This is a genomic window from Diaphorobacter oryzae DSM 22780 (assembly GCF_059568935.1).
Genome location: NZ_JCANUL010000001.1, coordinates 393,328 through 507,824, shown reverse-complemented (window position 1 = coordinate 507,824; position 114,497 = coordinate 393,328). Strand labels below are relative to the sequence as shown.

At 68.2% G+C, this 114,497-nt stretch carries 99 protein-coding genes and 2 riboswitches (2 of these 101 only partly in view); of the genes, 44 read left to right on the top strand and 55 right to left on the bottom strand.

What is annotated here, in order from left to right; genetic code table 11:
* The 3 genes from ftsH to glmM all read left to right on the top strand — a co-directional run.
* Window positions 1-1,556, top strand: partial view of an ATP-dependent zinc metalloprotease FtsH gene (ftsH, locus tag BP68_RS02325; RefSeq protein WP_496368687.1) — the 3' portion only. Its footprint begins 364 nt before the window's first position; only the last 1,556 of its 1,920 coding nucleotides appear in the window; its start codon lies off the left edge, out of view; its stop codon occupies window positions 1,554-1,556.
* Window positions 1,557-1,631: 75 nt separating this feature from the next.
* Window positions 1,632-2,504 (top strand): dihydropteroate synthase, encoded by an 873-nt coding sequence (gene folP / locus BP68_RS02320; protein ID WP_496368685.1) that lies wholly within the window; start codon window positions 1,632-1,634, stop codon window positions 2,502-2,504.
* Window positions 2,505-2,517: 13 nt separating this feature from the next.
* Window positions 2,518-3,852, top strand: a complete 1,335-nt coding sequence (glmM, locus tag BP68_RS02315; protein ID WP_496369054.1) for a phosphoglucosamine mutase — start codon at window positions 2,518-2,520, stop codon at window positions 3,850-3,852.
* Between the two features lie 87 nt (window positions 3,853-3,939).
* On the opposite strand, the gene BP68_RS02310 is transcribed toward glmM, so the two are convergent.
* Window positions 3,940-6,162 (bottom strand): EAL domain-containing protein, encoded by a 2,223-nt coding sequence (locus BP68_RS02310; protein ID WP_496368683.1) that lies wholly within the window; start codon window positions 6,160-6,162, stop codon window positions 3,940-3,942.
* A 261-nt stretch (window positions 6,163-6,423) separates the two neighbouring features.
* On the opposite strand from BP68_RS02310, the gene BP68_RS02305 reads away from it, so the two are divergent.
* The 8 genes from BP68_RS02305 to BP68_RS02270 all read left to right on the top strand — a co-directional run bounded on the left by BP68_RS02305 (window position 6,424) and on the right by BP68_RS02270 (window position 14,784).
* Window positions 6,424-7,260 carry a GNAT family N-acetyltransferase gene (locus BP68_RS02305; RefSeq protein ID WP_496368681.1) on the top strand — a complete coding sequence of 279 codons (837 nt, stop codon included), beginning with the start codon at window positions 6,424-6,426 and terminating at the stop codon, window positions 7,258-7,260.
* 130 nt (window positions 7,261-7,390) lie between these two features.
* Window positions 7,391-9,571 carry a polyphosphate kinase 1 gene (gene ppk1, locus BP68_RS02300; protein ID WP_496368679.1) on the top strand — a complete coding sequence of 727 codons (2,181 nt, stop codon included), beginning with the start codon at window positions 7,391-7,393 and terminating at the stop codon, window positions 9,569-9,571.
* Window positions 9,568-10,032: a SixA phosphatase family protein gene (locus tag BP68_RS02295; RefSeq protein ID WP_496368677.1), complete on the top strand. Its 465-nt coding sequence runs from the start codon at window positions 9,568-9,570 to the stop codon at window positions 10,030-10,032. The genes ppk1 and BP68_RS02295 overlap by 4 nt, the downstream gene beginning before the upstream one ends.
* A 203-nt stretch (window positions 10,033-10,235) precedes the next feature.
* Entirely contained in the window at window positions 10,236-11,243 is a 1,008-nt protein-coding gene (locus BP68_RS02290; RefSeq protein ID WP_496368675.1) for a sulfate ABC transporter substrate-binding protein, read from the top strand.
* Window positions 11,244-11,255: 12 nt separating this feature from the next.
* Entirely contained in the window at window positions 11,256-12,140 is an 885-nt protein-coding gene (cysT, locus tag BP68_RS02285) for a sulfate ABC transporter permease subunit CysT (RefSeq protein WP_496368673.1), read from the top strand.
* Window positions 12,137-13,057: a sulfate ABC transporter permease subunit CysW gene (gene cysW / locus BP68_RS02280; RefSeq protein WP_496368671.1), complete on the top strand. Its 921-nt coding sequence runs from the start codon at window positions 12,137-12,139 to the stop codon at window positions 13,055-13,057. The genes cysT and cysW overlap by 4 nt, the downstream gene beginning before the upstream one ends.
* Window positions 13,058-13,070: 13 nt before the next feature.
* Window positions 13,071-14,198, top strand: a complete 1,128-nt coding sequence (locus tag BP68_RS02275) for a sulfate/molybdate ABC transporter ATP-binding protein (protein WP_496368669.1) — start codon at window positions 13,071-13,073, stop codon at window positions 14,196-14,198.
* A gap of 58 nt (window positions 14,199-14,256) precedes the next feature.
* Window positions 14,257-14,784: a disulfide bond formation protein B gene (locus tag BP68_RS02270; RefSeq protein WP_496368667.1), complete on the top strand. Its 528-nt coding sequence runs from the start codon at window positions 14,257-14,259 to the stop codon at window positions 14,782-14,784.
* 53 nt (window positions 14,785-14,837) lie between these two features.
* On the opposite strand, the gene BP68_RS02265 is transcribed toward BP68_RS02270, so the two are convergent.
* From BP68_RS02265 to BP68_RS02245, 5 genes are all read right to left on the bottom strand, one after another.
* The gene (locus BP68_RS02265; protein ID WP_496368665.1) at window positions 14,838-15,497 is read right to left on the bottom strand and encodes a glutathione S-transferase; all 660 of its coding nucleotides are present in this window, start codon (window positions 15,495-15,497) and stop codon (window positions 14,838-14,840) included.
* 43 nt (window positions 15,498-15,540) lie between these two features.
* Window positions 15,541-17,055, bottom strand: a complete 1,515-nt coding sequence (locus BP68_RS02260; protein ID WP_496368663.1) for a PepSY domain-containing protein — start codon at window positions 17,053-17,055, stop codon at window positions 15,541-15,543.
* 17 nt (window positions 17,056-17,072) lie between these two features.
* Complete coding sequence (locus BP68_RS02255; RefSeq protein WP_496368661.1) at window positions 17,073-19,289, bottom strand: TonB-dependent receptor; 2,217 nt, start codon at window positions 19,287-19,289, stop codon at window positions 17,073-17,075.
* A 182-nt stretch (window positions 19,290-19,471) separates the two neighbouring features.
* Entirely contained in the window at window positions 19,472-19,834 is a 363-nt protein-coding gene (locus BP68_RS02250) for a hypothetical protein (protein ID WP_496368659.1), read from the bottom strand.
* Between the two features lie 84 nt (window positions 19,835-19,918).
* Window positions 19,919-20,689: a GntR family transcriptional regulator gene (locus BP68_RS02245; protein ID WP_496368657.1), complete on the bottom strand. Its 771-nt coding sequence runs from the start codon at window positions 20,687-20,689 to the stop codon at window positions 19,919-19,921.
* A gap of 310 nt (window positions 20,690-20,999) precedes the next feature.
* Between BP68_RS02245 and BP68_RS02240 the strand changes: the two genes are divergently transcribed.
* Window positions 21,000-24,452 carry an indolepyruvate ferredoxin oxidoreductase family protein gene (locus BP68_RS02240; RefSeq protein WP_496368655.1) on the top strand — a complete coding sequence of 1,151 codons (3,453 nt, stop codon included), beginning with the start codon at window positions 21,000-21,002 and terminating at the stop codon, window positions 24,450-24,452.
* Between the two features lie 69 nt (window positions 24,453-24,521).
* The gene (gene dapA, locus BP68_RS02235; RefSeq protein WP_496368653.1) at window positions 24,522-25,430 is read left to right on the top strand and encodes a 4-hydroxy-tetrahydrodipicolinate synthase; all 909 of its coding nucleotides are present in this window, start codon (window positions 24,522-24,524) and stop codon (window positions 25,428-25,430) included.
* A 113-nt stretch (window positions 25,431-25,543) separates the two neighbouring features.
* Here dapA and BP68_RS02230 read toward each other — a convergent pair whose 3' ends face one another.
* The 15 genes from BP68_RS02230 to BP68_RS02160 all read right to left on the bottom strand — a co-directional run bounded on the left by BP68_RS02230 (window position 25,544) and on the right by BP68_RS02160 (window position 39,890).
* Window positions 25,544-26,665: an ABC transporter substrate-binding protein gene (locus tag BP68_RS02230; RefSeq protein ID WP_496368651.1), complete on the bottom strand. Its 1,122-nt coding sequence runs from the start codon at window positions 26,663-26,665 to the stop codon at window positions 25,544-25,546.
* A 102-nt stretch (window positions 26,666-26,767) separates the two neighbouring features.
* Window positions 26,768-27,487, bottom strand: coding sequence for an ABC transporter ATP-binding protein (locus tag BP68_RS02225; protein ID WP_496368649.1), 720 nt, complete (start codon window positions 27,485-27,487; stop codon window positions 26,768-26,770).
* Complete coding sequence (locus BP68_RS02220; RefSeq protein WP_496368647.1) at window positions 27,487-28,269, bottom strand: ABC transporter ATP-binding protein; 783 nt, start codon at window positions 28,267-28,269, stop codon at window positions 27,487-27,489. Before BP68_RS02220 ends, BP68_RS02225 begins: the two co-directional genes overlap by 1 nt.
* Window positions 28,266-29,153, bottom strand: coding sequence for a branched-chain amino acid ABC transporter permease (locus tag BP68_RS02215; protein ID WP_496368645.1), 888 nt, complete (start codon window positions 29,151-29,153; stop codon window positions 28,266-28,268). Before BP68_RS02215 ends, BP68_RS02220 begins: the two co-directional genes overlap by 4 nt.
* On the bottom strand, window positions 29,146-30,039 hold the full coding sequence (locus BP68_RS02210) for a branched-chain amino acid ABC transporter permease (RefSeq protein ID WP_496368643.1): 894 nt from the start codon (window positions 30,037-30,039) through the stop codon (window positions 29,146-29,148). The genes BP68_RS02215 and BP68_RS02210 overlap by 8 nt, the downstream gene beginning before the upstream one ends.
* 70 nt (window positions 30,040-30,109) lie before the next feature.
* The gene (locus BP68_RS02205) at window positions 30,110-31,243 is read right to left on the bottom strand and encodes an ABC transporter substrate-binding protein (protein ID WP_496368641.1); all 1,134 of its coding nucleotides are present in this window, start codon (window positions 31,241-31,243) and stop codon (window positions 30,110-30,112) included.
* 48 nt (window positions 31,244-31,291) lie between these two features.
* Complete coding sequence (locus BP68_RS02200) at window positions 31,292-32,068, bottom strand: maleate cis-trans isomerase family protein (RefSeq protein ID WP_496368639.1); 777 nt, start codon at window positions 32,066-32,068, stop codon at window positions 31,292-31,294.
* Window positions 32,065-33,309 carry a D-amino acid dehydrogenase gene (locus BP68_RS02195; RefSeq protein WP_496368637.1) on the bottom strand — a complete coding sequence of 415 codons (1,245 nt, stop codon included), beginning with the start codon at window positions 33,307-33,309 and terminating at the stop codon, window positions 32,065-32,067. Before BP68_RS02195 ends, BP68_RS02200 begins: the two co-directional genes overlap by 4 nt.
* 29 nt (window positions 33,310-33,338) lie before the next feature.
* Window positions 33,339-33,686 (bottom strand): RidA family protein, encoded by a 348-nt coding sequence (locus tag BP68_RS02190; protein ID WP_496368635.1) that lies wholly within the window; start codon window positions 33,684-33,686, stop codon window positions 33,339-33,341.
* 576 nt (window positions 33,687-34,262) lie between these two features.
* The gene (gene argA / locus BP68_RS02185) at window positions 34,263-35,609 is read right to left on the bottom strand and encodes an amino-acid N-acetyltransferase (protein ID WP_496368633.1); all 1,347 of its coding nucleotides are present in this window, start codon (window positions 35,607-35,609) and stop codon (window positions 34,263-34,265) included.
* 273 nt (window positions 35,610-35,882) lie between these two features.
* Window positions 35,883-37,001, bottom strand: a complete 1,119-nt coding sequence (locus BP68_RS02180; RefSeq protein WP_496368631.1) for an acyltransferase family protein — start codon at window positions 36,999-37,001, stop codon at window positions 35,883-35,885.
* A gap of 419 nt (window positions 37,002-37,420) precedes the next feature.
* Window positions 37,421-38,503 carry an ACR3 family arsenite efflux transporter gene (gene arsB / locus BP68_RS02175; protein WP_496368629.1) on the bottom strand — a complete coding sequence of 361 codons (1,083 nt, stop codon included), beginning with the start codon at window positions 38,501-38,503 and terminating at the stop codon, window positions 37,421-37,423.
* A gap of 33 nt (window positions 38,504-38,536) precedes the next feature.
* Complete coding sequence (locus BP68_RS02170) at window positions 38,537-39,043, bottom strand: arsenate reductase ArsC (RefSeq protein ID WP_496368627.1); 507 nt, start codon at window positions 39,041-39,043, stop codon at window positions 38,537-38,539.
* Window positions 39,044-39,048: 5 nt separating this feature from the next.
* Window positions 39,049-39,555, bottom strand: coding sequence for an ArsI/CadI family heavy metal resistance metalloenzyme (locus BP68_RS02165; protein WP_496368625.1), 507 nt, complete (start codon window positions 39,553-39,555; stop codon window positions 39,049-39,051).
* Window positions 39,556-39,566: 11 nt separating this feature from the next.
* Window positions 39,567-39,890 carry an ArsR/SmtB family transcription factor gene (locus BP68_RS02160; protein WP_496368623.1) on the bottom strand — a complete coding sequence of 108 codons (324 nt, stop codon included), beginning with the start codon at window positions 39,888-39,890 and terminating at the stop codon, window positions 39,567-39,569.
* A 332-nt stretch (window positions 39,891-40,222) separates the two neighbouring features.
* On the opposite strand from BP68_RS02160, the gene BP68_RS02155 reads away from it, so the two are divergent.
* From BP68_RS02155 to BP68_RS02135, 5 genes are all read left to right on the top strand, one after another.
* Window positions 40,223-41,197 (top strand): Bug family tripartite tricarboxylate transporter substrate binding protein, encoded by a 975-nt coding sequence (locus tag BP68_RS02155; RefSeq protein WP_496368621.1) that lies wholly within the window; start codon window positions 40,223-40,225, stop codon window positions 41,195-41,197.
* Window positions 41,198-41,308: 111 nt separating this feature from the next.
* Complete coding sequence (locus BP68_RS02150; protein WP_496368620.1) at window positions 41,309-41,914, top strand: methyltransferase; 606 nt, start codon at window positions 41,309-41,311, stop codon at window positions 41,912-41,914.
* A 154-nt stretch (window positions 41,915-42,068) separates the two neighbouring features.
* Window positions 42,069-42,602: a hypothetical protein gene (locus tag BP68_RS02145; protein ID WP_496368618.1), complete on the top strand. Its 534-nt coding sequence runs from the start codon at window positions 42,069-42,071 to the stop codon at window positions 42,600-42,602.
* A 44-nt stretch (window positions 42,603-42,646) separates the two neighbouring features.
* Window positions 42,647-43,399: a 2OG-Fe dioxygenase family protein gene (locus BP68_RS02140; protein WP_496368616.1), complete on the top strand. Its 753-nt coding sequence runs from the start codon at window positions 42,647-42,649 to the stop codon at window positions 43,397-43,399.
* A gap of 92 nt (window positions 43,400-43,491) precedes the next feature.
* Window positions 43,492-43,932, top strand: a complete 441-nt coding sequence (locus BP68_RS02135) for a universal stress protein (RefSeq protein ID WP_496368614.1) — start codon at window positions 43,492-43,494, stop codon at window positions 43,930-43,932.
* Between the two features lie 96 nt (window positions 43,933-44,028).
* Here BP68_RS02135 and BP68_RS02130 read toward each other — a convergent pair whose 3' ends face one another.
* The 12 genes from BP68_RS02130 to gcvT form a co-directional block, all read right to left on the bottom strand.
* On the bottom strand, window positions 44,029-45,024 hold the full coding sequence (locus BP68_RS02130; RefSeq protein ID WP_496368612.1) for a Bug family tripartite tricarboxylate transporter substrate binding protein: 996 nt from the start codon (window positions 45,022-45,024) through the stop codon (window positions 44,029-44,031).
* 131 nt (window positions 45,025-45,155) lie between these two features.
* On the bottom strand, window positions 45,156-46,340 hold the full coding sequence (gene bktB, locus BP68_RS02125; RefSeq protein ID WP_496368610.1) for a beta-ketothiolase BktB: 1,185 nt from the start codon (window positions 46,338-46,340) through the stop codon (window positions 45,156-45,158).
* Window positions 46,341-46,447: 107 nt separating this feature from the next.
* Window positions 46,448-47,218, bottom strand: a complete 771-nt coding sequence (locus BP68_RS02120; protein WP_496368608.1) for an SDR family NAD(P)-dependent oxidoreductase — start codon at window positions 47,216-47,218, stop codon at window positions 46,448-46,450.
* Between the two features lie 35 nt (window positions 47,219-47,253).
* Window positions 47,254-47,916: an RluA family pseudouridine synthase gene (locus tag BP68_RS02115; RefSeq protein WP_496368606.1), complete on the bottom strand. Its 663-nt coding sequence runs from the start codon at window positions 47,914-47,916 to the stop codon at window positions 47,254-47,256.
* Between the two features lies 1 nt (window position 47,917).
* Complete coding sequence (locus tag BP68_RS02110) at window positions 47,918-50,092, bottom strand: hybrid sensor histidine kinase/response regulator (protein WP_496368604.1); 2,175 nt, start codon at window positions 50,090-50,092, stop codon at window positions 47,918-47,920.
* Between the two features lie 62 nt (window positions 50,093-50,154).
* Window positions 50,155-51,456 (bottom strand): MFS transporter, encoded by a 1,302-nt coding sequence (locus BP68_RS02105; protein ID WP_496368602.1) that lies wholly within the window; start codon window positions 51,454-51,456, stop codon window positions 50,155-50,157.
* 19 nt (window positions 51,457-51,475) lie between these two features.
* Window positions 51,476-52,510: a MerR family transcriptional regulator gene (locus BP68_RS02100; protein WP_496368600.1), complete on the bottom strand. Its 1,035-nt coding sequence runs from the start codon at window positions 52,508-52,510 to the stop codon at window positions 51,476-51,478.
* A 24-nt stretch (window positions 52,511-52,534) separates the two neighbouring features.
* Window positions 52,535-52,945: an FKBP-type peptidyl-prolyl cis-trans isomerase gene (locus BP68_RS02095; protein ID WP_496368598.1), complete on the bottom strand. Its 411-nt coding sequence runs from the start codon at window positions 52,943-52,945 to the stop codon at window positions 52,535-52,537.
* A gap of 40 nt (window positions 52,946-52,985) precedes the next feature.
* Window positions 52,986-54,389, bottom strand: coding sequence for a class II 3-deoxy-7-phosphoheptulonate synthase (locus BP68_RS02090; protein ID WP_496368596.1), 1,404 nt, complete (start codon window positions 54,387-54,389; stop codon window positions 52,986-52,988).
* A 148-nt stretch (window positions 54,390-54,537) separates the two neighbouring features.
* Window positions 54,538-57,429, bottom strand: coding sequence for an aminomethyl-transferring glycine dehydrogenase (gcvP, locus tag BP68_RS02085; protein ID WP_496368594.1), 2,892 nt, complete (start codon window positions 57,427-57,429; stop codon window positions 54,538-54,540).
* Between the two features lie 74 nt (window positions 57,430-57,503).
* Complete coding sequence (gcvH, locus tag BP68_RS02080; protein ID WP_496368592.1) at window positions 57,504-57,878, bottom strand: glycine cleavage system protein GcvH; 375 nt, start codon at window positions 57,876-57,878, stop codon at window positions 57,504-57,506.
* An 88-nt stretch (window positions 57,879-57,966) separates the two neighbouring features.
* On the bottom strand, window positions 57,967-59,106 hold the full coding sequence (gene gcvT / locus BP68_RS02075; RefSeq protein WP_496368590.1) for a glycine cleavage system aminomethyltransferase GcvT: 1,140 nt from the start codon (window positions 59,104-59,106) through the stop codon (window positions 57,967-57,969).
* A 58-nt stretch (window positions 59,107-59,164) separates the two neighbouring features.
* Window positions 59,165-59,285, bottom strand: a riboswitch (glycine riboswitch).
* A 15-nt stretch (window positions 59,286-59,300) separates the two neighbouring features.
* A riboswitch (glycine riboswitch) is annotated at window positions 59,301-59,397 on the bottom strand.
* A 192-nt stretch (window positions 59,398-59,589) separates the two neighbouring features.
* Between gcvT and BP68_RS02070 the strand changes: the two genes are divergently transcribed.
* Complete coding sequence (locus BP68_RS02070; RefSeq protein ID WP_496368588.1) at window positions 59,590-61,164, top strand: fatty acid--CoA ligase; 1,575 nt, start codon at window positions 59,590-59,592, stop codon at window positions 61,162-61,164.
* 50 nt (window positions 61,165-61,214) lie between these two features.
* Here the strand turns inward: BP68_RS02070 and BP68_RS02065 are convergent, their stop codons facing one another.
* The 3 genes from BP68_RS02065 to BP68_RS02055 form a co-directional block, all read right to left on the bottom strand.
* A complete protein-coding gene (locus tag BP68_RS02065) occupies window positions 61,215-62,492 on the bottom strand; it encodes a TRAP transporter large permease (protein WP_496368586.1) in 1,278 nt (425 codons plus the stop codon).
* Between the two features lie 85 nt (window positions 62,493-62,577).
* The gene (locus BP68_RS02060; RefSeq protein WP_496368584.1) at window positions 62,578-63,072 is read right to left on the bottom strand and encodes a TRAP transporter small permease; all 495 of its coding nucleotides are present in this window, start codon (window positions 63,070-63,072) and stop codon (window positions 62,578-62,580) included.
* Window positions 63,073-63,194: 122 nt separating this feature from the next.
* Window positions 63,195-64,166 carry a TRAP transporter substrate-binding protein gene (locus BP68_RS02055; RefSeq protein WP_496368582.1) on the bottom strand — a complete coding sequence of 324 codons (972 nt, stop codon included), beginning with the start codon at window positions 64,164-64,166 and terminating at the stop codon, window positions 63,195-63,197.
* 297 nt (window positions 64,167-64,463) lie between these two features.
* On the opposite strand from BP68_RS02055, the gene BP68_RS02050 reads away from it, so the two are divergent.
* Entirely contained in the window at window positions 64,464-64,919 is a 456-nt protein-coding gene (locus BP68_RS02050; RefSeq protein WP_496368580.1) for an Lrp/AsnC family transcriptional regulator, read from the top strand.
* A 72-nt stretch (window positions 64,920-64,991) separates the two neighbouring features.
* On the opposite strand, the gene BP68_RS02045 is transcribed toward BP68_RS02050, so the two are convergent.
* The 6 genes from BP68_RS02045 to BP68_RS02020 all read right to left on the bottom strand — a co-directional run bounded on the left by BP68_RS02045 (window position 64,992) and on the right by BP68_RS02020 (window position 72,026).
* The gene (locus tag BP68_RS02045; protein ID WP_496368578.1) at window positions 64,992-65,786 is read right to left on the bottom strand and encodes an ABC transporter ATP-binding protein; all 795 of its coding nucleotides are present in this window, start codon (window positions 65,784-65,786) and stop codon (window positions 64,992-64,994) included.
* A 13-nt stretch (window positions 65,787-65,799) separates the two neighbouring features.
* Window positions 65,800-66,687: an ABC transporter permease gene (locus BP68_RS02040; protein WP_496368576.1), complete on the bottom strand. Its 888-nt coding sequence runs from the start codon at window positions 66,685-66,687 to the stop codon at window positions 65,800-65,802.
* Between the two features lie 102 nt (window positions 66,688-66,789).
* A complete protein-coding gene (locus tag BP68_RS02035; RefSeq protein WP_496368574.1) occupies window positions 66,790-67,758 on the bottom strand; it encodes an ABC transporter substrate-binding protein in 969 nt (322 codons plus the stop codon).
* A gap of 354 nt (window positions 67,759-68,112) precedes the next feature.
* Window positions 68,113-69,819 (bottom strand): electron transfer flavoprotein-ubiquinone oxidoreductase, encoded by a 1,707-nt coding sequence (locus BP68_RS02030; RefSeq protein ID WP_496368572.1) that lies wholly within the window; start codon window positions 69,817-69,819, stop codon window positions 68,113-68,115.
* Between the two features lie 162 nt (window positions 69,820-69,981).
* On the bottom strand, window positions 69,982-71,349 hold the full coding sequence (locus tag BP68_RS02025) for a sensor histidine kinase (RefSeq protein WP_496368570.1): 1,368 nt from the start codon (window positions 71,347-71,349) through the stop codon (window positions 69,982-69,984).
* The gene (locus tag BP68_RS02020; RefSeq protein ID WP_496368568.1) at window positions 71,346-72,026 is read right to left on the bottom strand and encodes a response regulator; all 681 of its coding nucleotides are present in this window, start codon (window positions 72,024-72,026) and stop codon (window positions 71,346-71,348) included. The genes BP68_RS02025 and BP68_RS02020 overlap by 4 nt, the downstream gene beginning before the upstream one ends.
* Window positions 72,027-72,162: 136 nt before the next feature.
* Between BP68_RS02020 and BP68_RS02015 the strand changes: the two genes are divergently transcribed.
* Together BP68_RS02015 and BP68_RS02010 are read left to right on the top strand one after the other, a co-directional pair.
* A complete protein-coding gene (locus BP68_RS02015; protein WP_496368566.1) occupies window positions 72,163-72,861 on the top strand; it encodes a phosphatase PAP2 family protein in 699 nt (232 codons plus the stop codon).
* A 118-nt stretch (window positions 72,862-72,979) separates the two neighbouring features.
* Window positions 72,980-74,677: a phosphoethanolamine transferase gene (locus BP68_RS02010; RefSeq protein WP_496368564.1), complete on the top strand. Its 1,698-nt coding sequence runs from the start codon at window positions 72,980-72,982 to the stop codon at window positions 74,675-74,677.
* A 61-nt stretch (window positions 74,678-74,738) separates the two neighbouring features.
* Here BP68_RS02010 and BP68_RS02005 read toward each other — a convergent pair whose 3' ends face one another.
* The 3 genes from BP68_RS02005 to BP68_RS01995 all read right to left on the bottom strand — a co-directional run bounded on the left by BP68_RS02005 (window position 74,739) and on the right by BP68_RS01995 (window position 77,583).
* Window positions 74,739-75,320 (bottom strand): peroxidase-related enzyme, encoded by a 582-nt coding sequence (locus BP68_RS02005; protein ID WP_496368562.1) that lies wholly within the window; start codon window positions 75,318-75,320, stop codon window positions 74,739-74,741.
* 33 nt (window positions 75,321-75,353) lie between these two features.
* Window positions 75,354-76,019 (bottom strand): tRNA-uridine aminocarboxypropyltransferase, encoded by a 666-nt coding sequence (locus tag BP68_RS02000; protein ID WP_496368560.1) that lies wholly within the window; start codon window positions 76,017-76,019, stop codon window positions 75,354-75,356.
* 112 nt (window positions 76,020-76,131) lie between these two features.
* Window positions 76,132-77,583 carry a catalase gene (locus BP68_RS01995; protein WP_496368558.1) on the bottom strand — a complete coding sequence of 484 codons (1,452 nt, stop codon included), beginning with the start codon at window positions 77,581-77,583 and terminating at the stop codon, window positions 76,132-76,134.
* A 188-nt stretch (window positions 77,584-77,771) separates the two neighbouring features.
* On the opposite strand from BP68_RS01995, the gene BP68_RS01990 reads away from it, so the two are divergent.
* Entirely contained in the window at window positions 77,772-79,052 is a 1,281-nt protein-coding gene (locus tag BP68_RS01990; RefSeq protein ID WP_496368556.1) for an NAD(P)/FAD-dependent oxidoreductase, read from the top strand.
* A 112-nt stretch (window positions 79,053-79,164) separates the two neighbouring features.
* On the opposite strand, the gene BP68_RS01985 is transcribed toward BP68_RS01990, so the two are convergent.
* Entirely contained in the window at window positions 79,165-79,710 is a 546-nt protein-coding gene (locus tag BP68_RS01985; RefSeq protein WP_496368555.1) for a LuxR C-terminal-related transcriptional regulator, read from the bottom strand.
* Window positions 79,711-79,792: 82 nt separating this feature from the next.
* On the opposite strand from BP68_RS01985, the gene BP68_RS01980 reads away from it, so the two are divergent.
* The 9 genes from BP68_RS01980 to BP68_RS01940 all read left to right on the top strand — a co-directional run bounded on the left by BP68_RS01980 (window position 79,793) and on the right by BP68_RS01940 (window position 90,216).
* Window positions 79,793-80,500 (top strand): CoA transferase subunit A, encoded by a 708-nt coding sequence (locus tag BP68_RS01980; protein ID WP_496368553.1) that lies wholly within the window; start codon window positions 79,793-79,795, stop codon window positions 80,498-80,500.
* 4 nt (window positions 80,501-80,504) lie between these two features.
* Window positions 80,505-81,143 (top strand): 3-oxoacid CoA-transferase subunit B, encoded by a 639-nt coding sequence (locus BP68_RS01975; RefSeq protein WP_496368551.1) that lies wholly within the window; start codon window positions 80,505-80,507, stop codon window positions 81,141-81,143.
* A 138-nt stretch (window positions 81,144-81,281) separates the two neighbouring features.
* Window positions 81,282-82,613 carry an HD-GYP domain-containing protein gene (locus BP68_RS01970; RefSeq protein WP_496368549.1) on the top strand — a complete coding sequence of 444 codons (1,332 nt, stop codon included), beginning with the start codon at window positions 81,282-81,284 and terminating at the stop codon, window positions 82,611-82,613.
* 75 nt (window positions 82,614-82,688) lie between these two features.
* Window positions 82,689-83,459 (top strand): translesion DNA synthesis-associated protein ImuA, encoded by a 771-nt coding sequence (imuA, locus tag BP68_RS01965; protein ID WP_496368547.1) that lies wholly within the window; start codon window positions 82,689-82,691, stop codon window positions 83,457-83,459.
* Window positions 83,425-84,789 (top strand): DNA polymerase Y subunit UmuC family protein, encoded by a 1,365-nt coding sequence (locus tag BP68_RS01960; protein WP_496368545.1) that lies wholly within the window; start codon window positions 83,425-83,427, stop codon window positions 84,787-84,789. The genes imuA and BP68_RS01960 overlap by 35 nt, the downstream gene beginning before the upstream one ends.
* Complete coding sequence (locus BP68_RS01955; RefSeq protein WP_496368543.1) at window positions 84,786-87,983, top strand: error-prone DNA polymerase; 3,198 nt, start codon at window positions 84,786-84,788, stop codon at window positions 87,981-87,983. The genes BP68_RS01960 and BP68_RS01955 overlap by 4 nt, the downstream gene beginning before the upstream one ends.
* A gap of 217 nt (window positions 87,984-88,200) precedes the next feature.
* Complete coding sequence (locus tag BP68_RS01950; protein WP_496368541.1) at window positions 88,201-89,004, top strand: response regulator; 804 nt, start codon at window positions 88,201-88,203, stop codon at window positions 89,002-89,004.
* A gap of 60 nt (window positions 89,005-89,064) precedes the next feature.
* Window positions 89,065-89,898 (top strand): sensor histidine kinase, encoded by an 834-nt coding sequence (locus BP68_RS01945; RefSeq protein WP_496368539.1) that lies wholly within the window; start codon window positions 89,065-89,067, stop codon window positions 89,896-89,898.
* 87 nt (window positions 89,899-89,985) lie between these two features.
* Window positions 89,986-90,216: a hypothetical protein gene (locus tag BP68_RS01940; protein ID WP_496368537.1), complete on the top strand. Its 231-nt coding sequence runs from the start codon at window positions 89,986-89,988 to the stop codon at window positions 90,214-90,216.
* A gap of 94 nt (window positions 90,217-90,310) precedes the next feature.
* Here the strand turns inward: BP68_RS01940 and BP68_RS01935 are convergent, their stop codons facing one another.
* Entirely contained in the window at window positions 90,311-90,757 is a 447-nt protein-coding gene (locus tag BP68_RS01935) for an Lrp/AsnC family transcriptional regulator (RefSeq protein ID WP_496368535.1), read from the bottom strand.
* Between the two features lie 145 nt (window positions 90,758-90,902).
* Here BP68_RS01935 and BP68_RS01930 point away from each other — a divergent pair, with 145 nt between their 5' ends.
* Window positions 90,903-92,066, top strand: a complete 1,164-nt coding sequence (locus BP68_RS01930; protein ID WP_496368533.1) for a saccharopine dehydrogenase family protein — start codon at window positions 90,903-90,905, stop codon at window positions 92,064-92,066.
* Window positions 92,067-92,071: 5 nt separating this feature from the next.
* Here BP68_RS01930 and BP68_RS01925 read toward each other — a convergent pair whose 3' ends face one another.
* The 6 genes from BP68_RS01925 to BP68_RS01900 form a co-directional block, all read right to left on the bottom strand.
* On the bottom strand, window positions 92,072-93,904 hold the full coding sequence (locus BP68_RS01925; protein WP_496368531.1) for an AMP-dependent synthetase/ligase: 1,833 nt from the start codon (window positions 93,902-93,904) through the stop codon (window positions 92,072-92,074).
* Between the two features lie 171 nt (window positions 93,905-94,075).
* On the bottom strand, window positions 94,076-94,711 hold the full coding sequence (locus BP68_RS01920; RefSeq protein WP_496368529.1) for a GntR family transcriptional regulator: 636 nt from the start codon (window positions 94,709-94,711) through the stop codon (window positions 94,076-94,078).
* Between the two features lie 48 nt (window positions 94,712-94,759).
* On the bottom strand, window positions 94,760-95,704 hold the full coding sequence (locus BP68_RS01915; protein WP_496368527.1) for a hydroxymethylglutaryl-CoA lyase: 945 nt from the start codon (window positions 95,702-95,704) through the stop codon (window positions 94,760-94,762).
* 8 nt (window positions 95,705-95,712) lie between these two features.
* The gene (locus BP68_RS01910) at window positions 95,713-96,687 is read right to left on the bottom strand and encodes a Bug family tripartite tricarboxylate transporter substrate binding protein (RefSeq protein WP_496368525.1); all 975 of its coding nucleotides are present in this window, start codon (window positions 96,685-96,687) and stop codon (window positions 95,713-95,715) included.
* Window positions 96,688-96,741: 54 nt separating this feature from the next.
* Window positions 96,742-97,965, bottom strand: coding sequence for a CaiB/BaiF CoA transferase family protein (locus BP68_RS01905; protein WP_496368523.1), 1,224 nt, complete (start codon window positions 97,963-97,965; stop codon window positions 96,742-96,744).
* A gap of 265 nt (window positions 97,966-98,230) precedes the next feature.
* On the bottom strand, window positions 98,231-99,682 hold the full coding sequence (locus BP68_RS01900; RefSeq protein WP_496368521.1) for a short-chain fatty acyl-CoA regulator family protein: 1,452 nt from the start codon (window positions 99,680-99,682) through the stop codon (window positions 98,231-98,233).
* Between the two features lie 116 nt (window positions 99,683-99,798).
* Between BP68_RS01900 and scpA the strand changes: the two genes are divergently transcribed.
* From scpA to BP68_RS01855, 9 genes are all read left to right on the top strand, one after another.
* Entirely contained in the window at window positions 99,799-101,943 is a 2,145-nt protein-coding gene (gene scpA, locus BP68_RS01895) for a methylmalonyl-CoA mutase (protein WP_496368519.1), read from the top strand.
* Entirely contained in the window at window positions 101,940-102,968 is a 1,029-nt protein-coding gene (gene meaB / locus BP68_RS01890; protein ID WP_496368517.1) for a methylmalonyl Co-A mutase-associated GTPase MeaB, read from the top strand. The genes scpA and meaB overlap by 4 nt, the downstream gene beginning before the upstream one ends.
* Before the next feature lie 25 nt (window positions 102,969-102,993).
* Window positions 102,994-104,526: an acyl-CoA carboxylase subunit beta gene (locus BP68_RS01885; protein ID WP_496368515.1), complete on the top strand. Its 1,533-nt coding sequence runs from the start codon at window positions 102,994-102,996 to the stop codon at window positions 104,524-104,526.
* 21 nt (window positions 104,527-104,547) lie between these two features.
* On the top strand, window positions 104,548-106,596 hold the full coding sequence (locus BP68_RS01880) for an acetyl-CoA carboxylase biotin carboxylase subunit (RefSeq protein ID WP_496368513.1): 2,049 nt from the start codon (window positions 104,548-104,550) through the stop codon (window positions 106,594-106,596).
* A gap of 34 nt (window positions 106,597-106,630) precedes the next feature.
* The gene (locus BP68_RS01875; protein WP_496368511.1) at window positions 106,631-107,518 is read left to right on the top strand and encodes a LysR family transcriptional regulator; all 888 of its coding nucleotides are present in this window, start codon (window positions 106,631-106,633) and stop codon (window positions 107,516-107,518) included.
* A 116-nt stretch (window positions 107,519-107,634) separates the two neighbouring features.
* Entirely contained in the window at window positions 107,635-108,612 is a 978-nt protein-coding gene (locus BP68_RS01870) for a Bug family tripartite tricarboxylate transporter substrate binding protein (RefSeq protein ID WP_496368509.1), read from the top strand.
* An 8-nt stretch (window positions 108,613-108,620) separates the two neighbouring features.
* Window positions 108,621-109,802: a CaiB/BaiF CoA transferase family protein gene (locus BP68_RS01865; RefSeq protein WP_496368507.1), complete on the top strand. Its 1,182-nt coding sequence runs from the start codon at window positions 108,621-108,623 to the stop codon at window positions 109,800-109,802.
* Window positions 109,799-110,563 (top strand): enoyl-CoA hydratase, encoded by a 765-nt coding sequence (locus BP68_RS01860; protein WP_496368505.1) that lies wholly within the window; start codon window positions 109,799-109,801, stop codon window positions 110,561-110,563. The genes BP68_RS01865 and BP68_RS01860 overlap by 4 nt, the downstream gene beginning before the upstream one ends.
* Before the next feature lie 138 nt (window positions 110,564-110,701).
* Window positions 110,702-111,172 carry a VOC family protein gene (locus BP68_RS01855; RefSeq protein ID WP_496368503.1) on the top strand — a complete coding sequence of 157 codons (471 nt, stop codon included), beginning with the start codon at window positions 110,702-110,704 and terminating at the stop codon, window positions 111,170-111,172.
* Window positions 111,173-111,283: 111 nt separating this feature from the next.
* Here BP68_RS01855 and BP68_RS01850 read toward each other — a convergent pair whose 3' ends face one another.
* Window positions 111,284-112,207: a LysR family transcriptional regulator gene (locus BP68_RS01850; RefSeq protein WP_496368501.1), complete on the bottom strand. Its 924-nt coding sequence runs from the start codon at window positions 112,205-112,207 to the stop codon at window positions 111,284-111,286.
* A 66-nt stretch (window positions 112,208-112,273) separates the two neighbouring features.
* On the opposite strand from BP68_RS01850, the gene BP68_RS01845 reads away from it, so the two are divergent.
* Both BP68_RS01845 and bioB read left to right on the top strand, forming a co-directional pair.
* Window positions 112,274-112,891 (top strand): LysE family transporter, encoded by a 618-nt coding sequence (locus tag BP68_RS01845; protein ID WP_496368499.1) that lies wholly within the window; start codon window positions 112,274-112,276, stop codon window positions 112,889-112,891.
* Between the two features lie 304 nt (window positions 112,892-113,195).
* The gene (gene bioB / locus BP68_RS01840) at window positions 113,196-114,275 is read left to right on the top strand and encodes a biotin synthase BioB (protein WP_496368497.1); all 1,080 of its coding nucleotides are present in this window, start codon (window positions 113,196-113,198) and stop codon (window positions 114,273-114,275) included.
* A 94-nt stretch (window positions 114,276-114,369) separates the two neighbouring features.
* On the opposite strand, the gene BP68_RS01835 is transcribed toward bioB, so the two are convergent.
* On the bottom strand, window positions 114,370-114,497 hold the 3' portion of the coding sequence (locus BP68_RS01835; RefSeq protein WP_496368495.1) for a YnfA family protein. The gene runs 202 nt beyond the window's last position; 128 of the gene's 330 nt are visible here — the last part of the coding sequence; its start codon lies off the right edge, out of view; it ends in the stop codon at window positions 114,370-114,372.

Here is a 114,497-nt window from a genome sequence, read left to right as displayed (position 1 = left end):
TCGGCGTGTGGGTGTACTTCATGCGCCAGATGCAGGGCGGCGGCAAGGGCGGCGCCTTCAGCTTCGGCAAGAGCAAGGCGCGCATGCTCGACGAGAACAACAACACCGTCACCTTTGCCGATGTGGCTGGCTGCGACGAGGCCAAGGAAGAAGTCAAGGAAGTCGTGGACTTCCTGAAGGACCCGCAGAAGTTCCAGAAGCTCGGCGGCCGCATTCCGCGCGGCCTGCTGCTGGTGGGCCCCCCGGGTACCGGCAAGACGCTGCTGGCCAAGTCCATCGCGGGCGAGGCCAAGGTGCCGTTCTTCAGCATCTCGGGCTCCGACTTCGTGGAGATGTTCGTCGGCGTGGGCGCGGCCCGCGTGCGCGACATGTTCGAGAACGCCAAGAAGAACGCCCCCTGCATCATCTTCATCGACGAAATCGACGCCGTGGGCCGCCAGCGTGGCGCAGGCCTGGGTGGCGGCAACGATGAGCGCGAGCAGACGCTGAACCAGATGCTGGTCGAGATGGACGGTTTCGAGACCAACCTCGGCGTGATCGTGGTCGCGGCCACCAACCGCCCCGACATCCTGGACGCGGCCCTGCTGCGCCCCGGCCGCTTCGACCGCCAGGTCTATGTGACGCTGCCCGACATCCGCGGCCGCGAGCAGATCCTGGGTGTGCACATGCGCAAGATTCCCGTGGGCCAGGACGTGAACCCGGCCATCATCGCCCGCGGCACGCCCGGCATGTCGGGCGCCGACCTGGCCAACCTGTGCAACGAGGCGGCCCTCATGGCCGCGCGCCGCAACGCGCGCACCGTGGAGATGCAGGACTTCGAGAAGGCCAAGGACAAGATCATCATGGGCCCCGAGCGCAAGAGCATGGTTATGCCCGAGGAGGAGCGTCGCAACACGGCCTACCATGAGGCCGGCCACGCGCTCATCGGCAAGCTGCTGCCCAAGTGCGACCCCGTGCACAAGGTCACCATCATTCCGCGCGGCCGCGCCTTGGGCGTGACTATGAGCCTGCCCGAGAAGGACCGCTACTCCTACGACAAGGAGTACATGCTGAACCAGATCGCCATGCTGTTCGGCGGCCGCATCGCCGAGGAAGTGTTCATGAACCAGATGACCACGGGCGCGAGCAACGACTTCGAGCGCGCCACCTCCATCGCCCGCGACATGGTCACGCGCTACGGCATGAGCGAGGCGCTGGGCCCCATGGTCTATGCCGAGAACGAGGGTGAAGTCTTCCTGGGCCGCTCGGTCACCAAGACCACCAACATGAGCGAGCAGACCATGGAGAAGGTGGACGCCGAGGTGCGCCGCATCATCGACGAGCAGTACGCCCTGGCGCGCGGCCTCATCGAGGACAACCAGGACAAGATGCACGCCATGGCCAAGGCTATGCTCGAATGGGAAACCATTGACGCCGAGCAGCTCGACGACATCATGGCTGGCCGCGAGCCCCGTCCCCCCAAGGACTGGACGCCGCGCACGCCGTCGTCTGGCGGCGACGGATCGAGCGGCGGCACGCCGGCCGTCAAGCCCGATCCGGCACCCTCTGCGGCCTGACGCGGCCGCCTGCGATCAACGGGGCCTTGCGCCCCGTTTTTTGTGCCTTCCCCATCTTTTTCCGTCTCCCCGCGCATGCTCTGGCAAACCACCCGCTTCGACGTGAACCTGGCTCGTCCGCAGGTCATGGGGATCGTCAATGTGACCCCCGACTCCTTCTCCGACGGCGGCCGGCATGCCGGCACGGCCGCGGCGCTGCGCCACTGCGAACAGCTGCTCAAGGATGGGGCGGACATCCTGGACATCGGCGGCGAATCGACCCGCCCCGGCAGCCCGGCCGTGCCGCTGGCCGAGGAGCTGGCGCGCGTCGTGCCCTTGGTGCGCGAGGCCGTGGGCCTGGGCGTGCCCGTTTCCGTGGACACCTACAAGCCCGTGGTCATGCAGGCCGCGCTGGATCTGGGGGCCGATATCGTCAACGACATCTGGGCCCTGCGGCAGCCGGGGGCGGCAGAGATCGTTGCGCGCCACCCGCGCAGCGGCGTGTGCCTGATGCACATGCACCGCGATCCGCAGACCATGCAAAGCATGCCCATGGCGGGTGACGTGGTGCCTCAGGTGCTCTTGTTTTTGGAGCGCTCTGCGCATGATCTGCGGGCGCAGGGGGTCGATAAGGCTCGTATCGTTCTGGATGCGGGCATTGGCTTCGGCAAAACCGTGGAACAGAATTTCGCGCTGCTGGCCCGCCAGGCGGAGCTGCTGGCCCTGGGCTATCCGCTGCTGGCGGGCTGGTCGCGCAAGTCGTCCCTGGGCAGCGTGACGGGATTGCCCGTGGAGGAGCGCCTGGCCCCCAGCGTGGCGGCGGCGGTGCTGGCGGTGGAGCGGGGCGCGCGCATCGTGCGCGTGCATGATGTGCGCGAGACGGCGGCGGCGCTGGCCGTCTGGCGTGCGATGCAGCAGCAAGATACAGGCCCTGGCGGCGCAGGTGCGGCGACAGGCACTCATGGATGAGGAGAACATGGCAATGACCCGCAAATACTTTGGTACCGACGGCATCCGCGGCACGGTGGGCGAAGCCCCCATCACCCCCGACTTCGTGCTGCGCCTGGCGCATGCGGTGGGGCGTGTGCTGCGCCGCGAGGAGGAGCGCCCCACGGTGCTGATCGGCAAGGACACGCGGATTTCCGGCTACATGCTGGAGAGCGCGCTGGAGTCGGGCTTCAATTCGGCGGGGGTGGACGTGGTGCTGCTCGGCCCGCTGCCCACGCCGGGCGTGGCCTACCTCACGCGCGCGCAGCGTGCCAGCCTGGGCGTGGTCATCAGCGCCAGCCACAACCCCTATCCGGACAACGGCATCAAGTTCTTCAGCGCCCAGGGCACCAAGCTGCCGGATAGCTGGGAGGAAGAGGTGGAGGCCGCGCTGGAACAGCCGCCCGTGTGGGCCGACTCCGCCTCGCTGGGCCGGGCGCGCCGGTTGGACGATGCGGCGGGGCGCTACATCGAGTTCTGCAAGAGCACCTTCGCGCACGACCTCACGCTGCGGGGGCTGAAAATCGTGGTGGATGCCGCGCATGGCGCGGCCTACCAGATCGCGCCCAAGGTGTTCCATGAACTCGGCGCCGAGGTCATGGCCATCGGCTGCGCGCCCGACGGCCTCAACATCAACGACGAGGTGGGCGCCACCCATCCCGACGCGCTGGTGCGCGCCGTGCGTGCCAACCATGCCGACTATGGCATTGCGCTCGACGGCGACGCCGATCGCCTGCAGATGGTGGATGCCGCGGGGCGTCTGTACAACGGTGACGAGCTGCTGTACCTGATGGCGGCCGATCGCCTGGGGCGCGACGAGCATGTGCCCGGCGTGGTGGGCACGCTGATGACCAACATGGCGGTGGAAGAGGCGCTGCTGCGCCGTGGCGTCAAGTTCCTGCGCACCAAGGTGGGCGACCGCTACGTGCTGGAGGAGCTGCAGCGCCAGCGCTGGCTGCTGGGCGGCGAGGGGTCGGGCCATCTGCTGGCGCTGGACTGCCACACCACGGGCGACGGCCTGATCAGCGCTCTGCAGGTGCTGCAGGCCTGCGTGCGCAGCGAGAAAACCCTGGCGCAGCTGCTGGCCGATGTGCCGCTGTTCCCGCAGGTGCTGCTCAATGTCCGCCTGAGCCCCGAACAGGACTGGAAGACCAATGCCCTGCTGACTCAGGTGACCCGCGAGGTGGAGGCCGAGCTGGATGGCAATGGCCGCGTGCTGGTGCGCGCCAGCGGCACCGAGCCGCTGCTGCGCGTGATGGTGGAGGCGCGGGATGCGGACCAGGCCAGCCGCTGCGCCCAGCGCTTGGCGGATGCGGCCCGCGCCGGATGAAGGCTGCGGCTAAGCCGGTATATTCGCTATTAAAATAATAGCTGTTGGCGCTTTTTGCATAAGCGCTAGAGCCGGTTTTTATTATATTCAGGCACAGGGGCGCAGCAGGTAGCGCTCCAGGTTCGCAGCAGCCAGGGGGCGGCTGAAGTAATAGCCCTGCGCCTCATCGCAGCCCTGGGCCCGCAGGAAGGCCAGCTGGTCCGCCGTCTCCACGCCCTCGGCCGTGGTGCGCATGCCCAGGGCCTGCGCCATGCGGATGATGGCGCTGACGATGGCGCGGTCGTTGCCATCGTGGTCCAGGTCCCGCACGAAGGACTGGTCGATTTTCAGCCGGTAGATCTGGAAGCGCTTGAGCTGACTCAGCGACGAATAGCCCGTGCCAAAGTCGTCCATGGAAAGGCGCACCCCTTTGGCGTACAGCTGGTCCATGGTGGCGATCGCCGCGTGAGGGTCGTCCACCGCCACGTTTTCGGTCAGCTCCAGCTCCAGCATGTGCGGCGCAATGGCGTATTCGGCGAGCAGGCGGTCCACCAGTTCCAGTAGCTGGGGCTGGCGAAACTGCGCGGCCGACAGGTTGACGGCCATGGTGAGGTGCGTCAGCCCCGCGGCATGCCAGGCCCGCAGCTGCGCGAGCGCGGTGCGCAGCACCCATTCGCCGATGGGGAGGATATGGCCGCTGTCTTCGGCCACCGGAATGAATTCCGCCGGCGACACCGAGCCCAGTTCGGGATGGTTCCAGCGCAGCAAGGCCTCCACGCTGCACACGGTGCCCGTGGAAATCGAGACCTGCGGCTGGTAGTGCAGCGAGAGCTGGTTGCGCTCCAGCGCCCTGCGCAGGGCGTTGTTCAGCTGCAGCGCGCGCGCAGACTGCTCCTGCATCTGCGGCGAGAAGAAGCGAAAGCTGTTGCGCCCGTCGGCCTTGGCCCGGTACATGGCCGTGTCGGCCGACTGGATGAGCGCCTCGAAATCGTGGCCGTGCTCGGGGTACAGGGCAATGCCCATGGACAGCGCGAGAGAGAGTTCGTGGTGCCCGAGCTGCACGGGCAGCAGCGCAGCCTCCTGCATCTTGGCGGCGACGCGCGCCGCGCCCTGCGCGTTGGCGCCCGGCAGCAGCAGCACGAATTCGTCGCCGCCCAGGCGGGCGACGGTGTCGCGCTCGCGCACGGTGCCGCGCAGGCGCCGGGCGATCTCCACCAGCAGGGCATCGCCCACGCGGTGACCCAGCGAGTCGTTGACATGCTTGAAGTTGTCCAGGTCGAGGAACATGACCGCCAGGGGCGTGCCGTTCTCCTGCGCACGCCGGATCGCGTCCTGGCCCCGCTCGGCCAGCAGCACGCGGTTGGGGAGCGCCGTCAGGGCATCGTAGTGCGCCATCCAGTGGATGCGCTCCTGGTCGCGCTGGCGATCCTCGATCTGGCGGTGCAGGTTGTTCACCGTTTCGCGCAGTTCGCGCGTGCGGTCGCGCACCTGCTGCTCCAGTTCGCCATGCACCTGCGCCAGCTTGGCCTGGATGCGCAGCCGTTCGCTGACATCCATGACGATCCAGATGGAGCCTTGCGCCAGGTTCAGCGGGTCGACGGCCTTGCTGCGAATCTCGCAGACGATGGCACGCCCATCCTTGGAGCGCAGGGTCATCTGGCCCTCGAACCCCAGGCCCATGGCCAGCGGGGCATAGCAGCGCACGCCAGCCTCCTGCCAGTCGGCGTCGCTCTGGTACCAGCACCGGGACGATGCGCCGATCAGCTCGCCGGGCGCGTAGCCCAGGATCTGCTCAAAGTGGCGGTTGCAGCGGGTGAGGTGCCGCTCCCGCAGGAACACGATGCCGACCATGGCGTTGTCGAACAGCAGCTGCTTCTCGCGCACGGCGGCATGGAGCTGGGCCTGGGCGTGCTTTTGCTCGTGGATGTCGTCGACGATCCAGATCGAGCCTTCGGTGCTGTCATCGGGGTTGATCAGCCGTCCCGTGAGATGGGCCCAGAACAGGCGGCCATTGCTGCGCCGGAGCTGACGCTCGGTGCGGTAGGCATGGCCGCGGGATAGCTCGGGGAACGCCGCGCGCCCCAGTTCGCGAAAGGCGTCGCGGTTGGGGTGCATGCCTTCGCTGCTGCGTCCCACGGCGTCTTCGGGGGAATCGAGCCCGAAGATCTCCGCATAGCGCTGGTTGCAGCGCACCACCGCGCGGTGCCGGATGAAGACAATGCCCACCCCCGCGCTGTCCAGCAGCGTTTGCTGTTCGCGCAGGATGCGTTGGAGTGCCGTTGGCGAAGCCTGCCCGGGCTCGGGTGCCAAGGCGGCTGGCAGGTGGGACATGGACGGGAGTGGTCCGACGGAGGGATGAAAGAAAGGTCGTTATTTGTACCAAATTGTATATAAACCTGTAAACCGGCTTCCTGAGGGGTGATATGGGGACGATCGGGGGCCAACGCGCGTGGTATCGGGCAGGGGTGACACGCCATCGACATGAACGCGACACCGCGGTGTCATGCGCCATGGGCACAGTGCCAGGCATGGGAGCGGAGGCTTGGGCCGTGGGACGGCCTCATCCGCCCCTCGTGCAACCAGGAGTGCCGAATGAGCGATCTGCCAAACCCCACCATGCCCCTGAGCCCCGTCAGTCTTCCCAGGGGGTCACTTCACCGCCCATGCAGCACGGAGGGTGTGGGCATCAGTACGCCAGCGCGCGGCGGGGTGGAGGTGGCGTGGGCGCGGCACCTCGATGAAGTCCGCGAAGCACAGCGACTGAGGTTCGAGGTCTTCGCGTCTGAAATGGGCGCGCGCCTGCAGACGGCCATTGCCGGGCACGACGTGGATCTGTTCGACGACTATTGCGAGCATCTGCTGGTGCGCGATGCGCAGACGCAGCAGGTGGTCGGCACCTACCGCGTGCTCACGCCGGCCCAGGCCAAGCGCGTGGGCAGCACCTACAGCGACACCGAGTTCGATCTGACGCGCCTGCGTGGCCTGCGCGAGCGCATGGTGGAGCTGGGTCGCAGCTGCGTGCACCCGGACCATCGTCATGGCGGCGTGATTCTGGCGCTGTGGGGGGCGCTGGCTGACTTCATGACGCGCAACCAGCTCGACACCATGATCGGTTGCGCCAGCATCCCCATGCTGCATGGCGGCATCGTGACGGGCGACGTGGCCGCCAGCATCTGGCACCAGCTGCGCCAGACGCATTTGGCGCCGATCGAATACCACGTGCTGCCCCGCCTGGCGTTGCCGGTGGAGCACCTGGATGGCAGCATGCAGGTCGAGCCCCCGGCACTCATCAAGGGATATCTGCGCCTGGGCGCGAAGATCCTCGGCGCGCCAGCCTGGGACCCCGACTTCAACACGGCCGACCTGCCCATGCTCATGCGCCTGGCCGATCTGCCGCCGCGCTACCGCAAGCACTTCCTGGGGAGTTGAACCGGAGCCTTCCATCGTGAAGAATGACAGGGTGCGCATCATGTGTGACAGAACAATGTCTTTGTCATGAATGTGTCACCTGCATGACTAATACTGGATGGCGTTCCTTTCTCACCCGGTTGTATTCCTCATGTCACCCTTTCAGTCTTCGCCCGTGTCCGTTGAACGTGCTGCGGAGCCGCAGGATCGGGTAGAGGTGGGTGAACTGGCCGTGGAATCGACCCCGGCGGTCCCCGTGGCGCCTTTCCAGTTGCTGGACCGTGACCACAGCATCCTGGCCTTCAACGAGCGCGTGCTCGACTGGGCCGTCCGCGAAGATGTGCCGTTGCTGGAGCGCCTGCGCTACCTGTGCATCGTGTCGTCGAACCTCGACGAGTTCTTCGAGGTGCGGGCCGCGGCCCATCTGGCGGCTGCAGAGGGCGGGGGAGCCAAGGACGGCTACGGCCTCCATTCCTTCGAGGCGCTGGCGGTCAAGGCCCATGAGCTGGTGGCGCGGCAGTATGCGCTGTACAACGACTCGCTGACGCCCGCCTTCGCGGCGCGTGGCATACGCATCGTGTCGCACGGTGAGCGCACCGCGGCGCAGCGGCGCTGGGTGCGTGACTATTTCCAGCGCGACGTGCGGCCGCTGCTGATCCCCGTGGGACTGGACCCGGCCCATCCGTTCCCCCAGGTGGCCAACAAATCCCTGAATTTCATCGTCCGCCTGCGGGGGGGCGACGCCTTCGGGCGCGAAAACGAAATCGCCATCGTCAAGATACCGCGCGTGCTGCCGCGAATCATGCGGCTGCCCGCCCATGCGGCCCCCGCGGGCATGCAGTTCGTCAGCCTCTCCAGCATCATCCGCACGCATCTGGCGGAGCTGTTTCCGGGGCGGGAGGTGTGCGAGTTCTCGCAGTTCCGCGTGACCCGCCATTCGGACCTGGCGGTGGATGAAGAGGATGTGCGCAATCTGCGCACCGCGCTGCGCCAGGGGCTGCAGCACCGGCATTTCGGGCAGGCCGTCCGGCTGGAGGTGTCTTCGGGCTGTTCACGCTTTCTTGCGGACTTTCTGCAGTCGCAGTTCGGCTTGCCCGCTGCGGCGCTGTACCGGGTCCATGGGCCGGTCAATCTGGTGCGGCTGGTGCAGATGGTGGAGCTCATCAACGACCCGGCGTTGCTTTTTCCGCCCTGGCGCCCGTCGTGGCCCGTGCAGCTGCCGCGCTCCACGTCGATCATGGCGGAGATGCGTCGCCGGGACTTGCTCATTCACCAGCCGTTCGAGAGTTTCGAGGGCGTGCTGGCCTTCCTGCGCGAGGCGGTGAACGATCCCCAGGTCCTGGCCATAAAGCAGACCATTTACCGGACGGGCTCGGATTCGGAGCTCATGGAACTGCTGCGCGAGGCGGTGCGCCGCGGCAAGGAAGTGACGGCCGTGGTGGAGCTCAAGGCGCGTTTCGACGAAGAGGCCAACATCAACTGGGCCGAGGCGCTGGAGTCGATCGGTGCGCAGGTGGTGTACGGCGTCGTGGGGCTCAAGACCCACGCCAAGATGCTGCTGGTGACGCGGCGCGAGGGAAACCGCCTGCGGCGCTATGGGCACCTGTCCACCGGCAACTACAACCCGCGGACCGCGCGCCTGTACACCGATCTCAGCTACCTGACGGCCAACGCGGAGCTCACCGCGGACATGGATACGGTCTTCGACCATCTGGCCAACCAGAACCGCCTGCCCAAGCTGCACCAACTGGTGATCGCGCCATTCGATCTGCATCGTTGCCTGATCGAGAAGATCGACGCAGCGGGACTTGCCGCCGAGCGGGGCGAGGGCGGGCGCATCGTCGCCAAGATGAATGCCCTGACCGACGAGGCGTTGATCCATGCGCTCATGCGTGCGGCGCAGTGCGGCGCAAGCGTGGACCTCATCGTGCGCGGCGCCTGCATGCTGCCCGCCCAGGTACCCGGCCTGACCGCCAACATCCGTGTGCGCTCGGTCATCGGGCGCTTTCTCGAACATACGCGGGTGTTCTATTTCCGCAGCGGTGCGCAGGAGGACCTGTACTTGTCCAGCGCGGACTGGATGAACCGCAACATGCTGCGCCGCGTGGAGCTGGCATGGCCCGTCACCGACAAGAAGCTGCGCCAGCGCATCATCGACGAGTGTCTGGTGGCCTATTTGTACGATGACCGCGACGCCTGGAATCTGGAACCTGACGGCCGCTACTCCCGCGCGCCCCGGGCCCTGGATGGCACGGGCGCCCAGAATGCACTCATGGCGCGCTACGCGCCCATGGCGGCGGGTACGGCCGCTCCTCGGAATGGAAGCACATGATGGATCTCATACTCTGGCGCCACGCCGAAGCGGAGGACCCTTCCGAGGAGGGGATGGATGTGGAACGGCCTCTGACCCACCGCGGCGAGAAACAGGCCGCGCGCATGGCGGTCTGGCTCGATAGGCAACTGCCCGATGGCCTGCGCGTGCTGGCCAGCCCGGCGCGCCGCACGGAGCAGACGGCCCGGGCACTGGGCCGCAAGTACAAGCTGCGCGCCGAGTTGCTGCCCGGCGGCAGCCCGGACGACCTGCTGGAACTGGCCCAGTGGCCCCGCTCCCGCGGCGCGGTACTCGTCGTGGGGCACCAGCCCATGCTGGGCCAGACGGTGGCCCGCTTGCTGGGCCTGCGCTCGGAGGATTGCTCCATCCGCAAGGGCGCGGTGTGGTGGCTGCGGCATCGCCAGCGGCAGGATGTCAGCGAAACCATCTTGCTGGCCGTGCAGTCTCCCGACTTCCTGTAGCTCCCCCGCCGATACACCACTCAGCCGGGCCGTGCCCGGCAGTGGCTTGGCGCCCGGGTGCCAGCCCTCAATGCACCTGCCTTCGGACGCTTGGCAGGGTTTCTTTATTCAAAAAATCGATAAATTAAAAAGAATATATTCTTTTGAGTTTTAAGTTGTCGTCTCGACAATGCATTGCATTCCTGCAACGTGGAGACGCACAGATGACCCCCGCCACCCAGATCAAGACCCTTTTCGCCGCGCTGGCCCTGGCCGCCAGCGGGCTGGCCTCGGCGCAGTCCCAAACGCTGCTCAACGTGTCCTACGACGTGGCGCGCGAGTTCTACAAGGACTACAACCAGGCCTTCGTCGTCCACTACAAGAAGACCAAGGGCGTGGACATCAAGGTGGACCAGGCCCATGGTGGCTCCAGCGCCCAGGCACGCGCCGTGAACGACGGCCTGGCCGCCGACGTGGTCACCTTCAACACCACGACCGACGTGCAGTTCTTGGCTGACAACGGCGTGGTGGCCAAGGACTGGGCCAAGAAGTTCCCGTACGACGCCTCGCCCACCACCTCGACCATGCTGTTCCTGGTGCGCAACGGCAACCCCAAGAACATCAAGGACTGGGGCGACCTGATCCGTCCCGACGTGAAGGTGGTGGTGGTCAATCCCAAGACCGGTGGCAACGGCCGCTATGCCTACCTGGGCGCCTGGGGTTCGGTGCGCGAAAAGGGCGGCACCGACGCGCAGGCGGCGGAGTTCGTGGGCAAGCTCTACAAGAACGTGCCCGTGCTGGCCAAGGGTGGGCGCGATGCCACGGCCACTTTCCTGCAGCGCAACATCGGCGATGTGCTGATCACCTTCGAGTCGGAAGTGGTGTCGGTCGAGCGCGAATTCGGCAAGGGCAAGGTCGATGCCGTGTACCCCTCGGTCAGCGTCACCGCCGAGAACCCCGTGGCCGTGGTGGAGCGCACGGTGGCCAAGAAGGGTACGGCCGAGCTGGCCAAGGCCTATCTGGACTACCTGTACTCGGACGAGGCGCAGGAGATCGCGGCCAAGCACGCCATCCGCCCGCGGTCGGAGGCCGTGCTCAAGAAGCACGCCGATCTGTTCAAGCCCATCCAGCAGTTCACCGTGGCCAAGTACTTCGGTTCGCTGACCGAGGCGCAGAAGGTGCACTTCAACGACGGCGGCCAGTTCGACAAGCTCTACGCGCCCGGCAAGTAAGGCAGGACCACAGTGACGACCTCGGTTGTTTCGCAGGGCGCCGCTGTGGCCGCATCGGGTGCCACCCGGCGCGGTCCGAAGCGGGTGCTGCCCGGCTTCGGGCTCACGCTGGGCTATACGCTGTTCTACCTGAGCATCATCGTGCTGGTGCCGCTGTCGGCCCTGCTGTTCAAGACCTTCGCGATGACCTGGCCGCAGTTCTGGGAGGCGGTGACGGCTCCGCGCGTGATGGCCTCGTACCGGCTTACCTTCGGCGCCTCGTTCATCGCCGCCTGCGTGAATCTGGTATTCGGCCTGCTGATCGCCTGGGTGCTGGTGCGCTACCAGTTTCCGGGCAAGAAGATCGTGGACGCGCTGGTGGACCTGCCGTTTGCGCTGCCCACGGCCGTGGCCGGCATCTCGCTCACGGCGCTGCTGGCGGGCAATGGCTGGGTTGGCCAGTACTTCGAGCCGCTGGGCATCCAGCTGGCCTTCAACCCGAACGGCGTGGTGATCGCGCTGATCTTCATCGGCCTGCCGTTCGTGGTGCGTACGGTGCAGCCGGTGCTGGAGGACAGCGAGAAGGAGCTGGAAGAGGCCGCCACCAGCCTGGGTGCCACGCGCTGGCAGATCTTCGCCAAGGTCATCCTGCCCGGCATCACGCCCGCGCTGCTCACCGGCTTTGCCATGGCTTTCGCGCGCGCCGTGGGCGAGTACGGCTCGGTCATCTTCATCGCCGGCAACATGCCCATGGTGTCCGAAATCACGCCGCTGATCATCATCGGCAAGCTGGAGCAGTACGACTACGCCGGCGCCACCGCCGTGGCCGTGGTGATGCTGGTCATTTCCTTCATCCTGCTGCTGGTCATCAACGCCTTGCAGGCCTGGCAGCGTCGCCACGCAGGAGCGCCCGCATGAGTGCCGCCGTTTCCAACCGCACCGCGCGCCGCGCCCGGGCTGGCACGACCGAGGCGCCCTGGGTTCGATGGACGCTGATCTCCATCGCCATGGTGTTCCTGCTGCTGTTCCTGGTGCTGCCGCTGGCGGCGGTGTTCACCGAGGCGCTGCGCAAGGGTGCGGATGCCTACCTGGCGGGCCTGCGCGAGCCCGACGCCTGGTCGGCCATCCAGCTCACGCTGCTCACGGCCGTGATCGCCGTGCCCCTGAACCTGGTGTTCGGCGTGGCCGCGGCCTGGTGCATCGCCAAGTACGAGTTCAAGGGCAAGGCCTTCCTCACCACGCTGATCGACCTGCCGTTTTCCATCTCGCCCGTGGTGGCGGGCCTGATGTACGTGCTGGTGTTCGGCGCCAACGGCTGGCTCGGCCCCTGGCTGGCCGAGCACGACATCAAGATCATCTTCGCGGTGCCGGGCATCGTGCTGGCCACCGTGTTCGTCACCTTTCCCTTCATTGCCCGCGAGCTGATCCCGCTGATGCAGGCCCAGGGCAGCGACGAGGAGCAGGCCGCCATCGTGCTGGGCGCCAGCGGCTGGCAGACCTTCTGGAAGGTGACGCTGCCCAACATCAAGTGGGGCCTGCTGTACGGCGTGATCCTGTGCAACGCGCGGGCCATGGGCGAGTTCGGCGCGGTGTCGGTGGTGTCGGGCCACATCCGCGGCCAGACCAACACCATTCCGCTGCACGTGGAGATTCTCTACAACGAATACCAGTCGGTCGCCGCGTTCGCTGCCGCCTCGCTGCTGGCCTTGCTGGCGCTGGTCACGCTGGTCATCAAGACCGTGGCCGAGTGGAAGAACGAGCAAGAGATGAAGGCCGCCGCCGCGCTGCCTCCTGAGCGTCCAAATGCACCGCAAGCCGCACCAGGACTGCGCTGAAAGCTATCACATCATGAGCATAGAAATCCGCAACGTCAGCAAGCAGTTCGGCTCCTTCCAGGCGCTGCGCGATGTGAGCCTGGACATCCAGTCCGGCGAACTCATCGCGCTGCTGGGCCCGTCGGGCTGCGGCAAGACCACGCTGCTGCGCATCATCGCCGGGCTGGAGACGCCCGATGTGGGCAGCATCCACTTCAGCGGCGAGGACACGACCGACGTGCATGTGCGCGAGCGCAACGTGGGCTTCGTGTTCCAGCACTACGCGCTGTTCCGCCACATGACCGTGTTCGAGAACGTGGCCTTCGGCCTGCGCGTCAAGCCGCGCAAGGAACGCCCCAGCGAGGCCCAGATCCGCGAGAAGGTCATGAGCCTGCTCAAGCTGGTGCAGCTGGACTGGATCGCCGACCGCTATCCCTCGCAGCTGTCGGGCGGCCAGCGCCAGCGCATTGCCCTGGCGCGCGCCCTGGCCGTGGAGCCCAAGGTGCTGCTGCTCGACGAGCCGTTTGGCGCGCTGGACGCCAAGGTGCGCAAGGAACTGCGCCGCTGGCTGCGCCGCCTGCACGACGAGCTGCATGTGACGTCCATTTTTGTGACGCACGACCAGGAGGAGGCGCTGGAAGTGGCCGACCGTGTGGTGGTCATCAACCAGGGGCGCATCGAACAGCAGGGCACGCCCCAGCAGGTGTGGGACAACCCGGCCAGCCCCTTCGTCTATGGCTTCCTGGGCGACGTGAACCTGTTCAAGGGCCGCGCCAACGATGGCCGCGTGTACCTGGACGAAGGCATGCAGATCGACAGCCCCGAGGCCCAGCATGCCGACGGCGCCCAGGCCTTCGCCTACGTGCGGCCGCATGACCTGGACGTGGAGCGCTATTCGCCGGGCCAGGCGCTCGATGCGCACGGCCGACCGCGCGGCATCGTGGTGCAACTGGCGCGCTCCATCGTGGTGGGGCCGATCGCGCGGCTGGAACTAATCCCCGAGGGCGATACCCAATCGACGGACAATGTGGCCCCGGACACGTTGATCGAAGCGCAAATTCCGGCGCAGCAATTCCATGAGATGGGGCTGCGCGAAGGCGAAACGCTGGTGGTGACACCGCGCCGCGCCAAGGTGTTTCTGGACCAAGCCGCCGGTATCTGACAATCGCCAAGCCCTTGGGGCGCGGGGTTGGAGCCCGGCCCTACAAGGAAAAATACAAGTGTTGTTGAATTGGATCGATACCGCGCCGCGCCGCATTCTGGCGCTCATCAGTGCCGCCTGCGTGGCCATGCTGGCCTTTGGCATGTACCTGCAACATGTGGTGGGGCTGGAGCCATGCCCCATGTGCATCGTGCAGCGCTATGCTCTCATTGGTGTAGCTGTCTTCGCAGGACTGGCAAGCGCTAGAGGCCAAAAAGGCTGGTGGATGAGCTGGGCCGTGCTGGCCCTGGCGGCGGCGGGTTTCGGCGGTTTCACCGCCGCGCGCCAGAGCTGGCTGCAGTGGTATCCGCCCGAGATCGCGACCTGCGGGCGCGACTTCTACGGAATGATCGAGAACTACCCCATCAGCCGCTCCATCCCGATGATCTTCCGCGGCTCGGGCGACTGCACGGCGGTGGACTGGACCTTCCTGGGCGGCTCCATCGCCAACTGGTCCTTCGTCTGGTTCGCGGCGTTCGCAGTGTTGCTGCTGGTGCTGCTGGTGCGCGGTGCGCGCGGCTCCGGGGGCAGGTTGGCCGCAGCCTGAGCGGGCCTCCCTCTCCCTGCCGCGGGGCGCCTTGAGGGCGCCCCGCGCCGCTTTCAGGCCGGGAAGGCCACCGGCGCCGCGCCGGGGCGCCAGGCCTCGTACTTGTGCATCATGCTGGCGAACAGCGGCGACTGCTGCCAGCGCTCCAGCCAGCCGCGCAGCAGCGGCCAGGGGGCGGTGGCCCATGCAGCGGCGTCGATGCCCGCGAACTGGCGCACGAATGGCGCGATCGCCATGTCGGCCAGTGCGGCATGGGGGCCGAACAGATGGGCCTGGGGCGTCGCCTGCGCGGTCAGGCGCTGCTCCAGCGTCTGCAGCCAGGCATGGGCAACCATGCGTTCCTTGGCCGGATCATCGCCGGGGTAGCGGTCGGGATACTTGCACCGGTCCAGCGCCCGCTTGAAGGGCCCGTCGCATTGCGCGATCAACGCCAGCATGGCGGCCATGTCGCCCTGCGGCGGGGTGAGCCAGCCCTCGGGGTCATGGGCCGCCAGCGCCCAGAGCATGATGTCCAGGCTTTGCTCCAGCACCCGGTCCGGCAGCACCAGCACGGGCACCGTGGCCTTGGGCGAGGCGGCCAGCAGGGCGGCTGGCTTGTCGCGCAGCACCACCTCGCGCAGCTCGCAGCGCTGGCCGCTCACCGCCAGGGCCAGCCGGGCGCGCATGGCATAGGGGCAGCGGCGAAACGTGTAGAGCACGGGCAGGGCGGTCATGGTGCGGGGCGGAACAAGCGGGCCCGCCAGTGTAGGGCGCAGGTCATGGCCCCCATTTGCGCCGCACACGCCGCCAGCCGATGACGATGCCCGTGAGGCTCATGGCGCAGCCGCCCAGGCTCAGGGCGATCAGCACGGCGTCCCACAGCGGGCGGCGTTGCAGCAGCGGCAGCCAGTCCCAGCTGTGCAGCAGGCCGAACAGCCAGCGGTAGGCGCGGCGGTGGCTGTCCACGCGCCCGAGCACGGCACCCGTGTGCGGGTCCACATGCACCCAGCTGGCGTGCGGGTCGTCAAACACCAGGCGCAGCAGGGGCAGCGGCTTGTCGCCGCCGCCACCCATGGTGTGCGCGTCGCGCGCGTAGTAGTGGCTGTCGTAGTCGTGCAGCGTATCGGTGCGCAGCAGGGGCGCCGCGACCAGCCGCGTGGCCGCGCGCTCCAGTTCGCCAGGCTGCCATGCGTGGGGCTGGGCGCTGCGCGCGTCGAGCAGCGTGGGGCGATCCATGGGCGCAAGGGCCTGCACCAGGGTGTGGCCTGCCGTGCGCGTCCAGCGCAGTTCGCGCACATCGAACGGGGAGGCCGCCAGCAGGGCGGCGACGGGAGCGGCATCTGGCGGCAGCGTGAGCGGGCCCGCGTGCATGGCCTGGGTCTGCAAGGGCGCGGCGCCGCTGTCGAAGATGCGCCAGGGGTTCATCGACATCAAGCCGCTGAAGACCCAGGTGAACGCAATGGCTGCGAACAGCAGGCCCGCCATGTGGTGCCAGCGCATGAGCGCGCCGGCATAGGGTGTGCGCCGGCCGCTGCGGTAGCGGCCCGCGAAGCGCCAGCGCAGCAGGCCCACGGCCGTGCCGGCGATGACCATGGCAATGCCCAGCAGGGACAGGCCGTTGACGATGTCGGTCCAGTACCGGTCGAGCCACCCGCCGCGCAGCGGGTACAGCCAGTGGATCCAGGCGCCTGCGTAGTTCCACAGGCGCTCGCGGCGCGTGGCGTCACGCACCACCTCGCCCGTGCGGCCCGACACGTAGAGCACCGTGTCCTGCGCGTCGCCCAGGCGCACGCGGTGCAGCGGCCGGTGGGCATCGAGCGCGCGGGAGTGGGTGAAGGCGTCCTCGTCCACCGTGCCCTCGTGGTTGATGCCTACGCGCGGCCCGGCGTAGGCGGCGGCGCTGGCCAGCGCATGCGCTGCATCCACGGCCACGAGCCGCGCGCCGGTGGCGGCGTCGATGACCACGGGCGCGGCGCGGCGCGTGCGCCGGCCCTGGTGCCCGCCATCGGCGGGCGTGGCCAGGTACACGGTGCGCCCGCCGCTGGCCGTGGCCAGGCGCAGGTCCTGCAGCGGCCCCTGCAGGCCCGCGCTGGCGAGTGCCTGGGCGGGCTCCAGCGGCACGGCGGTGCCGCGCAGCGCGGGCAGGTGCATGAGCCGCTCGGCCTGCGTGAGCTTGGGGTAGCCCACGTACATCATGACCACGCCCGAGACGAACCACATGGCGAAGAAGGCGCACAGCAGCACGCCCAGCCAGCGGTGGGCCAGGAACAGCCAGCGTTTGAGGTGTGGCATGGCGCTCTTTCCGTGCGTCAGAAGGCCACGTGCAGCGCCACGTCCGCCGTGCGCGGCGCGCCCAGGTAGGCCTGGCTGCCCACGTTGGCGGCGTAGCTGCGGTCGGTGGCGTTGCGGATGCGGCCCGTGAGGGTGGCGGTGGGGCTCAGCTTCCAGCTCAGCCCCAGGTCCAGCAGCGTGTAGGCCGCCCACCACTGGGTGTTGGCCGCGTCTGCGTACACCTTGCCCACATGGCGCAGGCCGGCGCTGGCCTGCAGCGTGGGCGTGATGGCGTAGCCCGTCCAGAGGTTGGCGACCGTGGCGGGCGTGTTGGTGGGCGTCTTGCCGGCGAGCGACACGCCGCTCTGCACGAACTGCTCGTACTGGGCGTCCACATGGGTCAGGTTGGCCTGCACCTGCCAGCGCGGCGTGGGGCGCAGGCCCACGGCCAGCTCGGCGCCGCGCGCCGATTGCTCGCCCACGAGCACGGTCACGCCGGGGCGGTCGGGGTCCTGCGTGGCGATGTTGCTGCGTGTGATGCGGTAGAGCGCCAGCGTGGCCGTGCCCTTGCCCTCCCAGAAGTCGAGCTTGCCGCCCACCTCGGCCTGGCGGCCGCTGGTGAGGCGGCTGTTGTTGAGCACGTCCGCGAACGAGGCGGTGGACAGGACGCCCGAGGGCGGGTCGGCGGCCGTGGCGTACTGCGCATACAGGTTGGTGCCGGGGGCGATGTCCCATACCAGGCCGACGCGGCCGGTGGTCGGCCGGTAGCTGCGGCTGAACGACGCCGGCTGCGCGGCGGAGACGGCGCGGCGGTTGGTCAGGTCGAGCGTGATGCGCTCATGGCGCAGCGCCGTCACCAGGTGCAGCGCCGGCACGAGGGCCGTGCGGTTCTCCAGGTAGAGGGCCGCCGTGGTCGCCTTGTTGGTGCGGTCCGCGCGAAAGCCCGGCGCCATGCCGGGGATGTCGAAGAAGCGCTCCACCACGGGGGCATACGGGTCCACCGTGCTCACCGTGCCGGACAGGCTGTTTGGAAAGCGCGTCTGCCGGTTCACGTTCACGTCCAGGCCGAAGGCCCAGTCGCTGCGGCGGCCCAGCAGCTGGCCCAGGTAGAGGCCCTCCAGCCGCTCGCCCAGCACCTGGTGGTCGTGGCGCTGCAAAAGGGCGCCGCTGCGCACGACCTGGTTGTTGGCGGCGTTGAAGCGGTAGGTCTCCACGTTGCGGTAGTCGCGCAGCGCGTCGTAGGCATAGAGCGTGTTGGTGAACCGCAGCGTGGGCGCGGCCTGCCATTGCGTGACCGAGCGCAGCCATTGCACGCGCTGGGCATAGAGCCCGTCGGCGCTGTTGTAGTTCTGCTCGCGCGTGGCCGGGTCTGTGCGCAGGCGGCCCGTGGCGGGGGTGAGCAGGGGCGTGCCCCAGTAGGGGCGGTCCACGCGCTCGTGCTGCCATTCGTAGGCCAGCAGGTGCGACAGGCCCGGGCCCAGGTCGGACAGCAGCGAGGCCGCCAGCTGGGTGGAGCGCGATTGCGTGCCCTGCACCCAGCTGTCCGCGTCGCGGTGGTTGAGGTCCAGGCGCACATGGTGGCGCGCCGGCGTCTGCACGTCGCCGCCCAGACGGCGGTTCAGGCCCAGCGACACCTCCTTGAGCCCATGGCCGCCCAGGCGCAGCCGCCCTTCGGAGAAATCCTCGCGCTCGGCCGTCTTGGTGATGTAGTTGATCGAGCCGCCCACCGCGCCCGATCCGAACAGAAAGCTCGACGGCCCGCCGATGGCCTCCACGCGGTCGTAGATCCAGCTGTCCACGGGGCGCGCGGCGATGGAGTACTGCACGTTGATACCGTTGAACAGCTGCGCTATGGAGCCGCCGGCAAAGCCGCGGTAGCTCACGCCGATGCTGCCCGGCGCGCTGTGCGCCGTCACGCCGGGAATGGCGCGCAGTATCTCCTGCGTGTCCTGTGCGCCGCGCGCCTCGATGGTGGCGCGGTCCACCACGGTGACGCTGGCCGGCGTCTCGCGCGGCGTCAGGCCCAGGCGGCTGCCGGTGTCCACCGGCGCATCGAGCTGCAGCCGCCCATAGGGCGCGGGCGCGGCGTCGCGCACCTCCATGGCCTGAAGGCTGGGGGCCTGCGCATCCTGGGCGTGGGTGATAGGGGAAGCGGTACATGCCAGGCCCGCCAGCATGGCGGCGTACAGCGGGCGCGGGGCGAAGGCGGGCTCTGGCGCACAGTCCAGGCCGCGGGGGGAGTTGAAGCGGAACATCAAGCCTCTTTCGATCGGGGAAACGCGGAAACGGCACGTGGCACGCCGGCTGCCACTTCGCTCCGCTGGGCGCGGGGTTCAGGGCCGGGGTGCGGACAGTGCGCGGTTCGGTTGCGGCCGCGCGCACCTGGCAGCGCCCCATGAGCGGGCGCGTTGCAGGGGCCGCGCGGTCGCGGTCCGGGTCAGCAGAGGAGAGAGGGCGGCCCGCGCGCAGGCGGCGGCGCGGCGGTGAGGGCGGCAATGCGCGCCGCCTCCATGGGCTGCAGCGCATGCGCCAGGGGGTGGGGCGGGGTGACTGCGGCGGCCGGCGCGGAGGGCGGTGCGCCCCCCGGCACGCACAGCGGGCAGTCCATGCCCGAAGCGCCCATTGCCTCCAGTGCGCCGTCGTCCGACTGCAGCATCAGCATGATGGCGCCCGAGGCCGAGCACACGAGCTGGAACGACTGCGGATGCACGATGGGCGAGGCGATGGCCAGGCCCAGGGACGCCATGAACCAGGCCAGCACCCAGGTGCGCAGCGCGAGCGAGGTTCGAGGCTGGTTCATGCCCGCGATTATGCCGAGCCGCGCAGCGCTCACAGGCGAGTGCCGGGGCTTGTTATTGCTATTGTTTTAATAGCTATTTGCGCTTTATTCGTGAGCGCTGGAGGCCTTTTTCTCTCGCTTTTGCGGTGGCGCGCTGTCTTCGGTGTGCGCCGCGGTGGCGGGCCCGGACGACCAGCTTTGGTCCTGCAGGAAGAACTTGGCGACCATTTCCTTGGTGATCTGCACCGCGCGCTTGAGGCTGAGGTCGATGTGCTCGGTCAGCGCCTCCAGCGCCGGCTCCAGCTGGCGTGCCTGCAGCAGGTCGACCAGCCGGGCGTGCGCATTGAAGGCGCTGGTGTTCCAGTCGGACTGCTCCAGGTCGATATGGCGCGCCACATGGATGCGCCGGGTCACCTGCTCCAGGAACTGGCTCAGCTCGCGGTTGTGCGACAGGGCGGCGAGGCGGCGGTGGAACTCTTCGTCGGCCAGCAGCAGGTCGCCGATGGACATGGTGGCCGCGTGGGCCATCACCCCGTCCCAGTAGCCGCGCAGGCTGTCGATCTCGGCATCGCTGGCGTTCTGCACGGCCAGCAGCAGGGCCCGCCGCTCCAGCGCGATGCGCACCTGGTAGAGGTTGAACAGCTCCTCCACGCTGATCGCCTTGCGAAAGAACCCCTTGTTCATCACGAAGTCGAGGAAGCCCTCGGCCACCAGCCGGTTCAGCGCCTCGCGCAGCGGCGGGCGGCTGATGCCGAACTCGCGCCCCAGGGCCTGTTCGTTGATGCGGGCGCCGGGGCGGAAGTCGTAGCGCATGGCGCGCTCGCGCAGCTCCAGATAGAGCCGCTCCACGCTGCTGGCATCCCGTGGTTGTGGCACGTGCGCTGTTTTCTTGGAGGATTTTTTGACTGGCATGGATGCTCTGCGTTGGTGCAATGGCGTCGAGGCGCTGAAAAAGTGGCGCGCCGCGCGGGTTGGCGCACATTCTAGGCGCGCGACCACCCCCGCCATCAGCGGGCTTCCGGCCATTTTCACGGTTTCCGCCGGTGGTGTCTATTTGAATTTATTGACTAATGTCGCCATAACTGTCTACACTTTGTTGTAATGGCGAGGGCATGGCACGGCCCAGGGGCACCCACGTGGGCAGCCCTTGCCGAACCCGCCGACAACAGGCACTAGGAGACTACGCATGAGCGATCTGAGCATTGGCGACAGCCTGCGGGCTGTGGGGCTGGAGGACAAGTACACGGCGACGGAGGGCGCGGTCTATCTCACGGGCGTGCAGGCGCTGGTGCGCCTGCCCATGATGCAAAAGCGCCGCGACCGGGCGGCGGGGCTGAACACGGCGGGCTACATCACGGGCTACCGGGGCTCGCCGCTGGGCACCTTCGACGACCAGCTGGTGAAGGCGCGCAAGCACCTGCAGGCGCACGACGTGGTGTTCGTGCCCGGCGTGAACGAGGACCTGGCCGCCACGGCGGTCTGGGGCAGCCAGATGGCGGAGATTGGCGGGGAGGGGCGCTTTGACGGCGTGTTCTCCATCTGGTACGGCAAGGGCCCGGGCGTGGACCGCTCGGGAGATGCGTTTCGCCACGGCAACCTGGCCGGCAGCTCCAAGAACGGCGGCGTGCTGGTGCTCACGGGCGACGACCACACCTGCGAATCCTCCACCACCTGCCACCAGAGCGAGTTCGCGCTGGTCGATGCGCAGATGCCGGTGCTGTCGCCCGCGGGCGTGCCCGAGCTGATCCAGTACGGCCTGCTGGGCTGGGCGCTGTCGCGCTACTCCGGCTGCTGGGTGGGCATGAAGTGCATCAAGGACACGGCGGACGCCTCGGGCTCCGTCGAGGTGGACGACGCGGGTTTGGCCATCACCCTGCCCGCGCTGGAAGGGCTGCCGCAGGACGGCCTCAGCATCCGCCTGCCCGACACACCGCACGCGCAGGAGTTCCGCCTGGTCAACCACAAGCTCGACGCCGTGCGCGCCTTCGCGCGCGCCAACCGCATCGACCAGGTGGCGTTCGGCAGGCGCGAGGGCGCGCGCATCGGCATCGTCACCTCGGGCAAGAGCTGGCTGGACCTGCGCCAGGCCCTGGCGGATCTGGGCATCGACGAGGCGCGCGCCGAGGCGCTGGGCCTGGTGGTCTACAAGGTGGGCATGGTCTGGCCGCTGGAGCCCGAGGGCATCAGCGAGTTCGCGCGCGGGTTGCAGAAGGTGATCGTCATCGAGGAAAAGCGCGCGCTGCTGGAGGCGCAACTCAAGGAGATCCTCTATGGCCAGCCCGATGCGCCCCAGGTTATCGGCAAGAAGGACGAGCAGGGCGCCAAGCTGTTTCGCGTGGAGATGGCGCTGGACGCCGCGATGATCGCGCAGGTGCTGGGCCACCGCCTGGCGGCCCTGGACCCCGGCCTGCTGGAGGTCACGCACGCCCTGGCCCGGCGCAAGCCCGTGCTGGGCGCGGTCGACGTGATGGCGCGCAGCTTTTACTTCTGCGCTGGCTGCCCGCACAACACCTCCACCCGCATTCCCGACGGCAGCCGCGGCTATGCGGGCATCGGCTGCTCGTGGATGGCGCAGAGCATGGGCCGCGACACCCTGGGCTACACGCAGATGGGGGCCGAGGGCATGGCCTGGGTGGGCGAGGCGCCGTTCTCCAAGCGCACGCACATGTTCCAGAACATGGGCGACGGCACGTACTTCCACTCGGGCATGCTGGCCATCCGCGCGGCCGTGGCCGCCAAGACCCACATCACCTTCAAGGTGCTCTACAACGATGCCGTGGCCATGACCGGCGGCCAGCGCCACGACGGCCCGCTGGACCCCGTGCGTATCACCCAGCAGGTGCGGGCCGAGGGCGTGGAGCGCATCGCCGTGGTCACCGACGAGCCCGGCAAGTACGACGGCGTGACCGGCTGGGCGCCGGGCGTGACCGTTCACCACCGCGACGAACTCGATGCCGTGCAGCGCGAGCTGCGCGAGGTGCCCGGCACCAGCGTGCTGGTCTACGACCAGACCTGCGCCGCCGAGAAGCGCCGCCGCCGCAAGCGCGGCGAGTTTCCCGACCCCGACATGCGCCTGGTCATCAACGAGGCCGTGTGCGAGGGCTGCGGCGACTGCGGCGCCCAGTCCAACTGCGTGGCCGTGGTGCCGGTGGAGACGGAATTCGGCCGCAAGCGCGCCATCGACCAGTCGGCCTGCAACAAGGACTTCTCCTGTCTCAAGGGCTTTTGCCCCAGCTTCGTCACCGTGCGCGGCGGCCAGTTGAAGAAGGGCGTGGCCGCGGGCAAGGAGGCCGTGGACGCACCCCTGCCCGAGCCGGCTCTGCCCGACCTGGCGCAGGGCGTCTACAGCCTCATCGTCACCGGCGTGGGCGGCACGGGCGTGGTCACCATTGGCGCGCTGCTGGGCATGGCGGCGCACCTGGAGGGCAAGGGCGTGGGCGTGCTGGACATGGCGGGCCTGGCGCAAAAGGGCGGCTCGGTGTGGACGCACATGCGCTTCGGCGCCACGCCCCAGGCGATTGCCGCCGTGCGCGTGGCACCGGGCGGGGCGGATGCGCTGATCGGCTGCGACCTGGTCGTGGCCGCGGCGGGCAACACGCTGACCATGACGCGCAAGGGCGCGACCCGCGCCATCGTCAACACGCAGGAGGTGATGCCCGGTGCCTTCACGCAGAACCCGGACATGCAGTTCCCCGCCAACCCGCTGGTCAAGACCATCGCGCGCGCGCTGGGCGAAGGCAACGTGGAGCTGGTGGACGCAGGCCGCCTGGCGCTGGCCCTGTGCGGCGACGCCATCGCCACCAACCTGTTCATGCTGGGCGCGGCGTACCAGCGCGGGCTGGTGCCGGTGAGCGCGCAGGCCATCGAGCGCGCCATCGAGCTCAACGGCGCGGCCGTGAAGATGAACATCGCCGCCTTCCGCTGGGGCCGCCGCCACGCGGTCGACCCGCAGGCCGTGGCGGCCAGCGCGGGCGCCGGCTCCGTGCAGCGCAAGCAGGCGGCCAGCCTGGATGAGGCCGTGCAGCGCCGCGTCGACTTCCTCACCGGCTACCAGAACGCGGCCTACGCCGCGCGTTTCAAGACGCTGGTGGACGCCGTGCGCGCGCACGAGTCGCGCGTGTGGCCCGGCCAGGAGCAGTTGACGAGCGCCGTGGCGCAGAGCCTCTTCAAGCTCATGGCCTACAAGGACGAGTACGAAGTGGCGCGCCTGTATGCCGCCCCCGCGTTCCGCGAACAGATCGCCGCGCAATTCGAGGGCGCACCGCGCCTGGCCTTCAATCTTGCGCCGCCAGCGCTGGGCCAGAAGAAGCGCGAGTTCGGCGCCTGGATGCTGCCCGCCTTCGGCGTGCTGGCGCGCTTGAAGTTCCTGCGCGGCACGGCCTTCGACCCCTTCGGCCGCACCGAGGAGCGCCGCCACGAGCGCGTCATGGTCGAGCAGTTCGAGGCCCTGGTGCAGCGCCTGCTGCAGGACGCGCGGCCCGACCAGCACGAGCTGGCCGTGCAGATCGCCCAGGCGCCGATGAAGGTGCGCGGCTACGGCCATGTGAAGGAGGCGGCGCGCGTGGCCTACGAGGCCGAGCTGGCCCGCCTGCAGCAACGCCTGCAGGAGCCCCAGGTGGTGCGCCGGCGCGCCGCTTGAGGGGTCTTTCAGGGGCGCGCGGTGCCCGGCCCGCGCGCCCCATCCATTTGTCTTGCTTCTCTCTCAGCCATGGAAACCACATCCACTCCCCGTGGCCCCGCAGGCCTGCCGCACGGCAGCCTGGTGGCCTTGCTCACCCCGTTCACCTCGGACCTGCGCGTAGATTGGCCGGCGCTGCGGCGCCTGATCGACTGGCACATCGCCAGCGGCACCGCGGGCATCGTTATTGCCGGGACGACGGGCGAGTGCTCCACGCTCTCGCACGCGGAGCACCGCGACCTGCTGGCCGCGGCGGTGGAACATGCCGCGGGCCGCACGCACATCATGGCGGGCGTCGGGGCCAATTCCACGGCCGAGGCCGTGGCGCTGGCGCGCTTCGCCGCGGACTGCGGTGCCGACTCGCTGCTCAGCGTCGTGCCGTACTACAACAAGCCCACACAGCAGGGGCTGGTGGCGCATTTCTCGGTGCAGGCGGACGCCACCGATCTGTCCCTGGTGGTCTACAACGTGCCGGGGCGCACGGTGATCGACATGCAGGTGGCCACCGTGCAGGCCCTGGCGCGGCACCCGCGCATCGCGGGCATCAAGGACGCGACGGGGGACATGGCCCGCGCCGCCGCCATTGCGGAGATCGCCCCCGCCGACTTCACGCTGTACAGCGGCGACGATTTCACCACCCTGCCATACCTGGCCCTGGGCGGGCATGGCGTCATCTCGGTGCTGGCCAACGTGCTGCCCGCGCAGGTGGCGGCGCTGTGCCGCACCATGGCCGAGGGGGGCTGGGGCGACGCCCGCCAGCAGTTCCTGCGCCTGCTGCCGCTGACCCGCGCGCTGTTCGCCGAAAGCAGTCCCGCGCCGACCAAGCTGGCGGCGCAGCTGCGCGGGCTGTGCGAAGGCCACCTGCGCCTGCCGCTGTGCGAGGTATCGGACGAGACGGCCGCAGCGGTGCGCGCCGCGCTGGCGCAATGGCCGGCATGAGCCGAAGGCCGGCCTGTCGCCAGGCACGCGCGGCCTTTGGGTGCTCCTAAAAATATAGCTGCTAGCGCTTATCCATAGGGCGCTAGCAGCTGCTTTTATTGATATCTATGGTGTCAGCGCGGCTGCACCTTGCCGCGGTACACCGTCTTTTGGTAGGGCTGCATGGCGCGCTGCCCGTCGGCGGCAAATGCCAGCGTGCCGGTGGCGCCCTCGTAGCCGTTGCCGACGCTGCGCAGCGCCTGCCGGACGGCGTCGGGCTGCGTGGAGCCGGCGCGCTCCACGGCGGCCGCCATCAGGCGCACGCCGTCGTAGGCATAGCCTGTGTAGGAGGACTTGAAGGCGTGGCCGTACTTCGCCTCGTAGGCCGCCTTGAAGCCCTGGCCCTGCGGACCGATGGAGCGCACGTCGATGCCGCGCTGGCCCTCCACATGCTCCGGCGCGCTGTCGGTCGTGCACATGGTGTGGTAGATCGCGTACCAGGGGTAGGTCTTGTTCAGGCCCAGGTCGAAGGCCTCGCGGTTGATGACGGCAGCCTCCTGCCCGTAGGCGCTGTAGACGAACACGTCGGGCTGGGCGCGTTCCATCTGCTGCAGCTCGCGTCGGTAGGTGGATTGCCCGGCCGTGTAGAGCACCTGGGAGGCGAGCGTGCCGCCCAGCTTCTCGAAGTTCTTCTTGAACTCGGCGGCCACGCCCTGGCCGTAGGCATTGTTGGGCGCGATGAAGGCCACCTTGCGGTAGCCCAGGTCCCACAGATCCTGCGCGGAAAAGCGGGCGGAGGCATCGTCCAGCCCGATGACGCTGAACGCCCCTTCACCGATGGTGCGCACGGCGGGGCTGGAGCTGCCGTGGTTGATGAACGGCACGCCCTCGCGCACCACGTACTGGCCCATGGGAATGGTCAGGCTGGAGGAATACTCGCCAAACATGGCGGCCACCTTGTCGACCGCCACCAGTTTCTTGGCCGCATCGAGCGCGGACACGGCGCGCCCGCCCGTGTCTTCGATGATGAGCTGCAGCGGCTGTCCCAGCACGCCGCCCCGGGCGTTGATCTCTTCCAGGGCGATCATCATGCCGCGGCGCTGGTCCTCGCCCACGCTGGCGCTGGCGCCGGTCAGGGACAGCGCGGCGCCGAACTTCACGGGCGGGGCGGCCGTCTGCGCCAGGCCCAGCGAGGGCATGGCGGCCAGCGCGCAGGCGGCAATGGCCAGGGTGCGGCGGGAGGTGCAGTGGTTCATCTCAATCTCTCCTGGTATGGCTCAAGGTGGCGAAGAAGGCCCTGCGCTCCGCTGGCGCGGGCGCATGGGCCGGGGGAAGGGGCGGGGCGGCGGCCGCGTGCGTCAGGCGGCGCGGCCGCCCAGGTACAGCTCGCGCACCTGGGGGTCGTGCATGAGTTCGCGCGTGCTGCCCGTGAGCGCCACTGTGCCCATCGAGAGGATGTAGGCACGGTCGGACATGCGCATGGCCTCCATGGCGTTCTGCTCCACCATGAGGATGGACACGCGCTCCTTGTTGCGCACTTCCACGATGGCGGCGAACACCTCCTGCAGCACCTTGGGCGACAGGCCGGCCGAGGGTTCGTCCAGCAGCAGCAGCTGGGGGCTGGGCATGAGGGCACGCGCCAGCGCCAGGATCTGGCGCTCGCCGCCCGAGAGCGACGCGGCCGCGGCGTTGATCTTGCGCCCCAGCACCGGATAGAGCTCGCACAGCTGCTCCATGCGCTGCTGGCAGGCGCTGTGCGGCAGGTAGTGCCCGCCGACCTGCATGTTTTCACGCACGGTGAGGTTGCTGAACACGTTCTCCGTCTGCGGCACGAAACCCAGGCTGCAGTGGCGGATCTTGCGGTGCACCGGCATCTGCGAGCGGTCCTGCCCCTCCAGCACCACGGTGCCGCTGCGCGGCAGCAGCACGCCGGCGATGGTCTTGAGCAGCGTGGACTTGCCGCAGCCGTTGGGGCCGAGCAGCGTCACGATCTCGGAGCGCTCCACATGCAGCGAGATGCCCTTGAGGATGTCCACTTCGGGCGTGTAGCCCGCGACGACGTTGTCGATCTTGATCATCAGGCGGCCTCCACCAGGGTTTCGGGTTCCACGCGGCCCAGGTAGGCGCGCACCACATGCTCGTTGGATGCCAGCTCGTCTGGCCGGCAACTGGCCACGATGCGGCCGCGGTCCAGCACGATGCAGCGCGTGCAGACCTCGCGGATGAAGTGCATGTCGTGCTCCACGATCACCAGCGTCATGCCCTGGGCGTTGAGCCGCTGCAGGGCCTTCACGATGTCGCGGCGCAGGTTGGGGTGCACGCCGGCCGTGGGCTCGTCCAGCATCAGCAGGCGCGGATCGCCCATCAGCGCGCAGACGATGCCCAGCAGCTTCTTCTGCCCGCCCGACAGGGCCGACGCCGGCAGGTCGCGCACATGGGTGAGCAGCAGCTGGTCCAGCAGCGCGGTGGCCTTGGCGTGTGCCGCTTCCTCGGCCTGGCGCGCGCGGGGCAGGCCCAGCAGCGTGTCCCACACGCCATGGTGCGCGGTGGCGGCGGCCATGGCCACCTCCATCACCGACATCTTGCGCGGCATGGACGGCAGCTGGAACGTGCGCCCCACGCCCGCCGCCACGATGCGGTGGGCGGGCAGGCGGTCGATGGGGCGGCCCTCGAACTGGATGGCGCCCTGGTCGATGGCCTCGAAGCCCGTGACGGTGTTGAGCAGCGTGCTCTTGCCCGACCCGTTCGGGCCCAGCAGGCCGACGATCTCCCCTGCGGCGATGGAGAACTCCACGCCGTGCAGGACCTGGTTGCCGCCAAAGGCCTTGGCGACGTCGTTGACGCGAAGCAGGGCGCTCATGGAATCCTCCGCAGTTTTTCGGGAACCAGGCCTTCGCTGCGCCACAGCAGGCAGGCCAGCAAGATCGCGCCGATCATGCCCAGGCGCAGGGCGCCGGCCACGTCGGAATCGAAGCCGATCCAATCCTTGGCAAAGGGCACGATCACATGCGCGGCCTGCACGGTGACCACGCCTACCAGCACGCCCAGCGTGTTGCCCAGGCCGCCGATCATGACCATGGTCCACAGCAGGAAGGTCTCGGAGGCCAGCATGTACTCGGGGCCCGCGAAGCTCATGTAGTGGGCGTAGAGAAAGCCGCCCAGCGCCGTGACGGCGGCGCCGGTCATGATGGCGCGCGTCTTGAGCGAGCGCAGGTTGTAGCCCAGGCAGGTGGCGAGCTGCGGCTCCTCGCGCATCAGGCGCAGCGCGCGGCCGAAGCGCCCGCTGCCGAGCCGGGCGCACAGCAGCGCGGCGGCGGCCACGACGGCCAGCACCAGGCCCAGGAAGGCCACGCCGTTCCAGGGCCTGGCCAGGCCGTCGAACAGCGCGGGAATGGCGCTGATGCCGTTGGCGCCTCCGGTGAGCCACCCCTCGTTGGTGGCCACGGTGCGCAGGATCTCGGCGATGGATAGCGTGGCGATGCCCCAGTAGTCCGAGGCCAGCTTGCGGCCCAGCCCCGCCATGAAGGCCCCCAGCAGCATGGCCAGGCCCACGCCAAGCGCCAGGCTGGACAGGGGCGACCAGCCCAGCCCGAAGCCGATGCCCGCGGCATAGGCGCCCAGGCCGGCGAAGGCGATGTGCCCAAAGTTCAGCAGGCCCGCGTAGCCGGCCTGCAGGTTCAGGCCCAGCGCCATCAGGGTGTAGATGCCGGCGATGGTGACGGTGGAGAGGACGAAGTCAAACACGGCGGACCTCCCGGTCGAACAGCCCGTAGGGCTTGAAGAGCAGTGCCAGCAGCAGGATCAGGAACGAGGCGGCGCCGATGTAGGCCACGGGCATGAACGCCAGCTCGCGCCCCAGCAGCGGGCCGAAGTTGATGTTGGTGACGGCGGTTTCCGTCAGGGCGATTAGCAGGGCGCCAAACACGGCGCCGATCGGGTTGCCCAGCCCGCCCAGGATGGCCGCCGCGAACACGGGCAGCAGCAGGTCGTTGCCCAGGTTGATGTGCGCGCCGGTGGACAGCGCCAGCATGCTGCCGCCCAGGCCGGCGATGGCGCCGCTGGCGAAGCTCACGAAGTACGTGATGCGCTCGGCGTTCAGCCCCGAGACGTTGGCCAGCATGGGGTTGCTGGACAGCGCCCGCATGGCGCGGCCCAGCCGGGTGTAGAACAGCAGCAGCATGAACAGCACCAGCAGCACGACCGTGGTGCCCATCAGGTACAGCTGCGTGTAGGCGATGCGCGCGCCGCCCAGCACCAGCGGCTCCAGGCGCGGCAGGCTGAACATGCGCGGAAACGACCCGGCGAGCCCCTGCATGATGGCGATGGTCAGCATGGCGATGGCCAGCGAGCCGATCATGGCGATGGCCGGGCCGCCGCGCAGCAGGCGCTGGAACACGAGGATCTGCAGGCCCAGGGTCAGCAGGCCCGCGGCCACGCTGCCGGCCAGCAGGGCGGCCACCAGGGGCAGGCCGCTCGCGTGCAGGGCGTAGGTGACATAGGCGCCGAACATGGCGTACTGCACATGCGCCACGTTGGGAAACTTCACTAGGCCGTACAGCATGCTCAGGCCCAGCGCGATGAGCGCCAGGTCGGAGGCACGCAGCAGCGTGTCAACGAGGAATTGAAGCATCTCGGAAATCTCGGAGGAATTGCGTCAGCGCGGGCCACCGCCAGCAGCGGCCCGCGCGGGAGGGCGGGGGTCAGCGCGGTACGAGCTTGCCGCCTTCGGCCTTCAGCTTGTCGTACGGCGGGTCGACGCGCTGGCGGTCCTGGTCGAAGCGGATCGTGCCGGTCACGCCGGGAAAGCCCGTGGAGCCCAGCTCCTTGAGGGCGGCCTGGATGGCCGCGGGCGTCGTGGCCTGGGCCTTGTCGATGGCCGCGGCGGTTATCAACACGCCGTCGTAGCCATAGCCGGTGTAAGAGGTCTTGAAGCCCTCCTTGTACTTGGCCGTGAACGCGTCGGCGTAGGCCTTGCCGGCGGGGCCCTGCACCGATCCCAGCTCCATGCCCAGTTGTCCATTGGCGATGGCGGGCGGCGTGTCCGACAGGCTCATGCTCATGAGAATGGCGTACCACGGCACCTTGCGCAGGCCGAGCTCCTCGGCCTCGCGGTTGATCACGGCGGATTCCTGGCCATAGGCGGTGTAGATGTAGGCATCCGGGTTGCTGCGGGACATCTGCTGGAGTTCGCGGCGGTAGGTGGACTGGCCGGCGGTGTACAGCACCTCCGTCACCACCTTGCCGCCGAGCTTCTCGAACTCGGTCTTGTAGCCCTCCAGCACGCCCTGGCCGTAGGCATTGTTGGGCGCGACCATGGCCACGCGGCGGTAGCCCATGGCGTAGGTGTCCGCGGCGGCGAACTTGTTGCTGAAGTTCTCCAGGCCCACCAGGCTGAACGCGGTCGCGCCGAGCTGGCGGATCTTGGTGCTGCTGCTGCTGATGTTCAGGTGCGTGACGCCTTCCTTCACCAGGTACTGCGCCATGGGCAGGGTGATGCCGGACGAGTACTCGCCCATGACCACCGGCACCTTGTCCACGGTGGCCAGCTTGCGCGCGGCGTTCAGCGCCGTGGTGGGGTTGCCGCCGGAGTCTTCGATGATGACATTGATCTTCTTGCCCAGCACGCCGCCCTTGGCGTTGACATGCTCCACGCCCAGCATCACGCCGCGGCGCACGTCCTCGCCGACGGTGGCGTTTGCGCCAGTGAGGGACAGCACGGCACCCAGGTTGATGGTGTCCTGCGCCCAGGCGCTGGAGGTGCCGGCCAATGCCAGCAAGGAGGCTGCGGCCACGGTACGCAGGCCACGGGAGGCGGGAACGGGGGAAGTACGCATGATGAACTCCTGGTGGGGGTGGAACGGAAAACGGAAATACGCGGTGACTCAGATCTCGAACAGGCGGCCGAACTGCGGCAGCGCATCGCGCACGCCGGCCAGGCGCAGCGCGTGCCACGCCATCGCGCTGTTGCTGGCGATGACGGGCTTGCCCAGCGCCTGCTCCACGTCGCGGATCAGCGTGGCCATGCGCAGGCTGGTGCAGGAGACGAACACGGCATCCACGTCGTCATGGGCGCCGGTGGTTTCGATGGCCGAGCGCAGCGATGCGGCGTCGATGCGCGCCACCTCGTTGTCGTTGGCGTGGTTGAACGAGGCGATGCGCGTCACGTCCAGCCCGCTGGCGACCAGGTGCCTTTCAAAGAGCTGGTTCACGCTGTGCACGTAGGGCGTGATCAGCGCGATGCGCTGGGCGCCCAGCGCGCGCAGGCCCGCCACGGCGCCGGTGATCGGCGTGGTGCAGGCCACGCCCGGGCGGGCCGCCTGGATGCGCCGCGCCACCTGCTCCTCGCCGATGACGATGGAGCCCGAGGTGCAGCCGAAGGCCACGACCTGCAGCGGCACGTCGGGCACGATGAGCTCCACCGCGGCCGTGATGTCCTTTTCCATCGACGCGAGGGTGGCCGGCGTGATGTCGGGCGAGTTGTACAGGCGCGACTCGAAGAAGGCCACGCCCGGCAGGTCAATGATCTGGCGCCACTCGTGCTCCAGGGTCTGGTCGGTGGCCAGCACCACCAGGCCGATGGCCGCGCGCGCCATCAGGCCCTCGTCCATGGTGAAGGGCAGCACGGTGCTGATGCTGGAGGGGGTTGCGGTGTCGTTCATGCGAGGGTCATTCCTGTGATGTCGATCGCGGGTTGGCGCCCGCCCATGAGGTCGGCCACGATCTGGGCGGTGCCGCAGGCCATGGTCCAGCCCATGTGGCCGTGGCCGGTGTTGAAGAACAGGTTCCGGTGGCGGCTGGCGCCCAGGATGGGCGTGTTCTCCGGCGTCATGGGGCGCAGGCCGGCCCAGTAGTCCGGGCGGTCGAAGTCCGCGCCGTTCGGGAACAGCTGGCGCGCCGCGCGCAGCATGGGCTCGAAGTCGCGCGGGCTGTGGCGCGTGTCGTAGCCGCTGAACTCGGCCGTGGCGGTGAAGCGCAGCCGGTCGCCAAAGCGTGCCCAGGCCACCAGGTTGTTCTCGTCCACCCCGGCGATCAACGGCGCTTCGTGCCGCTCGCCAATGGGGAAGGTGACCGAGTAGCCCTTCACGGGATAGATGGGCAGGCCGTAGCCCAGCGGCCGCGCAAGGATGGGTGAGTAGCTGCCCAGCGACAGCACGTACTCGTCCGCCGTGATGGGGCCTTGGCTGGTGTGTACGCAGGCGATGCGGTCGCCCTGGGCCTCGATGCGGTCGATGGCGGTGTCCATGAGAAAGCGCACGCCCGCCGCGCGGCAGCGCTCGGCCAGCGCGCGGGTGAACATGCGCGCGTCGCCGCTTTCGTCGCTGGGGCAGTAGATCGCGCCGGCGATGTGCTGGCGGGCACCGGCCAGGGCCGGTTCGCGGGCCACGACGGCGTCGGCGTCGAGCACGTCCAGCCGCATGCCGCCATCGGCCAGGATCTGCATGTTGGCCTGCCCGCGCTGGAACGAGGCGGCGTCGCGGTACATGTACAGCGCCCCCTGGCTGATGCGCTCGTACTGCAGGTTCTGCGCGGCCGTCAGTTCCTGCAGCTGCTGCTGCGAGTAGCGGCACAGGACCAGCTTGCGGCTGGTGTTGATGCGCGAGCGCTCGGCCGTGCAGTTGCGCAGGAACTTCCACAGCCAGATCCACATGTGCGGATCGGGGTTGAGCTTCAGGCGCAGCGCCTGGCTGCTGTCGCGCAGCGAGCGCCACAGCACGCCGGGCGCGCGCGGCGACGCCCAGGTGTACGAATGGCCCGGCGCGACCATGCCGGCGTTGGCGTAGCTGGTTTCGGAGGCCGCGGCGGACTGGCGGTCGATCACCGTCACCTGGCGGCCCTGCGCGGCCAGATACCAGGCGGTGGTGATGCCCGCCACGCCGGCGCCCAGTACCACGGTATGCATGGAAGGCATTCCCTTGTGGCGGTGCGTGGTCAGAGGATGGCGATCACGCCGATTTCCACCGTGTAGGGCGGGAAGGCCAGGGCCGACTCGACGCAGGCGCGCGCCGGGGCATGGCCTTCAGGCACCCAGGCATCCCACACGGTGTTCATCTCGGCGAAGGTCTTGTGGTCCGACAGCCAGATCGTGGCCTGCACGATCTTGCTCTTGTCGCTGCCGACCTCGGCCAGCAGGGCGTCGATCTTGGCCAGGATCTGCGTGGTCTGGCCGGCGACGTTCTCGGACGTGTCGCTGGCCACCTGGCCCGCGAGGAAAACGAAGCCGTTGGCCACCACGGCCTGGCTCATGCGGTTGTTGGTCTGAAGGCGCTGAATGCTCATGTGAATCTCCTGGTGGATGAGGTAAAGAATGGGTGGCGTAGAACTGAAGACAGTTCTGTTGTCACTGATTTCTGCAATCAAGAAGCATGCCAATCTGGGCCTGCCTCACGCCGCCTGGATCGAAGCGCCCCGAGGGGGGCGCCTGCCTTGCCTGCCACTGTGCGCCGGCTGCGGCGCGGCAGAGCCCGCACGTGGCTCCAGAGAATGGCTTTTGCCATGCATCAGGTGCCGTTCAGTCTTCGTGCAAAGCATGCGGATGATTGATGGATATCAGTGTCTATTCAAGTGTAGACACTTGTGACTTTGATGGTCAATAACGGCGCATAGTGGTTTTCACCGAGTTGGTGCGGACTCGGCCGCCATGGGGCGGGGCTGCCCCGAATTGGGGGCGAGGGCGGGGCGGTGCGACGGATCAGCCGGCCCGGATGGCAAGGGTGCAAAGGGGCGCAAAGGGGTGCCAAAGGCGGCCGTGGCGCGCGTGCACGGCCGCGGAGCACGGCGTGCTCCGGGGAAAGGCGAGGGAAGTGGAGAGGGCTACGGCCGCGCGTGCCGCGGGCTCAGAACGTCAGCGCGTTCTCAGAGCTTCTTGACCAGCACCTGGCTCTTGCGGTCCCAGTTGTACTTGCGCTTGCGGGCATCGGGCAGCCAGTCGGGGTCGACGGGCTGGAAGCCCCGCTTGATGAACCAGTGCATGGTGCGCGTGGTGAGCACGAAGATGCTGGACAGGCCCAGCATGCGGGCGCGCTGCTCGATGCGCTTGAGCAGCTTCTCGCCGTCGCCCGTGCCCTGGCTGTGCGGCGACACGGTGACGGCGGCCATCTCGGCCGTGCCGGCCTCGGGGTAGGGGTAGAGCGCGGCGCAGCCGAAGATCACGCCGTCGTGCTCGATCACGGTGTAGGCGGCGATGTCGCGCTCGATCTCGGTGCGGTTGCGCTTGACCAGGGTGCCATCCTTTTCGAACGGCTCGATGAGCTGGATGATGCCGCCCACGTCGTCGATGGTGGCCTCGCGCAGCTCTTCCAGCTTCTCGTCGATCACCATGGTGCCGATGCCGTCGTGCACGTAGATCTCCAGCAGCAGCGCGCCGTCCACCGCGAACGGCAGGATGTGGCTGCGGTCCACGCCGTGCTCGCAGGCGCGCACGCAGTGCTGCAGGTAAAAGCCCACGTCGGTGGACTGCTGGGCGGGCGGCAGCTGGGCCAGCAGCTGGCGCGCGGCGGCCAGGGGCAGCTCGGTGTCGATGGGGTTGTCGTCGCCCTGGGGCTCCAGGGGCTTGGTGAGGATGCCGGGCACCTCGGTCAGGAACAGCAGCTTGTCGGCCTTGAGTTCGGTGGCCACGCGCGTGGCCACTTCTTCCATGGCCAGGTTGAAGGCCTCGCCCGTGGGCGAGAAGCCGAAGGGCGAGATGAGCACCATGGCGTCGGATTCGAGCGTGCGGCGGATGCCCTCCACGTCTACCTTGCGCACCAGGCCCGAGTGCTGGAAGTCCACGCCGTCCACGATGCCCACCGGCCGCGCCGTGAGGAAGTTGCCCGAGATCACCCGCACGCGCGCGCCCGCCATGGGCGTGTTGGGCAGGCCCTGGCTGAAGGCGGCCTCGATCTCGTAGCGCAGCTGGCCCGCCGCCTCCTGCGCGCAGTCCAGCGCCACGGAGTCGGTCACGCGCAGGCCGTGCGAGTAGCGCGGCGCATGGCCCTTGGCGTGCAGTTGCTCGTTGACCTGCGGGCGAAAGCCGTGCACCAGCACGATCTTCACGCCCATGGCCTGGATCATCGCCAGGTCCTGCACGATGCTTTGCAGCTTGCCCGCGGCGATGGCCTCGCCCGTCAGGCCCACCACGAAGGTCTGGTGCCGGAACTTGTGGATGTACGGCGCCACGGAACGGAACCAGGGAACGAAGGTGAAGTTGAAGACCGTGGACATGGATGGGCGTGTGCGGGCAAGGGGACGACAAAGGCGAAAAGCGCCTGCGGACCCGGTGCCCCCTCGTGGTGGCAGCGGCGCCGGCAAGCGCAGCGCGCAGTGTAGCGGCTGGCTGCGCATGCTGTCGGCATGCCTGCAGGCATCGGGTTGTGTTGCTATTTATTTAATAGCTTATCGCGCTTGCCACCAGGGCAGATGCAATGCGTTCGGGCTTGAAAGTGCCGAACAACAAGCGCTACCAGCTACTGAAGTGATAGCACCTGTTGCGTGCCGTCAACGTCCGCCGCGTGCGGACAGGGCCAGCCGGGGCGGCGCGGGCCTGCGCGCCGATGCCCGTTGCGGCCGGGGCGCGGGCTGCGCATCGCGCCGGCGCAGTGCCCAGCGCTCCACCGTGTAGTACGACAGCGCCGCCAGCGCCGCCGAGATCGCGAAGCCCAGCAGCACCACCGCGGGCCAGGGCAGGTCGGCGCGCAGGTAGCGCACCACGGGGTAATGCCACAGGTAGATGCCGTAGGACAGCTTGCCCACCACCATCAGCGCTGGTGCGCTCAGCATCTCGTACACCGCGCCGCCGCGTTGCTGCACGGCCAGCAGCACCAGCACGGCCGCGGCTTCCACCACCGTCATGCCCCAGACCATGGCGTTCATGTCGTCCCAGGACTGGGCCATGAGCAGCGGCACGGCCAGCACCACCCACATGAAGTGGTTCAGCCGCCGGCGCAGCGCCTGGAACCAGGCCGGCTGCTCCAGCACCAGCGCCGCCAGCAGGCTGCCGGCCAGCAGGCCCGTGGCGCGCGTGTCGAAGCGAAAGAAGATCTCGTAGAACTGCTGGCCCTGTGCCACCCACAGCACGCGCCAGGCCCAGGCCAGCACCAGCAGGCCCAGCACCGGGCGCCACAGCTTGCCCGGCGGCGAAAAGCGCGCCAGCAGCACCAGCACGGGCGGCCAGACCAGGTAGAAATGCTCCTCCACCGACAGCGACCACATGTGCAACAGCGTGTCCGGGCTGTCGAAGAAGGCAATGCCGTAGTCCGCCAGGTACAGCAGCGACACCAGCGCGTCGGTATAGACGTCCTCCAGCCCGGGCCACAGCAGGGGCGCGAACACGCAGTAGGCGCCCAGGAACAGCGCCAGCGCCGGCATCAGCCGGTACAGGCGCCGGCGGTAAAAGCGCCAGTAGTCCAGCCGCCCGCTGTGCCGCAGCTCCTGCAGCAGCAGCGAGGTGATCAGAAAGCCGCTGAGCACGAAGAACAGGTCCACCCCGTAGAACGCCCCATCGAACAGCGGTGCGTGGGCGTGCGACAGGATCACCAGCAAGATGGCCACGCCGCGCAGCCCGTCCAGGGCGGGGTTGTAGGCCAGGGCGGGGTGGCCAGGGGAAGGGGCTTTCACGGTGGGGCCGTCATGCTGACGGACACCCTCAAACTTCTCTGCCAAAAAGGGATACCTCCGAAGCGAGGCGGCCATGCGGCCGCCGCGGGACTGGCAGGGCGTGGGGCCCTGGGGCCAGCCATGAACACAAACACATCCGCCGGGGCGGGCTGGGGGCTGGCCGGCCGGTGTGCCGGCGCATGCCCCCTGTGCCGGCGCTGCAAGGACGCAGCCGGATCAGCGCCCGGCGCGGCGGATTGTAGTGAGGGAGGGCGGGTGCGTTGGTAGCCGAATGTCACCAGGCATTTGCAATGGTGACTTTCCGGCGCCACACGCCAAGGGCGCTGGCGGGTCGAGAAGATGGGAGGAAAAAAGGCCGTTTTCTCTTGCGTACAAAGTGCAACAAGCTATTGAATGTATAGCAATTGTCGGGGCGCGCCTCAGACGGTGGCGCGGTTGCGTTCGTACCAGGGCCGGGTCTGGTTCACCACGCGCACCACCAGCAGCATCACCGGCACCTCGATCAGCACCCCGACCACCGTGGCCAGGGCCGCGCCCGACTGCAGGCCGAACAGGCTGATGGCGGCGGCCACGGCCAGCTCGAAGAAGTTGGAGGCGCCGATCAGGGCCGACGGGCAGGCGACGCTGTGCTTCTCGCCCAGGGCCCGGTTCAGCCAGTACGCCAGGGCGGAGTTGAAGAACACCTGGATCAGGATGGGCACGGCCAGCAGCGCGATCACCAGGGGCTGGCGCAGGATGGCCTCGCCCTGGAAGGCGAACAGCAGCACCAGCGTGGCCAGCAGGGCCGCCATGGACCAGGGGCCGATGCGCGCCAGCGCGCGCTCGAAGGCCGCGGGCCCGCGCGCCAGCAGGCGGCGGCGCAGCCACTGCGCCAGTACCACGGGCACCACGATGTACAGGCCCACGGACACCAGCAGCGTGTCCCACGGCACCGTGATGGCCGACAGGCCCAGCAGCAGCCCCACCAGCGGCGCGAAGGCCACGATCATGATGGCGTCGTTCAGCGCCACCTGCGACAGGGTGAACAGCGGGTCGCCGCCCGTGAGCCGGCTCCAGACGAAGACCATGGCCGTGCACGGCGCGGCCGCCAGCAGGATCAGGCCGGCGATGTAGCTGTCGATCTGCTCGGCCGGCAGCCAGGGGGCGAACGCATGGCGAATGAACACCCAGCCCAGCAGCGCCATGGAAAACGGCTTGACCAGCCAGTTCACGAACAGGGTCACGCCGATGCCCCGCGCATGCTGGCGCACCTCGCCCAGCGCGGCGAAGTCCACCTTGAGCAGCATGGGAATGATCATCACCCAGATCAGCAGGCCCACCGGCAGGTTGACCTGCGCCACCTCCAGCGCGCTCACGGCCTGGAAGGCCGCGGGAAAGAGCTGGCCCAGGGCGATGCCCGCCAGGATGCACAGGAACACCCACAGCGTCAGGTAGCGCTCGAACAGGCCCATGGGCGCGGGCGGGGTCTGCGGCTGGGCCGCGATGTCGCAAGAAGCGTTCATGGGGGCTTTCAAGGGCTGTTTCAGTGGGCCGCTTCAGTGGGTCGACAGTTCCCGGGCCGTGCTCTGCAGCCGGGCCTTGTCCAGCTTGTCTGCGGGCAGGCTCACCAGCAGTTCCAGGCGGCGGTGGATCTGGTGCAGGGTCTGGCGAAAGGCCTCGCGCTTCACCTCGTCGGGGGCGTCGCCCGCGGACGGATCGGGGTAGCTCCAGTGGGCCGTGGCCGGGTGGCCGGGCCAGATCGGGCAGACCTCGCCGGCCGCGTTGTCGCAGACGGTGATGATCAGATCCATCTGCGGCGCGCCCGGCGCCGCGAACTCGTCCCAGCTCTTGCTGCGCAGCCCCTCGGTGGCGATGCCGGCATGCTGCAGCACCTGCAGGCCCAGCGGGTGGGGCTGCTGGTTGGCGCGGGGGCTGCTGCCGGCCGAGTAGGCCTTGAAGCGGCCCCCGCCCATGTCGTTGAGCAGGGCCTCGGCCAGGATGCTGCGCGCCGAGTTGTGGGTGCACAGGAACAGGACGTTCAGGGGCGTGGACGCAGAGGACATGGTGTTCAGCAGCAGGATTGGGTGGCAGTGGAGCGGGGGCCGCAGCAGGCGGGCGCGGCGGCAGCAGGGCCGGGGGTAGCGCTGGCGGCCGGGGCGCAGCAGGAGCCCTGTCCCGCGGGGGCGGTGGCCTGCGCCGGCGTGTTGAAGACGGGAATGTCGCCCAGCGTGTGGAAGTGCTCCCAGGCAACGCCCTGGGGGTCGGTGATCCAGTGCTTTTCGCTGCGCGCATAGCAGCAGGTGGTGGCACCTTCGTCCAGCATCGCCAGGTCTGCGGCCTGGGCGCGGGCCTTGAGTTCGGCCAGCTCGCCGGCTTCGTCGACCTGGAAGCCCAGGTGGTCCAGCCCGGCCTGGCCGCCGCGTGCGGAGATGGCGAAGTTCACCCGCGGGTCGTCCAGCATCCACTTGGCGTAGTCGGCCTCGACCCGCGTGGGCGCGGCGCCGAACAGCCGGGTGTAGAAGGCGATGTTCTGGGCCAGATCATCGACGTGCATATGGACATGGAAGCGTTTCATGGCGTGCTCCTTCAGCAGTGGCAAGGCGCTGCCGAGGCGGGCGCGCATGCGGCGCCCTGGCAGCAGTTTTCGGTCAGATAGCCCAGCAACTCGTTCATGGCGGTGAACGATGCGCGGTACACCAGGTTGCGTCCCTGGCGCTCCTGGCTGACCAGGCCGGCATGGGTCAATTCCTTGAGGTGAAACGACAGGGTGTTGGCGGCGATGTCCAGCTGCTGGGCCAGCACGCCGGGCGTGATGCCGTCCTGCCCGGCCACCACCAGGGCGCGGAAGGCGCGCAGGCGGACCTCCTGGGCGAGGGCGGCGAGTGAACGGATGACCTGGGGTTCTTGCATGGTTCAAATATACAACTAATGTTGAAATATTGAAATGAAAAAACCGTACCCAGGACAGGCCAGCCCGGGCGGCTGGCGTAGTTCTGCGTTCATTCGACTGGAAATCCTTGCCGGTACGGCGTATTGAGCTATTTATTTAATAGCATCATCGGCCGTAAGGGCGCGCCTTGCACGATGTCGAGGCCGGGCGAAATGGTCTTTCGGGTTACCATTCAAGGGTTAACCCTGTGTTCGAATGCCCGCCCTGGCGGGCGCTTTTGTTTGCACCGGGCGGCCTGCCGCCGGGTGACGCTGTTGCAAGGGCCCATGGGCCCGATATGGAAGGAAAACCTATGTTCCGCAGAACCGTTCTGGCCGCTACCGCAGCCCTGGCACTGACCGCCGGCGCGCCGGCCCTGGTGCACGCCAAGGATGCCTGGCCGGTCAAGACCATCACGCTGGTGCAACCCTATGCGCCCGGCGGTACCAGCGACATGCTGGCGCGCATCATTGCCAACGAGCTGGAAAAGCGCATCGAGGCCAACGTGATCGTCGAGAGCAAGGCCGGCGCCAACGGCAACATCGCCACCGCCTACGTGAGCCGCGCCAAGCCCGATGGCGGCACCTTCCTCGTGGGCTCCAGCAGCCCGGTGGTGATCTCGCCCACGCTGTACAAGAACGTACCCTACGACCCGGTGAAGGACCTGACGCCCATCACCCCCATCGCCAAGGCACCGTTCCTGCTGGTGACGGGCGCCACTTCGGGCATCAACACGGTGGATGAGCTGCTCAAGCAGATCAAGGCCGACAAGGTCAACTTCGGCTCGGCCGGCGCGGGCTCGCCCCAGCACATGATCGTGGAGATGTTCCACATGCAGGCCAAGGCCAAGACCATGCACGTGCCGTACAAGGGCTCCGCTCCGCTGATCCTGGCCGTGATGGCCAACGAGGTGCAGTACGCCATCGACAACCCCGTGCCGCTCAAGCCGCAGATCGACGCCGGCAAGATCAAGGCCCTGGCCATCACCAGCAAGACCGCCTCGCCCAAGTTTCCCGGCGTGAAGCCGCTGGCCGAGCAGGGCTTCCCGGGTTTCGATGTCGAGCCCTGGTACGGCATGATCGGTTCGAAGAATCTGCCCAAGCCCCTGGCCGAGCGCATGAACAAGTATGTGCAGGACATCCTGGCGCAAGAGAACGTGAAGCAGCGGATCTCCGAGCTGGGCGCCGAGGCCTATGGCCTGAGCGTGGCCGACTTCGGCAAGCTGATCGCCGCTGACATCCAGCGCTGGGGTGCGGCCGTGAAGGCATCGGGCGCCACGGCGGACTGAGCGCCGCCGCCTCGCAGCAAGGCCGTGAGCAATCACGGCCTTTTTTTCTGCCTGGGCCATACTCGAGCCGTCGCGGCGCCACCTGGGCGCCGCCGTGTTTCAGGAGCATGCGTGCAATCGGCCAGCGAGCAATGGTTTGACGAGGCGTATTACCAGCGCTATTACTTCGACAAGAAAACCCGCGTGGTGGACCCGGCCCACGCCGAGCGGCTGGGGGCCTTCGTCTGCAGCTATCTGCGCTACCTGCGCGTGCCCGCGGAGCGGGTGCTGGACATGGGCTGCGGCATCGGCCTGTGGCGCGACATGGTGGCGCGCCACCTGCCCGGCGCCAGCTACCACGGCGTGGAGTACAGCGCCTATCTGTGCGAGCGCTATGGCTGGGAGCGCGGCTCGGTGGTGGACTACGCGGCGGCCGAGCCGTTCGACTTCGTCATCTGCCAGGGCGTGCTGCCCTACCTGGAAACCCAGGACCTGCGGCGTGCGCTGGACAACCTGGGCCGCCTGTGCCGCGGCGCGCTGTACCTGGAGGCGGTGACGCGCGAGGACTACGAACGCGACATCATCGACGAGGACCTGACCGATCCGCGCCTGTACCGCCACCGCGCCGCCCTGTACCGCCGCGGCCTGGAGGCGCATTTCACCGACCTGGGCGGCGGCCTGTGGCTCAGCCACCGGGCCCAGGTGCCGCTGTTCGCGCTGGAGACGCCGGGCCGGTAAGGCTTTTGACGCTCCTGAAATGATAGCTATCTGCGCTTGATGGATGGGCGGTAGGTGCCGAAATGCCTGATAGGTGTTGTTACAAAGAGAGGGCGGCCTGCAGGCCGCCACAGGCTAAGCTGCTGCCAGTTCCTTGTTCAGGATTTGCACGATCATGATGAAACACAGTTATTCGCGCCTTCTCTCCATCAGTGATGGCGGCCGCCGCGCGTTGGTCTGCCTGGGAGTGGCTGCGGCCATGGGCGCGGCGGGTGGCGCGGCGCACGCGCAGGGGTATGTGAACGCCACGGTGGGCGGGCAGATTGCCCCCGGCGTGTATGGCCGCGTGGACATCGGTAGCGGGGCGCCGCCCGTGCTGCTGTACCCGCAGCCCGTGGTGATCGCCCCTCCGGCCGTCTATGTGCCGCGCGCGCCCATCTACATGTACGTTCCGCCGGGGCATGCCAAGAACTGGTCCAAGCACTGCGCGCGCTACGCGGCCTGCGGCCAGCCGGTGTACTTCGTGAAAGAGCCGCCACGCCGCCCCAGCCATTACCGCGGAGACCGGGACCCTTACGAGGGGCACCGCTACGATGACCGACGCGAGCACTGGCGCGACCACGATCGCGACGACGACCGCCGAGGCCGGGGCAACGGCCATGGCCGCGGCAATGGCAACGGAAACGGAAACGGACGCCACGATCGCTGACTCCGTGCCGGCGTGCGTCCCTGCCTTGCCTTAAGCTTGCGGGCATGGCGCATGTCACCTTTTCTCCTCCCTATGTCCCCGCATGCCAGGTCGTGCAACAGTTGCGCGACCGCGGCTACGCCGTGCTGCAGCCGCGCGATGCTGCGGAGTGGGCGGGCTGCACGCCGGCCGACCTGCAGGCCCTGGCCGCAGACTGGGCGGACCTGCCGCCCGACGATTTCCTGAAGGACGGCGGTCGCTACCGGCGCAGGCGCCATTCCTGCTTCATCGTGGATGGCGACGCGGTGGAGCAGGTGCCCCACCGCGCGCACTGGCAGCCCGTGGAGTACAACGCCTTGCACGGCGGCATGCAGCGCTGGTTCGCCCCCATGCAGGGCGCGACCACGGCCTCGCCAGCGTGGCAGCGGCTGATGCGGGCCGTGGCCGGGCTGTCGCAGGCCCTGTGGGCCACCCGGCCCGAGCGCTGGTTCATCGAGGCGCACCAGTTCCGCATCGACACCGAAGGCGGCATCGGCCGGCCCACGCCCGAGGGAGCGCACCGCGACGGCGTGGATCTGGTCGCGGTGTTCCTTGTGGGACGCAAGGGAGTGAAGGGCGGCGAGACACGGATCTTCGAGGCCGCGGGCCCCAATGGGCAGCGATTCACCCTGAGCGCCCCCTGGTCGGTGATGCTGCTAGACGATGCGCGCATGATCCACGAAACCACGCCCATCCAGCCCGACGGCGAGGGCGGTTGGCGCGACACGCTGGTCCTCACCTGCCGGCGGGGCGGCTTTCAGGGGGATGAGGCGCAGTAATTGATGCGAATCAAGACCATGGGCGCCGCATGGCCCCACACTAGTGACCGTTTCAGGGCCATAGGCCTTCCACCAACCCATCAGGAGGTTCCATGTTCAAGCACATTTTGATTCCCGTGGATGGCTCGGACACGTCCATGAAGGCCGTGGCCAAGGCCGCGGCCCTGGCCAAGACCTTTGGTAGCGCGGTCACGGCGCTGTATGTGATCGACCCGTATCCGTTCACGGGTGTCGGTGCCGACTTTGCCTACGGCCAGGCGCAGTACCTGAGCGCCGCCACGGCCGAGGCGAACGCGGCGCTGGACGCCGCCAAGGCCGCCGTGACGCAGGCGGGCGTGGCCACGGTGAACACCATGGTGGGCGAGGGCCATGCCGTGCACGACGGCATCCAGCGCGCCGTGGAGAGCACGGGCGCCGACCTCATCGTCATGGGCTCGCATGGCCGCCGCGGGCTGGAAAAGCTGGTGCTGGGCAGCGTCACGCAGCGCGTGCTGGGCGTGGCGCGCGTGCCGGTGCTGGTGGTGCGCGACTGATCCAAGGGCGGGCGCCATGGCTGCTCCCGTACCCGTGGCATGAAAAACGGCTCCCGCGGGAGCCGTTTTCGTTGCTGGCAGAGCGCCCGCGCGGGCTTACTCGATCTTGGCGCCGGAGGCCTCCACGATGCCCTTCCACTGCGCGTACTCGGTCTTCAGCAGGGTGGAGAACTGCTCCGGCGTCATGGCCTGCGGCTCGGCGCCCTGGGCGTGAATGGCGGCCTTCATCTCGGCCGTGGCCAGCAGCTTGTTGACCTCGGCATTGAGCGTGTTCACCACGGCGGTGGGCGTGCCGGCCGGCGCCAGAACGCCGTACCAGGTGCTCACGTCGAAGTCCTTGAAGCCCGATTCCGCCACCGTGGGCACGTCGGGCAGCGAGGAGCTGCGCTTGGCGGACGTGACGGCCAGCGGGCGCAGCTTGCCGGCCTTGATCTGCCCCATGGCCGAGGGCAGGGACGACACCAGCAGCTCCACGTTGCCGGCCAGCGCGTCCATGAGCGCCGGGTTGGAGCCCTTGTAGGGAATGTGGCTCAGCTTGATGCCCGCGGCCTGCTCGAACAGATGGCCCGCAAGGTGGATCGAGGTGCCGTTGCCGGGCGAGCCGTAGGTGATGCTGCTGGGGGCGGCCTTGGCGGCGCTGATCACATCGGCCAGCGTCTTGTACTTGGAGTTGACGCTGGTGGCGATCACCACGGGCGTGTAGGCCACATGGGCCACGGCCGTCAGGTCCTTGGTCGGATCCCAGGGCAGGTTCTTGTACAGCCAGGGGCCGATCACCAGGTTGTCCTTCTGGCCCATGACGATGTCGTAGCCCGTGGGCGCGGCCTTCACGGCCTCGGTGATGCCGATGGTGCCGCCGGCGCCGGGCTTGTTGTCGGCCACCACGGTCCACTTGTTGGCTTCGGTGAGCTTGGCGGAGACCAGGCGGGCCAGGATGTCGGTGCCGCCCCCGGGCGGGAACGGCACGATCATGCGGATGGGCTTGGCGGGATAGGCGCCGGCCGCGGCGGGTGCGGCGGTCTGTGCGTGGATCGAGGTGGCACCCAGCGCGCAGGCGAGGGTGGCAAGCGAAAGAATGTGTCGGCGAAGCATGAACGATGTCTCCTGGGGAACCTGAATGTGAAACGGCGCATCTGGCGCGCGCCCGGCCAACCATCGGCCGGGTCGCCGTGCCTATCCGTGTGCGTGCCATCGCCAACGGCGATGGCACAGGGATCGCATGACTAGATGCGCTCGAAGATGGCGGCAATGCCCTGGCCGCCGCCGATGCACATGGTCACCAGCGCGTAGCGGCCCTGGATGCGCTGCAGCTCGTGCACGGCCTTCACCGTGATCACCGCGCCCGTGGCGCCGATGGGGTGGCCCAGCGAGATGCCCGAGCCATTGGGGTTGACCTTGGCCGGGTCCAGTCCCAGGTCGCGCGTGACGGCGCAGGCCTGGGCGGCGAAGGCCTCGTTGGCCTCGATCACGTCCAGGTCCTGCACCGTGAGGCCGGCCTTCTTCAGTGCCAGCTGCGTGGCCGGTACGGGGCCGATGCCCATGTATTTCGGGTCCACGCCCGCATGGGCGTAGGCCACCAGGCGCGCCAGCGGCTTGGCGCCGCGCGCCTGGGCGGCCTTGGCCTCCATCAGCACCACGGCGGCGGCGGCGTCGTTGATGCCTGAGGCGTTGCCCGCTGTCACCGTGCCGTTCTCCTTCACGAACACGGGCTTGAGCTTGGCCAGGTCGTCCATGGTGGCACCCGCGCGGAAGTGCTCGTCGGTGGCGTAGGCTACCTCGCCCTTTTTGCTCTTGAGCATCACGGGAACGATCTGGTCCTTGAAGTAGCCCGCCTGCGTGGCGCGCTCGGCGCGGTTGTGGCTTTCGACGGCCAGCCGGTCCTGGTCCTCGCGCGTGATGCCCCACTTGGCCGCGATGTTCTCGGCCGTCACGCCCATGTGGATGGCGTGGAAGGGGTCGTGCAGGGCGCCGATCATCATGTCGATCATCTTGGTGTCGCCCATGCGCGCACCCCAGCGGCTGGCCAGGCTGGCGTAGGGCGCGCGGCTCATGTTCTCGGCGCCGGCGCCGATGGCGATGTCGGCATCGCCCAGCAAAATGCTCTGGCTGGCGTTAACGATGGCCTGCAGGCCCGAGCCGCACAGGCGGTTCACATTGAACGCCGGCGTGCCCTCGGCGCAGCCGCCGTTGAGGGCGGCCACACGCGAAAGGTACATGTCCTTGGGCTCGGTGTTCACCACATGGCCGAACACCACATGGCCCACATCCTTGCCTTCGACCTGGGCACGCGCCAGGGACTCGCGCACCACGGTGGCGCCGAGTTCGGTGGGGGGAACATCCTTCAGGCTGCCGCCAAAGGTGCCGATGGCGGTGCGCACCGCGCTCACGACGACGACTTCACGGGACATGGCTCTCTCCTGCAGTGGTTGGTTTTGAATCAAATCGGGCTGTAGCGCCCTATGGATAAGCGCTAGCAGCTATCAAATGGATAGTGAATGATGCCGCGGGCGGCGCGTCAGGCATCGCGCACGTCGGCCACTGGGTTGGCGCCGAAATCCGCGCGGTTCAGCCAGGCCAGCACGCGGGCGGCCGCGGCGGCGGGCGAGGTGAGCATGTCGCCCGTCTTGAGGGCGGCAAAGTTCTGCACATCCGGGAAGTCGGCCGGGTTGGCGCCGCGCAGCTGGATCTGCATGTCGGTGTCGATCACACCGGGAGCCAGAGAGCATACCCTGGCGCCATGGGGCTTGAGGGCTTCGTCGAGCGCCAGGCAGCGGGTGAAATGGTCCATGCCGGCCTTGGCCGCGCAGTAGGCGGCCTGCGAGGCCATGGCGCGCCGGCCCAGGCCCGAGGACACGTTGAGCACCTTGCGCGGCAGGGCGCCCCAGGCCTCGGTGGCGCCCAGGAAGACGGCCGTGAGCAGCATGGGCGCCTCCAGCCCCACGCGCAGGGCGTTGGCCAGTTCGGCCATGTCTTGGGCGCTGGTGCAGGCCGACAGCGGCGCGATGCGCGGAATCACGCCCGCGTTGTTGATCAGCGTGGCGCTGGCGTAGCGGCCGGCAGGCTGTGCGGCCAGCCAGGCGTGCAGGCGCTGCGCCGCCTCGGCCCCCTGCGACAGGTCCAGCGTCCATTGCTCCAGCGTGGCGCCGGCGGGAACGGCGTCGGCCAGCTGCGGTTGGGCGTGGCGTGCCATGCAGATCAGCGCGTGGCCGGGCTGCAGCAGTTGCTGGGCCATGGCCAGGCCCATGCCGCGAGAGCCGCCGGTGAGGAGAAAGAGATGTGGAGTCATGCCGGAGATGGTAACGGCCGGGGGCGGCCTGTGGGTCAGAACGGCGGTTCGGAGGCGAAGGCGCACCAGCCGCCATGCAGCGGGTGGGCAAAGCCCAGCGCGCAGGCATGCAGCAGCAGGCGCGGCGCACGGGCCTGGGTGGCGGCGTCGGCGTAGAGCATGTCGCCCAGTATGGGATGGCCCAGCGCGGCCAGGTGCACGCGCAACTGGTGGGTGCGACCGGTGACGGGCTCGAGCTCCACGCGCGTGGTGGCCTGGGCCGCGTCATGCGCCAGAACGCGCCAGCGCGTGAGGCTGGGCTGGCCCTGCACGGAGTCCACCACGCGCAGGGGGCGGCGTTCCCAGTCGGCGGCGATGGGCAGGGCGATCTCGCCCCAGGCACTGTCATTGGCATCGCCGCTGCCGGCAGGTGGCTGCAGCCGGCCCGCCACCACGGCCTGGTAGCGCTTGTGGACGCTGCGCTGCGAGAAAGCCTGGCTGAGCGCGCGCTGCATGGCGGCGCCGCGCGCCATGAGCACCAGGCCCGAGGTGGGCTGGTCCAACCGGTGCACGATGAGCGCGTCGGGCCACAGGGCCTGGGCGCGCGCGCTCAGGCAGTCCTGCTTGTCGGGGCCGCGCCCGGGCACGCACAGCAGGCCCGAGGGCTTGTTCAGCACCAGCAGCGTGTCGTCTGCATGCACGCAGTCAACCGTGGCCATGTCAGCCTTCATGGGCCAGGCGGTCCACGGTGGCGCAGAGTTCCTCGACGTCGTTGGGCTTGTGGATCAGCGCGCGCGCGCCTTCGGCCAGCGCGGCTTGCTCAATCTCGGCCGTGACATAGCCCGAGGCCAGCGCCACGGGCAGGCCGGGCCGGATGGCGCGGGCCGCGCGCACCAGGTCCAGGCCCGAGTAGCCGGGCATGTTGTAGTCGGTCACCAGCAGGTCGTAGCGGTCGGGCGCGGCGCGCAGTGCGTCGGCAGCCTCGCGCGGGTCGGTGAAGCCGCTCACCTCGTAGCCGCGGCGGCGCAGCAGGCGCTGCACCAGGAAGACCAGGGCCGCATCGTCATCCACGTACATCACATGCCGGCGGCGATTGCCGGCAGGCGTGTGCGGCGGTACCTGGGGCGCGGCCGGGGCGGGCGCGGCCGGGTGGGGCTCGGTCTGGGGGGCTGCCGGAAAGTACAGCGTGAACTGGCTGCCCTGGCCGGGCGTGCTGCGCACATCGACGCCGCCGCCGTGCGTGCGCATCACGCCGTGCACCACGGCCAGGCCCAGCCCCGTGCCCTGGCCCACGGGCTTGGTGGTGAAGAACGGCTCGAAGATGCGCGAGAGCGTCGCGGCGTCCATGCCCGGGCCGTCGTCGTCCACGCGCAGGGCCACATAGTCGCCGGCGGCCAGGCCCAGGCTCGTGCGCAGGCGCTGGTCGGGCTGCACCGCGGCCGCCTCCACCTGGATGCGCCCGCGCCGGCTGCCGATGGCGTGCATGGCGTTGGTGCACAGGTTCAGCAGGGCCTGCTCCACCTGGGTGGCGTCGGCCAGCACCGGGGGCAGGTCGGGGGGCAGGCGCAGGGACAGCTCGATCTCCGGCGGCAGCGTGACGCGCAGCAGGCGTTCGGTGTCGTGCGCCACCTCGGCCAGCACGACCGCGGTGCGCTTGGGCGGCTCGTTGCGGCTGAAGGTCAGGATCTGGCGCACCAGGTCGCGCGCGCGGCGGCCCGCCTTGTCGATTTCCAGCAGGCTTTCGTACACGGGGGTGCCGGGCGCGCAATCGGCCTTGGCCAGCTCCACGTTGCCCAGGATGGCGTGCAGGATGTTGTTGAAGTCGTGCGCGATGCCGCCGGCCATGGTGCCCACGGCCTGCATCTTGTGCGATTCGCGCAGCTGCCCTTCTAGCGCGCTGCGGCGCGCCTCCTCGCGCTTCTTGCCCGTGAGGTCGCGCGCGAACACGGTGGTGGTTTCGCCCTCGGCATGGCGTTCGAACGACACGCTGATCTCCACGGCCAGTTCGCGGCCCGAGGCGGTGAGGGCCGTCATCTCTCCCAGCACGGCCTGGGTCGTGAGCTGGGCGAAGGCCAGCACCTGCTGGGCTTCGGGCAGAAAGCGGTGCAGCGGGCTGCCCAGGGCGTCGCTGGTGGCGCACTGGAACAGCATGGCGGCCGTGGGGTTGAACACGGTGATGCGCTGGTGCTGGTCCACGCAGATGATGGCGTCGAGCGCGGAGTTGATCACCGCCTCCAGGCGGCGCTCGCTGGCATGCAATTGGGCATTGCGTTCCTGCAGTTCCTGCGCGCTGTGCTGCAGGGCCTGGCGCTCGGCCAGCAGCGGGCCCTGGTCGATCACGGCGCAGAGGAACTGCGTGAGCGGAGCTTCGTCCTCGGTGCGCGATTCGATGCGCGCGATGTGCAGGTCGCCAGTGATGCGGCGGTGCGGGTCAATGTGGAACACGACTTCCGTGGCCTCGGCCGTGCCCAGCGCCAGCGCCGCGGCAAAGGTGGCGCGCACGCGCGATGCGTGCTCGGCACCGACGAAGGGCATCAGCGCGGTTAGTGGCCGGTCGCTCTCCTGCGGCTGGAAGGAGCGCTGCGCCATGGAGTTGGCCTGCACCACCACATCGTGCTCGTCGAGCACCATCAGCGATAGCGGCACGTTGGAAAACAGCGCCTCGAACCGCTCGGAGGCGCTTTCGGCCGCCGCCTGGCTGTAGCGCAGGACCTTGTTCTGCGCCTCCAGTTCGGCCTGCGAGGTACGCAGCTCGGCGATGAGTTCCGCCACGGCGCCACTGGCGCGGCCGGCCCCGCGGCGCTCCTGCTGTCCGGGGGGCGGCACCGGCGGGTGCGGCGTGTCGGGCGTATCCGCCGCGTTGCGCAGAAGAAAGGACAGGTCGGGGCGACTCATGGTGATTGGCGAGGACCGGGGGCTGGCCCTGGCCGCCAGTGTACGCGCCGGGCGCGCTCTGCTCAGCGCGGCGCGGGCGCGGCGTCTTGCATGCGGCGCATGGGTGTGGCCACGGCGGCCAGGGCCGCGAGCACGATGAGCGCGCCGCCGCTGGCCGTGAACAGCTGGCCCGGCGTCACGGCACGCAGCAGCCACCCGGTGGCGGCCGCCGCCACGGGCTGCAGGCCCATGAAGATGAACATGAACAGGCCCATGGTGCGGCCCAGCAGCATGGGTGGCACGCGCTGCTGGATCCAGGTGAACACGCTGACCTGCATGAAACCGCCCAGCAGGCCCACGGCTCCCATGAGCAGCGCGCCCTGCCATGTGGTCGCGATGTGGCCCAGCGGCATGATGAGCAGGCCGATGGCGGCATCGACGGCCAGCAGCGTGGTGCCCAGGCTGCCCAGCCGCAGGCGCGGCAGCATCCCCGAGGCCACCATGCCCGCCAGCGTGCCCGCGCCGTGCGCGCCCACCAGCGTGCCGAAGGCGGCGGCGCCCAGCTGTGGTGCGTCGTGGGCCATCACGGGCAGTGCGATGTGGATGGGCCCCAGCACGAGCACTGCGAGCAGCCCCCAATAGAGAAAGCAGGTGCGCAGCGGGCGGTCGGCCCAGACATGGGTCAGGCCCTGCGCTACGGCCGCGAGCACGGCGCCCGAGGCGGTTGTGCCGCCCGGCGCGACAGGGGCGTGCAGGCGCACGCGGGCGAGCATCCAGGCCGATATCGCGAAGCTCAGCGCATCGAGGCCGAAGGCCAGCCCGATGCCCGTGCGCCCGGCACGCTGTGCGCCGGCATCGCCGAAGCCCGCGATTAGCAGGCCCGCGAGCAGCGGCCCGAGGAACATGCCGATCTGGCGCAACCCCATGCCGATGCTGTTGGCCGCGTGCAGGTGGGCGCGCTCCACCACACGGGGCGTAATGGAGGTGGCCGCGGGAAAGCCGAAGGCGCTCGAGATGCCGATGGCCAGCGACAGCGCATACAGGGCCCACAGCGGGCAGTGGCCGCTGAGCACCAGTGTGGCCAATGTGCCAAGCAGTACGGTGTTCGCATACCGCGTGAGCAGCAGTACGCGCAGCGGCGAATGCCGGTCCACGATGGCGCCGCCCACGAGGATGAACACCGCACGCGGCACGCTCATGAGGGCCAGCACCGTGCCGAGCACGCGCGTGTCGCCCGTCATCTGCAGCACCAGCCAGGGCATGGCGATCAGCGAAAACTGGTCGCCGAGCATGGACAGCGCGGAACTGGCCGTGAGCCAGCGGAAGTTGCGGTCGCTCAGGAGCGTGCCGCCCGGAGGGGATGAGGGAGTCTTGTCGGCTTGCATGGGAGCCGACTGTGGGGCCTCACGTTGCGTGAGGGTCAAGTGCGTTGTCGTGGCTTTGCACGAAGGCGAGGCCGGACAGCAGATAGGCGCGCACCGGCGTGCTCAGTGGCGAGCCCGCCTGCAGCAGCGGCTCGCTGGCCGTCGCGGCGAGCAGTTTGCGCCGCAGCTGCGGGTCGTGGCGGGTCAGGGTGTCGAACAGCGCGCTCCAGCGCAGGGCGGCGGCCATGGCCTCGCTGCTGTGCGGCGGCAGGCGCCGCTCCATCAGCTGCAGCACGTCGCGCTCCAGCGCGGCCCACTGCGTGTGGGGCACATGGCCGAGACGGCGCAGGTCCGCGCGGTCGAGGTATTTGGACAGCAGGCCCATGCGCAACGCGATGGCGGCCTCGATGAAGGCGATCATGTCGCCCGACGGTGCGTGGTTGCGTCCCTGCGTGCTGGGCTCGGTGCGGAACATGTGGCCCCAGCGCTCCAGCAGGTCCAGGTCGCCGTCCATCCAGTACAGCATGAGTGCCATCCAGCGGTAGGCAAGGGCCTGGACCTCGGGGGTATCGATGGGCAGCTGGCGGTCCATGGCATCGTGCACGAGACGGCGGACCGCAAGCCAGTCGGCCTCGATGCGCTGCCAGTTCTCGAAGATGCGCTTGAGCTCCGCGGCGCTGAAGTACTTGCCGTAGGTGGTCATCAGCGCCAGGGTTTCGAGCCAGTTGCCCATGTCGGGCTCGGCACCGGCCACCAGCCCGTCGCGCAGCAGGGCAAGGCGCGCACGCAGCTCGGTGGCCTGGGTAATCTGCTGGTCCAGCGCACGGATTTGCTGCGCGATGATGCGTTCGGGCTCCACGCCATCGCCGGCCAGCAGACCGGCGATGTCGGCCAGCGCCAGGCCCAGGTGGCGCAGCGTCTGGATGCCGTGCAGCCGCTGCACGTCGGCCTGGCTGTAGAGGCGGTAGCCCGCCGCGGAGCGGCCCGAGGGGGCTAGCAGGCCGATGTCGTCGTAGTGGTGCAGCGTGCGCACCGTGAGGCCGGTGCGCCGCGCAAGATCACCGACCCGCAGCATCCTGACCTGTCCCCATCATGTCCTTCAGCGGCGCACGGAGATCAGCTCGATCTCGAAGTTCAGCGTGGCATTGGGTGGAATCACGCCGCCCGCGCCGCGCTCGCCATAGGCGATGCCGGGCGGGCAGGTCAGCTTGGCCTTGCCGCCGGGTTGCATGCGCTGCACGCCTTCGGTCCAGCAGGGAATCACGCGGTTCAGCGGGAACTCGGTGGGCTGGCCGCGCTTGTAGGAGCTGTCGAACTCCTTGCCGTCGAGGAAGGTGCCCTTGTAATGCACCTTGACGGTGTCGGTGGCCTTGGGCGCATCGCCGCTGCCTTCCTTGAGCGATTCATAGACCAGGCCGCTGGCGGTGGTGACTGGCTTGGCGGGTTGCTGGGCGTGGACCAGGGGGGCGGCCAGCAGGCAGATCAGCAGGGCTTGGGCGAAAGGGCGCACGGTGTTCCTCGGTGGATGAAAGGGGCAGTGTACGTGGCCCTCACCCCCGCTGCGCCTTGAGCAGATCCGCCACCAGGAACGCCAGTTCCAGGCTTTGAGAGCCGTTCAAGCGGGGGTCGCAGGCGGTGGTGTAGCGGGTTTGCAACTGCTCGTCGGTCAGGTTCTGGCCGCCGCCCCGGCATTCGGTGACGTCCTGGCCGGTCAGCTCCACATGCAGGCCGCCAGCCACGGTGCCCTCCTGGGCATGGGCAGCAAAGAACTCGCGCACCTCCTGCACCACCTTGGCAAAGTCGCGTGTCTTGACGCCCTGTGCGGTGGTGGTGGTGTTGCCGTGCATGGGGTCGCAGCTCCAGACCACGGGGTGGCCGCTGGCCTTCACGGCGGCCAGCAGCGGCGGCAGCTTGGCGGGCAACTGGCCGGCGCCCATGCGGGTGATGAGCACCACGCGGCCGGGCTCGCGCGCGGGGTCGAGTGCTTGCAGCAGGGCCAGTACGTCTTCGGCGCTGGCGCCGGGGCCGATCTTGACGCCGACCGGGTTGGCGATGCCGCGCAGGTATTCGATGTGCGCGCCGTCCAGTTGGCGCGTGCGCTCGCCCAGCCACAGCATGTGGGCCGATGCGCCAAACCAGTCGGCCTGCCGTGTGGTGCCTGCGAGCGGGGCTTCGCGCCGCGTCAGTGCTTCCTCGTAGGGCAGGAGCAAGGCCTCGTGCGAGGTGTAGAAGGCCACCTCGCGCAGCTGCGGCGTGTTGTCGGAGGTGAAGCCACAGGCGGCCATGAAGCCCAGGGTTTCGCTGATGCGGTCGGCCAGTTCCTGGTAGCGCTGGCCCTGGGGGCTGGCGCGCACGAAGTCCGCCGTCCAGCCGTGCAACTGGTGCAGGTCGGCAAAGCCGCCCTGGGCCAGGGCGCGCAGCAGGTTGAGCGTGGCGGCGCTGGCCGAGTAGGCGCGCAGCAGGCGCTCGGGCTGGGGCGCACGCTCGGCGGCGCTGAAGCCTGCGCCGTTGACGATGTCGCCCCGGTAGCTGGGCAGGGTCACGCTACCCTGGGTTTCGGTGTCGGCCGAGCGCGGCTTGGCGTATTGCCCGGCGATGCGTCCCACCTTGACCACCGGGCGCGCGGCGCCATAGGTCAGCACCACAGCCATCTGCAGCATCACGCGGAAGGTTTCGCGCGCGGCCTCGCCATCCAGCGTGTCAAAGCTCTCGGCGCAGTCGCCGCCCTGCAGCAGAAAGGCACGGCCCGCGGCCACTTCGGCCAGTTGGGCACGCAGGGCCTGTACCTCACCGGCAAAGATCAGGGGGGGGAACTGGCGCAACTGGGCGCAGGCCGCATCCAACGCCTGCGGGTCCGGGTAGTCGGGCATCTGGCGCACAGGGCGCGTGCGCCAGCTGTCGGGCTGCCAGGCGGGCGATGGGGATGGTGCGGGTGGAGGAGGAGTGGTGCGCATGGGACAGGGGCGGGTGTGCAACGCGGCGGATAGAAGGAAGCGCCTTCTTTCGCCTGCTTGTCAATGATAGAGCGGCGGCGCGTTGCCAGCCTGCGGCCACTGTCGCCCCCGCCGCCGTGGCCGGGGCCACGGCGGCTGGAGCCTGGGGTCAGGCCAGTTCGCCCACCGGCACGCAGCTGCAAAACAGGTTGCGGTCGCCATAGACGTTGTCCACGCGGCCCACGGGGCTCCAGTACTTGGATTGGCGCAGCGCGGCCACGGGGTAGGCGGCGGCCTCGCGCGTGTAGGGGCGGCTCCATTCGCCGGCGAGCAGGCTCTCGGCCGTGTGCGGCGCGTTCTTGAGCGGGTTGTTGTCCTGGGGCAGGGCGCCGCTTTCGATCTGGCGGATTTCGTCCCGGATGGCGATCATCGCGTCGATGAAGCGGTCCAGCTCGAACAGCGTCTCGCTCTCGGTCGGCTCCACCATCAGCGTGTTGGGCACGGGGAAGGACAGCGTGGGCGCGTGGAAGCCGTAGTCGATCAGGCGCTTGGCCACATCCTCGGCCATTACGCCGCTGGTCTCCTTCAGGCCGCGCAGGTCCAGGATGCACTCGTGTGCCACATGGCCGTTGGCGCTGGCGTACAGCGTGGGGTAGTGGTCCTTGAGGCGCGCGCTGATGTAGTTGGCGCTGAGGATAGCCGTCTCGGTAGCGGCCTTCAGGCCCTCTGCCCCCATCATGCGGATATACATCCAGCTGATGGGCAAAACGGCCGCATTGCCCAAGGGTGCTGCGCTGACAGCTCCTACTTTGGAAGCAACCCCGCCCGTGGCATGGCCGGGCAGATAGGGCACCAGGTCTTCCACCACGCACACCGGGCCCACGCCGGGGCCGCCGCCGCCGTGCGGAATGCAGAAGGTCTTGTGCAGGTTCAGGTGGCTCACGTCGCCGCCGAATTCGCCGGGCGCGGCCACGCCCACCAGGGCGTTCATGTTGGCGCCGTCCACGTAGACGCGGCCGCCGTGGCGGTGCACGAGCTGGCACAGCTCCTTGACCTGCGTCTCGAACACGCCGTGCGTGCTCGGGTAGGTGATCATCACGCAGGCGAGGTTGGCGCTGTGCTGCTCACACTTGGCCTGCAGGTCGGCCAGGTCCACGTTGCCGTTGGCGTCGCATTGGGTCACCACCACCTGCATGCCCACCATCTGCGCGCTGGCGGGGTTGGTGCCGTGCGCGCTGCTGGGGATCAGGCAGATGTTGCGGTGGCCCTCGCCACGCGCCTGGTGGTAGGCCTGGATGGCCAGCAGGCCGGCGTACTCGCCCTGGCTGCCGGCGTTGGGCTGCAGGCTGATGCCGGCGTAGCCCGTGGCCTGGCACAGCCAGGCGCGCAGCTGCTCGTCGAGCAGGCGGTAGCCCTCCAGCTGATCGGCTGGCGCGAAGGGGTGCACCTGGGCGAACTCGGGCCAGGTGATGGGGATCATCTCGCTTGTGGCGTTGAGCTTCATGGTGCACGAGCCCAGCGGGATCATGCTGCGATCCAGCGCTAGGTCCTTGTCGGACAGCTGGCGGATGTAGCGCAGCATGCCGGTTTCGGAGTGGTGGGTGTTGAACACCGGGTGGGTCAGGAAGGCGCTGGTGCGCGCGAGGGTCTCGGGGATCAGCGAGGGGGCGCCGGCGTCCATGGCCTCGATGGTGGGCAGCGGCTGGCCGTCCCGGGCAAAGACCTTCCACAGCAGTTCGATGTCGGCGCGGGTCGTGGTCTCGTCCAGCGAGATGCACAGGTACTCATTCCAGGCTTTTCGCAGGTTTGCGCCCACCTGTACTGCGCGAGCAGCTATTGAATCAGTAGCATCCTTGGTGTGCAGGCTGAGGGTGTCGAAGGCCGTGCCATGGTGGCGGCTGGCAAAGCCCAGTTGCGCCAGGCCCCGGCTCAGGATGGCCGTGAAGCGTGCCACGCGGCGGGCGATGCGCGTCAGGCCTTCGGGGCCGTGGTACACGGCGTACATGCTGGCGATCACCGCCGGCAGCACCTGGGCCGTGCAGATGTTGCTGGTGGCCTTTTCGCGGCGGATGTGCTGCTCGCGCGTCTGCAGCGCCAGGCGGTAGGCGGGCTTGCCGTGCACGTCCACGCTCACGCCTACCAGGCGGCCGGGCAGGCTGCGCTTGAACTCGTCGCGGCAGGCCATGAAGGCCGCATGCGGGCCGCCCGCGCCCATGGGCATGCCGAAGCGCTGGGTGGAGCCCACCACGATGTCGGCTCCCCATTCGCCGGGGGCCTTCAGCAGCGTGAGCGCCAGCAGGTCGGTGGCGACGATGGCGGCGGCCTGCTTGGCGTGGATGGCTTGCACGTCGGCCTGCCAGTCCTGCACCCAGCCGCTGCTGGCGGGGTACTGGATGAGGGCGGCAAAGAAATCGCCGGCCAGTGCGGCCTCCCATTCCTGCGCCGAGTTCGCCACCACCACGGTGATGCCGATCGGCGCGGCGCGGGTTTGGATGACCTCGATGGTCTGCGGATGCGCGTCGCCAGCGACCACGAAGACATTGCTCTTGGACTTGACCGAGCGCTTGGCCAGCGTCATGGCTTCGGCGGCGGCCGTGGCCTCGTCGAGCATGGAGGCGTTGGCGATGGGCATGGCCGTCAGGTCGCAGACCATGGTCTGGAAGTTGACCAGCGCCTCCATGCGGCCCTGGCTGATCTCGGCTTGGTACGGCGTGTAGGCCGTGTACCAGGCGGGGTTCTCCAGGATGTTGCGAAGGATCACGCCCGGCGTGTGCGTGCCGTAATAGCCCTGGCCGATGAAGCTCTTGAGCACCCGGTTCTTGCCCGCCAGCGCCTTCAGTTCGGCCAGCGCGGCCGCCTCGGTGGTGGAGGGCGGCAGGTCCATGTCTTGGCTGCGCGCGATGGAGCGCGGGACGATGGAGTCGATCAGGCTGCGGCGCGAGGCCTCGCCAATCACGGACAGCATGTGGGCCTCGTCGGCGGCGTCGATGCCGATGTGGCGGGGCAGGAATTCAGCGGCGTTTTCGAGCGCAGCAAGGGGCAGGGGGGAGGGCATCTGCATGGCGAGGGATCAGTCTCAAGTGCGATGGGGCGTGAGTGGGGCGCCGCACGGTGGTGTGCGGCGCCGCTGCTGCATCAGGCGTTCTGGGCGAAGGCCGTGTAGGCCGTCTCGTCCATCAGGCCGGCCAGCTGGCCAGCGTCGCTGAGCTTGACCTTGAAGAACCAGCCGGCACCCAGGGGGTCGGTGTTGGCGAGCGACGGGTCGGCGCGCAGGGCCTCGTTGACCTCGACGATCTCGCCCGACACGGGCATGTAGACGTCGGCCGCGGCCTTCACCGACTCGACCACGCCGGCCACGTCGCCCTGGGCGAAGCTGGCGCCCACGGCGGGCAGGTCCACGAACACCACGTCGCCCAGCGCGTCCTGCGCGTGGACGGTGATGCCCACGACCGCGGCGGTCGTATCGGCGGCGTTGATCCATTCATGGTCTTTGGAAAACTGGATGCTCATGGGGGCTCCGGGAAATAGATGGGATTGACAGGGGTTGTTGAGAATGGTCAGCCCGCACTGTAGCCGGGCTGATGGGCCAGCGGCGGCTTCAGCCGCGGTAGTAGCGCGTAGGCACGAACGGCGTGGCTGCCACCTCCATGGGCACGGCCTTGCCGCGCACCATGGCGTTCACGCGCGTGCCCATGGCGGCGAAGGCCGGCGCCACGTACGCCAGGGCGATGGGCTTGTCGGCGCTGGGGCCGAGCAGGCCGCTGGTGACTTCGCCGATGCGCTCGCCGGCCTCGCTGTGCAGCTCGGTGTGTTCGCGCACGGGCACGCGCTCCAGCGCCACCAGAGCCACGCGCTTGCGTTGAAGGCTGGCCGGGTTGTCGATCTGGGCCAGCACCTTGTCGGCCCCGGGAAAGCCGCCGGCGCGCGCGCCGCCGGTGCGGCGCACCTTCTGGATGGCCCAGTTGAGCGCGGCTTCGGGGGGCGTGGTGGTTGTGTCGATGTCGTTGCCATAGAGGCACAGGCCGGCCTCCAGGCGCAGCGAGTTGCGCGCGCCCAGTCCGACGGGCTGGACCTCGGGCTGAGCCAGCAGCGTTCGCGCCAGATGCTCGGCCTGCGCGGCGGGCACGGAAATCTCGAAGCCGTCCTCGCCGGTGTAGCCGCTGCGGGTAACAAAGCAGGAGGCGCCGGCAAGGTCGAAGCTGCCGCCCGTCATGAAGACCAGTTGGCTCACGCCGGGCGCCAGGCGCGCAAGCACCGCCGCCGCCTGCGGGCCCTGCAACGCCAGCAGAGCCTGATCCGGCAGGGGAACGACCTGGCAAAGGTGGCCGATGCGGGCCTGGATATGGGCGATGTCGCCCACCTTGCAGGCGCCGTTGACGATGACGAACAGCTCGTCCTGCGCCACGCGGAAAAACATCAGGTCGTCGATGATGCCGCCCTCGTCGTTCAGCAGCAGGCCGTAGCGCTGCTTGCCCACGGGCAGGTCGATCACGTCCACGGGCATCAGGCTCTCGAAGGCGGCCGCGGCGTCCGGACCGACCAGGCGCAACTGCCCCATGTGGGAGACGTCGAACAGGCCGGCGGCCGTGCGCGTGTGGTGGTGCTCTGCCATCAGGCCGGCGGGGTACTGCACGGGCATGGAATAGCCGGCAAAGGGCACCATGCGGGCACCGAGTTCCAGGTGCAGGGCGTTGAGCGGCGTGGTCAGCAGGGGGGCAGCAGTGGCAGGGGCGGACACGGTGTTTCTCCAGGGCAAATAGAAACCGCGGCTGGCCCGAAGGGGCACCAGCCAAGGAATTTGCCCCGCTGTCCGCTTTACCTGAGAGATTCACCCCGCACCTTCCGGGCGTGGGGGTTTGCTCCTTCGGTGGACGGCCCGCGCATGGCGCGTGGCCGCCTCTCTCCAGCAAGGGAAACGCCCGCATCCCTGCGGGCGTGTCGTCAGTCCTTTTGCCTGAGCGTTCGGCTGCTGCCTGCGCCTTCGGCGGCCCGCACGCATGGCGCGCGGGCTCTCTCCTGACGAATCCGCGCAGTATAGCGGGCGGTCGGATGCCGACGGACGCATGGCATATGCATAGACGCAAAGGCCATGAGGCGCTTCCTATACTTTTGCGCCATTCCGGGCTTTTCCCGGTGTCGGGAGGCCGGTTGTGGTTCGTTTTTCTTCGATGACTGTGCGCCGATGGGCGCGTTCACTGTTCACCGTTTTGCAGGAGGTCGCATGAGCCATTCTGCGTTGACGCTGGGCGACACGCTGGCCTGGCCAGCCCGCTATCTGCCGCGCAAGGAGGCGTTGGTCGTCTCCGACGGTGAGGGGCGGCGCGCCTGGACCTACGCCGAACTGGATGCCGAGGTCAACCGCCATGCCCGCGGCCTGCAGTCGTTGGGCGTGGAGCGCGGGGACGTGGTGGCGGCGTTTCTGTACAACACGCCGGCTTTCGTGTTCACGCTGCTGGCCTCGGCGCGCCTGGGCGCGGTCTTCAACCCGATCAACTACCGCCTGGCGCCGCAGGAGCTGGCGTTCATCCTGCAGGACGGCGGAGCCAAGGTACTGGTGTTCGAGGGCGAGGGTTCGCAGGTGGTGGAGAAGGCCCGCGCGCTGGCCGGGCAGGTGCAGCACTGGATTTATGCGGACCCCGGCGCAGCACCCGCGTTTGCCACGGCGCGCCTGGATGCACTGGCGAAGGCCCAGGCGGCCACGCCCGTGGATGTGGTGGTGGATGAACACGACCCCTGCATCCTTATGTACACCAGCGGCACCACGGGCCGTCCCAAGGGCGTGTTGCACACCCATCGCAGCAAGCTGGCGCACAACGCGATGATGCACCAGGTGATGCAGTTCCGCCGCGAGGATGTGGGCCTGGCACTGGCGCCGCTGAACCACACGGCGGAGCTGCACACCAGCTTTCTGCCGCGCCTGCAGGTTGGCGCCACGCAGGTGCTGCAGCGCCGCTTTGACGCGGCCGACGCGCTACGTTTGATGGAGCAGGAGAAGGTCAGCTTCTTCTTCGCGGCACCGACCATGATCACCATGCTGCTGAACGATCCGTCGCTGGAGGGGCGGGACCTGTCCTCCCTGCGGCTGGTGGAGTACGGCGGCGCTTCCATGGCGCCGCACCTGATCCGCGAATGGTCGCGTCGGGTCGGCTCGGGCCTGGTGCAGGTGTTCGGCACCACGGAGATGGGGCCTTGCATGTCGGTGCTGTATCCCCATGAGCAGCTCAGCCACGCGGGATCGGCGGGGCTGCCGTCGCTCAACCATGATCTGGTGGTGGCACGGCTGCGCGGCGATGCGCAGCCTACGGACCCATCCGAGCCCTGTGCAACCGGAGAGGTGGGCGAGATTCTGGTGCGCGGCCCCTGCATGATGGCCGGCTACCTGAACCGCCCCGAGGCCAACGCCAAGGCGCTGGCCCATGGCTGGTACCACACGGGAGACCTGGGGCACCTGGATGCCGATGGCTACCTGTGGATTCGCGACCGCATCGACTACATGATCAATTCCGGCGCGGAAAACGTGTACCCGCGCGAGGTGGAGGATGCGCTGATCGAGCACCCCGATGTGCTGGAGGTGGCGGTGGTAGGGGAGCGGGACGAGCGTTGGGGGCAGGTGGTGGTCGCCCACGTGGTGGCGCGCCAGGGAGCGCAACTGGAGCCGCAGGCGCTGGATGCGTTCCTGCTGCAGGGGGAGCGGCTCGCTGGCTACAAGCGGCCCCGGCGCTACCACTTGGCGGAGAGCCTGCCCAAGACCACCAGCGGCAAGATCCAGAAGCACCTGCTGCGGCAGGCCGCGTGAGGCTTCGGCGGCAGAGCCCGGGCAGCGCATGGCTGGCCGGGCTCTGCCGCTCACCTGGCGTACACCAGATCGCGCAGGAACAGCGAGATGGACGGCACGTAGGTGATGACCAGCAGGCATGCCAGGATCAGGCAGACAAAGGGCAGCAGGTGGCCGACGATGCGGTCCAGCGAGATGCGCGCCACCGTGCATGCGGCGAACAGGTTCACGCCGAAGGGCGGTGTGATCATGCCCAGCGCCAGGTTCACCACCATGATCAGGCCGAAGTGCACCGGGTCCACGCCGAAGTGCATCGCCACCGGCGCAAGAATGGGGGCGAGCACGATGATGGCGGCGCTGGTCTCGATGAACATGCCGATCATGAACAGCGCGGCATTCACGCCCAGCAGGAACAGCGCGGGCGACTGCAGTACCTCTTGCAGCCAGCGGCCGATGGCGTCCGGCACGCCGGCGCGCGTGATGAGAAAGGCGAACAGGCCGGCGTTGGCAATGATGAACATGATCACCGCCGACGAGATCGCCGACTTGCGCAGAATGGCGTACAGGTCTTTGATCCTGATCTCGCGGTAGATCAGCATGCCCACCACCAGCGCGTAGAACACGGCCACGGCCGAGGCCTCGGTGGGCGTGAACACGCCGCCGTAGATGCCGCCCAGGATGATGACGGGCATGAGCAGCGCCCAGCCGGCCTGCAACAGCGCCTTGCCGAACGGCATGCGGCCGTCGCCATCGGCCTTGCCCCAGCCCTTGTACTTGCAGTACGCCCACACGAACAGCATCAGCGCGCCGCTGATGAGCAGGCCGGGCCCGAAACCGGCAATGAACAGCTCGCCGATCGACACCTCGGCGGACACGCCGTACAGGATCAGGGGAATCGATGGCGGAATGATCACGCCCAGCTCGGCGCTCGTGGCCTGCAGCGCGGCCGCGTAGCTCTTGGGGTAGCCGTGCTTGATGAGCGCGGGAATCAGGATGGCGCCGATGGCGAAGGTGGTCGCCACCGACGAGCCCGACACCGCCGCGAAGATCATGCAGGTGAGCACGCAGGTCATGGGCAGGCCGCCCTGCACGCCGCCCACCAGGCTCTTGGCGAACTCGACCAGCCGCCGCGAGATGCCGCCCGTCTCCATCAGGTTGCCCGCCAGGATGAAGAAGGGAATGGCCGCCAGCGGAAACTTGTTGATCGACGCGAACATCTCCTTCACGGAGATCAGCATGTTGGCGTTGGACGCCTGTATGCCCAGGATGGCGGACAGGCCGATGGAGACGGCCACGGAGATGGTGAGCGCGAAGCACAGCACCATGGTGGAGATCATCACCGCGGTCATAACGTAGCCCCCACGCTCGGCATTTCATGTCCTCGCTGCCCCCCGAGGGGGCCGTTCGCTTGCTTGAGGCGGCTCTGTGCTGTGCTCATTGCGCGGTCTCCAGTTCATGGCGCTGCGGGTCGATCAGGTTGCCCACGATCCCGAAGACGCTGAACAGCCCGCCCACGGGCATGGCCAGGTAGGCCCAGAACATCGAGACCGACTCCAGCCCCGCCATGGATTGCACGCCGCCGCGGCGCGCATAGTCCCAGCCCCACCAGATGATCACGCCGATGAGGGCCAGCGCGGCCAGGCACACCGCCCAGTCGAGCACGCGGCGCAGTGCCGGCGGGCTCCAGCGGTAGAGCACGTCCACGCTGACCATGGCGCCCTGGCGGAAGGCCATGGGGATGGCCAGAAACACCATCCAGATCAGGCTGAAGCGGATCAGGACCTCGGTCCATTCGGCGGGCTCTTCGAAGACGAAGCGCATCAGGATCTGGAACATGCCCAGCGTGGCGGCCAGGGCCAGCATGGCGCAGGCGCCCCACATGGCGACGGCGGTGCTCCAGCGCTCGCAGGAGAGAAGAAAGAATTTCATGCGTGGTATCCGTTAGATGCTCAATGAAAAACGCCCGTGGCGCATGATCCACGGGCGCTGATAGCTATGAAATTAAAAGCAAGAGAGGCATGGGGCAGGGCATTGCCGGCATGCCGCCCCGCTCACTTGAAGTTGCGGATCTTGTCGAGGTTGGCCTTGCCGAACTCTTTCTCGAACTGCGCATTCACGGGCGTCAGCGCCGCGACGAACTTGGACTTGTCCAGGTCGTCGATCACCGTCATGCCCTTGGCGCGCAGGTCGGCCACGCCCTTGGCGTCGTCCTCGTCCACGCGGGCGCGGTTGGCCTTGGCGCCTTCCTTGGCGGCGTCGATGAAGGCCTGCTTGTCGGCGGCCGACAGCTTGTCGAAGGTGGCCTTGTTCATCACGAAGATGCAGGGCGAATACACGTGGCCGGTGAGCGAGAGATGCTTTTGCACCTGGTCGAACTTGGCCGAGATGATCACGGGCAGCGGGTTCTCCTGCCCGTCCACCGTGCCCTGCTGCAGGGCGGTGAACACCTCGGGGAAGGCCATGGGCGTGGTGATGATGCCAAAGCCTTTGTAGGCGGCGATGTGCACCGGGTTCTCCATGGTGCGCATCTTCAGGCCCTTGAGGTCGCCGGGCTCCTTCACATCGCGCTTGCTGTTGGTCATGTGGCGAAAGCCGTTCTCGGCCCAGGCCAGGGCCTTGAAGCCCTTGGCATCGAACTTGGTGAGCATTTCCTGGCCGATGGTGCCGTCGAGCACGGCGCGCGCATGGGCCTTGTCGCGGAACAGGAAAGGCACGTCCAGGATCTTGGTCTCGGGCACGAAATTGGGGATGGGGCCGGTGGAGCTGAAGGCCAGCTCCTGCGTGCCCAACTGCACCGCTTCGATGGATTCGCGCTCGCCGCCCAGGGCGCCGTTGTAGAAGGTCTGGACCTTGTAGCGGCCGCCCGTGCGCTTTTCCACTTCCTTCGCGAAGGTGTCGATGGCCACGCCCTGGTGAGAATTCTGTGCCACCGAGATGCTGATGCGCATGGTGGTCTGTGCGTAAGCCGTTGCGGTGATGCCCAATGCCAAGCCCAGGCCCAGCGCAAGTTTGTTCAGCTGCATGTTGTCTCCTGTATGTCTGCGGGTGCTGCCAAAAATTATGGCAATGCAACATGACCCAGGTCATCGGGGTTTGTGCTGGGACGCAGAGAAGGAGAGGGGCGGCGCGTGGTGCCTTGCCAAGCCCCGGCCCGGCGGTAACCGGGCGGGGTCTCGTCAATGTCGTGCACTCCGGTAAGAGCGCCTTGATGGAGAGAGTATGCGCGCCAGGCCGTGGATGAATTTCCTGAATTTCTTGTTATTCGCGATGTTTCCGGCAAAATTTTCTGCTGATCTACGTATTTGTGAATAATGTCGCGAATGGATCGCCTAGACAGAAAAATTCTCTCCGTCCTGCAGGCCGATGCGCGCGCCAGCCTGCAGGAGATCGGTGCGGCCGTCGGCCTGAGCCCCTCGCCATGCTGGGGGCGCATCAAGAAGATGGAGGAGGCCGGCGTGATTGAGGGCTACACGGTGCGCCTGAACCCCCTGGCGCTGGACCTGGGCGACACGGTGCTGGTGCAGGTGACGCTGGACAGCCATTCCGACAACACGCTGGAAAAGTTCGGCGAGGTGCTGGCCAGCATTCCCGAGGTGGTGGAGGCGCACCTGGTCTCGGGCGACTACGACTATCTGCTGCGCGTGGTGGTGAAGGACACGCGCGACTACGAGCGCCTGCTGCGCGAGAAGCTCTACAAGATCAAGGGCATACGCCACAGTCGCTCCAGCTTCGTGCTGCGCACGCTCAAGAAGGCGGACCTGCCCCTGGGGGTTTGAAGCAAAAATAGCTGCCAGCGCCCATGGGTAGGGTGCAAGCAGCTATTAATTCAGGAGCAATGCGGGCAGGCGTCAGCCGAGCAGCAGGGCGTCGTCGGAGAGCTTTTCGCCGCGCACCTTCTCGAACATCTGCAGCAGGTCGGGCACGTCCATGCGCTGGCGCTCCGCGCCCGACACGTCCAGCACCACCTGGCCCTGGTGCAGCATCACCGTGCGCTGGCCCACGTCCAGGGCCTGGCGCATGCTGTGCGTGACCATCATGGTCGTGAGCTGGTTCTCGGCCACGATGCGGGCCGTGAGCTGAAGCACGAAGTCGGCCGTGCGCGGGTCGAGCGCGGCGGTGTGCTCGTCCAGCAGCAGGATGCGCGAGGGCTGCAGCGCCGCCATCAGCAGGCTCACGGCCTGGCGCTGGCCGCCCGAGAGTAGGCCGATGCGGTCGGTAAGGCGGTTTTCCAGTCCCAGGCCCAGCGTGGACAGGCGCGAGCGGAACATCTCGCGCTCGGAATGCTTCACGGCGCCGCGCAGGCTGCGGCGCGTGCCGCGCTGCTGGGCCAGGGCCATGTTCTCTTCGATGGTCAGGTCTTCGCAGGTGCCGGCCATGGGGTCCTGGAACACGCGGGCCACGCGCTGGGCGCGTGCCCAGACGGGTTGGCGCGTCACGTCCTGACCGTCGATGGAGATGCGGCCGGTGTCCACGCCCAGGTCGCCGGAGATGGCGTTCAGGAAGGTGGACTTGCCCGCGCCGTTGGAGCCGATGACGGTGACGAACTGGCCCGCCGGAATGTCCAGCGACATGCCGCGCAGCGCGCGGGTTTCGATGGGCGTGCCGGGGTTGAAGGTGATGTGGAGGTCTTGTGCGCTCAGCATGGTGGGATTTCCTTCAGCGGCCGCGGGCGGCCAGCTTGCGCTTGAGCTGCGGGATGACGAGCGCGATGGTCACGAGCACGGCGGTGACCAGGTTCAGGTCCTGGGCCTTGAGGCCGATGAAGTCGCTGTTGAGCGCCAGAGCGATGAAGAAGCGGTAGACGATGGCGCCGATGATCACCGCCAGCGTGGCCAGCACCAGGCGGCGCGAGGGCAGGATGCTCTCGCCCACGATCACGGCGGCCAGGCCGATGACGATGGTGCCAATGCCCATGGAGATGTCGGAGCCGCCCTGCGTCTGCGCAAACAGCGCGCCGGCCAGCGCCACGAGCGCGTTGGACACGGCCATGCCCAGCAGCACCATGGCGCCGGTGTTGATGCCCTGCGCGCGCGCCATGCGGGCGTTGGAGCCGGTGGCGCGAATCGCCAGGCCGCGCTCGGTGGAGAAGAACCAGTCCATGAACAGCTTGGCGATGACCACGATCACCAGCAGGAGGAGCGGGCGCGACCAATAGTCTTCCAGGCCCGGCGGCTGCAGCAGGCTGAACAGCGTTTCGTCGTTGATCAGCGGCACGTTGGGGCCGCCCATGATGCGCAGGTTGATGGAGTACAGCGCGATCATCATCAGGATGGAGGCCAGCAGATCCATGATCTTCAGGCGCACGTTGAGCCAGCCCGTGATGACGCCGGCGACGGCACCGGCGGCGGTGGCGGCCACCGTGGCCACATAGGGGTTGTGGCCCGTGGAGATCAGGATGGCGCAGACGGCGCCGCCGAGGGGGAAGCTGCCGTCCACTGTCAGATCGGGAAAGCGCAGCAGCCTGAAAGAGATGAAGACGCCCAGCGCGACCAAGCTGAAGATCAGGCCGATCTCAATGGCGCCGAGCAGGGAAAAGAGTGACATGGACAGGCGGCGGTTGAAAAAACAAGGCAGGAGCCATGGTGCCATGGCCCCTGCCGATTTGCCATCGGCATAACCGCGCGGGCGGTCATGCCCCGAAGTCGGTTATTGAATCACCTGGCTGGCGGACTTCACCAGCGCGTCGGAGAGCTTCACGCCCTGCTTCTCGGCGGCGCCGGGATTCACGAACAGCTCCATCTTGGTGCTGATCTCGGGCTTGATGTCGCCGGGCTTCTCGCCCTTGAGGATGCGCACCACCATGCGGCCGGTCTGCTCGCCCAGGTCGCGGTAGTTGATGCCCAGGGCGGCGATGGCGCCGCGCTTGACGCTGTCGGTGTCGGAGGCCACCAGCGGCAGCTTGGCTTCCTGGCCGACCTTCACCAGCGCCTCATAGGCCGAGACCACGTTGTTGTCGGTGTTGGTGTAGATCACGTCCACCTTGCCGATCAGGCTGCGCGCGGCGCTGCCCACGTCCACCGAGCGGGGGGCGGAGGCTTCCACCAGCGTCATGCCCATCTTGGGCAGCAGTTCCTTGAGCTCCTTGATCACCACCACCGAGTTGGCCTCGCCGGGGTTGTAGACCATGCCCACGCGCTTGGCGCCGGGAACGACCTGCTTGACCAGGTCCATCTGCTTGTCCAGCGCCAGCAGGTCGGACACGCCGGTCACGTTGGTCTTGGAGGGCTCCCAGTTCTTCACGAGCTTGGCGGCCACGGGGTCGGTCACGGCGGAGAACACCACGGGCACGCTCTTGGTGGAGGCCACCACGGCCTGGGCCGATGGCGTGGCGATGGCCACGATGGCGTCCGGCTTGTCACCGACGAACTTGCGCGCGATCTGCGCGGCGGTGCCGGTATTGCCCTGGGCGCTTTGGTATTGCCACTTGAGGTTCTTTCCCTCCTCGTAGCCGGCCGCCTGCAGCTGGGCCTTCACGCCATCACGAATGGAATCCAGCGCCGGGTGCTCCACGATGGCGGTCACGGCCACAGACTTCTGCTCGGCGTGCACCACGGGGGCAAAGGCGGCCATGGCCAGGGCGATTGCGCCCAGGGGCGCCCAAGACAAGCTCTTCATTTCGGTTCATTCTCCATTGAACAGACGGTGGTGTTCCTGTGTCTTTTATACAAGGCCGGCGCAGGAACACGCAGCAGCCTTGGGCGGAAGTCTACAGGCTGTGCCACGGCCACACAGGCAGCGCCGTGAAAAAAGGAAGGGCCCGCGCCGCGTGCCGCGCGGGTGGTCACTGACGGAGCGGGGCGTGTGCCGGGTTTCAATGAAAAAGGCCTCTGACGCTTTATGGGTAATCGTGAGTAGCTATGAATAGCATAGCAATTCGGTGCGACGGCGCAACGCAAAAAGGGGCCCCGGGGCCCCTCATGCCAATGCGGCCGGCGCAGGGGGGGTACTTTCCCCAGCCTGCGCGCCGGCTTACATGCCGGAGTAGTTCGGGCCGCCGCCGCCTTCGGGCGTGACCCAGACGATGTTCTGCGTCGGGTCCTTGATGTCGCAGGTCTTGCAGTGCACGCAGTTCTGCGCGTTGATCTGCAGGCGCTGCGCGCTACCGCCCTGGGCCTCGTCGGGCACGAACTCGTACACGCCGGCGGGGCAGTAGCGGCTTTCGGGACCGGCGAACCTGGCCAGGTTCACGTTCACGGGCACGCTGGCGTCCTTGAGCGTCAGGTGCGCGGGCTGGTTCTCGGCATGGTTGGTGTTGCTGATGAACACGCTGGAGAGGCGGTCGAAGGTCAGCTTGCCATCGGGCTTGGGGTAGACGATGGGCTTGCACTCGGCCGCGGGCTTGAGGTAGGCGTGGTCGGGCTTGTCGCGGTGCAGGGTCCATGGAATATGGCCCTTGAGCACGAATTGCTCGATGCCGTTCATCACCGTGGCCGTGACCAGGCCCTTCTTGAACCAGGCCTTGAAGTTGCGGGCCTTGTTCAGCTCGGTGAACAGCCAGCTGCCCTCGAAGGCCTTGGGGTAGCTGCTCAGCTCGTCGTGCTGGCGGCCGGCCACCAGCGCGTCGTAGGCGGCTTCGGCGGCCAGCATGCCGGTCTTGATGGCGGCGTGGCTGCCCTTGATGCGGCTCACGTTCAGGAAGCCCGCGTCACAGCCCACCAGCGCACCGCCCGGGAACACGAGCTTGGGCAGGCTCATCAGGCCGCCGGCCGTGATGGCGCGCGCGCCATAGCCCAGGCGCTTGGCGGGCTTGATGCCCTTGGACTCGTCGCCCTCCAGGTACCAGCGGATGTTGGGGTGGGTCTTCCAGCGCTGGAACTCCTCGAAGGGGCTCAGGTAGGGGTTGCTGTAGTCCAGGCCCGTGATGAAGCCCAGCGTGACCTTGTTGTCCTCCAGGTGGTAGAGGAAGGCGCCGCCGTAGGTGTTGTTGTCCATGGGCCAGCCGGCGGTGTGCAGCACGAAGCCGGGTTGGTGGCGCTTGGGGTCGATCTCCCACAGCTCCTTGATGCCGAGGCCGTAGGTCTGCGGGTCGCGGTCTTCGTCGAGCCGGTAGCGCGCGATGACCTGCTTGCCCAGGTGGCCGCGGGCGCCCTCGGCAAAGATGGTGTATTTTGCGTGCAGCTCCATGCCCAGCTGGAAGTCGCCCGTGGGCTCGCCTTCCTTGCTGATGCCCATGTTGCCGGTGGCCACGCCCTTGACGGAGCCGTCCTCGTTGTAGAGCACCTCGGCGGCGGCGAAGCCGGGGAAGATCTCCACGCCCAGGCTTTCGGCCTGCTCGGCCAGCCAGCGCACCACGTTGCCCAGGCTGACGATGTAGTTGCCGTGGTTCTGGAAGCACTGGGGCAGCACGAAGTTGGGCGTGCGAAAGGACGACTTCTCGCCCAGGAAGACCATGGCGTCGTCGGTGACGGGCTGGTTCAGCGGTGCGCCCTTGGCCTTCCAGTCGGGGATCAGTTCGGTGAGTGCGCGCGGGTCCATGATGGCGCCCGAGAGAATGTGTGCGCCGGGCTCGGAGCCCTTTTCCAGCACGACGACCGACACGTCCTGGCCCTTTTCGGCCGCCAGCTGCTTGAGGCGGATGGCAGTGGCCAGCCCGCCCGGGCCGCCGCCGACGATCACCACGTCGTATTCCATGGCTTCTCGGGGGCCGTACTGGGCAAGAATTTCGTCGTTCGTCATGGGTGTCTCTTCTGCTTGGATCATGGGAAAACGGGAGGCAGGGCAGCCGCTGGCTGGTGCGCTACTGGCGGCCGATTGTATGCACGCGGCCAGGGGCGAATCGTACGGTCGTTCCTTTCCTGCCGGGGCGTGGCCGTGTCGCCAAGGGCGCAGGCCGGCGGCTCAGGCGGCCGGCGTCAGCTCCAGACGGGCCTCGAAGCCGCGGCCCTCTCCAGGCAGCGGCGAGGTCAGCACCAGCCGCGCATCGTGCTTCTCGGCAATGGTGCCGACGATGGACAGGCCCAGCCCATAGCCCGTGCGGTCGGCGCTCTGGCGCACATGGCGCTGGCGCAGGGTGTCCAGGCGGTCGCTGCCCACGCCGGGGCCGTGGTCGCGCACGGTCAGCGTGCAGCCCGGCCCCACGATGAGTTCCACCGTGCTGGCGCCGGAATAGTTCAGCGAGTTCTCCACCAGGTTGCGCAGCGCAATGGCCAGGGCGTCGAAGTCCCCCTGGGCCACCGGCGCGGCGCCCTCCTGCGCCATCACCAGATCGAGCCGGTCCACCGCGCGTTCCTCCTGCCAGAACTCCTGCGCCACGGTGGTGGCCAGTTGCGCCAGGTCCACGGGGTGGCGGGCGAGGGGGGCGCTGGATTCCGCGCGCGACAGCTGCAGCAGCTTTTCGGTGCGCTGGCTCAGCGTCTGCAGCGCGGTGACGGCGGCCTGCACGTCGGCACGGCTTGGGCCGTGCTCCAGCGCCGTCTGCAGCCGCAGGCGGGCCACGGTGAGCGGCGTGCGCAGCTCGTGCGCGGCATTGGCCGCGAGAGCGCGCTCCACGTCGAGCGCCAGGGCCAGGCGCTCCAGCAGGCGGTTCACGTGGTCTTCCACGCTGCGCAGTTCGCGCGGCAGGTCGGGCAGGGCGATGGGGTTCAGCAGCTGCCCGTTGCGCTGGCTGATCTCGTGCGACAGCGTGTCCAGCACCAGCAGCTCGCGGCGGGCAATGCGCCTCAGCAGCAGCGCCAGCAGCGGCAGCATGGCGACCATGGTGATGATGAGGCCGAACAGGGTGCGGTTCACGGCCTCGCGGCGTTCATACAGGGGGTCGGCCACCTGCATGTAAATGGCGCGTGTCGGATGGCGCAGCGTGTAGACACGCCAGGCGTGGGTGTTCTCGAAGCCGGGCGCCAGGGGCACGTCGAACTGTTCGGCCGTGGCGTCGGCGGAACGCGCCAGCACGCGGGAGTCGGGGGTCACCAATTGGTAGAGCACGTCCGCGTCGGCGAAGGAGCCGGGGGTGGGCAGGATGAATGGGCCTTGCGCCGCACTGCGCGGTTCGGCCGCGTCCAGGTGGTCCAGCGCAATGTCGAACATGCGGTGCGACACCTCGACGATCTCGTTGTCGAAGTTGAAGTTGATCTCCCGGTCGGTGAACCAGACCACGCCGATCACGCACAGCAGCCATACCGCGCCCACCCAGAGGATGAGGGCGCGCGCGAGCCGCCCGGCCAGGGTCTGGGCCTGCAGCGGGATTGGCAGGACGCCTGGTGGGGTCATGGCGCCGCCCCCCCGGCGGGGCGGTGTACCAGCCGGTAGCCCATGCCGCGCAGGGTTTCGATGTGCTCGCGCCCCAGCTTGCGGCGCAGCCGGCTGATGAAGACCTCCAGCGTGTTGCTGTCGGCCTCGTCGTCGAACCCGTACAGGGCATCCTGCAGGCTCTCGCGCGTGTGGACGCGCTCGGGGCGTGTGGCCATGACGCGCAGCAGCGCCCACTCCTTCTGGGTCAGCGCGATGGGCACGCCCGCGCGGCGCACCTGCTCGCGCGACAGGTCGATCTGCAGGTCGCCCAGCGTCAGCACCGGCACGTAGGCCGCATCGCGGCGCCGCTCGACGGCGCGCAGGCGCGCCAGCAGCTCGCCCGGGTCATAGGGCTTGACGAGGTAGTCGTCGGCGCCGGCATCCAGCCCGTGGATGCGGTCGCTGACCTGGTCGCGCGCGGTCAGCACGATGACGATGGGCCGCTCCTTGAGCGCGCGCACCTGCGGCAGCAGGGCGAGCCCGTCGCCGTCCGTCAGGTGCAGGTCCAGCAGCACCGCCGCGTACTGGGCGGCATGCAGCGCGGCGCTGGCCTGGGCCAGGCTGGGCACGGCATCCACCACGAAGGCCTTGGCGCGCAGATAGCTGCATACGGCCTCGGAAAGGGCTACGTCGTCTTCCACCAGCAGCACACGCATGCAGATTCCCAATGGGTTGTGAGGCTGGAAAGTGTAGGGCGTGGCGGCGCCGGTGTTCATGGAGTGTTCAGGCCAGGGGCCTAGTCTGCGGCCCTTGTTCCATGCTCTTGCGCGGCCGGTGCGCCGCCTCGTCACCATGCCTTTCTGGACCCGGCGCCGCCTGTATGCGCTGACGCTATTCCTGTTTCTGTCCATCGCCTTGTGGGATGCCTTGGGGCTCGATCTGCCCCTGGCCCGGCTGTTCGGCACGGCGCAGGGCTTTGCCTGGCGCGGCCATCCGGCCCTGGTGCTGTGGCTGCATGAGGTTCCGCGTCTTGTCAGCGGCGTGCTGCTGGCGGCGCTGGCGATTGGCGTCTTCAAGCCCTGGGGAATGCTGCGCCGCATGGCGGTGGCGCAGCGCTGGCAGCTGGTGCTGTCCATTGTTTTCGCCATGCTGGCGGTTTCCGCTCTCAAGCGCGTCAGCGCCACGAGCTGCCCCTGGGCCCTGGCCGAATTCGGCGGCGCGGCGCAGTATGTCTCGCATTGGTGGTGGGGCATGGGCGACCTGGGGCCGGGGCATTGCTTCCCGGCGGGGCATGCCTCGTCGGCGTTCGCCTATGCGGCCGGCTGGTTCGTGCTGCGGCGCAGCGCGCCGCGCATGGCGGCCTGGTGGCTGGTGGCGTCGCTGGTGCTGGGCCTGGTGCTGGGCTGGGCGCAGCAGATGCGCGGCGCGCACTACATGAGCCATACGCTCTGGACGGCCTGGGTCTGCTGGACCGTGGGCCTGGTGGCAGACCTGCTGGCGCAGGTGCGGTATGGCGGCATGGCCGCAGATACAAAGCTGAACGAAGCCTGAGCGGCGCCTTCAGCTTGGTTTCAGTGGCAAAAACCACGATGGCGGCATGTCTCTTGTGCCAGAACCTATTGCGTCCGTTTCTTTCCCTTCATTTGGTGCCGCCGCCCCGCCGCAGGGCATGGGGGTGCGCCTGCGCCATGCGCTGAGGGCGGTGGATGGCTGGTTCGCCACCCCCTTGTCGGCCCAGCAGGTGGTACTGCGCCTGTCCCTGTACCTGGTGCTGGCGGCCAATTGGCCTTTGTGGCTGCAGGTGACGCGCATCGGCGGCGCGCCCAGCCTGTACATGCGCTCGGCCGCGGCGCTGGCGGTGCTGATCGCCTGCGGCATGGTGGCCATCCTGGCCTTCACCGCCTGGACGCGCGGGATGCGGCTGCTGTGGTGGCTGGTGGTGCTGGTGGCGGCGCTGTCGCAGTACTACATGCTGACCTACAGCGTGGTCATGGACCCCGGCATGGCCGCCAACGTGCTGCAGACCGATGCCCGCGAGGTGGCTGACCTGCTGAGCCTGCGCATGCTGCTGGCCGTGCTGGCCGTGGCGGCGCTGCCCACCTGGTGGCTGCTGCGCGTGCGCATCCCCGCCATGCGGCCGCTGCGCCAGGCGGGGCGCAATCTGGTCATGCTGGTGCTGGCGCTGGGCGTGGCCGCGGGCACGGTGGCAGCCACGTCGCGCGACCTGGCGCCCTTGATGCGCAACCACCCCCATCTGCGCTACCTGATGAACCCGCTGGCCAGCCTGTACTCGACCACTGTGTCGGTGGTACGCCCGGTGTTCGCGCGCAGCCGCACCCTGGTGCCCATGACGCAGGGCGCGGCGCTGGGTGCCACCCATGCGGCCGGCGCCCGGCCGATGCTGTTCGTGCTGGTGGTGGGCGAGACGGCGCGGGCCGACCATTTCGGCATCAACGGCTACAGCCGCGACACCACGCCCGAGCTGGCCCGGCGCGACGTGATGAGCTGGCGCGAGGTGCGCTCCTGCGGCACCAGCACGCTGGCCTCGCTGCCCTGCATGTTCTCGCCGCTGGGCAAGAGCGCCTTCGAGTCGCGCGACAACGAGTACGAGAACCTGCTCGACGTGGTGCAGGCCGCCGGCATGGGCGTGCTGTGGTTGGACAACCAGGCCGGCTGCAAGGGCGTGTGCGAGCGGGTGCCGCGGGCCAACGCGGTCGATGGCCTGGATGCCCAGGCGCGCAAGGCCCTGTGCGACGGTGGCGAATGCCGGGACGAGGCCATGCTGGAGGGGCTGGAGGCCCGGCTGGCGGCCATGCCTGCGGCGCAGCGCGAGCGCGGCGTGCTGCTGGTGCTGCACCAGATGGGCAGCCACGGGCCGGCGTACTACAAGCGTTCGGCCGAAGCGGCCAAGCGCTTCATGCCCGAATGCCGCACCGAGGTGCTGGCCAACTGCGCCCATGGCGAACTGGTGAACGCCTACGACAATTCCATCGCCGCGACGGATGCCTTCCTGGGCAAGACCATCGACTGGCTGCGCGGCCAGGCCGCACGGTACGACACCGGCATGCTGTACCTGAGCGACCACGGCGAGTCGCTGGGCGAGTACGGCCTGTTCCTGCACGGCATGCCCTACAGCGTGGCGCCCGACGTGCAAAAGCATGTGCCCATGGTGGCGTGGCTGGATGCGGCCTTCCTGCGGCGGGGGGCGCTGTCGTCCGCCTGCCTGCGCGCCGGCGCCGATGCGCAGCTCACGCACGACAACCTGTACCACACCATGCTGGGGCTGCTGGACGTGCAGTCGCCGTCGTACCAGCGCACGCTCGATGCCTTTGACGGCTGCCGGGGTGCGGCGCTGGCTTCTCAATAAAAAATGGCTGCAGCGCTTGATGGACAAGCGCTAGCAGCTATTTATTCAATAGCGCATTGGCTCAGGCCTTCTTGTCGCGCGGCAGGCGGCCCATCAGGTAGAACTCGGGGTTGGGCTGCATGCCGGCAAAGCTGGCCATGCGGTTGGACAGGCCGAAGAAGGCGGTGATGGCGGCGATGTCCCAGATGTCCTCGTCGTCGAAGCCATGGGGGTACAGGGCCTCGAAGTCCGCGTCCTCGATCTCGTGTGCGCGCTGGCAGACCTTCATGGCGAAGTCCAGCATGGCCTTCTGGCGCGGCGGGATGTCGGCCTTGCGGTGGTTCACGGCCACCTGGTCGGCCACCAGGGGTTTCTTCTCGTAGATGCGCAGGATGGCGCCGTGCGCCACCACGCAGTACAGGCACTGGTTGGCGGCGCTGGTGGCGGTAACGATCATCTCGCGCTCGCCCTTGGTCAGGCTGCCTTCCTCCTTGAGCATGAGCGCATCGTGGTAGGCGAAGAAGGCGCGCCACTCGGCCGGCCGGCGCGCGAAGGCCAGGAACACGTTGGGAATGAAGCCGGCTTTCTCCTGCACCTCCAGGATGCGGGTGCGCAGGTCTTCGGGCAGGGTGTTCAGGTCGGGAAAGGGATAGCGCTCGGCCACGGTGTCTGTCTCCTGTGTGCGGTCTTGGAATGTTCAGGGGCCAAGCATAGCGGAGCGTGCCGCGGGCCAGTACGCCTGCTGCAGCGCCATCAGCGCCTGCATGGCTACGTTCAATTGGGCCAAGCCGTGGTTCCCGGGTTCAAGCTGCTGCAGCGCCAGCTGCGTGGCCTCCAGCGTGGAGAGCTGGTGCGGCGCATGGGCCTTGCGGATGGCGTAGCGTGAGGGCGGCACATCCCGCAGCGCCAGGCGCGGCAGCTGCTGCAGGGCGGGGTGGGTCCACAGCATCTTGCGGCTCTGGCGCCAGGTGCCGTCCAGCACCACCAGACGCAGCCGGCCGGGCCGCTCCAGCCAGGGCGCGGGCAGCGGGGGCGGCGCGGGCATGGGATGCTGCGGGTCCTGCGGCGTGGGCGGGTACAGCAGCAGTGCATGGCGGGCGGCGGATTCTGGCGCGCCCCAGGGCGCGGCGAGGGCGTCTGCCAGTGCCTGCGGCGCGAAGCTGTCCCCCACCATGATGCGGCTGTGCGGCAGGCACAGGTGCAGCAGCCGAGCCGTGCCCTTGGCGTGCTGCGCTTCCTGCGGGTGCATCAGGATCAGCACCTGCACCTGGTGCTCCACCGCGCGCGCGGCGCTGCAGATGCAGGCGCTGGCGGGGCGCTGGCAGGCGGGGCACAGGGTGCGGCGTGGGGGCTGGTCACTCATGCGGAGTTGGATGGGGTGTCTCAAAAAATGAAGCGCCCAGCGCTTGTGGGGCAAGGGCTGGGCGGTATTTTGATGCCTGTCGCGGTGGCACGGCGGGCATGGGCCATGGCGCCTACGGCTGGCCGGCCTTCAGGGCCTGCAGCGCGGCCTGCACGCCGGCGCCGTAGGCCGGGTCGGCCTGGGTGCAGTGCGCGATGTGCTTGTCGATGATGTGCTGCGACACGCCGTGGATGCTGCGCGCCGTGTTCTCGAACAGCTGCCGCTGCTGGTCGGGCGTCATCAGGCGGAACAGGTCGCCGGGCTGGGTGAAGTAGTCGTTGTCGTCGTCGCGGTAGTTCCAGCGGGCCACGACGCCGTAGAGCTTTTCCACGGGCTCGGCGTACTCGGGCTGCTCCTGCCAGGCACCCTTGGTGTTGGGCTCATAGGCAATGGTGCGGCCGCCGTTGCCGTCCACGCGCATGGCGCCGTCGCGGTGGTAGATGTTGACGGGACAGCGCGCCGCGTTCACCGGGATCTGGTGGTGGTTCACGCCCAGGCGGTAGCGGGCAGCGTCGGCGTACGAGAACAGGCGCGACTGCAGCATGCGGTCGGGCGAGGGGCCGATGCCCGGCACCAGGTTGGACGGCGCGAACGAGGCCTGCTCCACATCGGCGTGGTAGTTGTCGGGGTTGCGGTTGAGCTCCATCACGCCCACTTCGATCAGCGGGAAGTCCTTCTTGCTCCACACCTTGGTCAGGTCGAAGGGGTGGAAGCGGTAGGTGTGCGCCTGTTCCTCGGTCATGATCTGCACGCACAGCTTCCACCGCGGGAAGTCGCCGCGGTCGATGGCCTCGAGCAGGTCGCGCTGGCTGCTTTCGCGGTCCTTGGCCACCACGGCCTCGGCCTCCTGGTCGGTCAGGTTGGCGATGCCCTGCTGGCACACCCAGTGGAACTTCACGTAGTGGCGCACGCCCTCCTGGTTGATGAGGCTGTAGGTGTGCGAGCCGAAGCCGTGCATGTGGCGGTAGTCGCGCGGGATGCCCCGGTCGCTCATCACGATGGTGATCTGGTGCAGGGCCTCGGGCAGGCCGGTCCAGAAGTCCCAGTTGCTCTCTGCGCTGCGCAGGTTGGTGTAGGGGTCGCGCTTGACGGCCTTGTTCAGGTCGGGGAACTTGAGCGGGTCGCGGAAAAAGAACACCGGCGTGTTGTTGCCCACCAGGTCCCAGTTGCCTTCCTCGGTGTACATCTTCACGGCGAAGCCGCGGATGTCGCGCTCGGCATCGGCCGCGCCGCGCTCGCCGGCCACGGTGGAAAAGCGCACGAACAGCTCGGTCTGCTTGCCGACGGCCGAGAACACCTTGGCACGCGTGTAGCGGGTGATGTCGCCGGTGACGGTAAAGGTGCCGAAGGCGCCCGAGCCCTTGGCGTGCATGCGCCGCTCGGGGATCACCTCGCGGTGGAAGTGGGCCAGCTTTTCCAGGTGCCACAGGTCCTGCAGCAGCATGGGGCCGCGCGGGCCGGCGGTCAGGGAGTCCTGGTTGTTGGCGACGGGTGCGCCGGCGGCGGTGGTGAGGCGGTGGGTCATGGCGAACTCCTTTTCAGTGCGGGTGGCAATAAATAGCTGTTGGCTATTTCTGTGTGGAAATTATTGGCGTTTGCTATGCATGGAGCAAGGCAAAAGCCATTGAATTTCCGCAATGCGGCCATAGCCGCTGACTGGGCCGGGGCCGCATCTACACTGCACAACATGCTGCACGAAAAAAGGATAACTGCATGCATTTCGACATCGTGATCGTGGGTGGCGGTGCGGGCGGGCTGGAGCTGGCCGCCCGGTTGGGGCGCGCGCTGGGGCGCCGCCAGGGGCGCGAGCGGGTATTGCTGGTGGACCGGTTCGTCTTCCACATCTGGAAGCCGACCCTGCACGAGGTGGCCGCCGGCACGCTGGACGCGCACCAGGAAGGCCTGTCCTACCCGGTGCTGGCGCGGCGCAACCATTTCAGCTTCACGATGGGGGAACTGGCCGGGCTGGACGCCGGGCGCAAGACCATCGCCCTGGCGGCGCAGCGCAACGCGCGCGGCGACGAGGTGGTGCCCGCGCGCACGCTGAGCTTCACGCACCTGGTGCTGGCGCTGGGCAGCGGCTCCAACCCGTTCGGCACGCCGGGCATCGAGCATGCCTACCTGCTGGAGAACGTGCGCGATGCGCAGCGCTTCCACGCCGACTGGCTGAGCGCCTGCGCGCGGGCGTCGTTCTCCGAGGCGCGGGCGCTGCCGATCGCCATCGTGGGGGCGGGCGCCACGGGGGTGGAGCTGTCGGCCGAGCTGCTGGAGGCGCATGCCGAGCTGCTGGAGAGTCTGGGCAGCAGCCAGCGCTTTCGCCTGGACGTGACGCTGGTGGAGGCGGGCGGGCGCATCCTGGGCGGCCTGCCCGAGCGCATTTCCGAGCAGGCCGCCGTGGCGCTGCGCCGCAAGCAGGTACGCGTGCTGACGGATACGCGCGTGCAGGAGCTGCGCCCCGGCGTGCTGGTCACGTCGGCGGGGGAGATCCGCGCCGAGATGATGGTCTGGGCCGCGGGCATCAAGGCGGCCGACACCAACGCCACGCTGGGCCTGGAGGTGAACCGGCTCAACCAGTTCGTCGTGGACGAGCGCCTGCGCACGTCCGCCGCCGGGGTGTGGGCCCTGGGCGACTGCGCCGCCTGCCCCTGGGTGGACGGCCGCACGGTGCCGGCGCGGGCGCAGGCCGCGCACCAGCAGGCCGACTACCTGGCCCGCGTGCTGCAGGCGCTGCTGCACGAGCGCGAGGTGCTGGAGCCGTTCACCTACCGCGACTTCGGCTCACTGGTGTCGCTGGGGGAGAACAAGGGCGTGGGCAGCCTGATGGGCGGGCTGGCCGGGCGCAACTTCTTCGTCGAGGGGCTGATCGCCAAGTGGATGTACATCTCGCTGCACCTGATGCACCACCGTGCCATCCTCGGCCTGGGCAAGACCGCGGTGCTGGCGCTGGCGCGGCTGCTGCAGCAGCGTGTGTCGGGGCGGCTCAAGCTGCATTGAGCGGGCGGGCGGCTGCTTCAAAAAAGAGAGCTGCTACCGCTTGTCAGTACTGGGTTTTGATGGAAAAACCATCTGAAACCATTGTGGGGAAAGCGTGGGCAGCTCCTGTTTTTCAACCGGCAATGAGCTTTTGCACCAGATCGGCGGCGGTGGAGGCGCCGTACTTGCGCATCAGCCGCGCGCGGTAGATCTCCACGGTGCGGTGGCTGATGTCGAGCGCGCGGCCGATCTCCTTGGAGGTCATGCCGTCCAGCAGGCGCGCCGCCACCTCGCGCTCGCGGGCCGTCAGCTCGGCCTTCACGGGGCGCTGGGCGCTCAGGTCCTCGAAGCTCCAGATGCCCGAGGCATGCGGGTCCTCGCGCTCCAGCGCCCGGCCCGAGACATGGCACCAGAACGTCTCGCCGTTGGCGCGCTTCATGATGCGGTTGTCGGCGTAATAGCCCTTGACGTTGAGAATGGGCGCCATGCGCGCGCCCTGGCGCTCGTATTCGTCGGCGCTGGGGTAGAGCACCTGGAAGGACTGGCCGATGAGCAGCTCGCGCGAGGCGCCGAACATCTCGCAGACATGGCGGTTGCAGTCCACCATGATGCGGTTGCGCGAAATCACCAGGCCCACGGGTGCCATCTCGAAGGCCAAGCGGTAGTCGGCAACATTCATAGTGGTGCAAGTATTTAAGGAAAACTACCTAAAGAGGTACGTAGTATCGTAGCGTATCCACCCAGCAAACCAGGAGACAGTAGTGAATAAGCTTTACCCCTCAGCGGCAGAGGCGCTCAAGGGCGCCGTGGCCGACGGCCAGCTGATGGCCGTCGGCGGATTCGGCCTGTGCGGCATCCCCGAGGCCTTGATCGACGCGCTGCGCGACAGCGGCGTGAAGAACCTCACCGTGATCTCCAACAATGCCGGCGTTGACGGCTTCGGCCTGGGCAAGCTGCTGGAGACGCGCCAGATCAAGAAAATGATCAGCTCCTACGTGGGCGAGAACAAGGAGTTCGAGCGACAGTACCTGGCGGGCGAGCTGGAGCTGGAGTTCACGCCCCAGGGCACGCTGGCCGAGAAGCTGCGCGCCGGCGGCGCGGGCATCCCGGCCTTCTTCACCAAGACCGGCGTGGGCACCATCGTGGCCGAGGGCAAGGAGCTGCGCGAGTTCGACGGCGAAACCTACGTGATGGAGCGCTCCCTGGTGCCCGAGGTGTCCCTGGCCAAGGCCTGGCGCGCGGACAAGAGCGGCAATCTGCAGTTCCGCCTGACGGCGCGCAACTTCAACCCTGCCGTGGCCATGGCGGGCAAGCTGTGCATCGTCGAGGTGGAGGAGGTGGTGGAGACGGGTGCGATCGCGCCCGACGACATCCACCTGCCCGGCATCTACGTGCACCGCATCGTGCACAACCCCCATCCCGAAAAGCGCATCGAAAAGCGCACCATCACCGAGAAAGCAGGAGACTGAAGCCATGCCGTGGAACCAAGACCAGATGGCGGCACGCGCCGCGCAGGAACTCGAAGACGGTTTCTATGTGAACCTCGGCATCGGCATTCCCACGCTCGTGGCCAACCACACGGGTGACAAGGAAGTGTGGCTGCAGTCCGAGAACGGCATGCTGGGCATCGGCCCGTTCCCGACCGAGGACAAGGTGGACGCCGACCTCATCAACGCCGGCAAGCAGACGGTGACCACCATCGCCGGCTCGTCCATCTTCGGCTCCGACCAGTCGTTCGCCATGATCCGCGGCGGCAAGATCAACCTGTCCATCCTGGGCGCCATGCAGGTCAGCGAAAAGGGCGACCTGGCCAACTGGATGATCCCCGGCAAGATGGTCAAGGGCATGGGCGGCGCCATGGACCTGGTGGCCGGCGTCAAGCGCGTGATCGTGCTCATGGAGCATGTGGCGCGCAAGAAGGACGGCACGGAAGACCTGAAGATCCTGCCCCAGTGCACCCTGCCGCTGACCGGCGTGGGCGTGGTGGACCGCATCATCACCGACCTGGCCGTGATGGACGTCACGCCCCAGGGCCTGAAGGTGGTGGAACTGGCGCCGGACGTGAGCTTCGAGGCCCTGCAGGCCAAGACCGGCGTGACGCTGCTGCGCTGAGCCATACTGGAGGGACCGCGCGCCGCGGACCCTCCAGGCCATCATTAAGCCGGGTCATAACCCCGGCTTTTTGTTTTTCTGCGGGGTGCAAAGCACCGTACATTTGCCCGTGACCCCGATTACCGCCGTGTTTCCCGCATGAATGCTCCCGACTTGTACCCCGCAGCCACCGATGCTGCCGGCGACAACCACCACTACCTGCGCGCCATCACCGACATGGCCGACCGTCGCAGCGTAGTGACGCAGGAGGCCCTCTACACGGACCGGGGCATCAAGCTGGTGGACAAGGGCGTGCGCCTGGACAGCAAGCTCTATGACCGCCTGGTCAAGCACAAGCTGCGCGGCAGCATCGACGACCACCTGAGCGTGGAGGACATGGTCTCCGTGCCGTCGCTCATGCAGGTGGCCCGCGCGCAGTGCGAGAACGACACCTTGCCCTACCTGCTGGTCCATACGCTGGAGGGCATGACCGCCGACAGGCTGCTCGCCCCCGTGCGCTCCATGCTGCTGCTGCCTTCGCTGGCCTTCAAGCTCACGGTGATGCGCGAGCAGCATCCCGCATTGTTCGAGCACAGCGTGCGCATGATGCTGGTGGCCGTGTACCTGGGCCTCAAGAACGGCTGGAGCGAGCGCGAATGCGTGCCTCTGGCCACGGCGGCCCTGCTGCACGACATCGGCGTGCTGCACATGGACCCGGTCTGGCACGACCCGGCGAACAAGGTGACGGGCGCCGGGCGCAAGCATCTTCTGGCGCATCCGGTCACGGCCATGCTGATCATCCGGGCGCAGAGCATCTACCCGCGCATGGTGGAGCAGGCGGTGCTCGAGCACCACGAGTGCATGGACGGTAGCGGCTATCCGCGCGGCCTGCTGGGCGAGCAGATCTCGCCCATGGGACAGATCCTGCTGGTGGCCGAGGTGGTGGCCGCCTTCTTCGAGAAATACGCCAACGATGCGGCGGCCCAGCGCTTGTCGCTGACGCTGCGGCTGAACCACCGCAAGTTCCCGGCGGCACTGGTGGCCTGCCTGTTGCCGGTGCTGCAGATCCGGGCCGTGCAGACCGATGTGGAGGCGAACGCTGACGATGTGGAGCAGGTCATAGGCCTGCTGTCCAGCGCCTTCGACGACTGGGAGGCCCGGTGCGCCAGCCTGCGGCCGGAATCCCTGCTGCCCGCGTCCGACCAGGCCTGCGCCTTCATCACGCAGCGGCTGGCGGCCTTGCAAAAAACGCTGTTCGAGGCCGGCTCCCATCCCCGGCAACAGACCGATGTGCTGCAGCACCTGCAGGGCGACACGCAGGGGCTGGCCGAACTGGCCCTGCTGGTGCGCGAGGCGCTGTGGCAGGTACAGAGCATCGTGGATGCCACCCACAGCCGCTGGCCCCAACTGCCGCGCAGCACGGCCGTTGGTGACATTGCCGCCGTGCAGTGGCGCGACGCCTGCGCGGCCCGGCTGGCGCAGAACACCTGACGGCCCTGCGCTGAAGCGGCACAGCGCACCACCCATAAATACTGTATATTTAAACAGTATTTATGGGTGGTGCTCATGACCGCGTCCTCTTTCTTCTCCGAGCATGCCTTGCCCGGCGTCTGGCAAGGCAGCGCCTGGGCGGATACGCCGCAGCGGGTGCTGGACACGGGCCATGTGCCGCTCAATGCGCAGCTGCCGGGCGGCGGCTGGCCGCTGGGCGGCATGAGCGAGCTGCTGCTGCCCCCGCACGCGCACAACGAATGGACGCTGCTGCTGCCGGCCCTGGCCACAGTGCTGGCCGCCCGGGATGGCGGCCGCGCCGTGCTGGTGGCGCCGCCGCTGGAGCCCTTCCTGCCCGCACTGCAGGCCGCGGGGGTGCCGGCGCAGCGGCTGTGCTGCATTCGCCCCACCGCACCGAACGCGGACATGGCCGCGGCCTGGGCCTGCGAGCAGGCCCTGCGCTGCCGCGACGTGCGGGCCGTGCTGGCTTGGCTGCCGCAGGCCGCGGCGCCATCCCTGCGGCGGCTGCAACTGGCGGCCGCACAGCACCAGAAGCCGCTGTGGGTGCTGCGGCCCGAGCGGCTGCGCCAGCAGGCATCGCCCGCGCCCCTGCGTCTGTGGCTGCAGCCGCAAGAGGACCTGCTGCTGGTGCAGGTGCTCAAGCGCCGCGGGCCGCCGCTGCTGCAGCCCGTGACGCTGCCCGCGCGCGGCGCACTGCTGGCTGCCGTGCTGCAGGCCCAGGCACAGCGGCGCCAGCAGGCGCAGGTGGCCGCCTGTGGCATAGCCGCCCGCACGCCGCAGAAGGTGTCGGATGCACTGGCTGGCCTGGCACTTGCCGCCCATTGAGCCGGTGCCCGGCGTGCCGCCAGCCGCCCAGGGCTGGTGGGCGCTGCGCTTTACGCCCCGCGTGGCGCTGCTCGACGAGGCGCTGCTGCTGGAGGTGAGCAGCACCGAGCGCCTGTGGGGCGGGCGCGCGGCCCTGCAGGCCTTGCTGCACGGCCAGGCACCCGCCGCAGCGCAAGGCGATGCCGCCACCGCCTGGGCCGAAGGCCCCACGGCGCTGCAGGCCCTGGCCCTGCTGCGCCTGCAGCGCATGGGCCGGCCCCGGCGGCTGCCGCATGACCTGCCGAACGACCTGCCCATTGCCACCCTCACGGCCCTGCGCCCGCATGCCGCGGCGCTGCAGCACCTGGGCTGCCGTACCTGGGGGGCGCTGCGCGCGCTGCCGCGCGCCGGCGTGGCGCGGCGCTTTGGCGGCGAATGCCTGCTGGCGCTGGACCGTGCCTGGGGCGACGCGCCCCATGGGCTCGACTGGATCACGCTGCCCGAGCAGTTCGCCCTGGACGTGGAGCTGCCCGCGTTGGCCGAATCGGCGCAGGCGCTGCTGTGGACCGGCCAGCGTCTGCTGGATGCGCTGCAGGGCTGGCTGCGTGCGCGCCACCAGGGGGTGCTGGCGCTGGAGCTGGCCTGGCGCCATGACCTGCGCCGCATCGACGGCGTGGAGCTGCCCCCCTGGCAGCGCCTGGAGCTGCGCACGGCCGAGCCGCTGCAGGGCACGGACCATCTGCGCCGCCTGCTGGCCGAGCGCCTGGCGCACCAGCGCCTGGCTGCTCCCGTGAACCGCCTGGCCCTGCGCAGCCTGCAGACGGCGCCCCTGCCGCAGGCCAGCCACAGCCTGCTGCCGCCAGGGCAGGGCGAGGCCGCGGGGCAGGGGCAGGGCGAGCCCTGGCACCAGCTCGTCGAACGCCTCTCGGCCCGCCTGGGGGCCGACAGCCTGCAAACACCGCAGCTGTGCGCCGACCACCGCCCCGAACGCATGCAGCGCTGGCACCCCGCGCTGGCGCCACCGCCACGGCAGGCCGAGGCGCAGTCCGAGGCGCAGGGCAGCCGCGCCGCGCCGGGGCCTTTGCTGCCGCCCTGGCTGGTGCGCCCGCCGCAACTGCTTCTCCTGCAGGGCAGCCGCCCCTGCCTGCACGGCCGGCCCCTGCGCCTGCTGGCCGGCCCGCAGCGCGTGGAGGCTGGCTGGTGGGAAGCCGCGGGGCAGGGCGATGGCGGTGACGCGCAGGGCCTGGCGCGGCGCGACTACTTCGTGGCGCACAACGCCGTGGCCGGCTGGGTCTGGATCTTTCGCGACCGAGCCACGGGCGCCTGGTTCCTGCAGGGGGTGTACGGATGAGCCTGCCCGGCTACGCCGAGCTGCACGCGTTGAGCAACTTCAGCTTCCAGCGCGGCGCATCGCACCCGCAGGAGCTGGTGCAGCGCGCGCATGCGCTGGGCTACGCCGCCCTGGCGCTGACCGACGAATGCTCCGTGGCCGGCGTGGTGCGCGCCCATGGGGAAGCCCGGCGCCTGGGGCTGCCGCTCATCGTGGGCAGTGAATTCTGCTGGGGCGACATGCGCATCGTGGCCCTGGCGCGCGACGCGCAGGGCTGGGGCGATCTGTGCGAGTTCATCACCGCCGCGCGCCAGCGTGCGGCCAAGGGCGGCTACTGCGTGGATGCGCAATCGCCCTGGGCGCTGCTGCAGGGCTGCGAGGTGCTGCTGGCCCCCTGCCGCGAGGCCTTTTCGGATGCTTCTGATTTGATAGCTGTTGGCGCTTGCCTACAGGGCGTCAGAGGCCAATTCGGTTCAAATTGCTGGCTGGCGGTGGAGCTGCACACCGCGCCCGACGACGGCCTGTGGCTGCGCACGCTCACGCAGGCGGGCGCGCGGCTCGGCCTGCCGCTGGTGGCCGCGGGCGACGTGCACATGCACTCGCGCGCGGCCAAGCCGCTGCAGGACCTGCTCACCGCCGTGCGCCTGGGCCGCAGCGTGGCCGCATGCGGCTGGGCGCTGCAGCCGCATGCCGAAAAGCGCCTGCGCCCGCGCAGCCGGCTGGCCGGCCTGTACCCGCCCGCGCTGCTGGCGGCCACGCTGGCCGTGGCGGCGCGCTGCACCTTCAGCCTGGATGAAATCAAGTACCGCTACCCGCTGGAGACCGTGCTGCCCGGCATGACGGCGCAGCAGACGCTGGCCTGGCTCGCCTGGGAGGGCGCCCGCGCGCGCTACCCCGGGGGCGTGCCGCAGCGGCTGCAGGCGCAGATCGGCAAGGAGCTGGCGCTGATCGCCGAGTGCGGCTACGAGATGTACTTCCTCACCGTGCATGACATCGTGCGCTACGCGCGCAGCCAGGGCATTTTGTGCCAGGGGCGCGGGTCGGCGGCCAATTCGGCGGTGTGCTACGTGCTGGGCATCACGGCGGTGGACCCCGCGCATGCGCACCTGCTGTTCGAGCGCTTCATCAGCAAGGAGCGCAGCGAGCCGCCGGACATCGACGTGGACTTCGAGCACGACCGGCGCGAGACCGTCATCCAGTACATCTACGGCAAGTACGGGCGCGAACGCGCCGCCATCGCCGCCGTGGTCATCAGCTACCGCACGCGCAGCGCCCTGCGCGACGTGGGCAAGGCCCTGGGCGTGGCGCCCGCGCTGGTGGACGCCTTCGCCAAGGAGCACCACTGGTTCGACGACGTGCTGGCCCCTGAGCACCTGCAGGCGCTGGCCGCCGGCCTGGGCGAGCAGCTGCCAGCGCACACCGCCGTGCTGTGGCTGGAGCTGGCGCGCCAGCTGCGCGGCTTTCCGCGCCATTTGAGCCAGCATGTGGGCGGCTTCGTGCTGACCGAGGGCAAGCTCACGCGCCTGGTGCCGGTGGAGCCCGCCGCCATGGGCGGCCGCTCCATCATCCAGTGGGACAAGGACGACCTGGACGCCATGGGCCTGCTGAAGGTGGACGTGCTGGCCTTGGGCATGCTGAGCGCGCTGCGCCGCTGTCTGGAGGCCCGCGCCGCGCTGCGGGGCGAGTGCTGGGGCCTGGCCGACATTCCGCGCGAAGACCCCGCCACCTACCGCATGGCCAGCGCGGCCGACACGGTGGGGGTGTTCCAGATCGAGAGCCGCGCGCAGATGAGCATGCTGCCGCGCCTGCAGCCCCGCGTGTTCTACGACCTGGTGGTGCAGGTGGCCATCGTGCGGCCCGGGCCCATCCAGGGCGGCATGGTGCACCCCTACCTGCAGGCCCGCGAGCGCCATCGCCGTCTGCAGCGCGCGGGGCACCCGGGGCCGTTTCCGCTGGAATACCCGCAGCTGGCCAACGCGCTGGAGCGCACGCTGGGCGTGCCCATCTTCCAGGAGCAAGTGATGCAGATCGCCATCGACGGCGCGGGCTTCACCGCCGGCGAGGCCGACGACCTGCGCCGCTCCATGGCCGCCTGGAAGCGCAGCGGCGGCGTGCACCGCTTCGAGGACAAGCTCAAGAACGGGCTGCTGCAGCGGGGCTACCCGCAGGAGTTCGCCGACCGCATCTTTCGGCAGATCCTGGGCTTTGGCGATTACGGCTTTCCCGAAAGCCATGCGCACAGCTTTGCCCTGCTGGCCTACGCCAGCGCCTGGTTCAAGCGGCATGAGCCGGCCTGCTTTCTGGCGGCGCTGCTCAATGCGCAGCCCATGGGCTTTTACCCCCCCGCGCAGCTGGTGCAGGACGCGCGCCGCCACGGCGTGCGCGTGCTGCCCATCGACGTGGCAGCCAGCGGCTGGGACTGCACGCTCGAAGGCCCGCAGGAGCCATTGCGCGGCGTGCAGCAGCCGCAGCCCGCGGTGCGCCTGGGCCTGCGGCTGGTGGCGGGCCTGGGCCCCAGTGCAGGCGAACGTCTGGTGCGCGCGCGCCAGAACGGCCCCTTTGCTAGCACCGAAGACCTGGCCCTGCGCGCGCGGCTGGAGCGGCAGGAACTGCAGGCGCTGGCCGCGGCCGATGCGCTGACCGCGCTGTCGGGCCACCGCCGCCAGCAGATGTGGGACGCCGCGGCCCAGATCGCGTGCGGGGAACGCGCGGCGCCGCTGCTGCGCGACGCGCCGGTGCACGAAGCGGCCCTGCCGCTGCCCGCCGCGCAGGAGGGTGAGGAGATCCTGTTCGACTACGCCGCCACCGGCCTCACGCTGCGCCGCCACCCCCTGGCGCTGCTGCGCGAGCGCCTGGCCCGCCTGCGCATCGCAACCGCGCTGCAGCTGCGGGCCGTGCCCCACGGGCGGCGCGTGCGCGCCTGCGGCATCGTCACCGTGCGCCAGCGGCCGGGATCGGCCCATGGAACGATGTTCGTCACGCTGGAGGACGAGACCGGCCCCGTGAATGTGATCGTCTGGCCCGCGCTGCTGGAACACTGGCGCGGCGCGCTGCTGCGCTCACGCCTGCTGGCCGTGGAAGGCGTGTGGCAATGCACGGGCGAACCGGGGAGCGCCGCCGCCGTGCGCCACCTGGTGGCGCAGCGCTTCAAGGACCTCACGCCGTTGCTGGGGCGGCTGGCCCTGGCGCTGGAGGGCAGCCGGGACTTCCATTGACGCCATGCCGGAGTCCCGGCGCATGTCGCTTGCCGGCCGGATTCCTTGCATGGGCGGTAGTTTCTAAATGTTAATTTGGTAACGCGCAAAAAAAATAGCAATGGGACTGCGTGTTCGGGTGTAACTTGCTTACTGCGTAGCGAAGGTCCTTACGGACCTTACAGTGTTGCAATGCCGAGTGGTGTGCGCCTGCGGGCGCACCAAGCAGGAGATTCACATGCTGAACCAGACCGGCGCCAATGGCACGAGCCTCAGTCCCAACCCTTCTCCGAGCGGCAGGGATGGCGTGGCCTCGGGGCAGTTCGCGATGCACCAGGATCCGCCCTGCATCTGGCCGGACTTTCTGGCGGGCCAGCAGGCCAATCCCGTGCGTGTCTTGCTGGTGGATGACGACGCCCACATGCGGCGCGTGATCGCGCAGGAGCTGATGGCCGACGAGCGCACGCTGCTGGTGGCGCAGGCCTCCAGCGTGCGCGAGGGGCGCAAGGCGATCAAGCAGCATGAGTTCGACGTGATGCTGGTGGACCTGAACCTCGGCGACGGCGAGGGCTTCGCGCTCATCGAGCAGATGAAATCCCTCCGGCCCACGGCGGACGCCATCGTCGTCTCCATCCTGGAAAACGACGACCAGGTGTTGCATGCGTTCGAGCTGGGCGCCGCCGGCTATCTCGTCAAGAATTCCTGGTTCGGCAACTATCCGCAGGCGGTGCTGCAGGTGGCCAATGGCGGCGCCTCCATCACGCCCAATCTGGCGCGGCGGCTGCTGCAGCGGTTCGACCACGGCGTGGCAGCACCCGCGAGTGCGCAGCGGCATCCCGAGCAAGAGGGCGAGCCCCTGTCTCTGCGCGAGAAGGAGGTGCTGAACATGGTGGCCAGCGGCTACACCAGTGCCGAGATCGGGGCCAAGCTCCTGATCAGCGGCCTGACGGTGAACACCCATGTCAAGAACATCTACCGCAAGCTCCAGGTGCGCACGCGCGCCCAGGCGGTGCGCTTCGCATCGCTGCGCGGCCTGTTCTGAGCGGCGGCTTCGCGGGCAGGGGCTGGGTGTCCTGACCCGTGGTGAATATAAGGGAGGAGCATGTTCCGCACCCGTCCACCGGTGTTCGCGCTGGCCTGTGTGGCGATCTGGCTGCTGCAGCTGGCCGTGGATGTGCTGTTGCTGGTCTACGCCGACCAGCTGGAGCGCGTGGCGGCGCAGCGCTGGCAGGTCTTCAACCTGTGCACGACGGCCGTGCTGGGGGCGCTGCTGCTCGTGCAGGTGCCGCGGGCACTGCAATGGCGCACCCGGCGCAGCATCCGCCCCAGCCGGGAGCTGACGCAGGAGCGCCAGCGCATCGCGCGCGACCTGCACGACCATGTGGGCTCCCAGCTCGTTGGCGCCATGGCGCTGCTGGACGCGCACGACCCGGCCATGCAGCCGCTGGCCCGGGCGCTGGAGCATTGCCTGCTGGACCTGCGCCTGCTGGTGGATTCCATGGGCGGTGATGACGATGCGCTGTCCGATTGCCTGGCCCGCCTGCGCCATCGCATCCAGCCGGCGCTGGACCACCGCGGCATTGCCCTTGACTGGGACGTGGCGCCGCCCAATGGCGTGCCCATGCCCATGGGCGCGCCCGCGCGCGAGCTGACGGCCATCGTGCAAGAGGCGGTGAGCAACGTCCTGCAGCACTCGGGCGCCACGGCGCTGATGGTTCGGCTGCAGCGCCTTCACACGGGGCAGGGCGATGCATGGCGGCTGCAGGTGGCGGACAACGGCAGGGGCTTGCTGCTGGATGAGTCCGTGGATCGCCATGCGGGCCAGGGCCTTGCCGGCATGCGGCGCAGGGCCGGCAAGGCGGGCGGCGTGCTGGAACTGATCGGAACGGCCGGCGGCGGGCTGTGCATCCAGGTCACCGTGCCCGACAGGCGATGAGGCGCGCAGGACGCGCCGTTGGCCTACATATTCAAACCATTTGTTGCAAGAAAATGGCCTTCCTCCATTGACGTTTCAGGTGCAGTGATGCGTGTAGCCGATGCCCTGACCCAGGAATCCATCTTTGGCGTAGCAGATGGTTCCACCTATTCGGGAACGCTGTGCCTGAGCCGCGATGGCAGGCGCTACTACTACGCGCAGGCGCAGATTGATGGGCACACCGTTCCGCTGCCCCATGACCACTGGCGTACACGCGAAGCGGCCGTGCGCGGGCTGGCGGACATCGCCTCGGGCGCGCGCAAGCCCAAGGCGTCCTGAGCCGCACCGCCATCCTTGATGGCGCAGAAAATAATGCCTTTTTTGGCCTTTAGCGCTTATCCATCAAGCGTTAATAGCTATAAATAAGTGAGCATCAGGCGCCCACGCTGCGCCGGTCTATCTTGCGGCTGAGCACGATGCTGGTCTGCGTGTGCTGCACGCCGTCGAGCTGGCCGATGCGGTCCAGCAGATCGTCGAGCTGCTCGTGGCTGGTGCAGCGCAGGAACGCCAGGTAATCGAACGGGCCGCTGACGGCGGACACCTCCTCGACCTGGGGCAAATCCCCCAGCGCGCGCAGCACGGCCGGCGCGGCCTTGGGCTGCACGCTGAGAGAGCACCAGGCGCGCACGGCGCTGGTGGCCAGCCGTGGGCCCAGGCGCACGCCATAGCCCGCGATCACGCCCTCACGCTCCAGGCGGGCGATGCGCGCCACCACCGTGGTGCGCGCCAGGCCCAGGCGCCGCGCGAGCTGGGCCGTGCCCTCGCGGGCGTTGCCCTGCAGCAGGCTGAGCAGTTGCTGGTCCACGGCGTCCAGTTCCATGAGGGTTCCCCGGCAATGGTTGAAACGATCCCGATTGTTGCCGTAATGACGACATTTTCCAATTTATTCGACGTTTCCAAGGCTACACACTGACAAGGAAGGCGCCTAGCATGAACGCACAACCAGTGCCTGCCAGGAGACAGCCATGACCACCGCCTTTCGTCCCCGTTCCGTCCCCACCGCGCCGCGCGCCGTCACCATCCTGGGCGCGGGCCATATCGGCCAGGCCATGGCGCTCATGCTGTCCGAGGCGGGCGGCTACGAACTGCTGGTGGCCGACCGCGACCCCGCCGCCTTGCAGCGCGTGGCGGCCCTGGGCGGCATCGCCACCCAGGCCGTGCCCGACGCGCAGGCTCTGGAGGCCGCCATCACCGGCCGCCATGCCGTGCTCAACGCGCTGCCGTTTCACCAGGCCGTGCCCGTGGCCACGCTGTGCGCGCGCCATGGCGTGCATTACTTCGACCTGACCGAGGATGTGGCCAGCACCCACGCCATCCGCGCGCTGGCCAGCGGCGCGCGCAGCGTGCTCATGCCGCAGTGCGGGCTGGCGCCGGGCTTCATCGGCATCGTGGGCAACGACCTGGCGCAGCGCTTCGACCACGCACAGGAACTGCATCTGCGCGTGGGCGCGCTGCCGCGCTACCCCCAGGGCGCGCTGCGCTACAACCTGACCTGGAGCACCGAGGGCCTGATCAACGAATACTGCAATCCCTGCGAGGCCATCGTGGACGGCCGGCGCGCCAGCCTGCCCGCGCTTGATGGGCTGGAGGCGCTGCTGATCGACGGCGTGGAGTACGAGGCCTTCAACACCTCGGGCGGCTTGGGGACGTTGCCCCAGACCTGGGAGGGACGGCTGCAGCAGCTGGACTACAAGTCCCTGCGCTACCCGGGCCACCACGCCATCATGCGCGTGCTGCTGCAGGAGCTGCGCCTGCGCGAACGGCGCGGCCTGCTGCGCGAGCTGCTGGAGGCCGCCATCCCCGCGACGCAGCAGGACGTGATCGTCATCCTGGCCAGTGCCAGCGGCCTGCGCGGTGGGCGGCTGGAGCAGGAAAGCTATGCCGCCCGCATCACGGGCACCCAGTTGCGTGGGCAGACGCTCAGCGCGATCCAGCACACCACGGCCGCGGGCATCTGCGCGGCGCTGGACCTGGTGACCGCCGGCCGGCTGCCGCAGGCCGGCTTCGTGGGCCAGGAGGAACTGGCCCTGCCGGACTTTCTGGCCAACCGCTTCGGCCGGATCTATGCCATGGACGGCCCCCCGCAGCAGGGGCCCGAGCCACTGGCACGGCCCGCAGCGGTGGCCTGAGCAGGTCAGCGCTTCTGGTACAGGGCCTCGATGGCGTCGGCGTAATGCGCCATGAGGTTGTTGCGCTTGAGCTTGAGCGTGGGGGTCATGAAGGTGTTTTCGATCGTCCAGGGCTCGCGCACCAGGTGCACGGCGCGCGGCACGGCGTAGCGGGGAAAGCCCGCCGCCAGCCTCTCGATGCGCGCCAGCGCCGCGCGCGAAACGCTGGGGTGCGCCAGGCTGGCCGGGTCGTTGGGGTCCAGGCCCAGCTGCCGGGCCAGATGGTTCCATTCCTCGGCATGGACGACGGCCACGCAGGCGATGAAGGGGCGCTGCTCGCCGACCACGAAGGCCTGCTCGAACAGCGCGTCGGCCGTGATGGCCAGTTCCAGGTCGGCGGGTGGCACCTTTTCGCCGGTGGAGGTGACGATGATTTCCTTGATGCGCCCCAGGATGCGGATGCGCCCGTCGACGATCTCGGCCTGGTCGCCCGTGCCCAGCCAGCCGTCGGGCGCGATGGTCTTGGCCGTGTCCTCGGGGCGCTTCCAGTAGCCCTGCATGACGATGGGCCCGCGCACCTGCAGCTCACGGTTCTCGCCGATGCGCACCTCCACGCCGGACAGGGCGCGGCCCACGGTGGACGGGTCGTTGTCCTCCAGCGTGTTCACGCTGACCACGGGCGTCGTCTCGGTCATGCCGTAACCCTGCACCAGCGGCAGGCCCAGGCCCAGGAAGCACTGCGCAATGGCGGGCGGCAGGGGCGCGCCGCCGCTCACGGCCACGCGCACGCGGCCGCCGAACTGCGCCAGCAGCGGCCGCGCCACCAGCGCGCGCAGCAGGGGCCAGGGCAGGGCGCGCATCCAGCCGCCGGCACCGCCGTCCTGCGGCGCGGGCAGGCGCTGCGCGGCGCAAAAACGCCGCCAGCCCACGGCCTGCGCGGCCTCGAAGAGCTGCATCTTGAACGGCGACCGCGACAGCGTTTCGACCACCTTGGCATGCACGCGCTCGTAGATGCGCGGCACCGACACCAGCACCGTGGGGCGCACGGTCCTCAGGTCTTCGGCCAGCTGGGTCACCGATCGCGCATACGCCACGCAGCTGCCCGACGCGATGGCCAGGTAGTAGCCGCCCGTGCGCTCGAAGGTGTGCGACAGCGGCAGGAACGAGAGGAACACGTCGTCCTGCGTGGGCGCGATGCGCTCCAGCACGGCCTTCACGTCGGCAATCACGTTGGCGTGCGTGAGCATCACGCCCTTGGGCTTGCCGGTGGTGCCGCTGGTGTAGACGATGGCAGCCAGATCCTCGGGACCGGGCGGCGAGGGCAGGGGCGTGTCCGGCGCGGCGTGCGCCAGCCAGGCGGCCAGGGAGGCGAAGGGCACGTCCTGGCCTTGCGCCGGCTTGGAGGACGGCTGGGTGGATCCGGTCACCACCACGCCCAGCAGATGCGGCAGCGGCGTGCCCACGTCGCGCACGCGCTCCCATTGCGCGAGATCGGCCACGACGAGCAGCGACACCTCGGCGTCCGCCAGGATGTAGGCGATGCTGCCCGGGTTGTCGATGGCATGCAGCGGCACGGGCACGCAGCCCGTGGCCAGCACGGCCTGGTCGATGCTCATCGCGTCCAGCCCATTGGGCAGCAGGATGGCGACGCGCGCTCCCTGCGGCAGGCCCGAGGCGGCAATGGCGCGGCTCCACTGCTGCACACGCTCGTGGGTCTGGGCCCAGCTCAGGCGGGTCCACTGGCTTGCGGCGGGGTCGTACTGGCGGTAGGCCTCGCCGTCGGGGCTGAGGGCGGCGCGAAACGCCAGCAGTTCGGGCAGCGTCTGCACGGCGCGCAGGTCGGAGGGCGGAAGGTTCATGCGGGCAATGGCGGCAGGCCCTGACATGGCCTGCCCGGGCGCCGCGAAGAAATCAGGAATGAACCAGAAATGATAGTGGCAGCCCTTCGCTGACGGCCCTTTGGGCCGCCATGTCGCAGGCTTTCACGCGGATTTGCCGAACGTTTGTGCGCAAGGGTCTTGCGCGGGGCGTCAGCCCGCCGCTTCCAGTCCGTGGGCGAAATGCGCCCGCATGGCTCGCACCGTGACGGCTGCATCGCGGGCGCGCAGGGCGGCCAGGATGGCCTCGTGCTCCGCCAGCGAATCCTCGATGCGCCCCTGTTTGAGCAGGGAGTTGTGCCGGTTGAGCTTCATGACCTTGCGCAGGTCGGCCACCATCTGGCCGCGCCAGCGGTTGCCAGCCATCTCCAGCAGGCGCATGTGGATGCGCTCGTTGAGCGTGAAGAAGCGTTCGCGCTCATGCGCGGCGGCAGCCAGGTCGGCGTGCAGGTGCTCAAGTTCGTGCAGCTGCTCCGGGGTCGCGCTCGTTGCCACCACGCCCGCGGCGTCGCTCTCCAGCAGCGACAGCAGGTGATAGACGTCGCGCAAGTCCTTCTCGGACACCTCCGTCACATAGGCGCCGCGGCGCACCTTCATGGTCACCAAGCCTTCCGCTGCGAGCACTTTCAGCGCTTCGCGCAGCGGCGTGCGGCTGATGCCGATTTCCTCCGCGATCTTGAGCTCGTCAATCCAGCTGCCGGGCTCAAGTTCATGCCGAAAGATGCGCTGGCGCAGCAGTTCGGCCACTTCTTCATACAGCGCAAGACGGGGCAGCGGGGCGGTTTTCATGCGCGGAGAATATCAGCGGTCGTGGCCCGCCTGCGCCTGGGTGCAGGCTCAGGCGCATGTGCTGAAAGAGGTCGGACGATTGGGGCGATAGGTTGCCGGGATGCCTGCGGCGGGCACGCCGCCGCGCAGAGCCCCCGCGGGCAGGTGTGGCGCAATGGTGGTCCGCGCCGTCAGAAGCCGGGCCAGGTCGATGCCCGTGGCGTAGCCCATGCCCTCCAGCATGAAAACCAGGTCTTCCGTGACGATGTTGCCCGAAGCTCCCGGAGCGAACGGGCACCCGCCGAGCCCGCCCATGCAGGCGTCGAACTCACGAATGCCTTCCTGCAAACCGATCAGCGCGTTGGCCAGGCCCAGCCCCATGGTGTCATGCAGGTGCAGCTTTTGCAGCAGCGTGCCCACGGCATCCTGCACCCCGCGCACGGTGTCTCGCACCAGGGCCGGGTGGGCATAGCCCACCGTGTCGGCCAGGGTGATGCGGTCTGCACCGGCCAGTGCCAGGGCCTTGGCGGCGCGCACCACATCGTCCAGTGCAATGGTGCCCGCGATGGAACAGCCAAATGCCGACGCCGCCACACAGTCGATGCGTACCGGCCGCGGCTGTGCGCGCAGCCACTCGATGATGTCGCCGATGGCTGCGATGTGTTCCAGCGTACCCTTGTTCACATTGGCGCGGCTGTGGCGATCGCTGACGGACAGCGGTATCACGATGACATGGGCGCCCGCCTCGTAGGCGGCCATGGCGCCCTTGAGGTTCGCGGCCAGCCCATAGACCTGAAGCCCAGGGAGCTCCAGCGCCTGCGCCACCACCGCCGCAGAGTCCGCCATCTGCGGAACGAGGCGCGGGGAGACAAAGCTGCCGGCCTCGATGTGGCGAACCCCTGCCGCATACAGCGCCTGGATCCACCCGAGCTTGGCTTCCGTGGAAACGGTGTCGGCAATCAGTTGCAGGCCGTCGCGCGGACCGACTTCGGTGATGGTGACGATCTCGGGCATGTCGTGGCTTACTGCACCTGAATGTTGGCGGCCTGGATCGTCGCCTTGGCCTTGGCGATGTCCTTCTCGATGAGCTTGGAGAAGGCTTGCGGCGTGGTGGATGCGGCCTCCAGCCCTTGCTTGGCATAGGCTACACGCACATCGGGTCGGGCCATCACCTGCGTAACGGCCGCATTCAGGGTCTTGACCACGTCAGCGGGCGTGCCCGCGGGGGCGAAGACGCCGTAGTAGGTGACGAAGCTGTAGTCCTTGTAGCCCGACTCCGCCACGGTGGGTACGTCAGGCAACGAGGCATTGCGGGTGGCCGAGGTGACCGCCAGCGCGCGGACCTTGCCGCTTTGGATGAGATTGGTTGCCGAGGAGATGGACGCTCCCGCCACCGGCAGATGCCCTCCCATCAAGTCGGCCAAGGCCGGGCTGGAGCCCTTGTAGGGCACGTGCTGCATCTTGAAGTGGGCCGCCGCCTGCAACATTTCCATCGAAATGTGCACCGATCCGCCCGTTCCGGACGTGCCGTAGTTGAGCTGGCCAGGCGCCTTGCGGGCCGCTTCGATCAGCTCGGCCAGCGTCTTGTAGGGAGAATTGCCGGTCACCAGAATCACCATGGGCGTGGTGGCGAGCAGCGAGATGGGCTGCAGATCCTTGATGGGGTCGTAGCTCGTCTTCATGAGCAACGGAATCAACGACACGTTGTCCGACTGCCCGATCACGATGTCGTGCCCCGTGGGCGCCGAGCGGGCCAGCTCCCCCAGCCCCAGGGACGTCCCGGCACCGGGGCGGTTGTCGGGAACCACGACCCAGCCTTTGTCCTCGGCCAGGTGGGTGGCCAGGTTGCGACCGATGAAGTCGGTTCCGCCGCCGGGGGTGGAGGGAATGATGAGGCGGATGGGTTTGGCGGGAAAGCTACCCGCGGTGCCGGATGGCTGGGCATGGGCCAGGGTGGCAGCGGCCATCAGTGCCGCCGTGAAAATTCGACGTTGCATGTTGTCTTGTCTCCAAAAAATATGTGCTGGTTCTGCCCAGGCCGATACCCGTCGTCAGCCGCCGATCTTTCCGTGGCGGCGCAGCAAGGCGATGGCCTCATCGTCCAGGCCGAGCTCCTTGAGAATCGCCTCGGTGTGCTCTCCCACCTTGGGCGGGTCGGCCCGCTTGCCGACCTTCAGGCCATCGAATTCGAGGGGTAGCGTGGGCGTGGAAATATGCTCCCCAGTCGGGAGCAGCGTCGGCATCAAGGCGCCGCCCTGAATGAGGTGCGGATCTTTCAGCAGATCATGGGGTTGGTTCACCGGCGCATACGACAGCTTGGCTTTTTCGAGTGCTGCGCACAGCTCGGCGGTGTTCCAGGTCTTGAAAACTTCGGCCACTGCCGGGACGACCCAGGGACGGGCGGCCTCGCGGTCGATGGCAGAGAAGAGGCGGGCGTCCTCTGCCCAGCCGGCTGGCATGAAGGCGGAGGCAAACGTGCGCCATTGCGCATCGCTGACCACGGCCACGAAGACGCGCCCGCCGTCCTGGGTGTCGAACAGGTCGTACACGCCCCATGGCGGCTCGCGCTTGCTGCCAAAGGGCAGGGCGGGCGTTCCGGTCAGCTCGAACTGCGTGATGAACTGCGCCACCAGCAGCAGGTTGGTCTCGAAAAGTCCAGCACGGATGTACTTGCCCACGCCGGTGCGCGCGCGCTCGTGCAGCGCGCTCAGCGCGCCAATCACGCCGAACTGCCCGCCCAGAATGTCGTTGACCGATGGTGCCGCACGCTGCGGACGGACATCGCTGCCGTTGATGTAGGCCATGCCGCCCATCATCTGCACCACCTCGTCGAGCGCGGTTCGTTCCTTGTAGGGGCCGCTCAGAAAGCCTTTGAGCGATACGTAGATCGCACGTGGGTTGCGCGCGCGCACGGCTTCGTAGTCCAGGCCGTACTGCTGCAGGCTGTCGTCGCGGAAGTTCTCCAGCACGATGTCGGCCTTGTCGGCCAGGTCTTGGACCAGCTTTTGCCCTTCGGGTGACTTGAGGTCCACCGCAAAGCTCTGCTTGTTGCGGTTGAAGACGGGAAAGTAGCCAATGCCTGCGCTCTTGAGCCGGCGCGTGCGGTCGCCGTCCACGGGCTCCACCTTGATCACCTCGGCACCCAGGTCCGCCAGCGTCATGCCGGTGGCGGGGCCCATGATCATGTGCGAGATCTCCAGGACCCGCACTCCTTTCAGGGGGAGTTCTTCGGGGGCGAGATAGGGCGAGGGCGCTGCGGCAAACGAGGTGGACATGCGGACGAAGCCTTTGAAGGCTTATTTAATTTTGAATTAATAATTACAGAGGCTCGGGTAGCGATTACAGCCGACGCCGGTCGGCCGTGGGTCAGGCAAAACCCTTGGTGGGAAGAACCGTCAGCCTAGCTCGCAGGAGCGCGCTGTGCCTGCGGCTCGGGAGCAGTGCCCTGGAAGGCGGGCCAGGTAGGTCGTACCGAGGTGGTGGCGCGGACAGCCCGGCGTGGTCGATGCCATGCACAAGGCCGGCGGCCAGAGCAGGCGCTCAGGCCGCTGGCGCATACGGCGCGAACCGCCGCGCGTTGGGGTCGATGCTGAGCGGCCGGCCCAGCGCCGGAAAGGCGCGTTGCACGCAGTTCTCACGATCGCAGACCTTGCAGCCCGAACCAATGGGCACGGCACGTTCCGGTGCATCAAGGCTCAGGCCATCGGCGTAGACCAGGCGGTGGGCGTGGCGCACGTCGCAGCCCAGCGCCACGGAGAAGATGCGACTCGGCGCACCATAGCCGCCGCGCCGGTGTTCGACGGTGCGGGCAATCCACAGGTAGGTCCGCTCGTCCGGCATGCGCGCCAGCTGGGTCAGGATCTTGCCCGGCTGCGAAAAGGCGTCGTACACATTCCAGAGAGGGCAGGTGCCACCCGTGCGCGAGAAGTGGAAGTCCACCGAGGACTGGCGCTTGGACATGTTGCCCGCCCGGTCCACCCGCACGAAAAAGAAGGGGATGCTGTGCGGTGAGGCGTGGCGCATCGTCGAGAGCCGGTGCCCCACCGTCTCGAAGCCCACCCCGAAGCGCTCGCCCAGCAGATCGATGTCGTAGCGCAGTTCGTCGGCGGTCTCCTGGAACAGCCGGTTGGGCAGCAACAGGGCGCCTGCGAAATGGTTGGCAAAGCCGATGCGCGCCAAGGCGCGGGCCTCATCGCTGCCGAAGTTCGCCGCATTGGTGAAACCGTCGATCGTCGGGCCGGACTCCAGCAGCGCGAGCTGGATGCCTAACTGAAACGCCTGCTGTCCGGCGCTCAGGCCGGCCGCCAGCCGCAGTTGGTGGCTTTGCCGCTCCAGCATGCGCAGCGGCTGCTCGACGGCGGGCGATCCGGGCTCGCGTCGCACCGTGATGCCATGCTTGGCCTGCAGCCGCTCTTCCAGCGCAGTAGCCAGCCGGCTGGCATGTGCGGCGTGGGGATCGCGCTCCTGCGCCTGCAGTTGCAGGTAGAGCTGCTCGGCGTGCTCGTCGAGCAGGGCGAGGTGCTGGTGGCCGGCGTAGAAGAATTCGCGCACCTCTTCGTAGGGCTGCACCGGCAGGGCTGCGGCGTCGGGGGCGCGCGCGTTGTCGGTGTTCTCCGCGATGACGGACAGGCGATCTTCTGCCGCCCGGATGCGTTTGTGCATGCCTACGATGACGCGCGTGGCGGCGGGCAATTGCTCGGCAAGAATGCGCGCCTCCGCCAAGGGCACCTGGTCGCCCCCCGGCATGTCGGCCAGGGCGTTGCGCAACTGGCCCAGTTGGCGCGCCTGAACATCCTCCGAAAACTGTTGCACATCGACGCCGAACGCGGCCTGCAGGCGCAGCAGTACATTCACCGTGAGCGGCCGCTGGTTGTTTTCGATCTGGTTCAGGTAGCTGGAAGACACCTTCAGCGCCTGTGCCAGCGCGGCCTGGGTCAGGCCACGCTGCTCCCGCAATGTCTTGAGGTGGGCGCCCAGGAAGGCCTTGCTCATGTTTGCAAACCTTGCAAATTTACATACTGAGTTCGCATAAATTTCACTCCTTGTGATTGCGAATGCTCGTTGTTTTTGCGAAGATTGTAAATATAGATACGACACGGAAAACCGCCATGGCTTACGATTTTGGAGATCTGCAGCGCTGGAGCCTCGCGGCCAGCAAATCGGCCCCCCAGGGTGATCCTGAGGCCCTGAACTGGATCACGCCGGATGGCATTGCCGTCAAGCCGCTGTACACCGCCGCGGACTTGGAAGGCCTGCCCTACACCAACACGCTGCCGGGCTTCGAGCCTTATCTGCGCGGCCCGCAGGCCACCATGTATGCCGTGCGCCCCTGGACCATCCGCCAGTACGCGGGCTTTTCCACCGCCGAAGAGTCCAACGCCTTCTACCGCAAAGCGCTGGCGGCGGGCGGGCAGGGCGTCTCTGTGGCGTTCGACCTGGCCACGCACCGCGGCTACGACAGCGACCACCCGCGCGTGACGGGCGACGTGGGCAAGGCCGGCGTGGCCATCGACTCGGTCGAGGACATGAAGATCCTGTTCGACCAGATCCCGCTCGACAAGGTCAGCGTGTCGATGACCATGAACGGCGCTGTGCTGCCCGTACTGGCAGGCTATGTGGTGGCGGCCGAAGAGCAGGGCGTTTCGCAGGACAAGCTGTCCGGGACCATCCAGAACGACATCCTCAAGGAGTTCATGGTCCGCAACACCTACATCTACCCCCCGAAGCCGTCGATGCGCATCATCGGCGACATCATCGAGTACACGAGCAAGAACATGCCCAAGTTCAACTCGATCTCGATCTCGGGCTACCACATGCAGGAAGCCGGCGCCAACCAGGCGCTGGAGCTGGCCTTCACCCTGGCCGACGGCAAGGAGTACGTGAAGACCGCCATCGCCAAGGGCATGGACGTGGACGATTTCGCCGGCCGCCTGTCGTTCTTCTGGGCGATCGGCATGAACTTCTACCTGGAGATCGCCAAGATGCGCGCCGCGCGCCTCTTGTGGTGCCGCATCATGAAGGGCACGGGCGCCAAGAAGCCCAAGAGCCTGATGCTGCGCACGCACTGCCAGACCTCGGGCTGGTCGCTGACCGAGCAGGACCCCTACAACAACGTGGTGCGCACCACCATCGAGGCCATGGCGGCCGTGTTCGGCGGCACGCAGAGCCTGCACACCAACGCGCTGGATGAAGCCATCGCGCTGCCCACCGAGTTCTCGGCCCGCATTGCGCGCAACACGCAGCTCATCATCCAGGAAGAGACCCACATCACCAACGTGATCGACCCCTGGGCCGGCTCCTACATGATGGAAAAGCTCACCCAGGACATGGCCGACGCCGCCTGGAAGATCATCGAGGAAGTCGAGGCCATGGGCGGCATGACGGCCGCCGTGGACTCGGGCTGGGCCAAGCTGAAGATCGAGGCCGCCGCCGCCGAGAAGCAGGCGCGCATCGACTCGGGCAAGGAAGTCATCGTTGGCGTGAACAAGTACAAGCTGGCCAAGGAAGACCCCGTGGACATCCTGGAGGTGGACAACGTCAAGGTGCGCGACAGCCAGATCGCCCGCCTCAACGCCATCAAGCAAAAACGCGATCAAACCAAGGTGGAGCAAGCGCTGGCTGCTCTTACTTCTGCAGCAGAGTCCGGCCAGGGCAACCTGCTGGATCTGTCCATCCAGGCCATCCGCCTGCGCGCCACGGTGGGCGAGGTGTCCGATGCGCTGGAAAAGGTCTTCGGGCGCCACCGCGCCGATACGCAAAAGGTGACCGGTGTGTACGCTGCCGCATACGACTCGGCCGAGGGCTGGGAAAAACTCAAGGGCGAAATCGACGCCGCCGCCGAACAGCTGGGCCGCCGCCCGCGCGTGATGATCGCCAAGCTGGGCCAGGACGGCCACGACCGCGGCGCCAAGGTGGTGGCCACGGCCTTCGCCGACTTGGGGTTCGACGTGGACATGGGCCCGCTGTTCCAGACCCCCGAGGAATGCGCTCGCCAGGCCATCGAGAACGACGTGCACGCCGTGGGCGTGTCCACGCTGGCCGCGGGCCACAAGACGCTGGTGCCGGCCATCATTGCCGAGCTGAAGAAGCAAGGCGCGGACGACATCATCGTCTTCGTTGGCGGCGTGATCCCGGCGCAGGACTACGACTTCCTCTACGGCGCGGGCGTCAAGGGCGTCTATGGCCCGGGCACCCCCATCCCCGCCAGCGCCAAGGACGTGCTGGAGCAGATCAAGAAGGCCACCTCGCAGTGACGCCCCAGCAGTTGCTAGACGGCATCCTGCATGGCGCACCGGCCGTGCGCCGCCGCGCCATGGCCAAGGCCATCACGCTGCTGGAATCCACGCGGGCGGACCACCGCGCGCAGGGCGACGAGTTGCTGACCGCGCTGCTGCCGCACACGGGCCGCGCGTTTCGCCTCGGCATCAGCGGCGTGCCCGGCGTGGGCAAGTCCACCTTCATCGAGGCGCTGGGCCTGTACCTGATCGGGCAGGGGCTGAAGGTGGCAGTGCTGGCCATCGACCCCTCGTCCACCGTCTCGGGTGGCTCCATCCTGGGCGACAAGACGCGCATGGAGCATTTGTCGGTCCACGAGCATGCCTACATCCGGCCCAGCCCGTCGAGCGGCACGCTGGGCGGCGTGGCCGAAAAGACGCGCGAATCCATGCTGGTGTGCGAGGCCGCGGGCTACGACGTGGTCATCGTCGAGACCGTGGGCGTGGGCCAGAGCGAGATCGCCGTGCAGGCCATGACGGACATGTTCGTGGTGCTGCAGCTGCCCAACGCGGGCGACGACCTGCAGGCCATCAAGAAGGGCGTGATGGAACTGGCAGACCTCGTGGTCATCAACAAGGCCGACATCGACCCCCATGCCGCCACCCGCGCGCAGGCGCAGATCAGCTCCAGCCTGCGCCTGCTGTCCATGCACGGCAACCCCGAGCATGCCCACCACGACCAGGCGCTGTGGAGCCCCAAGGTCCTCACCATCAGCGCGCTGCAGCAGCAGGGCGTGGACGGCTTCTGGGCCGCGGTGCAGGAGTTCCGCCGCCTGAACACGGCCAACGGCCGGCTGGCCGCGCGGCGCGAAAGGCAATCGCTGGCGTGGATGTGGGAGCGCATCGACGCCGGCCTGAAGGCTGCCTTCCGCCAGCACCCACAGGTGCGCGAGCTGCTGCCCCGCCTGCAGCAGGACGTGGCCGCCGGGCGCGTGGCGGCCTCCACTGCAGCACGAAATCTGCTTGCCGCGCAATCAGGCCAAGCGCAGCAAGCTATCATTTAAATAGCATTTCACTGAAAGAGCGATCATGCAAGACATCCTGGTCCAACTGGAGAAAAAGCGCGAACTCGCCCGCCTGGGCGGTGGCCAAAAGCGCATCGACGCGCAGCACAAGAAGGGCAAGCTCACCGCGCGCGAGCGCATTGAGCTGTTGCTGGACGACGGCACCTTCGAAGAATGGGACATGTTCGTGGAGCACCGCTGCACGGACTTCGGCATGGAAGGCCAGAAGATCCCCGGCGACGGCGTGGTCACGGGCTACGGCATGATCAACGGCCGACTGGTGTTCGTGTTCAGCCAGGACTTCACGGTGTTCGGCGGCGCATTGAGCGAAACCCATGCCGAGAAGATTTGCAAGGTGATGGATCAGGCCATGAAGGTCGGCGCACCCGTGATCGGCCTCAACGACTCGGGCGGCGCCCGCATCCAGGAAGGCGTGGCATCCCTGGGCGGCTACGCCGACGTGTTCCAGAAGAACGTGATGGCCAGCGGCGTGGTGCCACAGATCAGCATGATCATGGGCCCCTGCGCGGGCGGCGCCGTGTACTCGCCGGCCATGACCGACTTCATCTTCATGGTCAAGGACAGCAGCTACATGTTCGTGACCGGCCCCGACGTGGTCAAGACCGTGACGCACGAGGAAGTGACGGCCGAGGAACTGGGTGGCGCGGTGACGCACACCACCAAGAGCGGCGTGGCCGACATGGCGTTCGAGAACGACGTGGAGGCGCTGATGATGCTGCGCCGCCTGTACAACTACCTGCCGCTCAACAATAAGGAAAAGGCGCCCGTGCGCCCGAGCAACGACCCGGCCGACCGCGCCGACCTGTCGCTCGACACCCTGGTGCCCGACAACCCCAACAAGCCCTACGACATGAAGGAGCTGATCGTCAAGACGGTGGACGACGGTGACTTCTTCGAGCTGCAGCCCGAGTACGCGAAGAACATCATCATCGGCTTCGCGCGCATGGAGGGCCAGACCGTGGGCATCGTGGCCAACCAGCCGCTGGTGCTGGCGGGTTGCCTGGATATCAAGAGTTCCATCAAGGCCGCGCGCTTCGTGCGCTTTTGCGACGCGTTCAACATCCCGGTGGTCACCTTCGTGGACGTGCCCGGCTTCATGCCCGGCACCAGCCAGGAATACGGCGGCATCATCAAGCACGGTGCCAAGCTGCTCTATGCGTATGCCGAGTGCACGGTGCCCAAGATCACCGTCATCACCCGCAAGGCCTACGGCGGCGCCTACGACGTGATGGCCTCCAAGCACCTGCGCGGCGACGTGAACCTGGCTTGGCCCAACGCCGAGATTGCCGTGATGGGCGCCAAGGGCGCGGTGGAAATCATCTTCCGCGAGGACAAGAACGACCCGGCCAAGCTTGCCGCCCGCGAGGCCGAGTACAAGGCCCGCTTCGCCAACCCCTTCGTGGCCGGCGCACGCGGCTTCATCGACGACGTGATCCTGCCGCACGAAACGCGCAAGCGCATCTGCCGCAGCCTGGCCATGCTCAAGAACAAGCAGCTCGACAACCCGTGGCGCAAGCACGGAAACATTCCCCTGTAAGCCGACCGGGAGCACACGAACATGTTTACGAAGATTCTGATCGCCAACCGCGGCGAAATCGCCTGCCGCGTCATCGCCACCGCCCGCAAGATGGGCATCGCCACCGTGGCCGTCTTTTCCGATGCCGACAAGGACGCGCGCCACGTCAAGCTGGCCGACGAGGCCGTGCACATCGGCGCCGCGCCCAGCCGTGAGTCATACCTGCTGGCCGACAAGATCATCGCGGCCGCCAAGCAGACCGGCGCGCAGGCCATCCACCCGGGCTACGGCTTCCTGAGCGAGAACGAGGCCTTCGCCAAGCGCTGCGAGGACGAGGGCATCGCCTTCATCGGCCCCAAGGCGCATTCGATCGCAGCCATGGGCGACAAGATCGCCTCGAAGAAGCTGGCCAACGAGGCCCAGGTCAACACCATCCCCGGCTACAACGACCCGATTCCATCGGCCGAGCAGGCCGTGGAAATCGCCAAGGGCATCGGCTACCCCGTGATGATCAAGGCCTCGGCCGGCGGCGGCGGCAAGGGCCTGCGCGTGGCCTACAACGACAAGGAAGCGCTGGAAGGCTTCACCGCCTGCCAGAACGAGGCCCGCAACAGCTTCGGCGACGACCGAATCTTCATCGAGAAGTTCGTGCAGGAGCCGCGCCACATCGAGATCCAGATCCTGGGCGACGCCCACGGCAACGTGATCTACCTGAACGAGCGCGAGTGCTCCATCCAGCGTCGCCACCAGAAGGTGATCGAAGAGGCGCCGAGCCCCTTCATCAGCGACGCCACGCGCAAGGCCATGGGCGAGCAGGCCGTGGCCCTGGCCAAGGCCGTGAAGTACCAGAGCGCCGGCACGGTGGAGTTCGTGGTCGGCAAGGACCAGGACTTCTACTTCCTCGAAATGAACACCCGCCTGCAGGTGGAGCACCCGGTGACCGAGTGCATCACCGGCCTGGACCTGGTGGAGCTGATGATCCGCGTGGCCGCCGGCGAGAAGCTGCCGCTTGCGCAGGCCGATGTGAAGCGCGACGGCTGGGCCATCGAGTGCCGCATCAACGCCGAGGACCCGTTCCGCAACTTCCTGCCCTCCACGGGCCGGCTGGTGCGCTTTCAGGCGCCCGAGGAAACGATGTTCCAGGCGGATACCGCCCGCAAGTACGGCGTGCGCGTGGACACCGGCGTGTTCGAGGGCGGCGAGATCCCGATGTACTACGACTCGATGATCGCCAAGCTCATCGTGCACGGCAAGGACCGGGGCGATGCCATCGAGAAGATGCGCGCCGCGCTCAACGGCTTCGTGATTCGCGGCATCAGCAGCAACATCCCGTTCCAGGCCGCGCTGCTGGCGCACCCCAAGTTCGTGACCGGCCAGTTCAACACCGGCTTCATTGCCGAGCACTACGCCAAGGGCTTTGCCGCCGAGGACGTGCCCCACGACGAGCCGCAGTTCCTCGTGGCCCTGGCCGCGTATATGAACCGCCGCTACCGCGCCCGCGCGTCGGGCATCAGCGGCCAGGTCTCGGGCCATGAGGTGCAAGTCAGCGCCAAGTTCACCGTGGTGGTGCTGGGCGCGGAAGGTAACAACGTCCACCACGACGTGGCGGTGGACGAATACGACCAGGACAGCGGCTCCAGCGTGCTGACCATCGACGGCAAGACCTACCGCATCAACAGCACGGCGGGCCTGGGCGACATCCGCGTGCAGGGCCAGTGCAACGGCAAGGGCTTCACGGCCCAGGTCGAGCGCGGAACGGCCAAGAACCCGCTGGCGCTGCGCATCAGCCACAACGGCACGCAGATTGAGGCGCTGGTGCTGTCGCCCCTGGGCGCCCGCCTGCACAAGCTGATGCCCTTCAAGGCGCCGCCGGACCTGTCCAAGTTCCTGCTGTCGCCCATGCCGGGCCTGCTGGTGGACGTGGCCGTGCAGCCGGGCCAGAAGGTGCAGGCCGGTGAAAAGCTGGCCGTGATCGAGGCCATGAAGATGGAGAACATCCTCTTCGCCGCGCAGGATGGCGTGGTCGGCAAGATCGTGGCGGGCAAGGGCGAGTCGCTGGCCGTGGACCAGGTGATCCTCGAATTCGCCTGAAGCACCTGCCATCTCGCGAGGAGCGCGCACGGTGATGAAGATGGACACCATCACCGTGCGGCTGGTGCTGGCCGTGGCGGAAGAGGGCAGCATCTCCCGCGCGGCGGACCGGATGCAGCTGGCCGTGGCCGCGGCCTCCAAGCGGCTGACCGACCTGGAGCAGCAGCTGGGCACCCGGCTTTTCAAACGCCAGCCGCACGGCGTGCGCATCACCGAGCCGGGCCTGCGGCTGCTGGGCCACATCCGGCAGGTGGACAACCTGCTGCAGCGCCTGGAGGGCGACGCGCTGGCGCTGGGGCACGGCCGGGATGGGCGCATCCTCATCGGCGCGCCCAAGGCGGCCATCATCGAGTTCCTGGCGCGCGACCTCGCCGCCCTGCAGGCCAAATACCCCGAGATCACCCTCCAGGTGCAGGAGGAGAACAGCAAGATCGTGCAGCAGCTGCTGCGCGACAAGGTGATCGACATCGGCATCTTCGAGAAGACCAGCGGCTTCATCGATCTGCAGCAGGCCGACTACCGGCGCGACCGCCTGGTGCTGGTCTACAGCCGTGCGCATTTCCAGTTCGGCCCGTCCGCGCTGGCGCTCGACGCAGTGCTGGGCTGCCCGCTGGTGACGCTGGGCCAGGGGTCGGCCATCCTGGCGGCCGTGCAGCGGGCCTACCAGAGCCGCGGGCGCGTGTTCAGCGCCAACTACACCGTCAGCGGGTTCGACACCATGCTTGCCCTGGTGCGCCAGGGCCTGGGCGTGGGTCTGATGCCGCCGGCCATCTTCGAGAGCTTCCACCCCGAGGCGGCCCTGGGTGCCGTGGCGCTGGAGGGCGATTGGCACGAGCGCCGCTACGTGCTCTCCTTCGTCGAGGGGCAGGCGCAGGAGCAGACGCTGCGCAACGTGGTGGCCGAGCTGCTGCACCAGGCTTGATGCCCTTGTTCTGGTTTCGCCAATGGCGAAATCAGACATGCCTGATACGTTCTTGCCGCAGAACCGTTTAACGGGGACAGTCGTCGGCAACAACTACGCATCAGGAGACAGACACCATGCAACGCCGTTCCTTCCTTGCCGCCAGTGCCTCGGCGCTAGCTGCCCCCTGGGCCCATGCGTCGGCCGCGGATCTACCCAAGGGGCAGGTCAAGATTCTTGTGGGCTGGGCGCCCGGCGGCGGCACCGATGTGTTCGCCCGCATCGTGGGGCAGAAGCTGTCCGAGATGTGGGGCCGTTCCGTGATCGTGGAAAACAAGCCCGGCGCCACGGGCTCGCTGGCGGCAGACTACTTCGCCAAGACCAAATTCACGGACGGCATCAACCTGCTCATGGCGCATGTCAACACGCACGCCATTTCGCCGCAGATCTTCAAGAGCATCACCTACGATCCGCTCAAGGACTACGCGCCCATCGCCCTGATCGGCGCCACGCCGCACATCCTGGTGACGAGCAGCCAGAACAGCTATGCCAGCATCCAGGAGGTGGTGGAAGCGTGCAAGAAGAATCCCGGCAAGATCAGCTTCGGCTCGTCGGGCACCGGTTCGGTGCAGCACCTGGCGGCCGAAATGTTCAACATGGCGAGCGGGGTCAAGAGCATCCATGTGCCGTACAAGGGGTCGGGGCCCATGCAGACCGACCTGATCGGCGGGCAGATCGACTTCAGCTTCGACACCATGACCGCGGCCACGGCGCAGGTGAAGGCCGGAAAGATGAAGGGCATCGTGCAGACGCGTCTGACCCGCGCCAAGGGCTTTCCGTCCATGCCCACCATGCACGAGCAGGGCTTCAAGGGCTTCGACGCGTCGAGCTGGTACGGCGTGGTGGGCCCCAAGGACATGTCCAAGGAACTGGCCCTGCGCATCAATGCCGACATCAACAAGGTGCTGGCCCTGCCCGACGTGGTGAGCCGCTTCGACGGCTACGGCGTGGAGGACGGCGGCGGCTCGGTCGACAAGTTCGCCGCTTTCATGGCCAGCGAATACAAGAAATGGGGCGACGTGGTGCGCGCCGCCAAGATCACCGAGGAAAGCTGAGACACGACATGACCGAGCAAAATGCCTCCCGCCCCCTGCCTTTGCAAGGCATCCGCGTGCTTGATGTGAGCCAGGTCATGGCGGGCCCCTTCGCCTGCATGCTGTTGGCCGACCTGGGCGCCGACGTGATCAAGGTGGAGCCGCCCGGCACCGGCGACCAGACGCGTGGCGCCATGGGCTTCAAGATGAAGGGCCCGGACAGCATGGGCTTCCTGAACATGAACCGCAACAAGCGTTCGCTGGCGCTGGACCTGAAGAGCGACGAGGGCCGCGCGTTCTTCTACGAACTGGCCCAGACGGCCGATGTGATCGTCGAGAACTACCGCCCCGGCGTGGTGCAGCGGCTGAAGATCGACTACGAGACCATCCAGAAGATCAACCCGAAGATCGTCTATGTGAGCATCTCCGGCTTCGGCCAGAGCGGTCCCTGGGCCAGCCGGCCGGGCTTCGACCTCATGGCCCAGGCCATGTCCGGCGTGATGAGCGTGACCGGTTACCCGGGCGAAAAACCCGTCAAGGCCGGCGTGCCCGTTGCCGACATCGGCTGCGCGCTGTTCGCCACCTATGGCCTGCTGGCGGCCTACATCGGCGCGCAGAAGACGGGGCAGGGCCAGCACATCGATGCCTCGCTGTTCGACTCGGCCATGGCATTCTCGATCTGGGACATGTCCGAGTACTGGGGCACGGGCAAGCCGCCCACGCCGCTGGGCACCAGCAACAAGATGAGCGCCCCCTACCAGGCGGTGAAGGCGCGCGATGGCTACTTCGTCATGGGCGCCACCAACCAGAAGCTCTGGGCCAAGCTGTGCGCGCTGATCGAACGCCCGGACCTGCAGGAACACCCCGACTTCGCCACCGTGGCGTTGCGCCTGAAGAACCGCGAGGCGCTGATCGAAGCCATCGAGTCCGAGTTCGCCAAGCAGGACAGCGCCGAATGGGTGGACAGCATGCTGGCCGCGGGCATCCCGGCCGGCCCCATCCTGTCGTATCCCGAGGCGTTCGAGGGCGAACACGGCACGCACCGCCGCATGTGCATGGAGATCGACCACCCCATCGAGGGCAAGGTCAAGAACATCGGCTTCCCGGTCAAGATGCTGGGCACGCCCCAGCGGGTGCGCCGCCACCCGCCGCTGCTGGGCGAGCACACCGAGGAAATCATGGACGAGGTCCGCGCGAAGGCCTCCGCATGAACGCCTCCGTGCAAAACCCTGTGGCGTGTGCCGTGCATGCCTCGGGCATGGCCGAGATCGTGATCGACCGGCCCGAGCGCCACAACGCCATGACCGCGCCCATGTACGAGGCGCTGCTCGCGCACATCGCCGCCTGCCGCGCCAACCCGGCGGTGCGCGGCGTGCTGCTGCGCGGCGCGGGCGGCAAGTCCTTTGTCTCGGGCACGGACATCGCGCACTTCAAGGACTTCCGGGGCGGCAGCGACGGCATCGCCTACGAGGCCTTCGTGGAGCGCGTGATCGACGCGGTGGAACGCCTCCCCGTGCCGACCGTCGCCGTGGTCGATGGCTGGTGCGTGGGCGGCGGCCTGGCGCTGGCCACGGCCTGCGACTTTCGGTTGTGCAGCGCGGGTTCGCGCTTCGGCGCGCCGATCGCCAAGACGCTGTCCAACACCTTGTCGTCGCGCAACATCGCGCGGCTGGTGGCGGCGCTGGGCGTGCCGCGCGTCAAGCGCGTGCTGCTGCTGGCCGACTACCTCTCGGCAGACGAGGCGCTGGCCTGCGGCTTCGTGCATGCCACCGTGCCTGCCGAACAACTGCAAAACGAAGCCCACGCGCTCCTGCTGCGGCTGATGACGCTGTCAGGCACCACACAGGCCGCCGTCAAGGAGAGCATGCGCCGCATCGTGGTCGAGCACAGCCTGGCCGACGATGATCTGGTGGACACCGTGTACGGTAGCGCCGCATTCCGCGCCGGAGTGGCGGCCTTTATCAAGGGATGAGCCGTTCCTGGCTCCGTATGGATGGCGTACGGGCCCGACAATGTCAGGCCCGCGCAGGCACCCATGGCAAAATACAAGCCAAATTGGCCTACAGCGCATGACTGCAAAGCGCAACAAGCTATCAATTAAGGAGCATTCATGAATATCGAGCGACGTCCCTTCCGCGTGCTGGGCATCCAGCAGGTTGCCATCGGCGGCACCGACAAGCAGCGCATGAAGACCCTGTGGGTGGACATGCTGGGCCTCTCGCAGACCGGTACCTTCCAGAGCGAGCGCGAGAACGTGGACGAGGACATCCTCGCCATGGGCAAGGGTGCGTTCAAGGTGGAAGTGGACATCATGCAGCCGCTGGACATCGACAAGAAGCCCGCCGTGCACACCACGCCGCTGAACCACATCGGCCTGTGGATCGACGACCTGCCCACGGCCGTGGAGTGGCTCACCGCCAAGGGCGTGCGCTTCGCGCCGGGCGGCATCCGCAAGGGCGCTGCGGGCTATGACATCACCTTTTTGCACCCCAAGAGCAATGACGAGTTCCCCATCGCGGGCGAGGGCGTGCTGATCGAGCTGGTGCAGGCGCCAGCCGACGTGATCGCGGCCCTGGGCTGACGGCCGGGCCCGCACACACCGCCATCCCAAGCCCCTGGTCGCAAGGCCAGGGGCTTTTTTCGTTCAGGCGGGCCCCGGCTGCGGAAGGCGCTGGGCACCGGTGCGGCAGCGCTATGCCGCCGCGCGCAGCCATGCCAGCAGGTCCGCCTGCGGGCTGCCCGCCTGCAGGGGCCGCGGTGACAAGAGGCAGTAGCGCGAGCCATCCGGGGTGAAGCCCTGCGGCGCGGCCAGCAGGCCGCTGTCCAGGTCGTCGCGCACCAGATGCCACGGGCCTATCGCCACGCCCATGCCGGCGACGGCCGCCTGCAGGCTGAAATAGAAATGCTCGAAGGTCTGCCCCGGCGCATCGGGTGCGGGCAGGCCCGCGGCCGCGGCCCATTCCCGCCACGCGCCCGGCCGCGTGCGCGTGTGCAGGCAGGGCGCGCCGGCCTGCAGCGCCGGGGCGCCGCCCTGCGCAGGGAACCAGCCCGCCACCTTGTCCGGGCGGCAGACCGGGCCCACGGCTTCCGCAAACAGCGGCTCGGCGTGGTAGCTCTCGGGCCAGGGGAAGTCGTCGCGGCGGATGGCCAGGTCGATGCCGCTGGCGAAGGAGAACGGCCCGCCGCCGGCGAGCAGATGCACGTCGATGCCCGGGTGCCGCGCCTGAAAGCCCGGCCAGCGCGGGATCAGCCAGCGCATCAGCAAGGTCGGCTCGCACGACAGCACCCAGCGCCGCTGCTGGCGGGCGCTGGCGCGCAGCTCGCCGACGGCTTGGCGCATCAGATCCAGGCCCTGGCCCACGGCCCGCGCCAGCGTGCGGCCGCCATCGGTCAGGAAGACGCGCCGGCTGCGCCGCTCGAACAGCGCCACGCCCAGCTCGTCTTCGAGCAGGCGCACGGCGCGGCTGACCGCGCCGTGGGTCAAATGCAGCTCGTCCGCCGCCCGGCTGAAATTTTCCAGGCGGGCCGCCGCCTCGAAGCAGCGCAGCGCCAGCAGCGAAGGCAGGCGGGCGTCGGTCAATGGCGAGTTCAGATCACCATTCTTGTTAGAAATCATCGTTATTCGCCGCTCCGGGTTCTCTATAGCATTTGGCCAATTCGTTGCTTCTCGACAGGATACGCCATGACCGAATTGATAGCTGTCATCACAATCACCCTGCTTGCTGTCATCAGCCCTGGGCCCGACTTTGCAATGGTGACGCGCAACAGCCTCATGCTGTCGCGCCGCGCCGGCGTGCTGACGGCCCTGGGCATCGGCCTGGGTGTGCTGATCCATGTCACCTACACCCTCATCGGCGTGGGTCTGCTGATCCAGCAGTCGCTCTGGCTGTTCAACGCCATCAAGCTGGCCGGTGCCGGCTATCTGGTCTACCTGGGCGTCAAGATGCTGCGCGCCCAGCCTGGCGGCGCGCCGGCACAGGCCGCCGAGGCGCCGCTGTCGGATGCGGCGGCGCTGCGGACCGGCTTTCTGACCAATGCGCTGAACCCGAAGACCACGGTGTTCATCGTCAGCCTGTTCATGCAGGTGGTGCGGCCCGATACGCCGCTGGCGGTGCAGATCGGCTACGGCGCCTTCATCGCGGTGGCGCACATCGTCTGGTTCGGCCTGGTGGCGCTGTGCTTCTCGGCGCAGGCCGTGCGCGAGCGGTTGCTGGCCGTGCGCCACTGGATCGACCGCGCCTTCGGCGGGCTGCTGGTCGGATTCGGGATCTTGCTGGCGGTGGCGCGCGGATCACGCTGAGCGCTGGCGAGCGCGTATGCCGCAACTTCGGGAAGAGGCGGCCGTATTTGGCGGCAGTTGCGTGGTTTTACCGGCCTGATGGGGTATGGATGGCGCTGCGCTTCTCCGCCTGCGCCTCTTGGCCTGCAAAAGCGTCCAATTTGAATCTATTTGTGGCTAAAAATAGATGAAGTAGATGGCTTTTAATGCCATCTTTTTTCATGGGCTTTTTTGCACCCTGACGGCTTCACGCTAGGCAAGGGTGCCCGCACAATCGCGCCGTCCCTGCGGCACGCCCGGTGCCGCGCATGCCCTGGAGCCCCCCATGACCCTCGCCACGACACTGCCACCCGCCGCCTGCACCCTGGACGCCAGCGCGGGCCAGCCGCTGCACTTTCACCCGCGCGGCGCCGCGCCCACGACCCGGCCCGAAGGGGAGGGCTGGAGCGTGCAGGCCGTGCAGGCGCTGCTCGACCTGCCCTTCATGGAGCTGCTGTGGCAGGCCCAGGGCGTGCACCGCGCCCATTGGCCCGAGGGCGACATCGAACTGGCGACGCTGCTGTCCGTGAAGACCGGCGGCTGCCCGGAAAACTGCGGCTACTGTCCGCAGTCGGCCGAGTTCGACACCGGCGTGAAGGCCGAAAAGCTCATGAGCGTGCAGGAGGTCACCCGCGCCGCCCAGGCCGCCAAGGACGCCGGCGCCACGCGCTTTTGCATGGGCGCCGCCTGGCGCGCGCCCAAGGACCGCGACATCGAGAAGATGGGCGAACTCATCGGCGCCGTGAAGGGCCTGGGCCTGCAGACCTGCGCCACGCTGGGCATGCTGCAGGCCCACCAGGCCCAGGCGCTCAGGGGTGCCGGACTGGACTACTACAACCACAACCTGGACACCGCGCCCGAGTACTACAGCGACGTGGTGAGCACGCGCCAGTACCAGGACCGGCTGGACACCCTGCGCAACGTGCGCGACGCGGGCATCAGCGTGTGCTGCGGCGGCATCGTGGGCATGGGCGAGGCGCCGGTGCACCGCGCCGGGCTGATCGCGCAGCTGGCCAACCTGGGCCCGTACCCGGAATCCGTGCCCATCAACAGCCTGGTGCGCGTGCCCGGCACGCCGCTGGCCGACAGCGCGCCCGTGGACCCGCTGGACTTCGTGCGCGTGATCGCCGTGGCGCGCATCACCATGCCCAAGGCGCGCGTGCGCCTGTCGGCCGGGCGGCAGCAGCTGGGCGACGCGGTGCAGGCGCTGTGCTTCATGGCCGGCGCCAACTCCATCTTCTATGGCGACAAGCTGCTGGTGACGGGCAATCCGGACGTGGAGGCCGACACGCAGTTGCTCGCCAAGCTGGGGCTGAACGGCCGGCGCACGCAGGAACAAGCGCCGGAAGACACCTGTTGCGCTTGATTTGCTATTTATTCAATAGCTTGTAGCGCTTTGTGGACGGGCGCTGCAGGCTGTTTTTATTCAAATTCGTGACCGGCGCGCTTGGCAGCGGGCGTCAGCCGCGTGGCGCGAACGCGATGATGGCCATGCCGCACAGCGTCACGGCCACGCCCAGCCAGTCCCAGGGGCCGGGGCGTATGCCGTCCACCAGCCACAGCCAGGCCAGCGCCACGGCCACATAGA

Coding starts and splice junctions, on each gene's coding strand:
- BP68_RS02165 (WP_496368625.1), bottom strand. CDS start 39,555: ATGAAACGCTTCCATGTCCATATGCACGTCGATGATCTGGCCCAGAAC.
- BP68_RS02295 (WP_496368677.1), top strand. CDS start 9,568: ATGATGGATCTCATACTCTGGCGCCACGCCGAAGCGGAGGACCCTTCC.
- BP68_RS01880 (WP_496368513.1), top strand. CDS start 104,548: ATGTTTACGAAGATTCTGATCGCCAACCGCGGCGAAATCGCCTGCCGC.
- BP68_RS01845 (WP_496368499.1), top strand. CDS start 112,274: ATGACCGAATTGATAGCTGTCATCACAATCACCCTGCTTGCTGTCATC.
- BP68_RS02140 (WP_496368616.1), top strand. CDS start 42,647: ATGGCGCATGTCACCTTTTCTCCTCCCTATGTCCCCGCATGCCAGGTC.
- BP68_RS02105 (WP_496368602.1), bottom strand. CDS start 51,456: ATGCAAGCCGACAAGACTCCCTCATCCCCTCCGGGCGGCACGCTCCTG.
- BP68_RS01875 (WP_496368511.1), top strand. CDS start 106,631: ATGAAGATGGACACCATCACCGTGCGGCTGGTGCTGGCCGTGGCGGAA.
- BP68_RS02225 (WP_496368649.1), bottom strand. CDS start 27,487: ATGATCAAGATCGACAACGTCGTCGCGGGCTACACGCCCGAAGTGGAC.
- BP68_RS02195 (WP_496368637.1), bottom strand. CDS start 33,309: ATGCATACCGTGGTACTGGGCGCCGGCGTGGCGGGCATCACCACCGCC.
- dapA (WP_496368653.1), top strand. CDS start 24,522: ATGGAAACCACATCCACTCCCCGTGGCCCCGCAGGCCTGCCGCACGGC.
- BP68_RS02030 (WP_496368572.1), bottom strand. CDS start 69,819: ATGACGAACGACGAAATTCTTGCCCAGTACGGCCCCCGAGAAGCCATG.
- BP68_RS02120 (WP_496368608.1), bottom strand. CDS start 47,218: ATGACTCCACATCTCTTTCTCCTCACCGGCGGCTCTCGCGGCATGGGC.
- BP68_RS01865 (WP_496368507.1), top strand. CDS start 108,621: ATGACCGAGCAAAATGCCTCCCGCCCCCTGCCTTTGCAAGGCATCCGC.
- BP68_RS02130 (WP_496368612.1), bottom strand. CDS start 45,024: ATGCTTCGCCGACACATTCTTTCGCTTGCCACCCTCGCCTGCGCGCTG.
- BP68_RS02020 (WP_496368568.1), bottom strand. CDS start 72,026: ATGCGTGTGCTGCTGGTGGAAGACGACGTAGCCCTTTCCGAGGCCGTA.
- arsB (WP_496368629.1), bottom strand. CDS start 38,503: ATGAACGCTTCTTGCGACATCGCGGCCCAGCCGCAGACCCCGCCCGCG.
- BP68_RS02160 (WP_496368623.1), bottom strand. CDS start 39,890: ATGCAAGAACCCCAGGTCATCCGTTCACTCGCCGCCCTCGCCCAGGAG.
- BP68_RS01920 (WP_496368529.1), bottom strand. CDS start 94,711: ATGAAAACCGCCCCGCTGCCCCGTCTTGCGCTGTATGAAGAAGTGGCC.
- BP68_RS02275 (WP_496368669.1), top strand. CDS start 13,071: ATGAGCATAGAAATCCGCAACGTCAGCAAGCAGTTCGGCTCCTTCCAG.
- BP68_RS02145 (WP_496368618.1), top strand. CDS start 42,069: ATGATGAAACACAGTTATTCGCGCCTTCTCTCCATCAGTGATGGCGGC.
- scpA (WP_496368519.1), top strand. CDS start 99,799: ATGGCTTACGATTTTGGAGATCTGCAGCGCTGGAGCCTCGCGGCCAGC.
- BP68_RS01945 (WP_496368539.1), top strand. CDS start 89,065: ATGTTCCGCACCCGTCCACCGGTGTTCGCGCTGGCCTGTGTGGCGATC.
- BP68_RS02265 (WP_496368665.1), bottom strand. CDS start 15,497: ATGACCGCCCTGCCCGTGCTCTACACGTTTCGCCGCTGCCCCTATGCC.
- BP68_RS02065 (WP_496368586.1), bottom strand. CDS start 62,492: ATGACCGCGGTGATGATCTCCACCATGGTGCTGTGCTTCGCGCTCACC.
- BP68_RS02090 (WP_496368596.1), bottom strand. CDS start 54,389: ATGCGCACCACTCCTCCTCCACCCGCACCATCCCCATCGCCCGCCTGG.
- BP68_RS02210 (WP_496368643.1), bottom strand. CDS start 30,039: ATGCTTCAATTCCTCGTTGACACGCTGCTGCGTGCCTCCGACCTGGCG.
- BP68_RS01925 (WP_496368531.1), bottom strand. CDS start 93,904: ATGAACCTTCCGCCCTCCGACCTGCGCGCCGTGCAGACGCTGCCCGAA.
- BP68_RS02250 (WP_496368659.1), bottom strand. CDS start 19,834: ATGAACCAGCCTCGAACCTCGCTCGCGCTGCGCACCTGGGTGCTGGCC.
- BP68_RS02260 (WP_496368663.1), bottom strand. CDS start 17,055: ATGCCACACCTCAAACGCTGGCTGTTCCTGGCCCACCGCTGGCTGGGC.
- BP68_RS01970 (WP_496368549.1), top strand. CDS start 81,282: ATGAATGCTCCCGACTTGTACCCCGCAGCCACCGATGCTGCCGGCGAC.
- BP68_RS01985 (WP_496368555.1), bottom strand. CDS start 79,710: ATGAATGTTGCCGACTACCGCTTGGCCTTCGAGATGGCACCCGTGGGC.
- BP68_RS01910 (WP_496368525.1), bottom strand. CDS start 96,687: ATGCAACGTCGAATTTTCACGGCGGCACTGATGGCCGCTGCCACCCTG.
- BP68_RS01990 (WP_496368556.1), top strand. CDS start 77,772: ATGCATTTCGACATCGTGATCGTGGGTGGCGGTGCGGGCGGGCTGGAG.
- BP68_RS02205 (WP_496368641.1), bottom strand. CDS start 31,243: ATGCGTACTTCCCCCGTTCCCGCCTCCCGTGGCCTGCGTACCGTGGCC.
- BP68_RS02200 (WP_496368639.1), bottom strand. CDS start 32,068: ATGAACGACACCGCAACCCCCTCCAGCATCAGCACCGTGCTGCCCTTC.
- BP68_RS02040 (WP_496368576.1), bottom strand. CDS start 66,687: ATGTCACTCTTTTCCCTGCTCGGCGCCATTGAGATCGGCCTGATCTTC.
- BP68_RS01855 (WP_496368503.1), top strand. CDS start 110,702: ATGAATATCGAGCGACGTCCCTTCCGCGTGCTGGGCATCCAGCAGGTT.
- BP68_RS02155 (WP_496368621.1), top strand. CDS start 40,223: ATGTTCCGCAGAACCGTTCTGGCCGCTACCGCAGCCCTGGCACTGACC.
- BP68_RS01935 (WP_496368535.1), bottom strand. CDS start 90,757: ATGGAACTGGACGCCGTGGACCAGCAACTGCTCAGCCTGCTGCAGGGC.
- BP68_RS02220 (WP_496368647.1), bottom strand. CDS start 28,269: ATGAGCGCCCTGCTTCGCGTCAACGACGTCGCCAAGGCCTTTGGCGGC.
- BP68_RS01860 (WP_496368505.1), top strand. CDS start 109,799: ATGAACGCCTCCGTGCAAAACCCTGTGGCGTGTGCCGTGCATGCCTCG.
- BP68_RS01940 (WP_496368537.1), top strand. CDS start 89,986: ATGCGTGTAGCCGATGCCCTGACCCAGGAATCCATCTTTGGCGTAGCA.
- BP68_RS01960 (WP_496368545.1), top strand. CDS start 83,425: ATGCACTGGCTGGCCTGGCACTTGCCGCCCATTGAGCCGGTGCCCGGC.
- BP68_RS02035 (WP_496368574.1), bottom strand. CDS start 67,758: ATGAAGAGCTTGTCTTGGGCGCCCCTGGGCGCAATCGCCCTGGCCATG.
- BP68_RS01950 (WP_496368541.1), top strand. CDS start 88,201: ATGCTGAACCAGACCGGCGCCAATGGCACGAGCCTCAGTCCCAACCCT.
- bioB (WP_496368497.1), top strand. CDS start 113,196: ATGACCCTCGCCACGACACTGCCACCCGCCGCCTGCACCCTGGACGCC.
- BP68_RS02290 (WP_496368675.1), top strand. CDS start 10,236: ATGACCCCCGCCACCCAGATCAAGACCCTTTTCGCCGCGCTGGCCCTG.
- BP68_RS01930 (WP_496368533.1), top strand. CDS start 90,903: ATGACCACCGCCTTTCGTCCCCGTTCCGTCCCCACCGCGCCGCGCGCC.
- BP68_RS02060 (WP_496368584.1), bottom strand. CDS start 63,072: ATGAAATTCTTTCTTCTCTCCTGCGAGCGCTGGAGCACCGCCGTCGCC.
- BP68_RS01975 (WP_496368551.1), top strand. CDS start 80,505: ATGCCGTGGAACCAAGACCAGATGGCGGCACGCGCCGCGCAGGAACTC.
- glmM (WP_496369054.1), top strand. CDS start 2,518: ATGACCCGCAAATACTTTGGTACCGACGGCATCCGCGGCACGGTGGGC.
- BP68_RS02310 (WP_496368683.1), bottom strand. CDS start 6,162: ATGTCCCACCTGCCAGCCGCCTTGGCACCCGAGCCCGGGCAGGCTTCG.
- BP68_RS02055 (WP_496368582.1), bottom strand. CDS start 64,166: ATGCAGCTGAACAAACTTGCGCTGGGCCTGGGCTTGGCATTGGGCATC.
- BP68_RS02170 (WP_496368627.1), bottom strand. CDS start 39,043: ATGTCCTCTGCGTCCACGCCCCTGAACGTCCTGTTCCTGTGCACCCAC.
- BP68_RS01995 (WP_496368558.1), bottom strand. CDS start 77,583: ATGACCCACCGCCTCACCACCGCCGCCGGCGCACCCGTCGCCAACAAC.
- ppk1 (WP_496368679.1), top strand. CDS start 7,391: ATGTCACCCTTTCAGTCTTCGCCCGTGTCCGTTGAACGTGCTGCGGAG.
- BP68_RS01870 (WP_496368509.1), top strand. CDS start 107,635: ATGCAACGCCGTTCCTTCCTTGCCGCCAGTGCCTCGGCGCTAGCTGCC.
- BP68_RS02255 (WP_496368661.1), bottom strand. CDS start 19,289: ATGTTCCGCTTCAACTCCCCCCGCGGCCTGGACTGTGCGCCAGAGCCC.
- BP68_RS02135 (WP_496368614.1), top strand. CDS start 43,492: ATGTTCAAGCACATTTTGATTCCCGTGGATGGCTCGGACACGTCCATG.
- BP68_RS02190 (WP_496368635.1), bottom strand. CDS start 33,686: ATGAGCATTCAGCGCCTTCAGACCAACAACCGCATGAGCCAGGCCGTG.
- BP68_RS01915 (WP_496368527.1), bottom strand. CDS start 95,704: ATGCCCGAGATCGTCACCATCACCGAAGTCGGTCCGCGCGACGGCCTG.
- BP68_RS02230 (WP_496368651.1), bottom strand. CDS start 26,665: ATGAACCACTGCACCTCCCGCCGCACCCTGGCCATTGCCGCCTGCGCG.
- BP68_RS02115 (WP_496368606.1), bottom strand. CDS start 47,916: ATGGCCACGGTTGACTGCGTGCATGCAGACGACACGCTGCTGGTGCTG.
- BP68_RS02015 (WP_496368566.1), top strand. CDS start 72,163: ATGCCTTTCTGGACCCGGCGCCGCCTGTATGCGCTGACGCTATTCCTG.
- BP68_RS02045 (WP_496368578.1), bottom strand. CDS start 65,786: ATGCTGAGCGCACAAGACCTCCACATCACCTTCAACCCCGGCACGCCC.
- BP68_RS02050 (WP_496368580.1), top strand. CDS start 64,464: ATGGATCGCCTAGACAGAAAAATTCTCTCCGTCCTGCAGGCCGATGCG.
- BP68_RS01885 (WP_496368515.1), top strand. CDS start 102,994: ATGCAAGACATCCTGGTCCAACTGGAGAAAAAGCGCGAACTCGCCCGC.
- bktB (WP_496368610.1), bottom strand. CDS start 46,340: ATGTCCCGTGAAGTCGTCGTCGTGAGCGCGGTGCGCACCGCCATCGGC.
- BP68_RS02100 (WP_496368600.1), bottom strand. CDS start 52,510: ATGCTGCGGGTCGGTGATCTTGCGCGGCGCACCGGCCTCACGGTGCGC.
- gcvP (WP_496368594.1), bottom strand. CDS start 57,429: ATGCAGATGCCCTCCCCCCTGCCCCTTGCTGCGCTCGAAAACGCCGCT.
- folP (WP_496368685.1), top strand. CDS start 1,632: ATGCTCTGGCAAACCACCCGCTTCGACGTGAACCTGGCTCGTCCGCAG.
- imuA (WP_496368547.1), top strand. CDS start 82,689: ATGACCGCGTCCTCTTTCTTCTCCGAGCATGCCTTGCCCGGCGTCTGG.
- BP68_RS02110 (WP_496368604.1), bottom strand. CDS start 50,092: ATGAGTCGCCCCGACCTGTCCTTTCTTCTGCGCAACGCGGCGGATACG.
- BP68_RS02000 (WP_496368560.1), bottom strand. CDS start 76,019: ATGAGTGACCAGCCCCCACGCCGCACCCTGTGCCCCGCCTGCCAGCGC.
- BP68_RS02025 (WP_496368570.1), bottom strand. CDS start 71,349: ATGACCCCACCAGGCGTCCTGCCAATCCCGCTGCAGGCCCAGACCCTG.
- BP68_RS01955 (WP_496368543.1), top strand. CDS start 84,786: ATGAGCCTGCCCGGCTACGCCGAGCTGCACGCGTTGAGCAACTTCAGC.
- BP68_RS01905 (WP_496368523.1), bottom strand. CDS start 97,965: ATGTCCACCTCGTTTGCCGCAGCGCCCTCGCCCTATCTCGCCCCCGAA.
- BP68_RS02010 (WP_496368564.1), top strand. CDS start 72,980: ATGGGGGTGCGCCTGCGCCATGCGCTGAGGGCGGTGGATGGCTGGTTC.
- BP68_RS01900 (WP_496368521.1), bottom strand. CDS start 99,682: ATGAGCAAGGCCTTCCTGGGCGCCCACCTCAAGACATTGCGGGAGCAG.
- BP68_RS01850 (WP_496368501.1), bottom strand. CDS start 112,207: ATGATTTCTAACAAGAATGGTGATCTGAACTCGCCATTGACCGACGCC.
- BP68_RS02305 (WP_496368681.1), top strand. CDS start 6,424: ATGAGCGATCTGCCAAACCCCACCATGCCCCTGAGCCCCGTCAGTCTT.
- gcvH (WP_496368592.1), bottom strand. CDS start 57,878: ATGAGCATCCAGTTTTCCAAAGACCATGAATGGATCAACGCCGCCGAT.
- BP68_RS02240 (WP_496368655.1), top strand. CDS start 21,000: ATGAGCGATCTGAGCATTGGCGACAGCCTGCGGGCTGTGGGGCTGGAG.
- cysW (WP_496368671.1), top strand. CDS start 12,137: ATGAGTGCCGCCGTTTCCAACCGCACCGCGCGCCGCGCCCGGGCTGGC.
- BP68_RS02070 (WP_496368588.1), top strand. CDS start 59,590: ATGAGCCATTCTGCGTTGACGCTGGGCGACACGCTGGCCTGGCCAGCC.
- argA (WP_496368633.1), bottom strand. CDS start 35,609: ATGTCCACGGTCTTCAACTTCACCTTCGTTCCCTGGTTCCGTTCCGTG.